Below are 100,203 nucleotides of genomic sequence, written 5' to 3'. Positions count from 1 at the left end.
GCTCGTTACTTTTGTTGCGCTATCAGTTTCAAGTTACACTCGATAAGTACCCCTTATCATGACTGATTGATTTCGCCGGAAAATGCGCGCAGAATGTGCCTCATGAAGCCCCTTGCGCCTTACCTCCCCAGCCCCTCCCCAGCCCTCTCCGCAGAAGATCAGGAGGCGCTCACCGATCTTTATGTGCGCGGCACGCCAGCCAATACGCTGCGCGCTTATGAGCGCGACCTGCTCTATATCACCGCCTGGAAGTCCGCGCGGTTCGCAGCGACGCTGGACTGGCCGGAATCTGAGGCCACCGCTCTCACCTTCATTCTCGATCACGCTCGCGATCTGAATGACGCACCAGAAACGGATGTGGCGCGCGAAACCGCAGAAGCGCTGATTACTCAGGGGCTGCGGAAGTCCCTCGCCTGTCCTGCCCCTTCGACGCTGGACCGGCGCATCGCCTCCTGGCTTGCCTTTCATCGAATGAAGAACCTGACCAGTCCTTTCGGTGCGCCGCAGGTGAAGCAGGCCCGTGCCAAGGCGCGCCGGGCTACAGCCCGGCCCCCTGCCCCAAAATCGCAGCACCCGATTACCCGCGATGTTCTCGAGCAGTTGCTGACCACCTGCCGGGGGTCGCGGCGCGATTGCCGCGACCGGGCGATCCTGATGCTGGGTTGGGCTTCGGGCGGGCGGCGAAGGTCCGAGATCACCGGATTGATGCGGGAAGATGTGTCCTTGAAAGAGTTCGAGGCCAAGGGTCTGGTGTGGATCTCGCTGCTGGAAACCAAGACCACCCAAAAGAGGGAAACCCCGCGGCTGGTGCTCAAGACCCGCGCGGCACAGGCGCTGGTGCATTGGATCGAGGTGGGCCAGATCAGGGATGGGCCGCTCTTCCGACCCATCTCCAAGGCTGACCGGGTGCTCAAGCGCCGCCTCAGCCCGGATGCGATCTACCAGATTGTTCGGCACCGGTTGAAACTGGCGAGGCTGCCCGAAGGCTTCGCCTCGCCCCACGGGCTGCGCTCGGGTTTTCTGACCCAGGCCGCACTGGACGGTGCCCCGATCCAGGCCGCCATGCGCCTGTCCCTACACCGCTCCATGGCACAGGCGCAGAAATACTACGATGACGTCGATATCGCCGAAAACCCGGCCGCAGACCTGTTGGGGTAAGCTGGTGCTAAACGAAGAAAGCGGTAACCCGTGGGTTACCGCCATTAAAATTAAGAAATCTGAGCATGGGTAACCCGCGGGTTACTACTCGTTCAAAACAGCTTCGAAAGCCTCAACCGCTCTCTGGAGCTTTGACCGGTCAATCGAACTAAAGTCCTGACCAGACAATATCCTGCACTCTCCCTTGCGCGCAGTGATTTTTGAAGCGCCCACGTGGAACTCATACTTCACGCTCTCAACCTTCTCACGCCGCTTGCCGCTAGCTGGTTCAGCATCAGAACTTGCCACGAAAGCATCAAGTATTTCGTTTTGCTCACCGGCTGTGGATGCGCGCACTAACACATCTCTTAATGCAGCAGCTGAAGCCGATGACGCTCGAAGTTTCCGCGCAACCTCAACGCCAAGGTTTCTGGAAACACTCTTTGGAAACGGCAACGCACCCTCAAGTTCACTGAGCAGGTAAACAAAGCTACGAATATAGGAGCGTTTCATCTTGTGCAGGGATGAGTACAGCCTTCCGACCAAAGCTTCTGCATCCCCTGCCCCCAACTCTGAATCTTTAGAAGCAAGAATTGCCACTTGCGCCATCTCAGCAAACGTCAAGTCTTCCCGAACAACGTTCTCTTCAACCATGTCAATATAGAGGTCGATGCGATCACTCTGGGATTTGGCAACTCGCGCCGTAACACTGGAAAAGCGTTCATCACCGGTCTCTTCATAAAGCTGCTTAAGAGCAGTTACTCGTCTCCAACCTTTTTTGAGTTGGAAGCGTCCATCTGAATCCTTATAAAGCTCTATGGGCTCCTTCTGGCCGCGTTCCTGAATTGAAGCCTTGAGTTCATCCATCTCGTCGGAACTTGCGACAGCCGAAAGATCCAAGCGATCTCGTGGCAGATCTGTCGTATGAATTTCATTGATGCCAACCGCAACCAAGACTCGCCCCTCATCACGAGCTTTACGATACTCCTTAGCATCGGAGGCATTTTGCCGTCGCTGTTCGACACGGTTCTCAGTGCTTTCATTTAGGCTGTTTGCTGTCTCGCGAACCGCAGCCCCCATCGGCCCCACTTCGCGGCGGCGTGTTTTCTTGAGGTCATCTTCATCAATTGGAGTGAAGCCAAATTTATTCCCGCTCATTCTACCCGCTCCTCAATTTTAGTACGTGCCTCCCAAGCCCTTAGGACGACATCCCTAAATTCGCTGTATGCATTATCAAATGACTGACGCGCCCGTTTCCATGTGTCCCGAGTCATCTGTCTGTAGTCCTGCTCGTAAACAGACATCTGGAACCTACCAGATTGCTCGACCGCACGTGTCATTTCGATGGGATTTTGACAGACATCGGCGCCGAAGACATTTTTGAAAGCATCCATCATCGCGACGTGCAAAGAGTTGCTAGCCTCGAAGCGAGTCATGAGAACACGTATGTCATCGAACCTTTTAGGAAGCGTGATACCAGCATCCTGTGCAATACGTTCGAACCCGCTGGTTATGTCTTCCAAGGCATCGCCAAGCTGACCAAGATAACTCGTTGTGCTGTCATACTCCCAATAACCAGGACCAGACGGAATATAGAGGATGTCAGCAGCAAAGGCCGCATTCAAAGACTGGTATCCAATTGCCGGCGGGCAATCGAAAACAATCAAATCATATTGGTCGTCAGGCAACTCATCGAGATATCTTGCTACGCATCCAAAAAAACTCCATGCCTTATGAATGGACCTGTACTGAGCGGACGCAAATTCAACGAAGGCCGCGTTCGCACAGCTCGGGATGATGTCGATCGTCGACCAAGAAGTTCTTTGAATGAAGTCTTGTACACGTTGCGCGCCAATCGACTGAACATCTTCAGGCAATTCGTCGGCAGTAGGGTAGGGGCAATCTGCGGGATCATCATATTCGTCCGCGATCCGGTTCGCCTCACGGCAGAGATCGCGGCACATAATGCCCCAGACAGTATTCCACTCTCTAACTTCAGCCAGACCCATCGAATGCGTGAGTGTCGCCTGGGGGTCGAAATCCACCACCAGAACACGGTAACCATCAAGCGCGGCCGCATTCGCCAAGTGCTGGGCAACGACAGTTTTGCCGACACCACCCTTAAAGTTCGAAACCGCTACTCTCATAGCCCGGCCTGCCGGCCTTTGAGGCAGAAGGCTTTTACCTCTAAATCTCAGGCGCCGTCTCAACTCATTTATCTCAGCCAGAGAAAACCATCTTTGCCGCCCATCATCTTCAGTCGCCCCTTGCGGAAGAGACGGATCTTCGGCCAACTTCTTTCTCAAGGTGTCCGCCGGGACATCAAACATGAACTGGCTAATTTCCCAGATCGAGAATGGTCGAAGCACTTTCTCGTCAGCGGGCGAGAAAGTAGCGCGGCGGACGGCAGCCTGTTGGGCCAGGCTTCGTTCGTTCATAGCTTGAAGGTCGGTGTGGTCACGCATGGTGCTGCTCTTGTTATATCACGGATGTCTTCTAATAACGCGATTTTGGAAAACTGCAAAACGTAAAGAATGGAATTTCCGCTTTTTCGCCTCCGACTCGGTAAAAACGGGAGGTATTTCGAAAGCGAAGCTATGTTTTGGTGACAGGCAGCGACCAATTACCAGATATATGGTGACACTCGACCCCCAATATGGTGACAGCATAGTGTCACCTATAACCTATTAACCGAATTTTCTTTTGATTTTGAAGAAAGAGGCGGTCATCCTGTTTTTCAAAGCCCGTTGACAAACTACGGGATTTCATCACACTGAACCCAATTGATGGAATCGGTCAGCGAAACCGATCCGCTCGAGGCACAGTGGCAGTATCAAAATGGAAATAAAACGATTTACAGGATTTCAGGCCGGTTCTCAGAAGTACGATCTTTTGACTGCAATCTCTGTTGCGGGATTGAATGGCACACCCGGTTTTCAATGTTCGATGATGCGGCTCATTGCGTTGATAACGGCCCGATACAACTGGCGCACTGATGAGCTGACGGTCGGACAAAAAGAAATGGCCCGCCTCTGGTCTGTGGACGAACGAACCGTCAAGAGAGAAATTAAGCGATTGACGGATTCAAGTATACTTCTCCAGCTTAGGCCTGGGGTTAGAGGCCGCGTCGCAGCGTACCGACTCAACTACACGGAAATTTACCGTCTGAGCGAACCGGTTTGGCGAAATGTTGGTTCTGATTTTGTATCGCGCATGGAGACACAAACTCCAAAACCGACCGAAAAGGTTGTTCATGTACAATTTGGCCAAGAAAAACCAGAAGCTGTTGAACATGAGGGACAAGACCTTCAGGATCCGTGGGGCAGGGCGCTTCGGCGCCTATCAGAGTCTGAAGCACTATTGTTTAAAAGTTGGTACTGCGATCTCAAATTTGTTGAAATACAAGATCAGACAATCACCTTGCGCGCACCCAGCAAGTTCATCGCACAGTACATTCAATCTCACCATTTGAAACCTTTACTTGGAGCGGTCCAGCTCGAGTTCGGGCGAATTCAGAAAGTGTGTTTGCTCGGCTAACAATCCAGATTTGTAAGTCGCACGCTGTGCCGTGAGACAACCGAAATTGCTGATTTCAACCGTTGAGTTTGGCCTCGAACATCCCGATGGTTTTCAGAATGTTGTCGAACAAGGGGGGATCCCCGATGATCATTTCTTGCATCCCCACATAGTCCCGGCGCAGCGCTGCTTTCAGCTCAGGGTTCGGTAGCAATCTTAGTGATCCGGGCCTGGCATTCTCGTAGTTAGCCCAAGCCGCTTTGAAGAAGACGGACTTATGGTGTGCAACCTGATCCAGCAAATCGATCTGTTCGATAGCGCGAGAATGGGTCTCGTGTTTGATCAACTGAGCCATGTCGTAATAATGGCGCGACATACGGTCAGCCAGAGGTTTGGTGATGTCCTGATGATAGAGCATATGCAGGATCGTGGCTTTCTCCCAGAATGTGCGTTCAACACCCAAGACCTTCACATCGACGTCGCTCGCCTCCAACAGGTCTGGAAATGCCTGATGCACATAAGGTGATATCCTGCGGGACTCGGCTGGAAGGTGAACCCCACGGGCGCCAAATTCGAACCGCACTACCGGCTGGATGTAGCCGCTGGCCGCACTTGTCTCGGATGGATAGGCGAAAAGCAAGGTTTGTGCATCATTAGGATCGACCGAGAGGGAAAAGTGCTGATCAAGCACGGCGCCAAACTTGATCTTGGTTTCTTTCAGAAGCGGTCCTGAGACTACTTTGGTGGCCGTATCCTGAAGCTCCTGCAGCAGTTGCTTTTGTTTTTTGCCTGAAAGGGCAGGGTGCTCGGGGTCACGTGTGCCGTCGAAACCGAGCTGTGCCCGGTCGAGAGACAGATCCACGTCTTCTGAGAACCGATGGATGATGTCATAGACCTTGGATAGCGATGTCCCACCCTTGAAGATCATGTGAGTGCCAAAAGAGGGCAGGGCGAATAGATGTTTCAGCGACCAGCAGACCCAGAAATCCTTCTCAACGATTGCCTTGGAAATGCCAAGCTTTGCGGCCGTTTCCTGAAACGCTTCTTCACGGTTCTTTGGAGTATCGTTGGCAAACTGGTCCAAGATCAGACCCATGCCACGATTTGCTGCACTACCGGGTGCATCCAGGCCGGAACATATCTACTTTGTCTTGCGAGCAATGCGCGGTCCTTAACATCCAGATTGCGGGCCAGCGTGTCGACAACACGGCTATCCACCCGGTTTTTGCCAACATAGCGTAACGCCTGAAATACGGCGCCGGTTTTCTGGCCTGCACCAACTAGCGTTTTGGATGATGCATTCCGGAACTGGATGACTTGTCGACCAACTGTCTTGGTGCGGGTCGGGCCGTCGGTCATGTAAGTCGGCTTGGACGGCACTTGGGTCGACAGCCCCAACTGGTTGGCTGCCATGGCAGGGGAGGGCTGTAGAACCTGATTGTCTTTGCGTGCAATCGCTTTGGCAATGTCATCGGCTGACGGAGACAACAGCCCTAATCGGGCGCTCTTTCTCGGATAGTCATAAAGCCCACGCGTTAACCGTCGGATCATCCCTTGATCTGCCAAACGCGACAATGCCTGATCCACACTTGCGCGGGAGCCAATATCCAGAAAGTCGGTTGGCGCAAAGATTGCGCCCCGGCCTTTTCCGATGATGCGTTGTCTAATCGATGAAGTGATCATAGTTTTCTCCTTGTCAGAAAATATAATACTTTTTTCTGACTTACAAGTTAGCAGAGTATCTGGGTGATTTTGTAAGTTGAGCGGGAAGTGGAAGTTCGCTGCAGTCGCTACGCATGCTCGCAGGAAATGCGGAAGCTGACGTTTAGATAGCTTCCCAAGCGAGCATCTTTCTGTCCCGCCGCAAGGCGGCTCCGAGTTCGTACTTCATATGAATGGTCCATGCCGAAACTGGCGCAATGGGCGGGAAACGAACCTTCGTCGTGTCAATCCCGAACTCCGCTATGCGGCCTAAGCCGAGCTAGAGCTTGTCCACGCCGGTCATATTGATTGAATTCCGAAAGTGTGGAAACGTTCATATGGTAGACGCGTTAACGGCGATATTTCACATGAAGCGTATCCTGTTCTCAGTTGTGTTTTGTTTTCTGCCTGCGATGGTGCTGGCGGACAAAGTTGCCTTGGTAATTGGCAATGCGAACTACCAACATGTCAGCAATCTCAAAAACCCGTCGAATGATGCGATCGACATTGCAGAGGCATTGCGCAGGATCGGGTTTGAGGTCACAACAGGTCTTGATCTGGATTACCGCGACATGCGCCTTGCCATACGTGACTTTGGAGAAAAGGCAAAAAACGCCGAGTCGGTCATCGTATACTTCGCCGGCCACGGCATCGAGTTGGACAACACGAACTTCCTGATCCCTGTCAGTGCGGAACTGCGGAGCGACCGTGACATCGAACTCGAGGCAATCCGCCTCAACACATTGATTAGCTCCATCGCGGGCGCACCCGGCTTGAAGATCGTGTTGGTTGACGCCTGCCGCAACAATCCATTCCTCGCGACTATGGAGCGCACAAACAGCACCCGCTCAATTGGACGCGGACTTGCACGTATCGATCCGGGAGGTGTGTTGGTTGGATATGCTGCAAGGAGCGGAACGCTGGCGCTTGACGGCGATGGCCGCAACAGCCCCTATGCTCAGGCTCTGCTCAACCACATCGAGGAACCCGGACTTGAGATTGGCAAGTTGTTTCGGCGAGTCCGCGACAGGGTTTACACTCTGACAGAAGGCTATCAGGAGCCATTTACTTATGGCTCGCTTCCCGCCAGAGACATTTTTCTTGTTCCAGATGCGGCTGCAGGCTCGACGCCAGAGGAAGAAATTGAGCGTGTCGAAGACCAGATTTATGCGGACTTTGAACTTGCGCGTTCGCTCGGAAGGCTTGATGCGATCGAGATGTTTCTGGAGCGATACGAAGGCGAAAGGGATCATTTTGCAGTCGCGCTCGCCCTTTCGTTGCGGGACGACTTGCTTGCTGAGCACCAGAAGGACGAAGTGCCGGGCAACAGTAGTACTGCGCGAGACAAAGTAGCAGCTCTTGTGCCGACATCGCCTCAAAGCGCGAAGGATGATACAGAGACGCGCAGCCTGATCCGTGATATACAAACTGAGCTAAATCGCGTTGGCTGCAGCGCTGGCACAGCGGACGGTGTTGCGGGCCCACGCACGAGATCTGCTTTCTCTCGGTATATCAGCGCTAGAGAGAATCTTGGACTGACGCCTGAGAGCCTCGAGACCAGTGAAACTCTTGCCGCACTTCGAGGAGAGCAAGGAAGAGTCTGTAATCAGTTGGTCGCGCCGTCTTTCGCGACTTTTGATGGTGACTACATTGTCTTAATCAGACGCAGATGGGACGATGATTATTGGCAAACAACCAGTCGGCCCGACAAGGCCTATTTCCCCGGAAAAATCGAGCCACTTGCAGCCTTGCGCATCAATCGCAATGGAGACAAGCTGACCTTGCTATCTGCCCAAGGCTTTGCGGCCGAAGGGCCTTGGTTTAGGGACTTCACTGGCAAATTCGATGACTCCGGTCAGTTGAAATTGCGCTTCACATTGAGTTCGCATTTCGGGCAGGCGACACCCTATAAGGTCAATATAAGCGTCAAACTGCCCGAAGGACTTTCGCCAGGAAGAAGGCTTGTCTACGAGCCGCGCAGGATTGACGGGCAGTTTTTTCTGAATTTTCTAATACGCCGTGTCAGTTGAAACTTTAAAGCGATGTCCTTGCCTGCTCCGCAAGAAGACCGTCGCTCTGGGCTCCTCGTCGCTGTTCGCCGCAGATTTCGCCAAGGTCTTGTTTGGGCCGTCCGCGAAGACGGCCCAAGTTGTTAGATTTCAATGGCCTCTGCGATCGCAAGCGCATCTTCCAGCTCAACACCGAGATACCGGACGGTGCTGTCCATCTTGGTGTGCCCAAGTAGCAGCTGGACCGCCCGCAGGTTGCCGGTCTTCTTGTAGATCTGTGTGACTTTTGTCCTCCGCATCGAATGCGTTCCGTATGCACTGGCCTCCAGACCGATCGACGTGACCCAATCCCGGACGATCCGGGCGTACTGGCGTGTCGAGATGTGCAAGCGTTCATGGAAACGACCCGGCCATAGGTACTCCGAGCCGACCATGAGCTCATCTTCCATCCACTTTTCAACCGAGGCGCGTGTGCCTTCGGAGATTTCAAAACGAACCGGCTTCTGCGTTTTGCTTTGCAACACCGAAGCTCGTTCCTTGATCTGGCCGGACGCCATCACGTCGACGACTTTCATCTTCACGAGATCGCAGCCACGCAGTTTGCTGTCGATTGCCATATTGAACAGCGCCAGGTCCCGATGGTTCTCGGCGAGTTCAAGTCGAACACGGATTGCCCAGACGTGTTTTGGTTTCAGTGGCCGTTTTTGCCCAACGATGCGCCCTTTGTTCCAAGCCGGGCGAAGCGCACGAATGGCCGGTAAGTTTGGTGTTTCCATGACTGATCCTCCGATCCGCCATGCCCTCCCACAACGACAACCTGACGTTGACGATGCCTCCATATCACGGGATGCTGCGTCGCATCCGAGGTCGGGGCTGAGCCCAAATTGACCAATTCTGTCGTCAGGATCAATTGGCGCATACTGTCAAGAAGCTGCCACTCAAATTCGCGGATCAACGCAAAGCGAGTGAGAGTTTGCGGTCCGCACGTTCCACCAAATGCTTCAATCGGTGGCAGTTAACTTCGGGTCAGACGAAGATCGCTTCAGACGCCATATGTGCAAGATCGAACCCAGATGAATGCTGCACCAATGCGCGAATTGCGAGATTTTCCAGGCTCTGATGCTCAGGAAACGGGAGTGTGAATCCTACGGGGCAAAAGAATCCTTGACCAATTCCAACATCAGCTCTAGTAAAACTGAAATGACGTTTTGCTAGATGAAACGATTGCGAATGATTATGTGGAGCCGCGCATGTCGCGAAGCCACAAACCAACCAACAGTTCGGGAGGAGCCTGACATGATGAAAGATAACCAAAAACTGAAGCTCACCACGGCGCTAGTGGCAGGTGGCCTGGCCATTGCTTCGCCTGCCTTTGCCGAGGGAGAGGTCGTGTTTGCGTCCTGGGGAGGCTCGTTTCAGGATGCCTTGCGCTCAGCCATGCTGGAACCTGCCGCTGGTGCGCTGAATATCACTGTCAAGGAAGATACGACAAACGGCATTCAGGACGTGCGCGCGCAGATCACGGCGGGTGCCGTTGCATGGGACGTTACAGAACAGGATTTGCCTTCGTGTGAAACCCTGAGCCGGGAAGGCAGCCTTGAGCCGATCGACTATTCGATTGTTGACACCACAGGCATTCCGAAAGAGCTGATCCATGACAATTACATCGGCTTCATCAACTTCACCAAGGTGATTGCCTATCGCAAGGATGCATTTGGCGACAATGGCCCGTCCAATTGGGCAGAGTTCTGGGATCTGGAAAACTTCCCCGGCAAGCGCGGTATGCACGGCAAGGTGAACTATAACCTCGAAGCCGCGCTCATGGCGGATGGTGTGCCGATGGCCGAGATCTATGACACGTTGGCCACGAATGAGGGCAAGGCGCGCGCATGGGACAAGCTGGGTGAGATTGCCCCCGAAGTTACCGTTTGGTATCGCGGCGGGTCGCAATCGGCGCAGTTGCTGCGTGACGGCGAAGTGGACGTGATCCATATGGGCCATAACCGCGTAGAAAGCGTGATCGCGTCGGGCATTGATGTGGCCTATGCCTTTGATGGCGGCACGATGGACGTGGACTGCTTGTTGGTTCCCAAGGGGGCTCCGAATAAAGACAACGCGATGCGCCTTATCAACGAATTGCTGAGCGCCGAAGCACAGGCGAGGCTGGCGGTGACCATGCCGTTGGGTCCGGTGAATTCGGGTGCCTTCGGCACCGGGATAATCTCGGATGAGATGGCAGTGAAGGTCAACACACATCCCGACAACTATGGCAAGCAGCTTCTGGTCGATCCGAACTTTTACATCGGCCAGCTGGGCGAGTTGACCGAAGAGTTTGACACGCTGATCCAACAGTAAAAAATATCTGGGCGCGGCACATCTTGTGCTGCGCCCATTTTTGTCAGGTTAGGAGCCCCCATGTCACCTGCAGCCCACTCCCTTCCCATCGATATATCCAACCTGTGCAAGGCCTACGGATCGGTCAAAGCGCTGAATGACGTGTCTTTGAACATCGCCGCGGGCGAGTTCCTGACATTGCTGGGGCCATCAGGCTCCGGCAAGACGACGCTTTTGATGGCGCTGGCCGGATTTGTGCGTCCTGATGGCGGGTCGATCCGGTTTGGCGAACAGGAAATGATTGCAACGCCGCCCCACAAGCGCGGCCTTGGCATGGTGTTCCAAAGCTATGCGTTGTTTCCGTTCATGACGGTCGCAGAAAACGTGGCTTATCCGTTGAAAATTCGCGGGGTGTCCAAAAGCGATCAGAAGGCCCGCGCCGAGCGCGCGCTGGAGACCGTGCAGCTGGGCGGTTATGGCGACCGGCGCATCACGCAATTATCCGGGGGACAAAGACAGCGCGTGGCCCTTGCCCGCGCCATGGTTTTTGAGCCGCAGATCATTCTGATGGATGAGCCGTTGTCAGCGCTCGACAAGAAGTTGCGCGAACATATGCAAATCGAATTGAAGGCGCTGCATGAAAAGCTGGATGCAACTGTCGTTTACGTGACCCATGACCAGCGCGAAGCCCTGACGATGTCGGACCGGATTGCAGTGGTCAATCATGGGCGGATCGAACAGATCGCGACGCCTGAGCGGCTCTATCGCCAGCCGCATAGTTTCTTTGTGGCGGATTTTATCGGGGAATCCATTTCCCTGCCGGTTAGTGTAGCGAATGACACGGCGCAGCTTGGCGAGCGCGTTCTGAAATCCAATACGCCTATTGCGCTGGGCAGCGGAGGCCATCGTCTGATCATCCGGCCCGAGTTGCTGGAAGTCACAGCAGGCGCGGTGCCAGACGCCGCCAATGACCTGTCCGGCCAAGTGCATGACATCATTTATCAGGGCGACAGCGTTCTAGTGATCGTTCAGCACGACAGCGCTGGTCAGATCAATGTGCGTGTGCCTGCCAATCGCGCGGGCCAAACCGGGTTGCCGTCGAAGGGAGAGCAAATCGGCCTTGCCCTGCATCCCGAAGATACGATCATCGTACCGGAACATGTGGCATGAGTATCGCCGAGACGTATGAAGGTGCTGGGACTCTTCAGAATGCCAGCACGCTCAAATCCGAAGAACGCCGCGAAAAACTGACGTTTCTTGGGCTTTCGATGCCTGCGGTTTTGACGATCTTGATCGTCGTCTTCCTGCCGATTTTCTGGCTGTCTTCGCTGTCGTTTTTCAATGCGGCAGGCGAACTGAGCACGGAAAATTACACGCGCATCTTTAGTAGTGCTCTCTATCGGCGAACCTTTGTCGTCACGTTTCAGATCAGCATTGCCGTGACGGTGATTTGCGTCCTTCTCGGCTACCCGCTGTGCTACTGGCTGACAAAGATGCCGAACAAAACAGCGGCCATTCTGATGGTGTTTGTGCTGGTCCCCTTCTGGACCTCGGTTCTGGTGCGGACCTATGCGTGGCTGGTGCTTTTGCAGCGCAATGGGATCATCAATTCGTCGCTGATGTCACTTGGCATTATCGAAGAACCGCTGCAACTGGCGCACAATCTGACCGGCTCCATCATTGGCATGGTGCATATCATGCTGCCTTTTTTGGTTCTGCCGCTCTACGCCACTATGCGCAATATTGACGGCGACCTGGTCCGAGCCGCCGTGGGCCTTGGTTCCAGCCCGCGCGGGGCCTTTTGGCGGGTATTTTTCCCAATGTCCCTGCCGGGCCTTTTTGCCGGCATCGTGCTGGTTTTCATCCTGTCGCTTGGGTTCTTTGTCACACCGGCTTTGCTGGGCGGTGGCCGGGTTCAGATGCTGGCGCAGCGTATCGAAAGCACCATCACAGTCTATTCGAACTGGGGGGCCGCATCAGCCCTGGGCGTGGTCCTGCTGTTGCTGGCGCTGGCGATGATCTGGCTGATGAACCGTGTCTTCGGGCTCGACAAACTGTTTATGCGCTGAGGATCTGAAAATGGAACAAGTCGGACAACGTAAAATCGACGGCCTGTGGCTGACAGTGGTCGGCATTGCTGTGCTGTTCTTTCTCATCCTGCCCACGCTGATCGTTATCCCGATGTCGTTTTCGGGGGCATCCTATCTGGAATTCCCGCCGACATCGCTCTCGTTTCGCTGGTACGTGGCCTATGTCACGTCGCCGGAATGGATGAGCGCAACAAAGACCTCGCTGATCGCGGCGGCGCTGACCACGGCAATCGCGACGCCCCTGGGCTCACTTTGTGCCTATGGTCTGCATTGCTCTGCGCCTCGTATCAGGAGCGCGGCTCAAATCCTTGTGATCATGCCGATTGTCGTGCCAGTGATCCTGATCGCTGTTGGAGTGTTCAGCCTCTATGCCAAGCTGGGGCTCAATTACACACTGACCGGGATCGTGATCGCCCATACTGCGCTGGCGCTGCCATTCGTGATCGTGACGGTGATGTCGGGATTGCAGAATTATGATTTCGATCAGGAGCTTGCAGCGCGCAGCTTAGGGGCGTCCCGTGCATACGCATTGTGGACAATCACCGTACCGCAGGTGAAATTCTCGATCCAGACAGGGGCTTTTCTGGCATTTATCACGTCGCTGGACGAGGTTGTGATCTCGATGCTGGTCTCGGGCGGGGAAAACGCCACAATCACCCGGCGCATGTTCAATTCACTGCGTGATCAGCTTGATCCGACAATCGCGGCGATCTCGACCTGTCTGATTGTCGTGTCCATCACGGCGCTTATCGGTGTGCAGATGATCGGGCGTCGGAAAGACAAGGCACAATGATGCGGGTCTTATTTTTCGCCAAACTCCACCCGAATCTGGCGGGCGGCATCAAGGACCGCCGCGCGATACTTTTCGACGGCTGTGTCATTGAAGCGGACGCGCAGGCCGGACAAGCTGATCGCGCCCAGCAATTCATCTTCGAACCCAAGAACAGGAACCGACAGTCCGGCGACGTCAGGATCGCGTTCACCAAGGCTGAGATAATACCCGGCCTTTCGGATGCTGGCCGCCTGTTTTCCCTGCCGGATGGAATAAGCATCCAGCACCTGACCCGAAGAGCCCATGCTCAGCGGAATGATCTCGCCCTCCTGAACGTGATCCCGCGCAAGCCTTGGCGAATTGACCCGGTAGAGGCACACGCCAGAGTTGCCGCGTTGCACATAAAACGACGCACTTTCGCCGGTCGCATTCACCAAATTCGCAAGCACCGGTCGCACAATTGGCCCCATCCGCAGGTTTTGGCGAAACACGGATCCAAGACGCCACAAAGACGGCCCGAGGTGAAACAGACCCTCGGCGTCTCGCGTAATATGACCAAACTTTTCAAGCGACACGCTCAGACGCAGAATTGTCGCCTTGTTGACCCCGCTGCGGTCCGCAACCTCCTTCAAAGAGAGGCCTGCATCGCCCGGCTCAAAGATGTCCAGCACACGCAATGCGCGCTCTACCGCTTCGACACCACCATTGGCGTCAGGGGATCGGGGCTTGTCGGGCATAGGCAGACCTTTCGACGCAAATCCGTCGCTTTTTATAGCCGGTTTGAGCGCAATTGGAAATCGCAAATAACGAAGGCGTCTGGCAATGAATAGCGCGCGGAAACAAATGATAACAGCTGGTTATGCGGACCTTCCTTTTGGCATTCATTCGCAATGTAAGGCTGATTGTGTTGGGGTTATGGGCGTTCCGAGCGAAGTTAACACCGGGCCCCGATCCGGCACCTCTCTGGCACCCGATGCGCTGCGCAAAATGACTGCCCAACTTGGGATCGGACTGCCTGTAGATGGTCGGGATCTTGGCAATCTGGACCTGTCAGGGGATTGGCCTGCCGCGTTGGAACAACTTGTGACGCAAATGGTGGATCACGGTGTTGTACCCGTTGTCTTGGGTGGCGCGTCTGATGTCGCCTCGGGTGTGCTGGGGGCCTTGCCTGATCTGCCAGTTGTCGCGGCCATGCCGTTGGCCCGGCGTGATATCGCGACGCGAACAGCCAACACGATCTGGGTGGGATTGAACGGCGATCAACCTGCTGGTGTCTGGGATCTGATCAGCCAGCGCAAGATGGATTGGCGCACCGCGCGGCAGTTGGATGAAGGGCACGGCGACTATTCTGACACGCCCGAGCGCGCTGTCTTGTGGATCGACATATCGGTCATTGATCTGGGGCATGCAGCTGGCAGCGTCGGCCTAAATCCCGGCGGGATGAAACCTGAAACGCTGGTTTCCGTCATTGGTGCCATGTCCTGTAAATGGCAGGCGATTGTGATCACCGGCCTTGCGCCTGCGCGCGACACCAGGGGAATGTCGGAACTGGCGGCGATCGAAACCCTGAACGCGGCGTTGCACAATGAGTGAAGCGGCGCAAATACAGTTTGACGCGATCCCCAGTTTTCTGGGCGCATCCATTGGCGATCTGGAAGATCTCGTGCCCGGTCAGGTCGCGATTGCAGGCTATTTTTGTGACAATCTCGCCCGGCCATCGGCAGGGCAACGCTATCTCGCGCGCCAGCTTCGGTATGCGTCCTGCCCCACAGTAACACCCGCGAATGCAATTGACCTTGGGGACGTGAACGTCTTTCCGCTAGAACCTGACAAGCATTTTCTCGCAGTTGCCTCGCAATGTGAATCGGTTCTTGAAACCGGTGCCCGCATGGTGTTGGTAGGCGGCGATTCCAGCGGTTTGGAAGCGCTTGACGTCGCCGCAAGACAGGTCACAGGTGCGGATGTTCCCATCATTGGGGTCAATGGCGGCGCAGTGAGCCATTTGCCCCGCACCCAACCGGTCATCCTGTCTGTGGATTTACAAGAGCTTGCGGGCAAATGGGTATCGCACCCGCATCGCCTGACGGGAATGTCACCAGCACAAATGATCGCGCAAATTGACGCCACCCCGGGCGATACCATCGCGGCTGCGGTTTTTGGGCTTGCCCCGGAACTGGACAACCGTGGCAAGGCTGAAACCCGCGCTGCACTGGCGATCCTGCAAGCGGTCACAGCTCGTCTTGAGAAAGGAGCAGGCTGATGCCTCTACGTTCGGCCCCGTTGCCGCGCATGGCAGGGCATCTGTCGTTCATGCGCTCTCAGACCAAAGCAATCGGCGACGTCCGGTCTGGAGATCTGGCCGTACTGGGCATCCCGTTTGAAGATACAAACGCACCTCATGCAGGGCAATCTCTGGCGCCGCGTGCATTACGCGAAACCTCGGTCTATTTCGGTTGGCACGCAAATCCACAATTCAGTCACCCCGTAGATATCGATGCGCGTCAGGATATCAGTACCGATGGCCTGCACGAGCGGCTTTGTGATCTCGGAGATATTGCACCGGGGTCCGAAGATGCGATCCACGCGGCCTTGAAGGCGGCCATGCGTCAGATCAGCGACAATGGCGCCTGTGCAATCTTTTTGGGCGGATCAGATCGCATGTCCGAGACGGCGCGGAGCGCGCTCCCTCATTGTCAGACAGTGCAGCTTGGCGGTACACCAGCCGATGCGCGCGATTTTCATATTGCGCCCTTGCCGAACGGAACGACCACGCCGGTAAATAGAGATACTGCCGCGCAGCGTGCCGCGTTTTCAGAGTGGCGGGATCCATCAAAGCCGTTGTTTGTTCGGTTTGATCTCTCGGTGTTTGAAACATCGCTCAGTGCGCTTTGTGATCGGCCCCGTTTGGGGGGCTGCGATCTTGCGACGGTGGTGCAATGGCTTGAGCTTTTGGGACGGCACGAGGTCAGCGCCATTATGTTGACCGGTCTGAATCCGAACCGTCCCGGAATGGGTGTCGTGAAGGTTGGCCAACGCCTGATGGTCACGGCTCTTCTGGCGTTTATCTATGCGCGCCTCGGCTTTGGGATTGATTTTCCGCGCCGCCAAACTTCCAAGGAAAAAGTACTGACATGACTGCAGCGATAACGACATTTCTCCCGCCTCTGGCACAACCGGGGTATCGGCTGTTTGATGGGCCTCTGCTCGATGCCGCCGACGTCCGTCCGGGCCAAATCGGTGTGGTGGGTATGCCCAGCGATTGGACACATTCAAGCCGGCTCGGAACCAGGTTTGGTCCCGAGGCGCTGCGTAAGGCAACGACGGTATTGCAATCCATGCGACCGCAGGGGGTCAGTTTTGATCCAGATACGGGCCAAAGAAGCGCAACGGCCAGCGACTGGCTCGTGGATTGCGGGGATGCAGTGATCACCCCTGAGGATGTAGACGCAACCACCGAGGCCATTGCCGCAATGACCGAGGCGCTGAGCGTTGGAGGGGCGATCCCTCTGGCACTGGGCGGTGATCACTATAATAGCTTCCCGGCCTGCCTTGGCTATTCCCGTGGGTTGGCCAAACGCGCACCAAATGCACGTTTTGGGTATATCCAGATCGACGGTCATCTGGATTTCTCTGACCGGCTTGGCGCGTGGGGCAGCCATAACCACGCAACCAATGCCCGTCGGATTTCCGAACTGCCCAATGTCGACGTGTCCAATATGGTTTGGGTCGGGATCACCGGTTGGGTCGACAGCGGTGAACTCGCCTTGATCGAAGAGCAGGGCGGTCGGGTGTTTTCGGCTGGCGACGTACATAAATTGGGGACGGCAGAGGCAATTCGTCAGGCGTTGGAGCATGCCATGAAGGGATGTGACGAACTGTATCTGTCAATCGACATCGATGCGATGGACGCTGGCTACCTCCCCGGCACCGGCTCAATCGTTCATAGCGGTATTACACCGCGTCAGTATTACGATCTGCTGGATGGGCTGGCCGAGGCCCCGTTGGGTGGACTGGATATTGTTGAGGTGTCCCCTCCTCTTGATCCGTCGGAGCGTACCGAATTTCTGGCTGCAGAAATGTTGTTCCGGATCCTGCGTCGCTTCCGCACACAACCTGTGACCGGGGCGGTGACAGAGCAATGATGGACTACAAAGGAACAGAGCAGCTGGGTGGGTTTTCCCATGCAGGAAAAACACTTGCGCCCGCGACACGGCCCTGGATCACAGACCTGTCAGCGCTTTGCCCTTACGAGGGCCTGCAACCCGGGAACCTACCGGAATTTGAACGCGACCCGAATTGGGACAACTGGGCGCTCACCGACAGTCCCAAAGACCCGAACCTGCGCCTGAACTGGCATCTATTTGAGGACGGTGGAAGAAGATTGATGGTCGCCGACCGGATGCTTATGAGCCGCGTCAGCTGGCAGGATCTGGATGATGCGGGGTATGTCCATGGCACAGAGCTGTCGATTGATGGACGCCTGTTTCGCTGCCGGTTGCTTACGGGGGGGGATACGCCCTGTAGTGACCCTTTTCAGGGGGCGACGCGCCCCAATGAATGGGATGCGCTGGTGGGGGGCAGCGGGGCGTTGAACGCTCCGCAACCGGACCCGGCCAATAGTACAGCACCGCTTTGCCCGGATCATCTGACCTCGCCTCATAACCGTTTGTGGAACTGGTTCGGCGCGGTCAGCTGGACCGCCGAACCGGTTGCCAGACGGGCCGATGGGCGGGTGTGCAGGGGCTATCATGGCCCGACCTATTTTTACGTGAATACTGTGGACCACCGGCATGAAGATATCGGGTGGCGACCAGTTCTTGAGGAAGCGCTATGACTGCAAACCCCTTTGCCAACTTTATCGCCGGATCATGGGTTGCTAGCAGCGACGCGGCCCCCAATGTCAACCCGTCCGACCTGAACGACACGATCGGCGAGTATGCCCGGGCAAGCGCCGATCAAACGGTTGACGCAATCGAGGCCGCGGCCGCGGCCCTGCCGAATTGGCGCAAGACATCGCCTCTGGTCCGGTTCGAAGCGCTCGACCGGATCGGGTCGGAAATCCTCGCCCGTGTAGACGAGCTGGGCGATATGCTGGCCCGCGAAGAGGGCAAAACCTTGCCCGAAGCCAAGGCCGAAGCGCATCGCGCCGGGCATTTGTTCAAATATTTCGCGGCTGAGGCGTATCGTGCGACCGGCGACACCTACCAATCTCTGCGCGAAGGTGTGTCGCTAAATGTTGTACGCGAGCCAATCGGCGTTGTGGGCGTAATCACGCCCTGGAATTTCCCACTGGCGATCCCCGCATGGAAAATCGCACCCGCTCTGGCCTATGGCAATACGGTTGTGTTCAAACCTGCCGAACTGGTGCCCGGATCGGCATGGATGTTGTCCGATATTATTGCCCGTGCGGGCGTGCCTGAGGGGGTGTTCAACCTTGTGATGGGAAAAGGCCGTGAGGTTGGGGAGGCAATCGTTACGCACCCCAAGGTGTCCGGGGTCACATTCACCGGTTCCACACCCGTCGGTCGCCATATGGGGGCGGCGCTGTTTGCGCGAGGAGCGAAAATGCAGCTGGAGATGGGGGGGAAGAACCCCTTGATCGTGCTGGATGACGCCGATCTGGATCTGGCGGTGCACTGCGCCGTTCAGGGCAGCTTTTTCTCAACCGGACAACGCTGCACAGCGTCTTCCCGCCTGATTGTGACCGAGGGCATTCACGACGCATTTGTTGACCGTCTTTGCGCGGCAATGAAAGACCTTCGGATCGGTGATGCGCGCGCTCCGGAAACCCAGATTGGTCCGGTCGCCAGTGAAGCGCAGCTCGCCATCGACAAACGATACGTGTCTCAGGCTGTGGATGACGGTGCAACGCTTGCCGCAGGTGGTGGCGAGGTCAAATCCAAAACAACCGGCCATTACTTTGCGCCTGCGTTGTTTACGGATGTGTCACCCGACGCAGCCGTGGCACGAGACGAAATCTTTGGGCCCATCGCCGCCGTGTTACGCGTGCCGGATTACGACGCCGCCCTGGCCACGTCCAACGACTGCGAATTTGGATTGTCCGCAGGAATTGTCACGCGGGATCCCGCCAAAATCGATCACTTCTCGCAGAACGCCGAAGCAGGCATGATACAAGTCAATCTGCCCACCGCCGGCATGGATTTCCACGCACCCTTTACGGGCCGAAAGGGATCCTCTTATGGTGCACCGGAAAAAGGCAGCTATTGCCGCGAGTTTTTCACGGCGGCCAAGGTTGTACACGCGGGGCGCGGATAATGTCGCAGACACCTTTGAAGGGCATTCGTGTTCTTGATCTGACCAATGTCCTTGCCGGTCCGTTCTGTTGTCATCATCTGGCGCATCTGGGCGGCGAGGTTATCAAGGTCGAAGCCGTCGGTCGGGGCGATCTCGCCCGCCAACTGGGGGCCGACCCAGAGCTGAACAAAGTCAACATGGGCGTGTCCTTTCTCGCCCAGAACGCGGGCAAGAAATCGGTCACGGTCAACCTCAAGAACCCACGGGGTCGAGAGATTTTTCTGAAACTGGTCGAAACTGCAGATGTCGTGGTTGAAAACTTCCGGCCCGGCGTCATGACGCGCCTCGGCGTGGGCTACCAGACCCTGAAAGAGGCCAATCCGACCCTCATCTATTGTGCTATCTCCGGCTTTGGCCAAGAGGGCCCGTGGATACGCCGCCCGGCTTATGACCAGATCATACAGGGAACCTCGGGTGTGATGTCGATCACCGGGGATAGCGACAGCGCGCCGCTGCGCGTTGGATATCCGGTGGCAGACACTGTGGGGGGCATCACCGCAGCCTTTGCGATTTCATCTGCTCTGAACGCCAATCCGCGCGGCACCTTTATTGATGTGTCGATGCTGGAATCGGTGCTGGCGACAATGGGCTGGGTGGTGTCGAACTATCTGATCGCCGGCGTCAATCCGACTGCCAATGGCAATGAAAACCCCACTTCGGCGCCTTCCGGTGCGTTTGAAGCGAAGGGCGGGTTGATCAACATTGCCGCAAACAAAGACCAGCAATGGGAGCTACTGACGGACCACCTGGGATTGGCCGCGCTGCGCGAGCGGCCTGAATATGCCACGCGCGAGGATCGCAAACGCAATAGGCTGGCTCTGAAAACTGAGCTGGAGACCGTGTTGAAGACCCGGTCACCGCGCGACTGGGCCAAGGAACTCAATAGCATTGGTGTGCCATCAGGAGCGGTTTTGACAGTGCCGGAAGTATTGGAAATGCCGCAGGTTGCAGACCGCGGTTTCCTCGACCAGTTTGAAAACGTCCCCGGCGTCGGACGCGACATTCAGGTTGCCACGACCGGGATCAAATTGGACGGCAGCGCGCCCACCGTCGATGCACCACCGCCCACATTGGGGCAGCACAACTCTCAAATCTGGAGCGAGTTAGGTCTTTCACCGGAAGACATTGAAAAACTGGCAAAGGATGGCGCGATATGACGGACCCCGCAGGACGCAATGACGCCGATGCCATTTGCCACTGGTGGCGCACCGAAATTATCGACATGGCTCCGGGGCGGATCGCCTTTCGCGGCCACCCGATCCAGGACCTGATCGGAAACGTCAGCTTTGCTCAGATGATCTGGCTCATGGTGCGCGGCAATTTGCCCACGCCAGAACAGGCGGCGCTTTTTGAATGCGCGCTGGTGGCGGGCGTGGATCATGGTCCGCAGGCGCCATCGATAGCCGCAGCGCGTATGGCCGCGACCTGTGGGCTGGGGCTCAACAACGTCATGGCCACCGGGGTCAACATGTTGGGTGACGTGCATGGCGGCGCCGGTGAACAATGCGCCGAGCTTTATTTCGACGTCGCCAAACGGATGGATGACGGCGCTGAACAGGAAGTTGCCGTCCGCGACGGTATCGCCGCCTGGTGTGAGGAAAATGGCAAGATCGTCTCGGGTTTTGGCCACCGTTTCCACAAGCCCGTCGATCCCCGCGCACCGCGATTGATGGCGTTGGTACGCGAGGCCGCGATGTCAGGCACTGTAGAAGGGCGATTTGCCGATATCGGTGAAGCTATACAGACGGAAATCGGACGTAAGCGCGGTGCCGATATCGCGATGAATATCGATGGGGCCACGGCTGTTATCTTTTGCGAATTGGGGTTCCCGGCACCGCTTTCCCGGGGATTGTTCTGTCTTTCCCGCTCGGTTGGCGTCTTGTCTCATGGCTGGGAACAGATTCAACAGGGCGGGCGGAACAAGGGGCCAATGCCGCCGCGTTATCTGCCGGAATATATTGGTGTCAAATCGGAGCGCTAACCCGATGACCATTGATGGTGCGAACGCCTAAATTCACACCGAACTTGGCATTGAAGCGCCACTGGCGTGTGGACTGTTTTGCCGGTCTCGGTCATTGGGCATCCCCCCCTAGAAGCAGACCCAACATGTTAGTCTGAACAAAGATTCACTTCTTTGGTGTTGTCTTTGAAGGTATTTCAATCCAGGCGAGAATCGATACATTTTCACGCTTGTTCTGACGTCAGCGAAGCGCACCGAGCTGCCATCGCGACAAGCGCGGCGAATTCACACTTGGTCCGCGATGCGTGAGTTTGTCGATCGCTGGATTTCGCAGTCGCAGCTAAAGTCCGGTCTGGTGGGCCGCACCGCAGCGATGCGCGCCCTCGGTCAACGGCAGCAAAGGGCCGATCTCCTAACAAGTTGTGGAAAGAAATTACGGGATCACCTTAGATCTCAGCGTTATCGCTCAGATTGAACCAAGTTGGCTATGCTAGTTCGCTGATCATCGATTTCAGATGGCGCATGTCGGTACCGCAGCATCCTCCAAATACTTGGATCGACGGATTCTGCCTCGCAATCGCGGCAATCTGTTTACCAAGTTCAGCTGGATCGCCTTCGTCCAGCTCATCTGCTTCGTCAAGTTCCGCATGCGAGCAACTCGAAGCGTTCGCCACAAGGCCTCTCAGCCGGGGGTGGTTGCCAAGCGCTCCGGCGAAATGGGTAGGGTGAGCGCAGTTGACCATAAAAAACAGCGCCGCCGAGTCGGTTGCTGCGTCGATCTGGTCAATTCCGTCCACAAGTTTGGTCCCGTCTGCCAGGCACCCGTCTGTCTCAACAACCAGAGACATGATGATCGGCAGTTCAGCGTCCCGGGCGGCGAGGATGCATCCCGCTGCCTCGCTTGGGCGGTTGAATGTATAAGCGGTGACCAGATCGAGGCTTGTGTCTTTCAGGCTGTGCATTTGAGCGGCGTGGTATTGACGTGCATCTTCGACGGGTACCGGCGGGATGTCGGCGTAAGGATCATGGCGCGGGCCGATGCAGGCCGACACCAGTACATCATCGCGAGCGGCAGCTTGGCGCACGTCTTCCATTAGACTGACCGCATCTTTGTTTACTTCGGCGAGCCGCTCTGCATCGTACCCCAAGGGCGCTGCCCGGTCGGCGTTCGCCATCCATGTGGGCGCATCAAGGATGCATCCGACATTCATTTCACGGGCCAGATCGACAAGAGCCTGCATTTGACCGGCCAGTATCACCCTGGTGCCAGGTTCTTCCAGCAATGGAAACGACGCGAAACCGGGAAGCTCAATTCCATGATTGAAAATCAGGTCGGTGCCAGTGCCGGCGTAAACCAGAAAGGGCTTGTTACCTTCGAGTGGGAGCTGTCGCGCCATTCTGATCCACGCCTATTGCCGTTACCTCTGCACAAGAAACCTACTTTGTCTCGGGCCTCCTGTGAACCTTAGGACTGCGACAGGGTGTATTCCGTCACTCTGATCCCCACGCCAGGCCAAACACCAGGTCATGTCTCGGTCGAAATCACCAGTGGCGACCGGCGCGCTCTGATTACAGGTGATGCAATCCATACAACCGCCCAGTGCTGGCATCCCGAGTGGCATTTTATGTTTGATTCCGATGCTGAGATGGCCGTGACATCCCGTCGGAAACTGTTGGAAAGCGCCTCGGAAACGGGATGTATTGTGCTGGGAAACCACTTCGCTTTGCCGTCTATTGGTCGGGTGAAGGCGGACAACGACGCGTTTCGCTGGGAGGACTAGCCCAGGTTGTATTTTGATGTGCGCGGGTCTGTTGTGGGATGGCGGCTGACGTGAAAGTTCGACGCGCCGCGCAGCTTACAGGCAATGATCGGCGAAACTAAATCTCGAACCCATTGGGCTATGTCACATTCCCTTGAATTCTTGTTTCACAAGCTTTCTCTCTTCACCATTTTGTGAAAGCCTGAAGCAGTTATGAGTGACAGAGTGTGCAATTTTCAGAAAACAGTGGTTCTTTCTGAACTCCAATCAGCTCTCTTGGACGGAATTTGTGATCACTGCGAGGTGACAAGTTCGGAACTGGCCAAGAGTGGAGAGGTGCTGGAAATATGTGGACAAGAGTACTGTTTCGATTATGAAACCGGTGTGTCCACGGAGACTGAAATTTTGTTGTGCCCCAGCTGTCACGAGGCAAACCATCTGGACGCGCAGCGACAGCATAACCCTTGCCACATCTCTGCAAGACGCAGCCGGGAAAACATGGGTTAGTCGATGGGTTCAGGAGGCGAAGCTTTGGAACGGTTTTTGCAAGAACCATCGCTGGTCCAATTTCGGTAGTCTGACAGACCAAGCTCGTCCCACATCCAGCCGAAATCATACTCAGCCACCGGAGAGCCGGTCTGGCGCGCGCTGCGGTTTTCGATTGTCTTCAGCCAGTCTATGACTTTCTTCCTGCCCGCCGTGCTGCGAACGGCCTGGCGCGGGGTCTTGCCATCCAGGGCAGGAATCGGCTGGTCAAGCGTATCGCGGTAATGCTGTTCGAGATATTCGTGGGCCATCTGACGGGCAAGGGCACGGGGGATGTCCTCTTCTTCTGCCACTCCGTTACTCGTGCTGTCATCCGCCATCATCTGTTCGGCGGTCTGGATTGATGTCAGCGGAGATTTCACCAGGTCGCCCAGGAGGTCCCGGACCAGGGCTTCGCCGCGTTCAGCGCGCGCTGTAGAGCTCACAGAAAGTGTGAGTGTCCGACCTTTCAGATCTAGGGACCCAAGCACGGAGGCCCCTGACATTGATTTGTCCAACACGAGGCCGGTGCCGTGCTTGGTGCCGGACGGGGTGTCGAGGTCAAGCCAGGTCCAATCCTTCTGGCCTGAGATCACGAGTTCTGCGGACTGTGTTAGCTTTTCAGATACCTGGCTTTGCGTCACTTTGCTGGCGAGGGGGAAGCGCATGTCGTGAAAGAGCAGGTTGTCGCCATCGCTGTTGCTGATTTGTGGTGGTTCCGGATCCAGTAGGTTCGGCAGATGTGCGAAGAGCCAGGCATTGGTGAAGAGGGGTGCGGAACGGTGTAGCTGATCCTGTGTCAGCCTCAGTTCAACGTCGGGGTTCAATTTCAACACGGAGCGGAGCCCGTCTTCAAAAAACGCGACGGTGTCGGGGTCGAATGGGAGCAGCGCCCCCGAGATCACGTTATAATCCCCCTGTGCGACAACCCGAGCTGCGATGCGATCCCATCGCTGCAGCATCTGCGTCGCGCTGTGTTCCCGGACGGTAACCGGCTCTGCGTCCGAAAGCATGTTGCGCAAGACCATGGATCTGCCGGGGTCTACCTCGCTCACCTCATAAAGGCTGACCGACGCGTCCCGCAATCCTTTGATATAGGCGCGGGTCTGCGCACTCTCCTTGGAACCGCTCCCTTTCAGATAAGCATCCGCAGCGTTTTCGGCGTCCGCTCCGAATGTCCTGCCCAGCAAATCTTCCAGGCCACCACCCCACAGGACCATCGGCCAATCCTCGCCCAGCAAGTCGCCCAGATCCTCGAACTCAAGATCGAAGGCCTCGAGCGCTGGCAGAAAATGCTCGTCCAACACATCAGCGAGCCGCTCATGCCAAATCTCGTCACGGGTGATAAACCCGATGAGCCCACCAAGATCGTTCCCCGTTGTCATCTTCAGCTTCTCCCTGTTTGCCGGACAGGGGCGATTTAGCGCAGATTGCAACCGCCAGCCAGCCCACACGCGTATGCAGACCTGCGTTACATGGAGGGACTTGTCATGGCGAATGCTATGTCTTTGGCTCCCGCCCAAAAAGCTCTGTGAAAAGCTTTTCGGAGCGGCGCAGGCCTTCATCGGTCAGTACCACCGATTTTGCCTTTCCAACCGGGTCCAGGATCAATCCGTTACGGTGCAGGCGATCAAGCGCTCCCCAGTCAAAGCCTTAGGGCCGTCCTGAACCCAGCGAATTCGGGGATGTTGCGAGCCGCTTCGACGACGGGTGTGAGCCCAACTAGTGGATTCGTCAGGGCGTTTCCGCCGGTATTCTATGATTGCTAAAAGATGGTGGTGCTGATCGCTGTCGTATTAGATTTTCCGCAAATATGCCCAAGAGACGTATCCCTTAAGCTTGCGCGCGCGCTCCAAAGAGACGCGGCACCAACGGGTGCCACCGGTCTGCTCACAGCCGTGAACTCGTAGTGCGGTTCCATTTGGAAGACCAACGATCACATTGAACCCTGTTCCAGGCCCACTGCGCATTTTTAGCATGTCACCGTCTTCGACGCCAAAAACCTCATATGTTCCGAGTGACGCGGCCGCCGCCGGTTTAACGTCCATGACGACCCCCAGGAACAAAGCCATTAGGGGTAAAAAGATTGCATTGCGCATCGCGATGTCCTGCTTATTGCCTCAACGACAATCGTAGCAACTCGGGTCACCAAGAGGAACAACTCCAAGACAGAAATGTAGGTGATACCAAAGCTTCAAACGCTACATTTCTTCCAAATGGTGGGGAACCCTGGCCCAGTTGGGGGCATCTTTCACAAAAACCTTGCTCGTTGGCTTGAAGTTGTTTGGCTCATCCAATGTCCCAGCCGCAATGCTCGTCAATCCGAAGGCTGTCACGCCCCACAGGCCTGATCCGCAGGTGCCACAAAAATGCTTGATGACAGGTCGACCTTCCTTTGAGGTCTTCTCAAAGGTCCGTGGTTTGCCTTTCAGCAGCTGCAGGTCTTCCGACTTTATCATGTACCCGGCATAACCGTCCGTTCCGGTCATCGATAGGCAATCACTGCAAAAACACATGAGTTGCATTACTGCGCTGCCAGTGACCTGGTATCGAACCTCACCGCAAAAACATCCGCCTTCCAAGATTTCAGCCACGTTGCCTTCATCCTTCTATTTCGTTTTGCAAGATATGAGAAAACCGTACCTACTCTGGCCAGTGGTCACAACGGTTCCAGCAGCGGAATGTGGAATGGTGCCAATATGAGCTCCTGTACCTGGATGGGTACGAGGCAAGCATCAGACAGATTGAGTTGTCGAATGTTTTCATCACGGTTCTGAATCCTTGCCAATTGACTGTTCCAGCAAAGTCATTGGACAGACGAGCTTTATTGATCGACAATCGCGTCATGGAGCTGACAGACACCACACCTGTGCACCTGATCCATGTGGACCCTGAGATCAACATGGCGCGGTTCTATGGCATCGAGTTGCAGCCGACGTTGTTTGGGGAGGTTTCAGTGCTTCGTACCTGGGGGCGTATTGGCACGAACGGGCAAGCCATGATGGTGACGTATGATGACGAAGCCCTGGCTAGTGAAGCGCTCCACAATCTCGAAAAGCAAAAGCTCCGTCGAGGGTATGTTCCGGTCGGTGAGTGACTTCGGGCTGCAGTCTGTTTCTGTGGCAAATCCCGAGCCTTTCGGCTCGTGAGCAGGCTCTAGGTTTCAGCCGACGTATCGGCTTCCACCCAGAACACCCCAGAATGATCTCCCTGTCCCAGTAGCCCCTGACCCGTCTCTTGCGAGCCGGGGCAGGGGCTTTGGGTCATGGTCGGTCCATGCCGTGGTGATCTGCCCATTCGGGTGACGGTCCCTTTTGCGCTCACGCAGGATCAGAGATCCTTTGTCCTTTCCTTGTGGGTCAGGCGGGATTTGGACAAGCCAAACGCTACCTTCCGTAAGGGGGAAGGCGCGGCCTCCCCCCTCGGACAAGACAAATAGACAATACCGTGTCCTCGCGCGCCTGCGCTGCGGGCCGCACCACTCTTGTCGATTGGTCCTGTCTCGCCCCTCTCCGCGTTCGCCACGGGGCAGGTTTTAGAGACGACGCCCTTTCAGGGCTCGGCTCAAAACCAGCACCAAAGGGGATCAACCCCAGAGGTCGCACCACAAAAGGAGAGACGGTTTTGGACATTGAAAAGACAAAAGACATCGACACTGACACCAGCCTGCAGGCGGCAGAGATTGCGACCCAGAATGACCTATTTCGGAAAGCGCTGATCGATCCGACTGCGGCAATCGAGATGCATTCTAAGGGAATTCAGGGTCAGGTATTTGTCACGCCCGGCGTGTCAGGTGAAGGGATGGAGTTCCAGACTGCAGCTTTGGCAGCGGTGGCGTCGGATGACCAGTTTGACGAGGGCAATGACCCCTATGGCGATCACACCTTTGGGGCGGTGACAGTCCGTGACCAGAAGCTGTTCTGGAAGATCGATCTTTACGACACGGACTACACGTATGGGTCCGACCGGCCGTTTGACACGTCAGTGACGCGCCGCGTTCTGACCATCATGTGCCCCAGCGAATACTGATCTCAATCCCAAACCGGAAAGGAGGTGAACACCATGAGCAATGAAATCTTGCAGCAACGTATCGCAGAAGCGTGGGCGCTAATCAGGAAGGGCGACAATTTCCACATCGCGCGCCGCTTCCTGATCCAACACGCAGCCATCTAAACGGCTCCGCTCTACCCCGGAAGGGGTAGGGCACCCTTAACACGATCTCAAACACTCAAACAAGGATTTGCCCCATGAGCAAAGTCGAAACATTCACCGCACCGGAAACCATCGAAACCGTATCCCTGTCCGATCTCTACCTGTCTGACATCAACCCACGACAGGAGGTTGGTGAGGAAGGTATTGCACTTCTGGCCGACAGTTTGGTTATGTGTGGCTTGATCCAGAACCTCAGCGGGTTGCGCGATACCGATGGCAAAGTCGCAATCGTTGCCGGTGGTCGCCGCCTACGGGCTCTGAACATCGCCGTGACTGAGCGCGCTGATCTGGCACAGGTTCCCGTTAAGGTCACGGACAATCCCTTCGTGGCTGAGCAATGGGCCAATGCGGAGAACACCGCCCGTGAAGAACTGGACCCTGTGGACGAGGTCCGTGCTTATGGCAAAATGGCCGAGAAATCTCTGTCTATTGCCAAGATCAGCAATGCGTTTGGCGTGACCGAATCCCATGTGCGCCGCCGCCTCGCGCTTGCCAGTCTGCCCGCCGCCGTTCTGGATGCGCTCAAAGCCGGTGAGATCAGCATGGGGCTGGCCAAGGCCATGACCGTCAGCACCGAAGAAGAGAAAATTCTGGAGGTTCTGGAACGGGCCAAAGAATGTCGGTGGTTCAGTGAGCATGATGTCAAACAGGCACTGACGTCGGAGGCTGTTAGCAGCACTAGCCGCAAGGCCGTATTTGTCGGGCAGAAGGCTTATGTTGAGGCGGGCGGCACCGTCACCGCTGATCTGTTTGCCGATGAAACCCTATTCAATGAAGGCGCGTTACTGGATCGTCTGTTTGCCGAGAAACTGGCGGTAGAAGCGGAAAAACTGCGCGACGCGGAAGGCTGGGACTGGGTGGACACCCATGAGGAAAGCTACATTCCCTATGGGTTCTCGGGTACGAAAGACATGCACCGTTTGGACATGGTGAGCCGGGACTTCACCGAAGGACAGGCCGAACGGTATGACGAACTTGCCGAACTCTATGAGGGTGAGGCTCTGGACGCGGATGGTGAAAAGGAGCTGGCCGCGCTTGAGGACTATACGGCGCCGTTCTATTCTGACGCGCAGCGCAAGCTGTCCGGCGTGTTTGTCTATGTCACCAACAATGGCGAGATCAAAACATCCCCGGCCTATGTCGCGGCGGAACATGTTCAGGCTGCCATTGAGGCTGGTGTTCTGGCCCCGGTCAAAGAACCGGAGATCAAGGAAGAACCAAAACCAGTTTATTCGCAGAAGTTCATCGACGACATGGTGGCGATCCGGCTGGCAGCGGTTCAAACGGCCCTGCTGGACAAGCCTGATTATGTGTTGAGCCTGTTTGCTTTCTTTGCCACCCCGGCCTCCGGTCTGAGCAGCAATCTGTTTGGGTTTGGCTATGGTGGTGCCGAGCGGAACACACCCGAGATCGATGACCAGTTCATCCTCGACCCGCGTCTTGGCGGAGAACGGGATGAAGCGGCACAGGCAGCCTATGACCAGTTCCACGAGATTGCCGCACAAGGCAGCGTGGAAGCGTTCAAAGCGTTTCGCGATCTGGGCAAGAAGACCCGCAATGGTGAGATCACGGGTTTTCTGGCCCGGCGGTTTCTGACCCAACGCCCGGAGTTCATGGCGGAGATCGAGGCTGAGATCGAGGCTGACATGCGCGCGATCTGGACCCCTTCGGCTGAAAACTGCTTCAAGCGTCTGAAAGGCTGGCAGCTGGATGATCTCTACAAAGACCTGCTGGACCTGCACATCGACGCCGACATGTTCAAAGCCTTCGCGAAATCCAAAAAGGGTGCCAAGAACGAGGCGCTGCACAAGCTCTTCAATGATCCAGAGCATCAAAAGGCACTGGGCGTGACCGAGGCACAGAAAGCCCGGATCGATGCATGGGTGCCGGATTGCTTCTGAAACTGGCAGGGCAGGGCGCAACGCGCCCTGCTTTTCAGCAATGATTTTTGATTTTAGTTCAATGGTATAGGTTGTTTTGACTTGAAAGGTTGTAGCCTGTAGGCTACATATAGGTATGATAGAAATTCGTAAGACGGACCTGTTCGACAAGTGGCTCAAGGGCCTGAAGGACCAAAGGGCGAGAGCCAGGATCTTGGTTCGCATCACGCGGTTGAGCCTGGGCAATCCCGGTGATGTGAAACCGGTTGGTGAAGGTGTGAGTGAACTGCGTATCTCCGAAGGGAAGGGGTATCGCGTTTACTATGTGTCGCGCGGTGACGTTTTGATCGTTTTGCTGTGCGGGGGAGACAAGTCATCCCAGCAAGCCGACATCAAAACCGCCAAGGCGATGGCAAGAGAGTTGGAGTGAAAAACATGGGTGTCAAAACAACGAAGTTTGAAGCGGCTGACTATCTGGACAGCCCGGAAGCCATTCAAGCCTATCTTGAAGCGGCTTTTGAAACCAGCGACACGGCGCTGATCGCGTCGGCACTTGGCGATGTTGCCAAGGCCAAAGGTATGTCGAGTGTGGCCGACAAATCTGGTCTGTCTCGGGAAAGCCTCTACCGCGCACTTAGCGAAAATGGCAATCCCGAGTTTGGCACGGTGCTGAAAGTGCTGAGCGCTGTGGGTGTGACGCTCACCCCGAAAATGCACGTGAATTAACCCACTTTAAAGGCTATCCACCATGTCCACCGATGCAGCTCCGTCTACGGTTGAAAAAGCCGCCCGCCGCGTCTGGAAATCCGCGCAGATGTTCGTCGGGTTTCATACAGACCAGAAGGGCAAGCCGCGCACACAGCCGAAGCTCTGGCCGCCAAAAAACGGGAGCGCGTCGATCCATGGTGATCCCAGCGCGCAGGAGGCCATCGTGGTCGTCAAAGCCGCTGATCCGGACGAGGTACAGGACGTGCAGATCAAGCTGCACCCAAACCGCATTGTTGTGCGCCGCGATGCAGATGCCTGGTGGCAGGGTGTCGCTGTAGATGAGCATACCGTGACGGTCCGAATGGCCGACAACACGATCATCGAAATCCGCCATGACGGATCGGTGAAGCGGCGCTCGGCAGAGGACGAAACCCATGTTGAAGCAGATGGCAGCATCTTCAAGTTCACGGAATTTGCCGAGGCGCATATGACGGGTGACGGGGTGGAAATGACCCGCCGCACAGAGGATCGCATTGCCACGATCACAGCTGACGGTGTTGTCGATCGCGCGCGCAAGCGTTAGCCTGTAAAGAATACCTCCAGATTTTCCTTTGGTTAAACTCGTGGCCCGCTTCGGTGGGCCTTTTTCTTGGCGTACTCATCACTGTATCTGCCCGTGCGCCGGTCTCGCCCCGCGACAGCGCTTGAGAGAGTTCTTGCGGATTACCGGGGCGTCCTACCGAACCCGCCAATCCAAATTGAGTCCGGCTGTTTACCTGATCCGCACAAGCACGGACCAGGGCCGGACCGTCCGGTCTTTGGCCTCCGCCAGTTGGATAGGGCGGTTTGCACCGTCCGTCATTCTTCATCCTTTGCGACGACGGTCATACCGACCCAGAAGGGCAACCCCCAACTTAGAACTGAGCGCCGCGCCTGTGTCGGATCGAGGTGATGTTGCCGCCATCAAAGACATCGTTTTGTTCAGATGTTCCGCGCGCAGCGATCCCAGAAAGCCTTGCCTTTCACCAGGTCTGACAGTTTCAAGTACGTTGCCGGAGAAGATCCTCGGCTGCGGTGTTTCTGAAGGGATGAACATAAGCGGGCAGTCGGGGAAGACGCGCGGCGCCCGGGCCGGGCGCCGCGCTTCAACAAGGAATGTCCCCTGCGCCTGCGGCGCATTCCGCGCGGATCAAATTCCCTGCTGACATCCCCTTGATGCCCGCTTTTCCCTTGTTCATCGAAACACGCCATAGCGAGGATCAAACAATGGCAACTCAAACTCTGAAACTGAGCGTCAAGACCGGTGAAAAAGAAGGCAAGACATTCTGGGATCGATGCGGGGTGCTCTTCGTCAATACCGATGAGACCGGCACCATCACCTCGATCCAGGTCAAGCACAGCATGTTCCCTGGCGTTGAGATGGTGGCCTTCCCGAAGCGCACCGATGACGATCCCGTCACCGAATGACGGGAGGGCAGGGCGGCGCAAGCCGCCCTTTCTTCTGCTCCGGCCGCAGGCCGGACCACATATGCGCCACAGGTGGCGCGCGGTCCTAAGACCGGGCAGGGGTGCCGACCTGCCCCAATGCGGCAGCAGACAACCCTGCCACACCCGCCGCGAAAGCGGCGGGACATTGAGCGCGCTGAGGCGCGCGGAAAATGCCATACTGACCTTGAACGTGCCGGTATGTGACGGGCGCTGTTCGGGCAGCTCCCGCTTTGCGTGATTGCCCTGCGCCGGTCCACCGGCACCCACGCCTGCTGGCTGGAAAAGGGGCAGGACCCTTTTCCCGGCGTGGAGATTGCCTCCAAGAGCAAAACTGTTCCGGGGGCAATTTGAGAAAATACGGATTTCTAAAATCACCCCCGGTTTCCTCTTGGAGAGTATGACAGGATAAGGTAGTTGTGTTACAAGTCATAAAAACAACCAGAGGTATACATTGAGCAAGCCCGGCGACACCACTGTCTTTTCCGTTCGATTGCCGTCAGATGCGTTGGTGCGTTTGGAGGAGGCCGTGCAGTCGCTTGGGGCCAAGAGCCGCAACCAGATCATCCAACGACTGATCTATCGTCTGATCGGGTATCTCGATCCTGACCCGGCCGTTGTCGATCTCTGGCAGACGCACTTGCGGCAGGTTCAGGGTGGATACACCAACCTCAATCAGCTCGCAAAATCGGCCAAACGCGGTTCGGTGATCTGGACCGATGACGACCGGCGCGATGTCGAAAACCTCCATCGTGCGATCATCCAGCACCGGCAAGACCTGAAGGCGCTGATCACCGCGGCCCGCCGAAACCGAGAGCCAGACTCCGCCATTCGCCGAATCTTGCGCGACGATGAGAGGACATCTGAAGCATGAACGTCGCGGCTCACAATTTGACGGCAGGGGACTTTCTGGAGCTAGCCTTCCGGGAAGCGCAGAAGGGTATCGATCGGTCCAAGCAGATCAGCCAGCAGCTGCAAACCGCCAAGCGCATGAAGTTCATGATCTCGCGGGCCTCATCCATCAAGGCGCGGCTTGGTGCTGTGGTTGGAAAGCCCGAGGCGGTTGTGAAACACGTCCGCAAAGGTGGGGTGAAAAAAGCGCATGAGCTGCGCCGCCAGATCAATTACCTGACCGTCAGGGCAGAGGGCGTGTTGGACATCCGCGACAATGGTGTGACCCCGCTCGATGCCGATCAGGTGAGTGATCTGATCGAGACCTGGGCCGAGGATTTCAACGGGAAAACCAACTATGGTTATACCCGTCACATGATCGTTTCTTTTCCCGAAGGCACCTATCCGGATGCCGCGCATGAGGCCGGTTTGGACTTCGCGGATCGCCTGTTTGGGAGCGGTGATTTTGGCGATACCTGGGACTATCTGACCGTGTTCCACAACGACACTGACAACCCCCATGTCCACATCGTTGTGAATAACCGAGGCGTGGAACATGGGCAGTGGTTGGCTATGGGTATGAGCAGCGACATGAACATCGACGTTCAGCGCTCTATCCAGGTTGAGGTTGCCGAAGGATACGGAATTGAGCTGACCGCAACGACCCGCCTTGAGCGCGGTTTGCGGCAGGAAGTTGAGACCGACACGTGGAAGGTTCAGGCCGGACTGTCTGTTGTTGAAAGCACTCCGGAGGTTGAAGTTACGGCCCGCGACATGGCCGGTGATGTGATGACACTCTCCATCGCAAGAATGTCGGATCTGTTTGATGAGCGCGCCAACGCTGTCAAAGACCGGATCGAAGAGTTTGCCATCCAACTCGTTGAAAGTGAGGAACCTATGGTATCGAGAATGGAACATCTGCTGGATCAAGCCCATCATTTTGATGATTACGGCGAGCCAGGAGACCCGTCTTATGTGTCGCCCGAAGTCATGAGCAACTTGCGGCGACACATCGAATTAGGCGGTTCTGAGGAAACAATCGCACCCGAGCTGAAGGCTCAGGTTGTTGCCCATATCAGCGACGTTCGGGACAACGAACAGAGCCATCCGTATCTGTCTGCCCTTGCTGATATTGTCGATGACAAGGCGTTCCAGTCGTCCGCTGATTATGCCCCGGCAGCACGCCGGTACGAGGTCTATATACAGGACACCTTGGGCAAGGGGGCCTATGAGGACTTCCAGACTCAGACCAAAGAATTGCTGCAATCCATCGACAAGATGGAAGGGCTGGCCCGTGAGGTTGACGACCCTCATCTGCGTGTCGCTATGGATATTCAAATTGGCGAGTTGAAGGGCGACGTTGCGGACCTGCGCACCAACGATCCGGACCTTCAAGCCTTCATCATCGAGGACCGCCGCTATTCAACGATGATGGGAATGGGCACTGCCGAAATGGATGTCTTGGATTATTCAGAGGCCGGCAAGTGGGCAGCGATCCGCAAAGAAGTCACCGACACGGCCAGCAGCTACGGCCTCGATGGCGAGGCGTTCGTTGCCCGCTTTGGCGATCATCAGAACGTCACCCTGGGTACAACAATGGGATGGCGCAGCGACGACATTTCGACCGCCGCGGCCCACTTCCAGGCGCAAGGATTACCCGACAGCCACGACCGCGCTGAGGCCGTTGTTGACGAGCTGCACCAGCTTGCGTCTTCCAGGATCATCGCAATCTCAGAAGAACTTTCAGACGTTCACGCCCACGCAACGCACCCGCTCTTGCAGGGGCGCGGTGACGATGACGGGCACAGCTTGTAAGGACTTTAACCGGTCTGCCTGATGCGCGCGCCAACGCCCCAGGCAGACCCATCACAGAGTTTTCCATCAACTCGCAAAGGAAAAACTATGGTTTCGCGTACAGACTATCTTTTGAACGAAGTCGAACACTTCGCACCCTATTCCAGATTTGATCAATCCGCCCCGCGTGAAGATCGCGTTTCAGAGCAGATCGACATCATCAGGAAAGAACAGCAGGCGATGGGCTTTGATCGTGCAGCCATCGCCTCAAACAGCTTCGACATCGAGGACCAGGCCAACCGCCGTGTTGACGAACATACTGCGCAACAAGATCTGGTCGAAGAATTCAAAATCGAATTTGAAGCTGCGGAGCGGTCAGGGGAGCCGGTTGATCTGAACGATATGCAGGCTTTGGTTTCTCAGCACATGAGTGATGCTCAGGAATACGATCTGTATCACCCTTACTATTCGTCCCTTGCGGATCTGAGTGGTGACAAGGATTTTCAGGAGTCCGACGACTACCAGTCGCCCGGTGATCGCTATGTTCAGTATATGCAATCCGCTTTGGGGGAGGCCATCTTTGAGAACTACGAGCAGCAGACCAAGGACATCGTGAACTCCATCGAGAACATGGAGGCTCTTGCACGAGAGGTCGAAGATCCACACTTGCGTGCCGCAATGGACGTTCAGATCGGGGAGTTGAAAGGCGATGTTGCCGAACTGCGCCCATATGACACCGACCTGCAGGCATACACTTTGGCTGATGACAGCTACACCACATCCATGAATGCGGCCGAGTTGGACAACCTGGACCCCACGGAAGCCGAAAAATGGCTGGCTGTGCGTGATGACATTGTGGCGACCGCGCACAGCTTCGGTCTCGACGGAAGCAAGTTCCTGGCCCGCTACAACGATCATGACAGCGTTTCAATCGGCACAACGGCGACTTGGAAAGACGCGGACATTTCCACCGCTGCCGCCCATTTCAACAGCCAAGGCGTTCCGGACAGCTACGAGCGCGCGGAGGCCGTTGTTGGTGAGCTGCACCAAGTTTCATCCAGCAAGATTGCCGCCGTGGTGCAAGAGATTGCCCATACCCGCGAACAGGCTACCCACGTCCATGAGTATGATGGACACAGTCTTTAACCACGGAGGACATGATAGATGATTGTTCGCGCCGGTGAATGTGTTGCCGGGAACAGCGAGACCACCGGGTTGGAGTAATGTGGGGTCTGTTCCGATTGGGACGGACTCTTGTCCTTGGACATTCCGGGCATTCGCTGCACCACGTTTGAATAGGCAAGAAGCGGACAAAACAGTCTTTCGCTGGGACTAAAGCAATGTCCGCTCATAGTTTAGTGATCGTGGTGACAGAGTTTATGATCGGCAAGAGACGCGAGCACATAGCAGTTCTCTGACACTCCTTCGTCATCACAGCCCTTCGAAATCCGAACCAGCTCTTTTTCAAGAGCCCGTAGTCGTTTGATCTTTGCTCTTACTTCGGAAAGTTGTGAGACGGCGATGTCCGTTGCGGCTTGGCATGAACGATCCGGGTGGCCTTGAAGCACAATCAATTCGGAGATCGCTTCAATTGAGAAACCAAGATCGCGTGCATGCTTGATGAAACTGAGACGCTCTAGCCCTGCCACATCGTAGCGCCGTTGGTTGCCTTCGGTGCGTTCTGGTGCGGCAAGCAGGCCCATTTCCTCATAGTAGCGGATAGTCGGAACTTTGACCTTCGTGCGCTTGGAAAGCTCCCCGATAGAAAACATGAAAATACCTCTTGAACCTCTAGTAACTAGAGACACTACACTATGGTCACGACAGATACAAAAAGGGCTTCCCAATGTCAGCATGTTGCGGACACAACGCCAAATTCGACGGCGTATCAGACGACTACAAAAGGAGGCTGTGGATTGTCATTGCTCTGAACGCGGTGATGTTCGTCGTCGAGATGACTGCCGGTCACTATGCAAAGTCTCAGGCACTTCAGGCCGACGCTCTAGACTTCCTTGGGGATGCTTTGACCTACGGTATCTCGCTGGCAGTGATCGGGGCTTCAATCCGTGCACGCACCAATGCCGCTCTGGCGAAAGGGGTGAGCTTGCTGCTGATGGGTCTTTGGGTGTTTGGATCGACCGTGTACCGGGTGTTCTATGTCGGAGTGCCGGAGGCCGAGATCATGGGCATCGTTGGCTTTTTCGCTCTTATGACCAATCTCGCAAGTGTTCTCTTGCTCGTCCGTTACAAGGACGGCGATGCAAATGTGCGCTCTGTCTGGCTATGTTCGCGTAATGACGCCATTGGCAATGTGGCCGTTATGTTTGCAGCTTTAGGCGTCTGGGGCACAGCTAGCGGTTGGCCTGACCTGATTGTTGCGGCGGTCATGGCAACGTTGTTTCTTTCCTCTGCTTTCCAGATCGTGCGCCAAGCGCTCGCCGAGCGTCGGGAAGTTGGCGAACATGAGCATGTTTGACGTGGATTATGACCTTTGATCTCGAATGATACGAAATCGGCTCAATTTAGTTGGAAATACCAAGGACTCTCGCCATGAACCTGAAACGCCGCCAAGTACTGACTTACGCCGCTGGCTTTGCCAGCACAGTACCATTTGCCGCGTTTGCGCAAGACACGCCTTCCGTCCGTGTTCTCAAGGATCCGAACTGCGGCTGTTGCCAGGTTTGGATCGACATCCTGCGGCAGGAAGGCTTTCGCATTACCGAGGAGCGCAGCTTTGGAACACAGCTTGTCCGCCACAAATTGGACAACGGCATTCCCGAAGAAATGATGTCCTGCCACACAGGCGAGATCGATGGCTATATGATCGAGGGGCATGTGCCGGTTGCAGACATTCGTCGTCTGCTGGAGGAGCAACCCAGTGCTGTTGGACTTGCTGTTCCTGGCATGCCCTACGGTTCCCCTGGGATGGGGCCGGAAGATCGTCGTGAGGCCTACGACGTGTTTTTGATCCTCAAGGACGGTAGCACCGAGGTGTTCAAGAGTTACGAAGCGGCCTGAGGCGACGTTCATCGAGCGGAAACAGTAAGGAGGAGAAGATGACGAAGCTTGGATTACGCACTCTTACCTTAAGCGTTCTGTCTATCACCATTGCTACAGTGGGTTGCGCACAACAACAACGAGGAGATTGGTGGGGTCACGGGCCAATGGGATCTAACCACATGAGGTCTGAGCACATGCGTGGTTGGGGGCACGGCAATATGGGGCCTGGCCAGCAGCAGCGCATGCAACGACATTGGACGTATATGAACGAGGACGTGCCCGCAGCCTACCGCGGGGCTCGGAGCACCATTCGTGCAACGCCCGAGAATGTTTCGGAGGGCAAGACGCTATATACGGAAAACTGCGCAAGCTGTCATGGAGCTGAGGGTTTGGGCGATGGTGAAGCCGGACGTTCGCTCGCGCCCTCTCCCGCTCTCCTACGATGGTTCGTTCAGATGCCGATGTCGGGGGACGAGTACCTTCTTTGGGCAATTTCCGAGGGCGGCGAACGCTTCGGAACAGACATGCCAGCCTTCAAGGAAGCGCTGAGCGAAGAAGACCTTTGGAAGATCATCGTTTATATGCGTGCGGGGTTCCCTTGATCTGTCGTCAATCTGTTGGTTTTTGATGAGTGTTTTTGCTGTCGATACTATGACGACAATTCTCAGCAGGCATAAAGCTGACAATGCGCCATTCTAGTAAGCTTCACGGAAGCGGACATATATGTAAGTCGCAGCACGAGCAGGTTAGGGCTCTCTCCTGCCGTTCTCTGCATATTGAAGTAAGGTCCGGTTCGGCCGCGTCCTGTTACCCCCGTCAAGTGAAGGCGCTACTTTCAGCCCGTTTGGCTTTCATTTTCTCCATCGCCATATCTTTCGCTGACCGACTTTTCCGCTTTGCGACCGTGCGCTGCGCATCAAATGCCGCCTGAAGTTCCTGGTCTTTTTCAGAAACCTCTTTCACCGGGGCAGGGGCCGGATTCGCATCCGCCAGAGCCTTTGCCGTGTCCCTGGCCTGTTCTTCAGCAAGATCCAGATGTGTACCTTTGATCTTTGGAGCATCACCCCCAAGGAACTGCATGAAATAGGGATCTTCGAAGTATCGGATCTTGTTTGCAATCACCGGCATCTTGCCTTCGCGGATCAGCACAACTTCATTTTCAGGCAATCGGCCAACGTGTTCGGGCCGGAGCAGGCGAATGCCTTCTTCACGCTCTGATATGCTGCCCATTTCCATCTTGCCGAGTGCTCGAGACTTCGACTTGCTTATGACCGTTTTGTCCCCGATGGACCTGGACACATGTTCGCGTACTTCGGAATCCTCTGAGGCGGCAAACATCTGGGTTCCAGCGTTTGCCAGCATCGCCCGCACACCCTCGTGCCCATAAATGTCCTGTAGGCGCGACAGTGTTTGCGAAATCACCACGAGCCTGCCCCCGAACGATCGCATGGTGTCATAGGCTTCAACAACGCGCTCAAGATGGCCGAGGCGTTGGAACTCATCGAGCAGCATCAAAACCTTGAACGGCTCATCTTCGCCCGGCTCAACAGTTTCGATGGTGTTCACCAGATCGAGGAAGAACAGGCGAATGAGCGTCCGGAACTCTTTGACCTTTTTCCCTGGCACGGAAAAGTAGATCGAGCTGGGGCGCCGACGCAGATCTTCAAAGTTGATGTCATTGCCCTGCGTGGCTCTTGCTACCGACGGGTTGCGCCAGAGCTGCAGGCCGGAGTTCAACATAACCGAAATCGTTGACCGCAGGATTTTGGATTCTTCGGCTGCAAGATTCAGAAACTCATCTGCAGCTCGCGCATATCCAACTTCTTCAGCCATTTTCTCATAGTCCTTTTGCTTGGTCGTTTTGACCAGGCGCAGGACTTCGGAAATGTATGGCCGCTTTCTTTTGATCGCCAGCATCGCCATTGCGCAGAACATGCCTTCAACACCACCCATAAAGCCCTGCGCGGACGAGCTGGGCGTGTCGAACATCTGAGTTGCAACCTGAATCACTTCTTCCCATCGCCGGTCCAGATTGTCGGCACGTGCTGCGCGGCGCAGAGGGTTGTAGCTGTGGCTTTTGTCGGGGTTCTCGGGGTCGAACACAAAAACCTCATCGCCCATTGCTGCCCGACGCGCGCCGGTTGTCTGGAAAATCTCGCCCTTGATGTCCAGGACGACGCAAGACCCATTGAAACGCAGGACATTCGGGATCACAAAGCCGCTGGTTTTGCCCGAACCAGACGGGGCAATGAACATCGCGTGCGGCTTTTGGACACCGGGGCCGGGCTTATAGTAGATCGCGTTTTTGTCCTTTGGCTCACCAAATTTGGCAAACACGATTTCACTATCCAATTTGTCTTTGAGCTTCAGAACCGACGCATAGCCTTCCTGGACGAGCTGAGGGGCCTTTGCAAAGGTCGCATCACCGTATTTCGTTGAGGGACCACGCAGCGCAGCCGCCACAAATGCAAAGGTCAAAACACCCACTGCGACCACCGCCACCAGACCCATGATCTGCTGCGTCTCTGCAGGCTGTGCCATGAACTTCTCTGGGATCGCCCAGATGTCCAGCCCGCGAAAGCCTCTGGTGTTGATGTATTCGAGCGCCAGCCCGACCACCAACACCGCGCAAGCCGAGGTAGCGATAAAGCCCATAGTACCGGCTATCGCGACCTTCTTGCCTTTGGGTAGATCCTGAAACTCAGCCATCGGTCAGCTCGCGTTTGAAGAAGCACACGATGCCAAATTCTGCACGTGCGACACCAACCATTTCCCAACCTTCTTTGCCCAGCTTTGCGAATTTCTCGCTGGCGTCGTCGCATTCCGAAAAAGGCACGTCTCGGTACTCGAATTTCTTCATCTTTGTACTCCTTCAATTCAGTTGTTCAGCAGTCATCAGAGGCGGGAAGATCACGCCGTTGACCTTCCGTTCGTCCCCGATTTTCTTCATGTGAACGATCATGTGAATGGTGGCCCGGATGTCATCGACCACTTCTGACTTTTGAACGGTCGGAGATCCGCGACGCACCATTTTGCTCATCCGTCCAATGGCATCTACGGGCGAGTTCGCGTGCATGGTGCAGACAGATCCATCGTGGCCGGTGTTCACCAGTTCCAAGAACATATTCGCGTCGTCGCCTCGGATTTCACCGCAGACGAGGCGGTCAGGCCGGAGGCGAAGCGCCGATTCCAGCAGCTTTGTTGGTGATCGAGGGCCATCTTCTTCGGAACGGTCGGCAAGCAGATCGACAGAATTGGGTTGCTCGATGTCCAACTCGGCCACTTCTTGAATCGTCACGATCCGTTCGCCCGGATCGACGCGCTTCAGCATTGCATTGAGGACAGTGGTTTTGCCGGACGAGGTGCCCCCGGCAATGATCACGTTCCATTTGCTAAGCATTGCAAGGTCGGCCAGCTCGTCAAAGTTCATTGTTCCGTCAGCGAGAACAGCCCGAGCATTTTCAAGCGCGCTATGATCGTTGTTTTCTGCCAACGCCGCCTCTTTGCTGGCGAAGCTGAACGCGCCCAGATCGACGTTTTTCACGCGCAGGAGACGGATCGCAACGGACCCCACGCCGGTTGTTGCTGGCGGAATCACGACCTGAACCCGCGCTTTACCCTGCTGTGTCGGCACGTTGGCCGTCGCAATCGGCTTCTTTTCTCCGAATGTTACATCGCTGAAACCGGCCACGCAGCGCCCGATGTTTTCTACATCGTCTCTGTTCAGAGTGATGTCTGTCCTGGTCATGTGCGTTGTGCCCATTTCTTCGACCCAGACCGATCCGTCAGGGTTCACAGAAATTTCGCTCAGGCTTTCATCGTGTAACAGATGCTCGATCTTGCCTGTATAGTATTCCAGAAGGCTATTCCCGTTCCGCCCGCTCATGTTCTTGTCCTTGGTAGAGCACTTTTTGGAACACTGGAGGTTGCCTTCGCTGCATCTCGGCTTTGCCTCGAACACGAAGGCATCCACATAAGATTCATTGCTTCCAAAAAGTGCTGAATTTGCTTCAAAAAAGGCCGCTACCGCACTCGATCATGCTGGCAGCGGCCGGAAAGACCGCTGAGGCGGTCGGCTCATTGGCTCGCTCTCAGAAGCTATCGAACACAACGTCGCGCTGCAGGATCGCGTTGATACGACTGCCCTGATCGACAAAGATTGTCGGAGTGATGCGCAGGTATTCATCAAGCGCCGCTGCCGTGGCGTTCTGCAGGTTAGACCCCACTTGGGTTGCCAGATCCGTTCTGACCGAGTTGTTGCTGTCGCTGTCAGACACCAGCGCCACAGGGGCAATACCGATGATGGACAACAACGCAGCCGTGCCGAACCGCTTCCCAAAGTGTGTGTTCACCCTGCCGGTCGCGCCGGTGCGGCCCTGTCCGTCCGTGCCAACTGAGCCGATCTGAGCGGAAAGGCCATCCGGTGTAATGACACGGCTCCAAACAATCATGATGCGCGTTTGCGCCAATGTCGTATCCGCTCGATACTCGCCATAGAGCTTCGATCCACGAGGCAGAAGCAAACGTGTGCCGTCCATCGAGTAGACGCCGCGTGTGATCGTTGCCACGACACTACCGGGCAGTTCCGAGCTGACCGCCCCACCGAATAGCGCCGACAAGACCGTGCCTTGCGTTAAGGTGCGCGACGGATCGTCAATGATCGAGGCCCCGACGATGGGTGGATATTCTTCGACCAGATTGTTTTGCCATGTCGTATTCGGGTTTTCCTGATAGCCGCGCTGTTCTTCAGGTAAGCGGGTGTCGTCTGGCTGGACTTGAACCGGCTGCGGCGCAGCAGGGAAGGGTTGGAAAATGACCGGCTGCGATCCACCATTGATCGGCTGGTAGTTTTGACCGGGTGCTTCCTGTGCCATCGCGCTTGACGCCAAAGCAACCAGGGCGAGGGTGAGTGCTGTTCTGTTCATCGTCAGCTCCATTAGTTTCTGCCGTATGGGTTTTCATCGAACACGATGCCGTCTGACTGGTTCTGGCGCTCGCGCATCCGCTTGAGTTCTTCAAGCCTGCGCCGCTCATCATCAGTCAGACCCGTAGTCTGCAAGTGGCTCATACTGGCGAGCGCCCGGGCCTCTGCATCAGCAACCGCCTGGGCAAGCTCAGTCTGAAACTTTTTCTCGCGCTCATCATATCTGACCTGAAGGCGTTCATTGGTCAGGTTCAGCGTTGCGATTTCACCGTCTTTTTCTGACAGCGAAACTTTGGCGTCCGTCAGCTCGTCTTGCAGATCGGAAATCCGGCCATTCTGTTGCTCGATTGTTTTCAGGGCTTGTTTCAGCCCTTCGGAATCGACCTGCGGCACTGCTACCGGTGTTGCCACCGCAATTTCCTCGGGCAAAGCCTCTTGTTCCGGCTCATCGACCTCTGGTCCCCGTGCGGTCAAAAGCCCGTATCGCTCGCCACCGCCTTGTTGCAAAGCGTCAACGCGGACACCCGTGTTGGTGCTTTTGTTTTCGTCGCCCATGACAAACCATACAAAGCCCAGGAACACCGCCCCTGCGATTGCAACAGTTATCAGCTTCTTTGGGTCGAACTTCTTCCGGACACGTTGCGACGGCTGTTCAGCCGCCGCCCGTGCCGCAATTGTCTGATCGCGGTTCATTACTTGCTGCCCCCCGGTTTAACTGTCTGTGAAGTGACGGGCCGACCGCTCACACTTGCCTGCTGAAACGCGTCGCCATCGTTTCGTACACAGATCGAAGTGTCCTCGATGCGCAGTGTCCAAAGATCTGAAAGGCCTTGCACCTGGATAATGCCGCGCTCTTTGACTGTGGTGTTCACCATCAGCTCGCGGCCATCAGGCAGGACACGGAAGATCCCCGGCAACTCCGCATCCTGCGGGATCTGCATATAGGTGTGAACGCCATCGTCCCACACGGCAGTAGGCGCGAAGTCAGCTTTGCCCGAGCGCGAGTAGTTTTGGTTGACGAAGCGGCCTGTTGGTTTCGGTTCGCTGCGCGCTACCGTGCCACGGCGCGTTGTAGTCCCGCCGCTGTTGTTTTTGTTGTAGAACGTGACCCGGAACGGAACACGTTTGCGTTCGGCGGCGCTCTCGGCCGGAACCAGATAGAAGTTGTATGTGCCGCGATTGGTCAGGACAGTCAGGTTTGAATCCGAGTTCAGGATTTCCGGCTTGAACGCAATAACGCGACCTTCCTGAAGGCGAGTGATCTGAAAACTTTCAGTGTCGCCCGCACCAATGCTGCGGACGGTTTCGCCCTGCGGAAAGTGAACATAGGTAATCAGGCGTTCACCCACAGGGATGCGGTACACCTGGTTCTCGACGTAATGGAAATGCGTGATGCGGTGATCCGCGTTCTTTCCGTCCGGTGTCGGTGTGATTTCAGCGAGCAGAGGCGTAGAGAATGCCAAAACTGCTGCGGCGGTGGCGGTGAGTGTTTTGAAAGAACGCTGCATCAGATGTCTCCCATTGCGTCTACGCGATAGTTGGTGACGACGAAGCCGAATGGATTTTCCAAAAGTTCGTCCATCGACGTCACGATTTTTTCCTCAAACCCATAGGTCACTGTGACCACGTAGCGGGCTGAGGCCGTTGCTTGGTTTGGAACGATCAGGGACTTGCGGATCTCGACCTGCACCGTCGCATCGTTGACCGGCGACACGCCCAGAATTTCGGTCTGCACCTTTGTCTTGGGCGTATAGATTTCGTCCGGATGGTTGTCGTTCGACCCGTCCCACAGTTCGCGGTAGGACGTTTCGGCCAGCTCATCAGAACGACGCAGCACCGATTTCAGGCGCTCGTTGTTGTCCTGGACATCATAGGTTTCCCGGTCGCGCACATAATTTGCGACTTCACGGAAGGCCATCGCCTCAGAAGGTTCCAGTTCTTCGACTTTTTCAGTCAGCAGGACCGGCAGTTTCGTGTCCGGATCAATGGAGAATGGCACCGCGCGGATTTCCTTCAAGGGAAGGAGCATCGCCCAACCAATCATAGAGGCCACGCCCATTGCCATGCCGACCATGCCGAATACCTGCCATTTGAAGGCATCGCGGCGTGCACCCAGAAAGAGTTCTTTTTCGTGATCTGTCACGTGTGACATCAGCTCAATACCTCGATTTAGGAAGATTTATTGACGCGAGCTTGTCGAATGCTCTGCCGGTAACGGTCAGCGGCGTAGCTCTGTCGAGCCGCCCCATCCTGATTGCGGGCTCTGTGTGCAATGTCCCGACGCGCTTGCATCGCGCGCGAGGCGCTGTCACGAACACCTGTCCCATCGCGGGCTGCGGAGGCCATCGCGGCGGCGGTTTTCCCACCGGCTACTGCACCCCTTGCGCCGTCGCTTGCAGTGCCCAATGCACTTCTTGCGGCAGCGACGGCACCAGTTGCCACGGCAAGACCCGAGGATGCCGAAACGATTGCACCCGACATTCCGCCCGCGAGCGATGGGATCTGCGTGAGCATCACGATTGACACAATGCAGATCGCCAAAAACCGGCCACTGGCCTCCATATTGTTCACATCCTCAACAGCGGTCAGTTCTGAGCTGAAAAGGGCCTGAATAAGAGAAACAATACCTGTCAGAACGACGATGACCATGATCAGGCCAACAGTCGTTTTCGCCCAGGCTGCGAAGATATTGGCTGTTGCTGAGCTGAGCAGCGTTGCGATGAAAACAGGCGCTAGTCCCAGCAGGACCGCCAGACCGCCTTTTGCGATCAGCGCCATGCCGGTGCCAAAAGCTACGATGACAGCCCCAACAACCCAGAGAATAGCCCCGGTGATGCTCAGGCCCCAGGTCGCGTTTTCAATGGCCTGCTGGCCCATCAAGAAACACTGAAGCGCAATGTCATCGAGTGCTTCCCAGACATTTGTTGTGCCGGTCAATTCTCCGGCAATCGTGTCTGGGAGGCTCGAAATGCCCTGATAAATGGGCTGAAAGAAGCTCCAGCTGGAAGCCATACCAATGATGATCGTCGCCCGAATGATCCAGCCGACATAGCCACCAAACCCGATTTCCCGGATTTGAAGCACACCGTTGATCAGCATTGCCACGAAGATCAGCGCGGCTATTGCCCAGAGGGCGGATGCAAGATCCGCCGCCAGGCTGTTGTATGCTTGCTGCGAGAAGTTATTAAGCGCAGCCTCAATCGAGCTGACGAAATCTTGGATCACGGCCCACAAGCCTCCTCAATTGCAGGGCGCAGAGCTTCCAGACGGGTCCGTTGCTCTTTTTTAAGCGCGGCAAGATTGTCGGACGGTTGGGTCCAAAACTCGTCTTGGTCAGCTCCGACCTTTTGGGCCGCGTCCTCACGGCTCAAACCACCCAGCGGACATTCGGTGCTGTAGGTCTCGCCAGACTTGCGCAGATTACATTGCTCGATGGTGGCCTCGTGCGCTGCTATGACCTGTTCATTCAGGATCACCACCGACCAGTTGGTCACAAGAGGCTGCTTGTCTGCGGATTGGCCCGCTTCGGCCATGCGCGCTTGATCGTCTTTGACGAATTGACGACCGTACTCACTCGCGCCCGAGTACCCAAGGCACTTACGATATTCATCGAACGGCATATCGACCTTGGGTGACGGGCGCAGCTTCACCTGTGCCGATGCAGCACCCGACATAACGACGGCGGCTGCAATGGTCAGGATGAGAGTTGAGCGGAGTTTCATTGTGAGGTTCCTCGTACATAGTTGCTGAGTGTCGAAAGATCAGCAGCGGTTGCAGCCAGATCCGTGCCCGACGCCAGAGCATTAGCCGAGGTTGCGCGCAAGATTTCAATTTCAACTTGCAGGAGTTTCAGGAGAACCGCCGTGTTATAGTCGATTGCATCCTTCAGATCTTCTTGCTGACCGATTTCACCGCGCAGTTTTTCAGCATCTTCGGAGAGCTGACCGGCCATGTCATAGCCATTCTCACCCAACGCCGACGCCATCAGGCCCGCACCACCACGCTCAGACAGGATGCGGCGAGCCTGCACATCCGATCCGCTGAAGTCGGACAAGATGCCATCGTTCAGGCCGAGGTTGATTGATCGACGTTCCATTGCCTGCGCAGCGACATCGGGCAGGCCGGAGATACCGCCCTCCGCTGCATCCAGTGCGTAGCCGAGCGTGTCAGCAGCAGTCGCCAGTTTCAAAAAGCTGCGGCTGTTGAACTCATCCAGATCTGTCAAACCGCTGATGGTTTTGAAGGAGTTTTCGAGCAATGCCCGCTGTTGTTCCAGTTTCTCGTACTGTTCCAGCAATTGCTCGTACTGGCGGACCATTTCAGCGATTTCTTTGGCCGAATTGGCGGCGTCCTGCGTGATGGATGCAGAGTCCACCACCGGAACACCCTGGGCCGATGCCATGACGGGCAGGGCGGCCAGAACTGAAACAGCAATGGTTGTGCGGAATTTCTTTGAAATATTCATCAGACAAGCTCCAAGTTTTCAGGGGGGGTCATGCGCTCAAAGTCGCAGGCGCATTTGCTGCGATAGCCCGAATAGGTGCTGGTGCAGGCTGAGACAGCGGCCAGAACTACAAGGGCGATTACAAGGCGGGTTTTCATGTGATTTCCTTCCAGAAGTTGGGGTTTTTTCGCCAGTCAGGATCAGGGAACGATTTTCCGTCTGATCCGCTCAGAACACGGAGAAGCGGGCCGAGAGCGCCGACATCGACATCGAGCCAAACACTCTCATCACCCTTTTTCATGAGCATTACGCGGTCGCCAAAATGCGCCCTCAGCGCGGCCAGCTCTGAATCGTTCAAGCCGATTGCCCGGTAGTCTGCTTCATTGCCGGATCGAGAGGGGAACAAGAGCTGCGTGCTGGTGTTTTCCAGGATCGACTTACTTGCCGCCGACGACAGGAGGTGATCGGGGATCTGCGTCATCATCATCATCATGACGTTCAGCTTCCGATACGTGGTGTAGGCATTTATGAGAATGCCAGCGCCATAAGGGTTGCCAGCAATTACCCATGCTTCATCAATCACAAAGACAGTGGGTATCTTGGTGGCGCAGCGGCGTTCGATCTGGCGCATGACGTAGCTGATCCATGCCAGCCGCACCAACTCGTCATCCAGAACCTCGGAAATGTCGAAAACAAGATGACGGGCGCCAGCAGCAAACGGATCTGAGCCACCCTCGCCAAACATCCAGGACAAGCGGCCTTCGCCAGCCCATTCACTTGCACGCTTGTACAGGTTCTTGTCATCGTCAAAGGCTCTGAACCGTTCCACCAATGAATCGAAGTTCTGAAGCGCAGGCGGCAAAGTGGCATTCGCTTGGCAAGCCCGCGTGATTTCATCCTTTTGATCGGTGGTCAGTGGTTCGTCATAGCTCAACAGGGCAATGACCCAATTGGCGAGCCAGCTTTGCCCAGCCTCATCCGTCTCGGTCTGAAACGGGTTCATGCCGGTTGGTTCACCAACTCGGACGCGGGTGTACTGTGCGCCGAGCGCACGCATGGGGGCCTCCATCGCCCGGTCTTTGTCAAAAGCGATGATCCGCGCGCCCTGTGCAACCGCCGTTGTCGCCAGCAGCATCGCGGTCACAGTTTTACCCGATCCGTTCGGCCCCAGAACGATTGTGTGGCCGGAGGGCAGGTTTTCAGCGTCTTTGCTGGTCTTGGGAAGGTGCAGCGAAACATCGTAGCTGTCCCCGTGCGTTGTCGGCAAAGTCGCCAATGGCCCCGGCCAGGGCAGCTTTTCCGCATCCAACCCTTTAGGGCGCATGTGGAACGCAACCATGTCCGCAAAGTTCTGGTCCGTGATCAGTTCTTCACGAGGACGGAATGCGAAGTTGCCGGGGTGCTGCGCGAAGTACACCGACCGCGCCGACATCGCTTCGCGTTTGACCGTGCCGCCCGAAATCTGGATTTCACCGATGATGTGTTTTTCGGCGGTTTTCAGATCTTCCTCGTTCCCAAACACACAGATCGACAGGTGGTGCTTGCCGAGTGACATGGTGCCGGAGGCAATGCCGTCCGCCAGAATGGACAAATCTTCTTCAAGCGACTTCGCTTTGTCGCCTGCCGAGCGCATTTGTCCCGACTTGCGGCGTTCCATTTCCTGCGCCTGGGCGCGGCTGATCGGCAGGAAGGATTGCGAAATCACAACATCAACCGGCAGGTCCAGCCCGTCGAAAATGCCGGGGAACGAAGCCATCGGGTAATTCTTCAGGGAATAGACACGGATGGAGCGTTCCTGATCGTCGCCCGTGACCAGTTTGCCGGTCTTGCCCTGAAACAGCACATCCTCTTGCGGCATGTTGAAGGCGATGGGTTCTGCAATGTTCGTGTGAATGATCGGCTGATACCGACCGTTCAACAGCATTCCATAATAGCCGAGCCAACGCCCCTCGCTGAGCTTCAGCCGGCGCACCCGGCTTTCGCCCAGCGTGCCCGCCAGTGTTGTGAAAACACCGTCGAGCTGTTCGATCATTTCGCGGCGTTCCTCGTCTATCGTTCCAGACGACATGCCGAACATCTGTTTTGCCCGCTCATCCTGCCGCTTTTGCAGAATGGCGCTGATGATGATCTTGCGTTCTTTCAGCTCTGCATCGACGGAAGCTGAGCGCATGGCCTGTGCCACTGCACCGGCAAAGCCGGTTGGATCTGTGATGACATGACCCGTCTCAGCCGGGACGGTCAGTCGATGAACGTAGAATGCCACCTCATTGGGTGTTGTGCGCAACACACGCTCAAACCGTTCGGCCAGGAACTCGAACTCGTTTTCGTCCAGCGTGTTTGCATTGATTCCGGTGATTTCTGCAGCGGCGATAAGGCCACCGTTGCGTGTGGAAATAACCTCATCGTCCACGACATAGCCATAAGGCAACATCTGAAAGAGGCTCATTTCATCCTTGCGCCAGCTCGGCTCGATCAACGAGCGGGCAAGGGTCCACAAATCCTGTGCAGCAGGCTTAGGCACTATAGTAATCTCCCCCATGATGCTGGCGGTTTTTGGTGCGCGGAGTTTTGGAAAGGGTTACGGACAGGACGCGGAAGAAAGCCGGTTCCCATTCGTAAAAGAGGCGAAGCCCGGTGTAGAAAACAAAACCCGCAATGATTGCTGGCGCTATCCCGAACATGAAGAACGAAAGCATGGTCATCCCGAGGATCACCAGCAGATAGATCACGGGTAGGCCGCCCCATTCTGCGGGGCGGCTCAGGCCGCGAAAGACCGTATTGCGGCGCGGCATCAATCAGCCTCCGATGAATGTATCAGCGAGGCCGATAACAGCGCCGACGACGATAGCGATTACCGGGCCTTTCAACGAACCCCAGCCGAACACATAGGCGAGACAGCCCCAGATGAAGCCGACAGCGGCAAGGCTGACGCCAACGACCTTCGAGTCGGCCAGTGTTTCGTTGATGAAATCGCCAATGGCATCTTGCAGCCAGCCAGCGGAGGCGGGCGCTGCGGTGATGATGAACGCAGTGATCGCGAAAAACGCCATCTGCTGGTAGAAGTGGGTTCTTTTCATAGGTCTTTACTCACTTTGCTTAGGATGATCCGCACGTAGTTGCGGGTTTCGGTGAAGGGGGGGACGCCGCCGTATTCGACGACGCGGTGAGGCCCGGCGTTGTAGGCGGCAAGCGCCAGCTTCCAGGTTCCGAACTCGCGGTACTGCGCCGCCAAATAGCGGGCACCACCGTCGAGATTTTCTGCAGGGTTCTTTGGGTTCACGCCCAGGTCTTTCGCCGTTCCGGGCATGAGCTGTGCGAAGCCATAGGCACCCTTGGGCGACAGAGCATCAGCGCGATACCGGCTTTCCTGCCAGACCAGTGCCATGAACAACTCGGCCGGAATGTCGTGCCGTTTTGCCGCTGCATGGATTTCTTTGACGATCCGCTCTTGCGACCAGCCGCCCGAGGATCTGCGAGGCCGCGGTGCTTTGCCCGCAATCTCGATCTTTGCCTGCGGTTTGGGGGTTGGTGCTTCCGGCTTTTCATTAAGCGTGTATTCACGCATCCGGATTGGACGAACGACGCCATCAACGATTTCTGCGCGAATGCCGTTTAGATACACGCTTCCATCAGGTTCGTATTCAATGACCTGGGCACAGACATCCGTTCCGAAAGTCGCCGTCAAGAACGCCAACAACGGCCAAACGGCGTTGATCCGACATCTGTTATCGGTGAAGCTTTTGATGGAGCTGGTCACTAATTTGTCCTCCAAATTAGGTCAGTAGTTTTTACATAATTACTATTATGGGGTCGACTTCAGGTCATCTGAGCGGTGGGGAATCGGGTGCTGGGACACAGCACTGAACCTTCAGTGGCGCCGCAAAAGACCAATGTCTGGTTCGGATCTCTTAGTCAGATGTTTTGGCTGGAACGTTCGGATGTCCCGCGCGCCTCAATCGTCAGACAGCGCTAAGGGATCGGAGGTGCAGACGCGTTGTCTAGGTTTGCACCCATTGACTCTGTCGCGGTGCTGCCCAATCTAGGACCGGCATCTCGGACTACTGTTTTTACCATAGTACAGTTCTCTCTTGATGTTGGAGGAATGCCCGGATGGATTAAGGGCGTTTCTTGTCCTGTCGATTGTTGGCGCAATCGGCAGGACTGCTTATTGCTTAGTCGTTTCTCTCTGCTGTCATAAATCGTTGTTTTATCCTTTCTTTCAGCCGCACCAGGACTGGCGCTTGCCACCCGAGTACGGGCGCGCCAGACCTTCAGAAATCAGGATGGCCCCGACGTTCTGTCCAGACACGCGCCCAAGCGCCAAGAAGCGATCGTGGACGTCAAAGTGCAGCTCAATCTCAAGTTCAATTACGCCCGCGAAGTTGATGAGCTCCGTCAGCCGGTCCTTGGCTCGTAGACCCAAAGCTCTCTCAGCATCGCACTGAGCCCGGAATGTCTCAGGCGTATCAAACCCAATAAGCCGGTATCGGTCGTCACCATGGTCGATCGTGTCACCGTCAACGGCAATCACCTCGGATGCGCCGAGAGTCTTTGTTTTCCTAGCTGGTTCAATCCAAACTGCAGCAATGAACAAGGACGCGAGTGCAGCGCTGAGAAACAAGAGCCGTTTCATGCGCCCTGCCCCAGCATTTTGATGAGCCGGGTTCTCGAACGTGACCGATCAGGTTTTGGATTTCGCGTCCAGGGCCTGAGCTGCTTCGAGACCCTCTGGGGTAATCGACTCGATCGTATAGTCTGATTTGACGCAGAGAATGCGCCCATCACCAAATTCCTGATGATGCTTGAAGAGGCCCGGCCAAAGATCGAACTCTCTGGGCTCAGCGCCCGCTCGAGAGATCTTCGACTTGCACAAGGCCCCGACATAGTTCGGCGAGCTGTAAATGCAGTGGTACTTAGGTCGTCCAAGGGAAGCGAGTCCGATAAATTCGTAGCGGCATGTAAAGGGAACCTGATCCTCTTTCAGGCCCCGGACCATCTCGATGGTTACCACAGTGTATTGTCTCTTGTTGTCCGCCATGACGACCCCCTATGGGCCGTCTTCTACATCCAAAAGTTGTGGACTAAAACACAATCTACGTCAATATAAGAAAACCCGCCAATATACGATATTGGATTGTCAGAAATATATTGGCCGGATATTGCTTAGGCGATTCGCAAGCAGGAGAGACCATCTTGAAACACTCAAAATCCGGAAATCGAACTCGCGCGAAGGCCCTTGCAGTTGCACTCGCTGCACTGCCAGCCACGCAGGCTCGTGCCTATCCAATTGACTGTGCCATATTCCTTTGCCTCGCCGGGGGTTGGCCAAGTTCGGCTGATTGCGTCGCAGCCAAGGCGGAGTTCATTCGGCGCATCACACCCTACCCGGTCGAACCGCCGCTTCAACTCTGGCGCTGTCCGATGAATACGTCACACAGCCCCTCGGACTTGGGTCCTATGGAACGGTTGGAAGCCATCAAGCGCACCAGTGCTAGCCCAGTTCCAGAGCTTCCATCGGATGACACCGCTAAGCCAATACTGGTAGACGCAGCGATCTCGATAGGAAGGATCGATGCACATCACGGCCAATACGGTGACGGTTTCCAAGCCACCCCGATCAGCGTCGATCTTTCTTCTTCCGATTTCGACGTTGTGAGATCCATCAGGGTTTGGGATGTGCGCCACTACAGCTATCGCCGTCGTTCAAGGGAGGGAGATTGCGAGCGTTCGCTTGATCTTGTGGTTGGCACCTACGACGATAATACGAATTTTCGCTGGTCCGAGCGCGCTCCTGCCCCAATCCCTTACTGGCTGCCACTGGGCAATCGCTGTGAACCTCCCAGCTACTTCCGCGGCGTTGGCGTCGAGTGGACCGACACATTCGGGTTCAGCGACTACGAACTCATCCGATATTGAGGTGCTGACCTGCGGTACAACGCGTTGCTCCTGGCTATGCCACCAAAAATCGCCAGCTGCATTTTTAAACCAGGCCGATTGGCCCGGAGGAAAAACTTAATCCCAGAAACAAAAACCCCCGCAAGGCGGGGCCTCAGCGGGGATCTTCTTAAGTCACGTTTGATCACCTGATTTATAGGAAACTCCAAAATTACTGACAAGGACAAACGCATCTGTGCGAACGGTTTTTCTGTGTCTTTTTGCTGAGGTTCGAGCCGCCTTGCTTCCCCAATGAGAAGCAGACCATGAGACCGTTGAACCATTCCGAACACCCTGCCCCGCGAAGCCGCGATATCAACACTGACCTTTGCCAAATGAGGCCAAATCCATGAGCTTTCGGCAGATCGCATCCGCCCATCACCACGATAATATTCGCTTTCACAACGGCCTTCCTGAGGGCTGGAACCGTGACAGGTTACGTCAGCTCTGCGTGGGATATGCGCAGATCAGAGGCGCATTAGCCCAGTGTATTCGCACCTTAGAGATCATCATCGATATGATTACGCCATGTGCTTTTCGAGACCCGTCTCAGGAACCCTTTTGCTACGCGCGCCAGGAAACCCTCATTGCCGGGCGAGGCGTGACAGATCGGACAATCCACAATCACGAACGTGAGCTGGAAAGGATTGGTCTGATCGAACGCAGGCTTGGCGCAAATGGCGCGCGCTGTAAGCGCAAGAAGCTTGGACTCTTCCTGACCCCTGCCCTGAACCTCATTCCCGAGATGCGCGACGCGGACGTGCGCAGCAAGGCCGAGAAGAAAGAACAGGACGAGCTGCGCGGGGATCGATCACGGCTTTACCGATATGTGAAACATAGTCTGGCCGTGCTTCTCTTACTCCCCTGCCCTCCTGAAAGTCTGGAAGGCATGAAGGAGGAACTTCGATCCTGGCCGCGCGCCGACAAGTTGAAATACATGACGCTGGAGGCGCTCAAGCTACATGTTCAGGCGGCTTACGACCTTTGGAGCCGGATCGAAGAGCATGTCGCAAAACCCGGTGAAATTTCGGGTGAACCCGAAGCTTGTTTCGGGTGCCATATACAAGACCAAATTGAAGAAACAATTCTGTCCTGTAACGCCGATGGCGAGAGTTCAATGTCCTCGGCAAAAGCCTCGGAACCAGATTGTTCCGGCTCCGGGCCTGACGGCCCTCCGCATTGCTTAGAAAGCAATCATCCGACAGATACGGCATCGCGCAAGGCCCAAAAACTACCGCGGGTGAATAACCGCATCCTATATGAACTGGCCTCACCCGAGCTGCGCATGCATATCGATATCGCGGGTGGCGGAGATCAGAATTCCAGCCCGTCGCTCTACGCGATTGAGACCGGCGTTTGGTCGCGATTGTCGGAGATCGGCGCCAATGCCTCGGCTTGGCGTACGGCGATTGACCGATTGACCGTGATGGGTGCAATCCTGGCCGGGTTGATCACAGACGCGAGGCTGAGCGATCCACGGTTGCCGCCAGTGGTTAATCCGGGCGGATATCTGCGCGGTATGGTGCACGCAGATGAGCGCGGTGAACTGAACCTGATTTCCAGTTTCATGGGGCTTTTGGCGCGTAGAGCCCGAGAGGAGGAAGACGGGCTTCCGCAAGATCACTGCAGCGGGTTTTAGCCGTGCCGGGTTATGAGCCGCCAGCTTCTCCAATTCATGTGTCTCATCGGCAGGTTTTCGCTCCGTTTCCGCCTCCAGAACAGAACTGTATTCAAATGCATGATTGGCTACGGGAATTCCCGAGTGGTTTGTTCAGCTTTAGGTTGCTAAGCGGCCTCGACGGCAACGCGGAACAGAAAGACGATCTATGAAAATCGCGGACATTGGCAATTCTGAACTGGATTTCAGGCAGACCGGGGAGGCGCGCCTTCAGGAAATTTGTTCGAGGTTCGGACTGGAGAATGCGTCCTACGCCCATATCGACAAGCATCACAACGTTGTCCACGGCTGCACCACGTTCCCGGCCGAATGGGTCAGGCACTACGTCGACAACGACATGGTCCTGGTCGATCCCCTCATCCGGTTTGGCGCCGCAATGATCGCACCAATTGATTGGGCTGTGTTTGATGATCAGCGTGAACACGCACCGCTATTCGATGCAGCGAGAAAATTTGGTGTGGGTCAGCACGGACTATCCATTCCGGTTATCAATCCGTTTGGGGAGCGTGGTGTCTTTACGGTTACCTCCAACCTGCGCCGATCCGACTGGGACGCCTTGGTCGGGAGTATGCTCCCTGCCCTTCGCCACGAAGCGCAGGTCCTGCATCTACTCGCGCTCGATGTGATTGATACAGTTTTCAACTTTCCTACGGATGCGTTGTCCGATCAGGAGATGGATGTTCTGAAGATGCTCGCATCAGGATTGATCCCATCCGTAGTTGCTGGCCAGACGGGGCTCTCCTCCAGGATGGTGCATGCTTTGACGTCTTCGATCGTCACAAAACTCAAGTGCCGGACAACGGAACAAGCAGTGGCGAGAGCTGTCAGCACAGGTATTCTTAAATGGACCGATTTCTTTGCCGACCCGGTCGCCGAACTTGCGGATGTTGAAGGACAGACCCTTTGCGGCGGGATCGTGCGTTGGTCTGGAAGATCACACGAGTTGATCACCTTTGAAGATGGTCGAACGGTGCGGAACTTGGATAGCTTTCAGGCGGTTCAGGTCCAGGAAATTGCCAAAGACTTCAATCTGGATGCTGAAAGGATCCTCGAAGAACTTGGACCCAACCGGGATCAATGCGTGTGGATCAGGCATCTCTGAGTTCGGCCCACGTGCACCGCTTGATTTGCAAAATTGTGAGCAGGGGCAAGTTTCACATAATTTCACTTATGCTTCCGCAATCTGTAGCCGCAAAGCTCAAATGTCACCCATGAGCAATTCAGGAATGTCACTCTCGCCTGCGATGAGGACAGGCAGAGAGTTCGGGCATGGGGTGGGTAATGATGAGCGAGCCGGATTTGAGCCGCATTGTAGTCTTTCCGCAAACTGAGTTGGCCAGATTCGATCCTTTCCGGGCGTTGCAATTAGGTGTCGTTTATTTTTTCTTTGGCGATAGGCTCGTTGAGCAACGCCGTTAGCAGGGGGCATGAGGCCGTACCCTCGGTGCAGGTCTGCACAAGTTCTGCCAGTGCTTGCTCCAACCGTTGGAGGGCGGCGATTTTTGACCTGACGTTGTCGAGATGTCTTGTTGCGACGTCTTCGACGTCACGACAAGCTTGCTCGGGCGCTTTGGACAATTCGCGAAGTGCGCATGCACCCTGAATGGTAAAGCCAAGATCGCGGCAGCGTTTGATGAATCTGAGCTCGGAGATTTCCCGTTCCGTGTATGCGCGGCGTCCCGAGGCGGTTCGACCGGCTTTCTCGACTATGCCTTCCCGTTCGTAGTAGCGGATCGTCTCGACCGACAGACCGGTCAATCTCGCCGCTTCGCCAATCGCAATCATGTGATGACCTTTCCCTTGAACCTGTAGCTACTACAGGGTGCATGTTGTCGGTCATGATGTCGAATTTCACATACCGCGCGAAGCAAAAATCGAGGAAGTCGAACCGGCTTCCGCTCGAGTTCGTCAAAGCCGGAGAAAGCTGACCATGAGCAAGTTTGTTGGCGCAAGCTTTCTTGGATCGTTTACCGCACTTGGCGTTGCGACCTGCTGCATCTTGCCGATGGCCTTGATTTTGCTTGGCTTGGGAGGGAGCTGGCTGGCCGTATTCGGCAAGATCGCCGCCGCGAGTTATTACGTGCTCGGCGGTTCGACGGCCCTGCTGTTTCTCTCTGGCATCGTCGCGTATCGCCGTGGTTCGCTCGACCGCTTCAAATGGTGGCTGACAGGCAGTTTTGCGTTGACGGCCATCGCTTGGGTTATCGTGCTCAACGAAATCCGAATAAATGATTTCCTGATAACCTTGATGTGACGCCATGAGTGAAAAGCACCCGAACCTTGTCAGCACGATCATCTGCCCGGAATGTGGACATTCAAGCCCTGAAACGATGCCAACAGACGCGTGCCAGTGGTTCTACGAATGCACATCTTGCGGAAAAGTCCTGAAGCCACTTCCCGGCGATTGCTGCGTCTACTGTTCCTACGGATCGGCCCCATGCCCGCCAATTCAGGCGGGCGACAAATGCTGCGGTTGATACGGCGACCGGGATGTCGGTTTTGTCCGCAAAGCCGGTCATCAGGCTTTGCGGACGCAGGTATTTTTTCACCGTAGGCTGGAACTTGCCCGGTAGGACAAGGCAGGCGTGAAGTCACGGATCAACTGGTTTGCCGTGAAGAATGTCACGTAAACCAGGCAGCAGAAGCGAGCGCCGTGTTTGTCAGGATCTTGCCAGCGCCATCGGGAAATTATGCGGCCGGGTAGCTGGCGAACACCTCTGTGGTTCCATCCTTGCGGATCAGAAAGACGTCGAAGGCTTCGCGTTCACTTTCCGGCCCCATGCCCGGTGAGCCGAAAGGCATTCCCGGAACCGACAGTCCGACAGCATTCGGGCGTTCGCCCAGCAGGCGCCGAATGTCAGCGGATGGGACGTGTCCTTCGATCATGTAGCCCTCCACGCGACCCGTGTGGCATGACATCATGCCCTCCGGAATCCCATTGGCGGTTTTGTAAGCGTTCAAGGCCTCCCAAGCACTGTTTTCCACGCCTACTTCAAAACCTTCCGCCCGCATGATTTTGATCCACGATCCGCAGCACCCACAATTCGGATCCTTCAGGACATGGATTGAGGGACCGGTTTTCGCGAAGGCGGGAAGCGCCGCGCTGCACGCAATTGCCGCGGCTCCTTGCATCAAGCGGCGGCGGCTCAGGTTATTCATTGTCATGTTCCCTCTTGGGTAAACTTGTCTTAAACCGATATAAAATCGCACCGGTAGGATAAAAGCTGGACCGCATTTACAGGGCCGACTTGTCCGTCACCCTCCGACACTCATCAGATATGGCTTTCTGGGCGACGCAGGGATTTCTCACAATGATCTGGCGCAAACTCTGCTCGGAAGCGGAACCCTCGCTCTCCTTTTTTCGCTGCACCTGCCGTTCTGGGTCCTGCTTGGCAATAACCCGGTTCGCAAGCAACGCCGCTACCCTCCGTTCAAGGCCGGAATTGCGCCTATTTCTCACTGCTGCGTTCTATGGCGCCCACGATCGAACAGTTCTGAATTCCACCACGCCCCGGACACGCCGCGATCAGCTCGTCCAGATTGTTCCTCAACCGTGCAAGCCCTTCGATCCGTTCCTGAATTTCGTCCCGCTTTTTGCGCGCTCTGGCCTGCATCGCGACGCACTCGGTATTTGGTGCCGTGCGCAACTCCAAAATTTCCGCGATTTCTGCCAGCGAAAATCCGAGCTTCTTAGCGCCGGATATGAATTTCAGCCGCCAAAGCGTGTCACCACCATAGTCCCGCGCGCCGCCGTCAATTGGGCGCGGCGGCTGAGTGACAAGGCCCTTCTTTTCATAAAATCTGATCGTCTCGACGCCTATCCCGGTCTCGCGCGCGGCCTGGCCGATCTTGAGTGGTTGCATCGCAGTCTCCCTCCGTCACCGTCATCTTGACACCGTATCATGATACGGAGGTTAAAACATTGAGGTCTTGGTAGTTGCGAGGATGTCAAATGCGGACCTTCCTGAAACGGTGGCTGCTGCCGATATTCGGCTCCGCCCTGGCGCTCTATCTGGTGTTTGCGCTCTACGGCAGCCTCGATTTTGCGCTGTTTCTGCAGGGCCTGCGCGGAGCCAACATGTTCTGGATCGCGATTCTTGCCGCCACCATCCTGCTGGAGCAGCTGATGAGCGGCTGGAAGTGGCGGCAGATCCTGTTCGACGTGAAACCCGTCGGCACCCTGCGGCTGACGGGGGCGCTACTGGCAGGTTATGGCGCAAATGTCCTTGTCCCGCTCGGCATCAGCCCGCTGGTCCGGGCCTGGCTGGTTGCCCGGCTCGACCGCTTGAAGATGGCGACCGTGCTTGCAACCGCGATCATCGCCCGGTTCCTCGACGGCGTCGTTTTCGCCCTTTTTGCCGGAGCGGTGGCCGCCGCCGGCCAGATTCCACAGATCGAGGGTGACCTGCGGCTGGGATTGAGCGTTGCGGGCCTGTTGAACCTGATGCTTTTCGGCAGCCTGCTTTGGGTTCTGTTCCGGTTCCGCGCGTCACTTCTGAGCGAGGACCCTCTGGTCTGCCGACTCTTCGACTGGGCTGCCGCCCGCATCGGGGCCGATGGCGCGTATCTGCGCACCGCGCTCGGTGAAGGGATCGTCTGGCCACAGGCACGGGCCCGCCGCGTCGCCGCCATTGCCGCAGCCATTGCGGGTAAGCTGGTGGCGACAACCCATTTCCTGTGGGCCGGGCTGGCGGTTGGCGTGGTGCTGAGCGCGTGGGATTACCTGTTCCTGATGGTGTTTGCCGGGTTCGCCATGGTTCTGGGTCGTTTCGTGCGCATCCCGGCGAGCTTTGTCTTTGGGGCGGGGTTCGCGCTCAAGGTGCTTGGCGTTCCGGACGAAACCGCCCTTCTGATGATCCTGTTCAACTATGTGCTGACGATCCTTCTGGTGGTCGGGATCGGCCTGACGGTGTTGTGGCAGAGCGGCATCGACATCCGCCGCGCCCGGGCGGAGGCAGAGGCGGCGAATGGCAAGGCGTAATCCCGAAGACACGAGATTTTGGCGCATCGCCGGTGCTGGTGCGGTGTTTCAGGGCGGGTCGGCGGCGGTGGACAGCGCGACGGTGGTGGCCAGTCTGGTGCATATGCTGACCGGTAGCGCGCTGGCCGTGGGCTATGCCAGCACGGTCCTGCGTCTTGGCTGGCTGCTGCCCCAGTTCGCGGTGGGCTACCTCGCCGAGCGCACCGATCGGCGGATGCCGTTCTACGCCCTTGGTGCCTATGGGCGGGCGATCACGGTCGCGATGATCGGTATTCTTCTGTGGTGGGGGGCCGACTGGCCTCAGGTCGATTGGCCTCCGGTTCCGCTGGCGCTCGGGATGCTGGGATTGTGGACGGTCTATGCCTTTGTCAGCGGCGTGGTCGCGGTGCCCTACAACGACATCGTCGGCCGGGCGATCCCGTCCGAGCGCCGCAGCCGGATGTTGGCCTGGCGCTTTTTCGGCGGCGGTGTTCTGGCGGTTCTGGTGGCGGGCTTTCTGCGACACGCGCTCGACGTGATGCCGCCGCTCAGGGCCTATGCGCTGATCTTCTGGCTCGGCGCGGTGCTGATGATCGTCTCTGCGACGCTTTTTGTCTCCGCGGGTGAGCCCGCTACCGCTGCAAGGGCGCCACGGGACCGTCCTGCCAATCTGTCTGGATTTCTGCGCGAAGGTTTCTCGACGCTGCGGCAGGACCACCGGTTCCGGCTGTTCCTGATCTTCCAATGGCTTGGTGCAGCGACGCTGATGGCGTTGCCGTTCTATGTCGTTGCCGCCAGCCGCAGCGGCCTCGGGGCGGCGGATGTCGGAACGCTGTTGGCGGCGCAGACTGTCGGCGCGCTGGCCTCGAATCCGCTCTGGGGCCACATCGGAGACCAGGCGGGCAAATTGCGCCTGCTGGGGATAGTGGCACTGGTGCGTCTCGGACCTCCGGTGCTGGTTTTGCTGCTTGTGGTCACGGGTTCGGGGCTGACCGGTTTCGCGGTGCTGTTCTTCCTGATCGGCGCGATGATGAACGGGGTGACCATCGGCTATCTCGGCTATTTGCTGGAGATCTCGCCCGACGACCGCCGCCCGGCCTATTCCGCGTGGTTCAACAGCTTTGCGGCCCCGGCGGCGCTGGCGCCGCTTGTGGGCGGTGTGGTGGTCAGCATGATCGCCATCGAAGCCGTGTTCATCGCTGCGATCCTGGCCGCGCTGGGACAGGTCGCGATCGCCGCGCGGCTGACACGGGGTTGAAATAGCACCTTGTTCAGGACCAAAGCGTTTCCTCTCAACCCGCAATTCAGATGCGATCCTGTCAAAAGGCAAGATGGCATGTCTAAACATGGGCGAAGCAGAAAACGTTGAGCGCAGCGATTAGAATTGTTCCGTTCAGAACATGACGGCGAGGTCTCTTCTCGAAAACTCCAGAAAGCGGGGTACATGTCGAATTCCGCCACATAGCATCGCGGCGCTGATCGAGGGATATTCGAGGACTGACAAACGAACTTGGTGAGGCACGCGCCTCTGAACAAAGTTCACCGCGCCGTCACCCAATTTTGACCCGTGTGTCGGTGACGAACTCGTAAGGGGGCAGATCGAGGTTGCGGGGCGCGGGGCCTTTCCGAATTCTGCCAGACGTGTCGTAATGTGAACCGTGACACGGACAGAACCAACCGTCCCAGTCTCCGGTGGGTTCGCTGCCGCCCTGCCCGAGTGGTATGCATCCCAGATGGGTGCAAACGCCAATAACTACCAGCCATTCCGGTCGCTGTACGCGCTCGGCGTCAGGTTGCGGGTCGATCATTGGTGCATCGTCTTCTGCTATCGCCAGCGCGATCCGCTCTTTAGTCCGGTGGTCGATAAAGATCGGCTTGCCTTTCCATTTAACAGTGATCCTCGTTCCTGGTCCGACACCTTCAAGATCTATGTCGACAACGGCTTGGGCGGAGATGTCTGCACTGGGGTTCATGCTGTTAACAAGTGGCCAGACCGCCGCGCCCGTGGCCACGATGGCGGCACCGCCGGTGACGAAGTATAAGAAATCGCGCCGAGTTTCAGGCTCTGAAGGTGCCTGTCTTTCAGAAAATTCAGACATATTGTTCCTCCTGTGCGTCAGGACGGGTTCATCGAATTATAGGACTCGGACGAGGTGGATCAGTCGCCTTGGTCCTCTTCTTCACCGCGATGCCCCATTCCCTATTCATCAGAGTGATCTTCGTCGGTGTCACCGTGCAATGCCTTTACAGTTAGTGCACCGGCCGTCAGGTGCAGTTCAGTTGCTGCTCTCCGAATTGGATTTGCTAACATGGCAATTTCCCTTCCTTATTGGGTTACAAATTTGTTCTGATCAGTTGGCCGTTGCTGCTCCTTGTTGCGCAGTGTTCTTGCCGCAAAGCCGCCAGCCATACAGGGCGCCGTTCTCAGTGTTTGCCGTGGCCGCGATGCATTAAGAAATGCATGCCCACGCAGACCAGCAAGAACAGCAACGGAGAACTGAGCAAAGGATAGAGTGTCTCGCGGTATTCCCAGCCCAGAACAGCGGCGCCCAACGCGATCGCAATGACAACCGGGAGCCAATTACGCTTGGCACCGTTGGCCGTCTGATCTTCGGTTTTGGGCGCTTCGGCCGTTACGTCAGAGCTGACCCTTTCGGTCGTCTCCTGTGTGGCGCGGGTTTCGTCGAAATTTGATTGGGTCATAGCTGATTTGTCTCCTTTTCGATGATCCATTGTTTGAGAAAGATGCGCTCATAGACGAAGACCAAGCCGATGCCAGCAACGGCATATACTACGATCATCGGGTCGGAGCGCAGCTTGAGTATTGTGAACGCGGTCAGGACTACGCAGTCCAGCGCCAGGGCGGTCAGCAAGACCCATCCACGGGCTTTGATCTGACCGCGCAAGCGTCGCCAGACACCCCAATGCACCGCCATGTCCATCACCAGGTAAAAGAACGCCCCCAACGAGGCGATGCGAGACAGGTCGAACAACACCGCAAGCAGGCCCGCAATCACGACCGTGTAGATCAGCGTGTGAGACTGGATGCTGCCCGTCATGCCGAAATGGCTGTGCGGGATCATCTTCATGTCGGTCAGCATCGCCAGCATCCGGGACACAGCGAAAACGCTGGCGATCAGCCCCGAGGCCGTCGCCACCATCGCCAGCGCCACGGTCAGGTAGAACCCGCCCTGCCCCAGCACCGGCCTGGCAGCCTCGGCCAGGGCATAGTCCTGCGCCGCGCGGATTTGCTCGGGCGGCAGGCTGACACCGACGGCAAGGGCGACCAGCAGGTAGACCACCGCGCAGATCGCGATCGAGATCATGATGGTGCGCCCGACATTGCGGTGCGGGTCGACGATCTCGGCCCCGCTGTTGGTGATGGTGGTAAAGCCCTTGAAGGCGAGGATCGACAGGGCTACCGAGGCGACGAACCCCAGCGGCGCGGCCGGTTCCGAGCCCTGAACCTGCCAGGTTCCGCCCGCAGCCCAAAGTGCGGCGATGCCGAATATTGCGATCCCGCCTATCTTGAGCGCCGACATGATGATCGACCACAACCCCACCGACCGGTTGCCCGACCGGTTCACCGCATAGGCAAAGACGATCAGCGCAACAGCGACCAAAGACACCAGCGGTCCGCTCTCGATGTTGAACGGGCGGAGCGCATAGGTCGCGAAAGTACGCGCGACGAGGCTTTCGTTGATCACCATCGACAGTGCCATCAGCAGCGAGGCCGCCGCCGCAACCGCCCCGGGCCCATATGCCTTGGTCAGGATCATGGCGATGCCGCCTGATGAGGGCCAGGCGTTGGACATGGCGATATAGGTATAGGCGCTGAAAACCGTCACCACGGCCCCGACCACGAAGGACAGCGGAAACCATGGCCCCGCCAGCCCGGCGATCTGTCCGGTAAGTGCAAAGATCCCAGCGCCAATCATCACGCCGGTCCCCATGGCGACGGCTCCGGTCAGCGAGATTGATCCGGGCTTCAGCGCGCCACTGGCGCCGTGGGTACTATGCTCGTGCGTGCTCAAATCTTCGCCCCCCGCAATCGCAGCGCATTCAACACCACTGAAATCGATGAAGCACTCATAGCGAAGGCCGCAAACATCGGGCTGATCAGGATGCCGAAAAGCGGGAACAGAAGACCCGCCGCCACCGGAACGCCCGAGGCGTTGTAGATCAGGGCAAAGAATAGGTTTTGCCGGATATTGCGCATGGTAGCGCGGGCCAGCCTACGGGCGCGCACGATGCCATCAAGGCTTCCGTTGACCAGCGTGAAGCCTGCACTTTCGATCGCCACGTCGGCACCGGTCCCCATGGCGATGCCCACATCGGACTGCGCTAACGCGGGTGCGTCGTTCACTCCGTCACCCGCCATGGCGACCTTTGCGCCTTTCTCCTGCAGTTCGCGAATTATGCGGGCCTTGTCCTCGGGCAGTACGTCGGCTCGAATCTCATCGATACCCAGACGTTCGGCCACCGCCTTTGCAGTGCGTTCGTTGTCGCCAGTCGCCATGATGATCCGGAAACCCAGTTCGTGCAGCGCCTTGAGTGCGGCTGGTGTTGTTTCCTTGACCGGGTCGGCGACGCAGACCAACCCCGCCACTGAACCATCAAGCATCACGAACATCACCGTTTCGCCGTCATCCCGACGCGCATTGGCCTTGGCCGTCAGTTCGGCCGCCTCGAGTCCGAGATCGGTGACCAGTTTCAGATTGCCGAGCGCGACGGGGCGGCCATCCACCGTGCCTTTCACGCCTTTACCAGTCACCGCCTCGAAGTCACTGGCGTCGGACAGGGCTACGCCACGTTCCTCGGCTCCTGTGACGATTGCCTCAGCTAACGGGTGCTCCGAGCCCTTCTCCAGCGTTGCGGCCAGCCGCAGCACCTCGACCTCGTCATGGCCAGGTTCGGGTAATACAGCCACAAGCTTTGGCTTGCCCATGGTCAGCGTGCCAGTTTTGTCGACGATCAAAGTATCGATCTTCTCGAACCGCTCCAGCGCTTCGGCATTTTTGATCAGCACTCCGGCCTGCGCCCCGCGCCCCGTGGCCGTCATGATCGACATCGGAGTGGCCAGGCCAAGCGCGCACGGGCAAGCTATGATCAGTACCGACACCGCTGCGATCAAGGCGTAGGAGAGCGCCGGAGCCGGTCCCCAAATTGCCCATGCAATAAAGGCCAGCGCAGCTATACTTATGACCGCCGGTACAAACCAGCCCGCCACTTTGTCAGCGTATTTCTGAATTGGTGCGCGCGAGCGTTGCGCGTTGGCCACCATTTCGACAATCTGGGACAGCATTGTGTCAGAGCCCACTCGGGTTGCTTCGATCACAAGGCTACCGGTGCCGTTGATTGTGGCCCCTGTGACCGGCTCGCCTTGTACCTTTTCGACCGGAACCGGTTCGCCAGAGATCATGCTTTCGTCAACAGATGAGCGCCCTTCGAGTACAATGCCGTCTACTGGCACCTTGTCGCCGGGGCGTACGCGAAGGCGGTCACCTACCTGTACTTCTTCAAGCGGAATTTCCTCTTCACTGCTGTCAGGGCGGATAATGCGGGCGGTCTTTGCGGCCATGTCCAGCAAAGCGCGGATTGCCTTTCCTGTGCCTTCGCGTGCCCGCAGTTCCATCACCTGCCCGAGCAGAACAAGTGTAACGATAACTGCGGCCGCTTCGAAATAGACCCCAACATGGCCTTCTGAATCTCGAAAACCGTCCGGAAATATGTGGGGCATCAATACGGCGACAACGCTGAACAGCCACGCGGCCGAAACCCCCATGGCAATCAACGAGAACATGTTCAGGTTCATGGTGCGAAACGAATTCCACCCTCGTTCCAGAAATGGCCAACCGCACCAAAGAACAACCGGAGTGCCAAGTATCAGTTCAATCCATAGGGTTGTTCGCTCACCAAAAATCTCTCGCACACCAGACAGCCCAACGTAGGGGCCCATCGTGAAAACCAAAAGTGGAAGCGTCAGAATCGCACCTACCCATAGGCGCCGAGTGAAATCCACCAGTTCCGGGTTCGGCCCCTCGTCCACCATCGCCGCGCTTTCCAGCTCCAACCCCATGCCGCAGAGTGGACAGGACCCGGGATGGGTTTGCCGCACCTGCGGATGCATCGGGCAGGTATATACGGGTCCGTCATAGCCTGTCGGAACGATGTCATATTCACCGTTCTCGTCCGTCGCGCCATGATGCGCGGAATGGTGGTGATGCGCATGCGCATCCACCTCGCCCTCGGGCACAAGGTGCATCCCGCATTTGGGACAGTCGCCGGGCCCAGATTGACGCACGTCAGAATGCATGGGGCAGACGTAAGCGACCTCGGTCGGGCCGTTCGCGTGGATTCTGATGTCGTGGTCTTCTGTCATGTTCTGCTCCCTGGTTTAAGCTTTGGTCGTAGAGCCGTTTAATTACGCAATGCCGGGCACAGTCCTTCAGGGCAGAACAACCATCTGGTGGCCCTCACCCAGTATCGGCATTTCGGTAATAGCCGTCAGGCTGACTTGATCGACGATCCAGACCTTCGGTTCGGTTCGGCTTGATACCATCACTTTGCCTGAGTTCGGTATGGTCGTCAGGTGATAAGGTGCCGGTGACAGGTTGGTCGAGCGCTGTTTGCCCGTAGCAAGATCAATCGACAACAACCGGTCGGTGCCTTTGGCGGCCACGAACAGTACGCCCTCGCGGTCGGACAGGCCGATCCCGTGCAACTCGCCTCCAATGTCATAGGTTTCGGTGACAGAACCGCTGGCAAGATCTACGCGGAAGGCCTTGCCACCATCACTGTCGGCTACGAAGGCGGCGCTGCCGGTGGCGTTAAGTACAAGATGCTCAGGGCCTTCGCCGACGGGCATGTTGCGTACGACGAAGCCTTTGACGACATCCACTTCGCTAAGTGTACCATTGCCGGTATTGGTGACATAGACCCTGTCGCCGTCAGGCGCGAATACCGCATAGTTGGGCATTGGCCCGGTTGCTACGAAACCAAGGAAGCTGAGCTTATCGAGATCGACGATCGAAATACCGTCACCGCCCGGATGGGTCGCCACCGCGAACCGCCCGTCGGGCGACACCGCAGTGTGATGCACCGCACCTGGAACCTCGATCTGGCGGACGACCTCGCGTGTTTCCGCATCAAGGATCGTCAGCAGGCTCCGCCCCTTGTCTTTGGGCAACGCAGTGACATCGCGCTTGGCGTGGTGCGCAGCGTGTTCATCCTTGGACATACCTTCGGGTTTTGGTGGCGTTGTGGCCTCGGTTTCTGCGTAGCTGCCCGCGACCAGGTACTTAAAGCCGGGCGCGCCGGCCAGCCCATGGACCGCCACGAGCCTCGGCAGCCGCTCGACGGTCTTGCCGGTTTCGGAGTCGATCACCAGAACCGAGTCCGCGCTGCCTTCGGGAATGAACACGGTTGCCGCCAGCGTGAGCGAAGGCGCAGTCAAAGCTGCGACGGACAGGCCTGCGGCCAGATTGAACAGGGTCATTTAGGTTTCCTTTCGTCAACTGAAACGCGCGCATTGGCGGGCACGTGCAGAAAAATCCGGTAGATGACGGCCATCAGGAAGGGCGTCAAAAGCAGGGTCAGAGCGATGGCCTTCATGGCTTTGTCCTTTCAATCAGTTGAGTTTTGTGCGAGCCGCAAAGACATTGAACAGTCCGCCGAACAGCAACGCGGCGTACCAGCCGTAGAGAAACGCCCATAACAGTCCCAACAGGAATGAGGGCAGGCTGAGCCAAGTCATTCCGGGCATCAGGCCGATCCAAGCCCGGTACATGGCAAAACTTGGAAAGATCAGGTCAAAGGCCACGCACAGCAGGTAGGTTGCGGCCAGAAACAGGCTGAGCGCCCAGCCAAGGGTTGTCACCGGAACACCGGGATGATGTTCTTGTGTCCCCATCACACAGGGGCCACAGGTCAGGCGCAACAGTGCGAATAGCACCACGCCCGTGACGAAAAAGTACAGAATGGTAAGCATGGTAAGTGTCCTGAACTGAGTTGGGCCGCAATCAACGGCTTGGGCAAGACCCCGGAGCGATTCCGGAGCCATTGCCGGTCACGTTCAGGACAGGTTTGGCGGATGTGGTAGTGGTGCGACCGGCAGGCTTGCGCGTGGCCGGAACCGTTCTGGCGCCACGGGCGTAGCAATACGCATCGAGAGCAATTCAGGTGCCGCCATAACTGCCATCGCATAGCAGCCCGGGTGCACTGAGCAGTCTAATTCTTCTGATGGATGAGACGCGGGATACCCACCGCTGTCATCGATCACAAGCTCGGCCTGGGTGGCGGCCTTCGCGATGTCATGCCCGGCATGGGACGGCACAACAGAGATCAGCATCGAAACCACCAACGCACAGATCAACAGGACCTGCAGCCGGCCCATGGCTCGGGCCGTCCGTGTCGCAGTTGATATCCATTGTGCGCGGATCACTTAGGGTTTCCTCCATTCTCCAACAGTTTAGGGCCGCTTGGACCGGTCGCATTGATCTGGCTCAATTCGTGGTCTGAAGAGCCAACAGGCATCTTGCGTTTCCAAGCCAACCAGATAAGTGGCGCCCCCGTCAACAGCCCAAGCCCGATAACCGCAAGGCTGGTGCCGCCTGTCGCGGTTTCGGTAATCTGGCTGCCCAGATGGGCCAGAACGAAACTGGCCGGCAGGAGTCCAGCCAAGGTGGCCAGTGCGAACCGCCAAAATTGAAGTCGGGTCAGACCGGCGGCATAGCTGACCATGTCGAAAGAAACGAAAGGCATCAGGCGGCTGGTGAACACGGTCAACATCAGGGCATTCTGCGATCCAAGCAACCCCAAGTCCAGCTTGTCGCCGAACCACTGGCGCAGCGCGTCGCGCCCCAACCAACGGGCTATCAGGAACGCCAGCAGCGCCCCCAACTCCGCTCCGATAGCAACCAATGCGGTTCCCAGCCCATGCCCATATGCCACCCCGGCAGCGACAGCGATCGGAGCGCTGGGGATTGGGCTGGCAACCACTGCGGCTGTCATGAAGCCGATGATGACAACGGGTCCGAACGGGCCGGCCCAATCCACCCACGCAGTAATGACTTCGCGCGATAGTCCTGCGTCCAACGCGCCAGACAGCCACAACCAGATGGTGGCGATCAGCAACGCGATCAAAACCGCGATGAAAACCAAACGGCTATTGCTGTGCAGGCCCTCCAGCTTTCGTTCCTCCTATGACATAGCCCTCCACCCCTAAACGGGAGTGACGGATTCCGAGGTCACTTAGCGATGTATTTGATCAGCGCTACGATCGCCAGAACGATCAACACTGCGATCAGCAACATCCAGATCATTCCAAACCCCATTCCAGCGCCATAGCCCATCATCGCTTTGTTCCTCAGTGGTTTGTGCCGAGTGCGATGACCCGGCTACACGGTTGCGTTTCAGTTGTTGGTTTCAGAAGCCTTTGTCACAGGTTTCGAGGCCTTCATGCCGTGTTTCGGCGACATCGTCTTTGCGCCTTTCTCGATTTCCCCTGTGGTCACAACGCCATCGCCATTGGCATCAAGATGCTGAAATCGGTCCACCATGGTTTCGCGGATCATCCCGGAATGCAGCGCTTCGAACTCATCAATCGACAGGTTGCCATCTCCATTGACGTCATGCGCCTGCATCCGGGCCTTCAGACCTTCGGCGATCTCAGATTCGCTCGGGCGACCGTCCTCGTCCATGTCCAGAACCGCCAGCCAGTTGCCGCCCATCATCTGGCCATGCATTTTCACCATCATTTGCATCATGCCTGCGTGATCGCCCATCATGCCGCCGGGCGCACCCTGCATCATGCCGCCCTCATGGCCCTGCATCTGCGCGCTGCTGCCATGCTGACCGGCGGCAAGCGCGGGCAGCGCCATCAAAGTCGCGGCAATGGCTCCAGCGGCCAGCGTGAAGGTACGTTTCATGACTTTCACCTCTCGGGTTTTTGTTTCTACACAAAGCATATGGCCGCCCTCGGTCGCGCCACCACCCCCCTGCTCAACCCGGTTTGTATCGTTGTGTCGCAGCCCGCCCAACTGATACAAAGGGATACAAAAAAGCCGGGATTTGTACCGCGCCGGGGCTTATGATTGCGCCATGACTGAAGCACCACATATCTTGATTGTCGACGACCACCGCGAAATCCGTGATGCTGTCAGCCGCTATCTGGAAAAGAATGGGTTGCGCGCCAGTACCGCGCGCGACGCAACCGAGATGGACGCACGACTGGCGGCCGGTCGGATTGATCTTATCGTACTCGACATCATGATGCCGGGCGAAAACGGATTGTCGGTCTGTCGCCGCCTGTCCGCGGCCGGTGGCCCGCCGATCCTGATGCTGACAGCCCTCAGCGATGACACCGACCGTATCGTGGGTTTAGAGATCGGCGCCGATGACTACCTGCCCAAACCATTCAACCCACGTGAATTGCTGGCCCGGATCAAGGCGATCCTGCGGCGTTCCGAAACCACCGTCCCCCCGGCTGGCGATCTGAGCGGCAAACGGATCGCCTTTGGAAGCTGGGTTCTGGATGCCGACAGTCGCACCTTGATATCCGCCGAAGGGGCCGAAGAAAGTCTGACCACCGCCGATGTCCGGCTGCTGGCCGTATTCCTGCAGCGGCCCCGCAAACTCCTGTCGCGAGACGAACTGCTGGATTTGACCGCCGGCCGCAGCCCGCACTTGTTCGACCGTACGATCGACAACCAGGTCAGCCGCTTGCGTCGCAAGATCGAAGCTGACCCAACGCGGCCGAAGCTCATCACCACGATAAGAGGTGGCGGTTATTGCCTGTCGACCGACGTGAGCGAGCTTACGGGATGAAAGCCTTTGCCCAAAGTCTGCGCGGTCAGCTTATCCTTTTGATCATCGCCGCGCTGGCTGCCGCGCAACTGGTCAGCCTGTGGCTGTTCGTCGACGAACGCTCAATGGCAGTGCACATGGCCCTTGGCCTGGAAACCGCCGGACGCGCCGCAAACATCGCGCGGCTGATTGAAGAAGCTCCACCCGAGATGCACGACGCGATCCTGCGGGCGGCAAGTTCTCCACTGGTGCGTTTCAGCCTTACAGATACGCCCGCAGTCGATCACACCGGACATAGCGCTGGTGGGACGGTCGAAAACACAATCCGCAGAATTCTGCCAGGCTATGAAAACCGTCCCATCCGGGTAGAGTTGCATGAGTTCTCTCCCGATATGCTGCCGGTTGAAGGTGTTCCGTCTACAATGGCTGAAATGCACATGGCAATGATGCGTGATCACGTTTCCGCAATTGAAATGCAGCTGTCGATCGCTCTGACGACCGATCAATGGCTCAACGTGGATACCCGGTTCCATAACCCTCCTCTGCAATGGCCTTTGCAGTCCTTCGTCAGCTTCGGTTTCACTGCAACTTTAATTCTTGGAGCAGCCATTTGGTTTCTACTGACACGGCTGACCGGCCCGTTGCGCCGCCTGTCACTGGCTGCAGACCAGTTTGGTCGCGGTGAAGACGTCCAGGAACTGACGGTTTCTGGTCCGACCGAGGTGCGAGATTTGACGCAGGCGTTCAACCATATGCGTGATAGGCTGACTCGCTATGTTGCCGATCGGACCAGACTATTGGGGGCGCTGGGTCACGATTTGCGGTCGCCACTGACGGGATTGCGGGTTCGCGCCGAACTGGTGGAGGAAGAGGAGACCCGTGACCATCTGATCGAGACCATCGAGGAAATGCAGGAGATGGTGGACTCCACCCTGTCATTTGCCAAGGGCGTGGCCACGCGCGAACCTTCCAGTACCGTCCCAATTGGTGAATTCGTAACCAAAACGACCGAAGACATTGTGCAAGCCGGTGACACGGTTGAAGTATCGGTCGCAGACAATCCGGCCGTCACGCTTCGGCCGATGCTGATGAAGCGAGCTCTGCGCAATATCATTGAAAACGCCTGCCGGTATGGTGCCCGGGCCAACGTCTCAGTCATGCAAGAGGGGAATGAGGCAAAAATATTGATCCAGGATCAGGGGCCCGGCATCCCCGAGCATATGCTCGATGCGGTATTCGACCCATTCGTGCGGCTTGAAACATCCCGCTCGCGAGAGACTGGCGGAACCGGCTTGGGGCTGTCGATCGCACGTACGATCATCCAGTCGCACGGTGGCACGATAGAATTGCTAAACGGGGAAACTGGCGGCTTGTGCGCTAAGGTGGTTCTGCCAGTTTTTGAGGGCCAAACGTAACTTGTGAACACAATCGGCATGCCCCGAAAGCTTATTGGAAGCGTACCGCTTTGGGCCAGTTTCAGGTGTGGGCTCAAACGCAGCGGCGGAGAACACTGAACTGGAAAGACTGACTTTCCCCCCAAGAGGTTTGGTGCAGGTGATGGCGATGCGCGACGAGTTCAAAGTGTTCCTCAAAAAGCACGGCGATATCGCTCGGACTATAGCGGGCGACAGGGAGACCACTGCAAGTCTCCGGCCCATCAAGTGCAAACGTAGCAATGATCACATGGCCGCCAATTTTTACCCCTTTCTTCACGCTTTCCAGATAGGCCGCGCGTTGCGATGTATCCACGAGAAAGTGAAAAACCGCCCTATCATGCCAGACGTCATATCTGCGATCGGGGACCCAAGAAGTTATATCTGCAGAAATCCAAGTGACTGTTTCAGCGGCGCGCCCCAACCTTTCCCGGGCCGTGTCCAACGCGACCTGCGATAGATCGAGAACTGTCACGTCATGGAGCCCCTTCGCAAGCAACGCTCCAGCAAGACGAGATGTACCTCCACCAATGTCGATGACGGATGAAGGCTTAGACACTCTGATCAACTCGATGAGTTCAAGCGATATCTCTGGATCATCCTCGTGCCAACTCAATTGGGTGTCAAACTTCTCGCCATAGACATCGTCCCAGTGCTCTCTTGTGTTAGCTGTCATGTCGTATCGTTTTCCCAAGTCGTCGCCCTGGAGATATCCTCATTTTGACCGCTCCGCGCTGCGTTTTCGACTGAAGCAAAAACCAACAAGGCAACGCCCCAGACAATTCGACGCTGGTCCGTTGAATGGCCGCGTGAAGTCATCTCGGCGACAATGTAGTACACACATTCCAATTGTGAAATGTTTTAGGTGGGATTTGCTTGTCGGTCAGATTTCCACTGGGCTGCGCAAGTAGCTCCAGAATTTTGCGCAGTTTAACTGCAGTGGCGCGGGCCGGAGATACCGAAGCGTTGGCAGTTTGTGTACTGCTTGCCTGGATTGCTCTGTTCAATCAGTATAGCCGGAAGATTTTCTGAGCTTTGGAGCTTCAATCAGTCAACGAATTGCTTAAAGCGCCTTTAACCGACAATGGACTGATAACTTATGAGCAGAGCCACAGATCGTTGAAATACGATTTGGTTCTTGAGTGGCTCCTACTCCATTTCTCTTAGTTCATAGAATTTCCTACAGTCGTTGAAACGGCGAACAATCACATCATTGGTGAATAGCTGCCGCATCAACAGACTCAGTTTTTCATGATCGCGCCGATCGCATACATACCATCATCGCTTTTGACCAACATCAGTGTGACTTCGTCACCTGCGCTGATCTCACCCATCATCTGGGCATTCTCAAGAAGCTGCAAATCCATCGTCATCGCGGGCCACCCGATCTCGGGGATCGGATCATGGCTGACGTTAGCGGTTTCGTCGCCAATTGAGTTCACCAAAGCCTTTGCGTGGACCGCACCTTCCATCTGTTCGGAAGACATGGGCATGTTGGAATGGTCCATGCCGTGGTTCGTTTGCGCGATGCCGGATGTTGTAGACACGGCCAATAGGGCCAAAATTGCAGTCAAAGTTTTCATCAGATGCTCCTGTTTCAAGGTTGTGGGTATTATTCTGCCGGAAGCGCAGGGGGCACTTCCTGGATCGTGTGGGAGATCTCTCGGTTCACGCGATTGAGCGCGAGCCGTTTCCAAATCACGAATATTGCGGGAATGACAAAAAGCGTAAGAAGGGTCGCTGTCACCATGCCCCCAATCATCGGCGCAGCGATCCGCTGCATGATTTCAGAGCCTGTACCGGTGCCGTACATGATGGGTATCAGTGCTGCAAAGATCGTGGCTACAGTCATTACCTTCGGCCGAACCCGAAGAACGGCTCCTTCGAACACCGCGTCTTCGATATCGTCACGTGTCAGCTTTCGCTGTTCCGATTGCGCCAGCCCTCGACGTTTCTCCCAAGCAAGATTGAGGTACAACAACATGACAATCGCTGTTTCCACGGCAACTCCCGCCAGCGCGATGAAGCCCACGAGCACAGCAATTGAGATATCGAAGTTAAGATACCATAAGAACCAAACCCCACCTGCCAATGCGACCGGGAGCGCCGCAAGAATTATCCCGACCTCAATCACCCGATTGAACGCCAAGAAAAGCATGAGCGTGATAATTAGCAGGGTTGCAGGAGCAACGATCGTCAACCTGTCCTGCATTCTCTCTATGTACTCATACTGCCCTGACCAAGTCAGCGAGTAACCTGGAGGCAGGTCGACCTTTTCTGTAACCACCTCTTGTGCTTCGGCCACATAGCCGCCCAGGTCGCGCCCCGCGATGTCGATGAACACGAACCCAGTTCGTCGAGCGTTCTCTGATCGTATCATTCCCGGCCCGTCAACTATTCGAATATCGGCGAGAGCGGACAGTGGCACATGAGCACCCGACGGCGTGACGACAGGAAGATTTTCGAGCCGTTCCGGGCTGTCTCGCCATGCCTGAGGGTACCGAAGGTTTATAGGAAACCTCTCCAGCCCCTCCACAGATTCCGACACTTGCATACCGCCAATTGCGGTCTGCACTACGTCCTGAACTTCTCGAACACTCATCATGTATCGGGAGGCGGCATCTCGTTTGACGTCGATTTCGATGAAACGCCCGCCAACAGGTCGCTCTGCGTAGGCGGAAGCCGTTCCATCAATATCAGCGACCGCACGCTCTACTTCGATCCCTATATCTGTAATGACCTCCAAGTCGGTGCCGGATATTTTGACACCGACAGGAGTACGGATACCTGTCGCAAGCATATCGATGCGGTTCTTGATAGGTTGGATCCAAACATTTGTAACGCCCGGAACCTGAACGATACGATCGAGCTCATTCCGGATTTTCTCCATTGTCATGCCGGGGCGCCATTCTTCTTCCGGCTTGAGTTGGATTGTGGTCTCCACCATCGTTAGAGGTGCTGGATCGGTTGCAGTCTCCGCACGCCCAACTTTACCGTGAACAGTTTCGACTTCTGGCACGGTCGCGATCAGGCGGTTGGTCTGCTGCAGTACCTCACGGGCTTTTCCCGTCGAGATCCCGGGGTAGAAGCTCGGCATGTAGAGAAAATCACCTTCGTTCAACTCGGGCATGAATTCAGAGCCAATTCTCTGGTACGGGTACCACATGGACGTCACCAGAACGCCGGCCAACAGTGTTGTTGCCCATGGCCAGGCAATTGCCGCGTCCAGAAATGGGCGGTACACGAACACAACCAAGCGATTTAGCGGATTTTTTCGCTCCGGTAGAATACGCCCCCTTACAAAGTAACCCATCAAGACCGGAACCAGCGTTATCGAAAGGATGGCGGCTGCAGCCATGGCGTAGGTTTTGGTATAAGCGAGTGGCGAGAAGAGCCTACCTTCCTGATTTTCCAGAACGAAAACAGGCAAAAAACTAACCGTGATAATCGCCAGAGAATAAAAAAGGGCTGGTCCCACCTCAGAAGCGCACTCTTGCACAATCCGCCATCGGTTCTCTGCTGTGAGCTTTTCTTTTTCCAACCGCCTGTGCATCGCCTCGATCATCACAATCGATGCGTCGACCATCGCACCAATAGCGATGGCTATGCCGCCGAGCGACATGATGTTTGCGTTTACTCCTTGCGCCTTCATCAGAATAAATGCGGCAAAGATTCCCAGAGGGAGCGACAGAAGAATTACGAGGGATGACCGCAGATGAAGTAGAAAAGCCGCGCACACAAGAACAACGACAATGAATTCCTGCGTCAGTTTCTTCTGGAGGTTATCGATAGCACGCTCGATCACACCAGATCGGTCGTAGGTCGTTATGATTTCGACCCCCTCCGGCAGGTTTGAGCGCAACTCTTCGATGCGCGCCTCCACCGCTTTGATCGTTGCCAACGCATTCCCACCCCATCGCAGAATGACTACTCCACCAACCGCGTCTCCTTGCCCGTCGAGTTCTCCGACACCGCGCCGCATTTCCGGCCCCAGACGGATTTCAGCGACGTCTCCAAGCGTCAGAGCGGCGCCACGGTCGTTGACCATCAACGGCGCGCTTGCAAGGTCTGACAATTCGTCAATGTAGCCCGAGGACCTGACCATGAATTCGGCTTCCCCCATCTCAATGACGCTGCCGCCCGTCTCGCGGTTGGCCGCCTGAATAGCCGTCCTCAATTGTGCAAGTGTTATGTCATAGGCACGTAGTTTGTTTGGGTCGACGACGACCTGGTACTGTTTGACCATTCCGCCGATGGTGGCGACTTCTGAGACGCCTTCCACGGCTTGTAATTCGTATTTCAGAAACCAATCCTGCAGAGTCCTGAGCTGAGCCAGATCATGATTTCCGGTTCTGTCAACCAGCGCATACTGATAAATCCACCCGACCCCAGTCGCATCAGGGCCAAGTTGTGGTGACACGCCCTCAGGTAAGCTGCCGGTAATCTGGCCCAAGTATTCGAGCACACGCGACCGAGCCCAGTAGAGGTCCGTCCCGTCCTCAAAGACAACATATACAAAGCTGTCTCCAAAGAACGAGAACCCGCGAACGTCTTTTGCACCGGGTACGGCCAATAGGGCTGTCGCAAGTGGATATGTGATTTGGTTTTCGACAACTTGAGGCGCTTGCCCGGGATATGGCGTGCGAACAATTACCTGGACATCCGACAGATCCGGGATTGCATCAACCGGCGTCTCACGAATGGCCCAAATACCCGCAACTCCTATCATGAATGCGAGGGCCAAGATGACGAACCTGTTGGCGAGCGAAGAACGAATGATGGCCGTGATCACTGCGTAACACTCCCATCAAGCGCGACCTCTAACAGCGTCATCGAAAAGTCGGGATTGCGGCGAAGGATCAAAGAAACATCAATCCCTACAGGCAAGTTAGAAACCTCAATCCCCTCCGCAACCGGGAAATCCATGGTCATGCCCGGCATGCCGATCTCAGTCATCGGACCGTGTGTTACGTTCGCGGTACGCGCGTTCGGGTCGATACTGTTAATCCGGCCAGAAACCTGAAGTGGCGGTGCAATAGGCGTTGCCGCAGCCAACACCATTGTCATGCCATCTGCACGCGCGAAAGTCAGAGTCATTTCAGAACCGACTTCGAGCATGCTTGTGTCCAATGTAGGTTCTAATGGGAAATCCATGGTCATTCCGGGCATGCCAATCTCAGTCATCGGCCCGTGAGTGATGGTTGCCGTTCCCGCCTCAGCATTAACGAGGTTGATCGTGCCGGTGACTACAATCGGTGGAGCAGAAGGCGTGTCGGTTTCTTCGGGTTCAACGGAATCCGTCGGCGGCGAGCCCTCTTCGCGAATTGCCACAATCGAGAACATCCCCCCTTCTCCCTCAGCCAGATCAAACTCAATTGGCATGTCGATTGGCACGGTAGTGAGATCTACTCCTACAACAGGCAAATCCATTGTCATGGCGGCCCAACCGAGCTCGGGGATCGGTCCGTGCTCAAGCGTCAATTTGCCGTCTGAAGTGACGGCGCGCGCGATTCCGGCACCAGTTCCGGCAATACCATCGTCTGGTGCAAGCTCCATCAGGCTCAGAAGCCCATCCGCACCCCGTGCGATCACGAAAGCGACTGCGTCGCCTGCACTCAAGCTGTCGAGCGAAACACCAGACCTCACCGGAAACTGCGAAGTCATTGCGGGCCAATCGAGGCTTTCGAGAACATCGTGACGAACAGTTGCCATACGATTTTGGGCATCGAGTGAAACCAGGGTGCCTGCCCCGCGTGCTGGTTCGGTATCCGTTGGTGCCATTCGGGTGAAACCGGCGCTCAAAGCACTTTCACTGTCGATTAGAAACTGTGCGGATGCGACAACTTCCTCACCAGGTTCAAGCCCTTGCAGAACTTCTGTTCGACCCCCCTCGCCGAAACTGTCTCGAAGACCTGTAGTCACCAGTCTCGGGCGAAAAGTACCATCGCCTGTTTTTAAGATGACGCGTTCCGCCGAACCGGTACGAATTAACGCCTCTGATGGAACAGTGAGAACATTTCGGCTTTCATCCGGTATAAGGCTAACACTGCCAAACATGCCCGGCCGCAGCACGCCGTCGGTGTTATCGAAACTAAGCCTTACGGGAAGAGTTCGGGTTTGCGGATCAAGCTCAGGGTAAACATAGTCGATGTCGCCTTCGAAGGTGCGACCGGGTAGGTGCTCGAACCTTGCTATCGCGCGCATATCTTCCGACAAACGTGCAATATCTCGTTCAAATACATCAACGATCAGCCATACTTCAGAAAGATCGGTTACCGAAAAAGCAAGCGTGCCTGGCTGCAGGTACATGCCATCGGCGGCATTCAGAGCTATGACGACACCGTTTTGAGGTGCCTCAATTTCCACATTTCGAACCAACTCACCGCCCGCCTCAATCTCAGCAACCTGACGAGCGGACATACCGTGGCTGATCAACTTATTGCGCGCCGCGTCCAAAATCCGCGGGTCACCAGCTTCGACTGCGCGTACAAGATCGCCGGTCGCAGCTGCGATCAGTGGTGAAAAGAGTTCAAATAAAACTTGCCCCTTCTCAACGCGATCACCGACCGCTCGAACTTTCAGTTGCTCAATCCAACCTTCAACACGCGTATGAACGTGATTGGTCAGGTGTTCGTCAAAGCCGACGAAACCCACCGTTTCGATGCGAGGTTCGATATCAGTCATGCGTGCAACCGCAGTTCGCACACCAATTGCGTTGATTTCCGCAGCGCTCAGGGTGACTTCTTCAGGGTCGCCGGTAGGTTCCTGCCCAGAATAAACCGGGATCAAGTCCATACCCATCGGCGATTTTCCAGGTCCAGGCTGCCGAAAATTCGGATCCATCGGTGCTACCCAATAAAGGACCTCTGGTTCGTTCGACTGGCCCTGATCAATTGGATTCAGGTACAGTCTTTCAAGAAAGACACCTCCACCCAGGCCAATCGCCAAGGCAAGTACTGATAGTGCCGCATATCTTCCACGCATAATAATCTCCTGACGGTCGCAGTGCATGCTCGAACCGAAACAACATGAAAACCCGCGCTGACGGGCCTGTGGATGTTAGGAGATTTGTGGAGGACGATCGGGCGTCAGAGGCGCTTGAGAGTTGTGGATGTCGGAATCCATGTTACGGTTTTTCTGGCCAAAAGCTTCAGCCAAAACCGCAAGTCCTACGTGGGTCGGATATTCGCCAACACAACAGATACCGGAATGACATTCTCCGCTGTGATTTACGTGGCTATCCGTGTGGATTTGGCCAGTCGTCGGATGCAAACCGCTATGGTCGTGTTTGAAGTCTGATGACTTTGCAGCCATTGAAACGCCGTGAGGCTCAGAGGTGCTACTGTTTTTGACGTCACTGCTCGCGACCACAACAGTGCCGACGAAGGTCATCGCCAAGCAGACGCATGTCAGAAACGTCATTCGCAACACTGAGAAAAACTTCCACTTCATCCCGTGCAGTTAGGACGAACGTAACGAGTGTTCAAGCCAGTCGGAGGAAAAAACAGGTGAGTTGGTGCGCTGTATCGAAATGAAGCGGATTCCCGCGAATACACGTAACAAACTGCCAAAATAGGAGGCAGTTCATACGATGAGCGCATCTAAGTTTGGCCGAGGTTCTTCAGGATCGGGCAGTCGGGACGGTGGTCTCCGGCACATTCATCGATTAAATGAGACAGTGTAGCATGCATGGCCTTCAGGTCCGCGATCTTGGCATCTATTTCTTTTAGGTTCTGTTTGGCGATATCCTTCACGTCCGCGCTTGCGCGTTCTTTGTCCTCGTACAACGCCAGTAGTGAACGGCAATCCTCAATGGTAAAGCCCAATGAGCGGGCCCGCCCGATGAAGGCCAGTTTGTGCAGTTCCTTTTCGTCGAAATGTCGATACCCGTTCAGACTGCGCCTGGGTTTGATGAATCCGATATCCTCGTAATAACGGATGGTTTTGGCAGGCAGACCCGAACGTTCTGCTACATCTCCGATATTCACAGCGGTTCTCCTATTCTATTCAGCAGGCGCTGATCGCAGCGCCTGCTCTTCATTCTGCGAGATCTGTTCTCGCCCAACTTTGATCGGCTTAACCCAGCGCAACCGCAGCGCGTTGGTCAGGACAAATACACTGGACAGCGCCATGGCACCTGCAGCCAAAACCGGCGACAGCAACGGGCCGCCAAACGGATAGAGCACCCCCGCTGCAACCGGTATGAGCAGCGTGTTGTAGCTGAAAGCCCAGAACAGGTTTTGGCGGATGTTACGCATGGTGCGCTGACTAATATCGAAGGCGTTGACCACGCCTGTCAGGTCGCCTGACATCAGAACGACGTCAGCCGCCTCGATGGCGATGTCAGTGCCTGTCCCGATCGCAATTCCTACGTCAGCCGCCGCCAGAGCGGGGGCATCATTGATGCCATCACCCACAAAGGCCAGTTTTCCGCCATTTGAGCGCAGATCTTGCAACGCGGATACTTTACCCTCTGGCAGAACCTCGGCCACGACATGATCGATGCCAAGCTGCGCCGCGATGGATTTGGCTGTAGCGGTATTGTCGCCGGTAATCATCGCTACTTTCAGCCCCAGTCCGTGCAAAGCTTCAATTGCGTCTGGCGTGGTGGTCTTGATTGGGTCCGCCACGGCGATGACGGCTGCGATAACTCCGTCTACGGAGGCATAAAGTGGAGTCTTTCCGTTGATTGCGAGTTCAGCGCCCCGATCAGACAACGCGCCCATTTCAACCCCTTCGCGACTCATCAGGCGGTCGGCCCCGATCAGGATTGTATGGCCTTCGACTGAGGCGCTTACCCCGTAACCGGTGATCGACGTGAAGTCTTCTGGCTTCGAAAGCTCCAGACCACGGGTTTCAGCCGCGCGCACGATGGCCGTGGCGATCGGATGTTCGGATGTGACCTCAACGGCAGCAACAAGGCGCAGAACCTCATCCTCGGCCAATCCTTCGGCCACAATCAGGTCGGTCAGCTCCGGACGCCCTTCGGTCAAGGTCCCCGTCTTGTCCACCGCAACAACGGTGGTTTCCTGCAGCATTTGCAAGGCGTCGCCCTTTCGAAACAGGACACCCATCTCGGCCGCGCGGCCGGTGCCGACCATGATTGAGGTGGGTGTGGCCAACCCCATGGCGCAGGGGCAAGCAATGATCAGTACCGCAACCCCGGCTACCAACGCCAAGCTGAGCGCAGGATCGGGTCCGAACAACATCCAAACCAGCACAGTCATTACGGCCACAGCGATCACTACCGGCACGAACCACAGCGTGATGCGGTCAACCAAGCCTTGAATCGGAAGCTTGGCACCCTGTGCTTGTTCGACCATTTGAATGATCTGGGCCAACATAGTGTCTGCGCCGATCTTTTCAGCCCGGTACGTCAATGCGCCCGCGCCATTAACTGTTCCGCCGACCACAGTTGCGCCCTCGGTCTTTTCGGCAGGAACCGGCTCGCCGGTGATCATGCTTTCATCGACATATGACGCGCCGGTCACTACGGCACCATCCACCGCGATTTTTTCGCCCGGTCGAACGTGCACAATATCCCCTACAACGATCTGCTCGATCGGTAGCTCGACAACCGATCCGTCGCGCTCAACGCGCGCTGTTTTTGCCTGCAGACCGACCAGTTTTCGGATCGCTTCACCAGTTCGCCCCTTGGCGCGCGCCTCGAGGAATCGCCCGAGCAATATGAGAACCACGATCACCGCTGCGGCCTCGTAGTAGACATTTGCGGTTCCGACCGGAAGAACACCCGGCGCAAAGGTCGAGATAAGCGAGAACCCATAGGCCGCTGAAGTGCCCAGAGCCACCAGAGAGTTCATGTCCGGCGCGCCTTTGACCAAGGAAGGGAATCCCTTGGTGTAGAACTGCAAGCCTGGCCCAAAAAGAACGATCGTGGTCAGAAGGAATTGCAGGTAATAGCTGTTCTGGATGCCTATGGTGCTCGCTATCAGGTGGTGCATGCCCGGAATAACATGCGAGCCCATTTCGAGAATGAATACCGGCAATGCGAGCAAGGCGGCGAAGCTTGTTCGCCGCGCCAAATGGCTGATCTCTGCCGCTTTGCGGTCTTGTGGTTCGGTCTGCGTTGCGGATCGCAGGCTCGCCGGATAGCCGGCAGATGCCGCAAGCGCCGCTATGGCTTCGGGTGTTGTGACTCCCTCAGCATAACGCACAGTTGCACTTTCAGTGGCCAGATTGACCGACGCGGACAAGACGCCGCCATCGGCTTCCAGGGCTCGTTCAACACGCCCTACACAGGATGCGCAGGACATGTTCTGAATATCCAGAGTGACCTCTGCCGTCCGCGCCGGATATCCGGCGCGGTTTAACGCATCAGCAATGGCCGCTTTATCGGCTGGATCGCGGAAATCGACCTGAACGCTTTCGCTGGCGAGATTAACCGAAGCGGCATCTACCCCTGGCACATCTTTCAACGCGCGCTCAACCCGCCCTACGCAGGACGCACAGCTCATACCCTGAACTTGAAACCTTGCATGTGAAATTTCAGTCATATTGTCACCACCAATGTTCTGCTGACGGGAAACATAAGGGTTCCAGCAAGTGGAAGGTCAAGGGATGGGGCTGACTTTCTTTGCCACTAATTTTGACGATCCAATAATCACGACTTGACCTTCCTGTGCTGGAATACTTTAGCCGGGACGACGGAACACAGGAGCAAACATCCATGACGACCCTAAATATCCCGGATATGAGCTGCGGGCACTGCAAGTCAGCTATCGAAAAAGCCGTTGCCACGGTGGATTCCTCCGCACAGTTGGACTTTGACATGGAAAACCGCAGGGTACGTGTCTTAAGCACCAATTCACTTGATCATATCCTTGCAGCGCTGAAGTCCGAGGGATACGAAGCCACGATCGCATGATAAACTTAGGAGCGCACATGCTGTCGCCCCCTTGGTTCTATCTTGCGTCTCTGACTGCCACGATTAACCGGGTCATTTCATCTTCGGTGATCAGACCCGGGGCAAGCGCATCTCCAATCACAAACGAAGGAGTGCCACTGAAGCCAAGCTGTCGGGCCAATTCCATGGAAATCTGAATATGCGCGTCGACTTCCGGCGCTTCCATATCTGCGCGCAATTGATCCTCGTCCAGGCCAAGTTCCCGAACAACTTTCAGTACACTGGCCTCAGTGGCACGACCGTTCAGAGCCATAAGCGCCCAATGAAATTCTTCGTATTTTCCCTGGTTTCGTGAGGCCAGCGCAGCGCGTGCCGCGAAGTCGGAACCTTCTCCAAGTATGGGCCATTCTCGATAAACAATTCGCACATCGGAATCGCCCGCGATTACGTTCTTCACGACCGGGGCAGCGCGTTTGCAATATGGGCAGTTATAGTCGAAAAACTCGACCACGGTTACATCGCCTTCCGGGTTTCCGATTACAGGCGCATTCGGATCCTGTTCCAGCAATTCACGCTGATTTTCCAAGACGCTTCCAATTGCTTCGGCTTTTGCCTGATCCTCGCGCTGTTGAAGCAATTGAATCGCCTGCATGATGATCTCAGGGTTTTCCAAAATGGCTTCGAGAGCCAGCCGTTTTACATCGGAGTCAGACAGCTCGTCGGCGCGTGCCATAGGAATGCCAATCGACATGGCGATAGCGACTAAGCCTGCAAGTATTCGTTTCACATCAGTTTCCTTCCGTTTGTTCTGCTTCGGTGCGTTGCTCTTGCAGCTTGCGTTCCCGATCCGGCCAACTCTCCTTGATGAAGGCGAGGATGTCCCAGATATCCTGATCCGACAGAGTGTCCCCGAAGCCTGGCATGCCGCTTTTGACGTCAGCGACACCCATCTGTTTCAAAGTTTGGTCCCCGCCAAACTTTGTATAGTCGAACAACAGCTTGTCGCCGTGATGCCAGGTATGCCCGGTTCGGTCATGCGGGGGCGCCCGCAAGACGCCATCCGGATCAGGTGTTTGCCAATCCTGCTGACCCTCCAAATTTGCCCTGTGGCATGACGCGCAGTTTTCGGCGTACAAAACTGCACCACGTGCCGAATCCGCTGATGCACTGTTCTGCGCACGCCCACTCAGGCCCCAGCCAGCGACCGCGACAATGATCACTACAGCAGCCAGTGACACCCATTTCGCCGAACTCTTGTTCATCATGCCACGCTCAGCCAGGTCTTCATACCAGCGGCCTGATGCGACAGCATATGGCAATGAAACAGCCAATCCCCCGGGTTATCCGCAACGAACGCAATCTCCCGCTTTTCTATCCGGTCAACCAGGATTGTGTCCCGCAGCGGCCCTAGGTTGCCGTTTGGCAGAACTTCCTGAAAGTGCGTCCCGTGCAAGTGCATAGCGTGCGGAAAGACGGTGTCGTTCTGCATCTGAATCCGGACTATGTCGCCACGCGAAACGGCAGCAAGGGGGTTTTCAGGTAACCCGGCGACACCGTTGAATGTCCAGATCTGCCCTTCCTGAACCAATTCATTGGTGCTCATGACCTGGCCGTTAAAAGTGCCTTGACGCAGTCCGCCCATCGCCCCGCCTTCCATCACTAATGGGATTGTCAAAGCGTCAGAAACATCTTCGAGAAAGGAAACAGGGTTGGGTGGCAGGGCTTCTATTGCACCGCGGTTTGCGGATGCACCGCTTCCCGAAACCGGGATTTCAGCAATGACAAACGATTCATCGCGTTCGTGAAGAGTTATTTGAACGGCTTCGTTCGATTCCGCTGTGACATCAACAATTAAGTCTGCTCGCTGTGCAGGCCCAAAAACAAGGGTTTCAAAATCCTCTGGCTGCCTTACAGGCATGCCATCATAAGCGACCAGTTTCCCGTTTGCGCCACCTACTGAGACATACATGATCCGATCAGTTGCCACGTTGACCATTCGAAGTCGCAAACGCTGGTTTGTCAGAACTTCTGTCATGGGCGATATGTGTGCGTGAACGTAGTTTCCCATTCGGCCTGCATGCGTCCAGTCATGCATCGCGCCGAAATCATCGACGATTTGGGCGTCCTGACCCAACCTCCAGTCATCCAGCAGGATCGTAATGTCATGATCCGTGTCCGGCGGGTCCATTTCGTCGACGATGAACGCGCCGTAAAGGCCCCTGGCCACTTGTTCCGTTGACTGGTTATGAGAGTGGTACCAGAAGGTTCCTGCATCCTTCAGAGGCAAGTCATACTGAAACTCGCCGCTTGTTGGTACAGCCTCCTGTGTAAGACCCGGCACCCCATCCATGTTGTTTGGAACCCGCAGTCCATGCCAATGGATTGCCGTAGGCTGAGGCAGTGAGTTCAGGAGTGTCCGGCGAACCGTTTCGCCCTGCCGGGCACGAATTTCGGGGCCCGGAACACCGCCATCATATCCCCATATCTCGGTTTCAGGATAGCTGTCGGGGGCAACACGTGCCAATCCTGAACGCGCCTCGATTATTCGGGGGGCGGTAGCCGCCCTCCCGATAGTCGGCACTGCGATTAGTGCCGACGTGCCTGCAACGAATTGCCTGCGATTGAGCTTCATGAGGACTTCCCTCCAAAGAAAATTTGATCTCTCACTCGATTACCCCCCGTCGTGCACATCCAGCAGATAGGTCGCCATTGCCTTCCGGTCTTCGTCTGTCAGAAAGCTGGTGCCATAGTTTACGACCTCTCCCATGGCGCCGCCGAAGACATCGCCATCAGGCATGACGCCGGTGCGCAACGCGTAGGCCAAATCATCTACCGTCCAACCACGCTTTTGCAGGGTCTCAAAGTCGATGGCCGGTGCCTTGTCACCGCCCGGCAGAGAGTCACTTCCCTTGAAGTGTTCCGTGTCCGAATTTCTTGCGCCAGCCAGGTTCCTCCCGGTGTGGCAGGCCGCACAATGTGTGGCACCTTCGACCAGTAGCCGGCCCCGGTTCCACACTTCGTCATTGCCCGGCACGGGATCAGTGCGGGGTGGTTCCAGAAAAGCCGCGCGCCACAGCTTCAGGCCCCATCTCTGATTGAAGGGGAACGCCATTTCCTGTTCTTTTGACGGTTCCGCTACCGGTGGAACTGTTTGCCATGCGGCCCAGAGATCGGCGATGTCCTGATCCGTGAAATTGGCATAGAATGGATAAGGAAAGGCCGGGTAATAGGGTTGTCCGCCGGGTGATACGCCTTGACGCACCGCGCGGGCGAACTCCTCGATTGTCCAATCACCGATCCCGTGATCGGGATCTGTGGTCAGGTTCGGCGAAAAGAGCGTGCCGAACGGGGTATCCAACTCCACCCCACCGGCCAAGGCCGCGCCCCCTTTGGCAAAATCTGTGTGGCAAGCGATACAACCACTTGCCCTTGCCAGATACGCCCCGCGGTTAACGTCACCCTGAATGTCGAGAGCTTGTAAGGGCTGGCCAATCGGCCAAGCCATCACAGCAACAAGTCCCGCTGACGCCGCTACGGCGGCAGCAAGGCCCAATCGGAATATCGGTCTCATGACGCATTCCTATTCCGACCGAAATTGCGTGTGACACGCCGAGCATGTCTGGCTCAGCATCATGAACACACCATCTGCCGGCATTTCAGAAAGTTGTGCCTGGTTTGGACTGCCGCCCATCATTCCGGCACCCATCATAGAACCGCCACCCATCATGGATGCGCCGCCCATCATGCCCGAACCATGGCCCGACCCGGACATCATCAACCCGTTGTCCGCCGCAAGCACAAGGCCTTCAGAGTAGGATTCCAACTGCCTGGCTAACTCTGCAAATGAACCCCAATCCTGCCAGATCTCCGATTTGGCCTCCGAGGGTTTGCCATCAGATCCCTCTGGAAACAGCTTTGTCATGCTCTCGCCAGCGTGACGCCCGATTTTCTTGGCCTCGCTTCGTACCGTTTGCGCATTGTAGGGCGTTTTCCCCTGCATCATCGGCGTAAGGATCTTCATGCTGTCCTTCATCGCGGACATACCATCCATGCGTTCTTTGACGATGCCGGTTGCGCCACCATGCGCCAGGGCGGCGGCTGCAAACAGAGAAACCAGGGCAACGCCTGTGGTCATTTTCAGAATGTTCATTGTTTTGTCCTTGTCGTCTGCTTCGACGCGCCCAGGTTGAGCGCAATTCGACTGGTCAGATCAGGACACGCGGCGGTGGTGGGTCAAACGCCGCGATACCGAGAACCCGGTATTGGGCTCGAGGGATCGAGTATCTTTGTTCAGTATCTTGGGGGCCAGGCGGTGGTGGACCCATCGAAAATAGACCAACAGCGTTGCAAATCGTTCCGCCATGACAATGTCCGGGATGACCCTGCTTGACATGCTCAACGTCCGCGGAGTCCGTTTGGTCAATCACGTGCTGAGAACCACTGCCATGTGCATGAGCAGAATCGGCCGTCACAAGCAGCCCGCCAATGGTCAGCACCATTGACAGTATGATGTAACGAATTGCACTGCCCATTCGGCTCGTCACCTTCAGAAAATCCCGTTTTCCTGCTGCAGCTCTCTGATATACGCCACGATGCCCTTCACATCCGCACGGGTCAAGCCATCGACCGGCGGCATATTGCCGAACTTCCAATGGTGTGCCCGAACTCCATTCTGGACTGCCACATAAAATGACTCGTCCGAATGGTGGCTTGGTTCATAGATTTTATGCACCAAAGGTGGTGCAAGGCCTTCCAGACCTGTTGCATTCGCGCCATGGCACGCCGAGCATTTGGCGTCGAATGCCACTTTGCCGACGGCCGCAAATTCGCTTAGCTGGTCCGGCAGAGTGACGTTTTCGATTGGGTCTCCTTGCTCCAGTGCTGACGTATCGGGCGGCGTCATCGAGTGACCTGTTGGTTGCTGATTTAAGTTGTAGACGAACGCGGCGGCGCCTGCGATCACTACTCCGCCGATCAAGAGTGTAAGTTTATCCATCTCTGTTCTTCACATGATTGTCAGTTCTTAGGTTCAACGCGCGCAAAAAAAATCGGCCTGACCAAGGTCAGATCAGTTTTACCTGAGTGCCCACAGTGGCCAGTTCGAACAATTCCGCAATCTGCTCGTTGTACAAGCCAATGCAGCCGTTGGAGGATCTTCTCCCGATCTTGCGCGTGTCGTTGGTGCCGTGGATCCGGTAGTATTGCCAGCTCAAATAAAGTGCATGTGTCCCCAGAGGATTCTCCGGACCCGGGCCCACATAATCGGGCCAAGCGGGGTTGCGCTTTTTCATTGCTGGTGTCGGTCGCCAAGACGGCCCTTCGACCTTGCGAGTAACTGTGGTGTAGCCCAGCCTTGTAAGGTCTTCCGTCAGCGGTACGCTGGTTGGATACATTCGGTAGACGCTTTCGTCTTCCGACCAATATTGCAGGACCTTGGACTGTGTATCGGACAGGATCACACCATTCTTAAGCGTATCAAAGTGGTCCTGCCATTTAGCAACGCGGAATGAGGAAACATTGCGGCGCGTCCCCTCAGTTGCCGTTGATTGGGCCCAAACGGCCGGTGCTGGAAAAAGCGTCGTCGCAGCAAACGCGGCAATCACTCCACGTCGCGTAACAACCTTTCCTTCTTTGCTCCGTTTCATGCCTGCCATCCCAAAGTTTATTCTTTTTTTCCGACTCAAATAACTCGTATGCCCGGTTCCTGCGCTGGAAGGTCAACACGCAAATGACATTTCATATGGGATGTCTCGTCTGAATTGTCGTTGCCGTTGGCGCAGGGATATTTCCTTAGAAGGCGGACCCAAATCATCAAGTCATTGTGGAAAAGCAATTTTTCTTGGACGTAACTCCAGGCTGCTTTAAGCAAAACCTGACTTTCTTGAATCAACCGAACACAAAAAAGCAACGCTAACAATTGCTTAGTTCTTGGTGAATTGATGTGATCACCCGTCGATGCGAGGGTAGCAGGCACTACAAATGACAATCACAGTGGACTAAACACCATGTCCTTCAGGAAAGCTTTCCAAGCACTGGCCGCACTTTTGTTCATCGGCGCTTGTACCGAAACAACGTCAATATCTGCAGATAGCGAGCCCGGAACGCTTTCCCAAGTTCCTGACGCCGTAGCCCAGATTGCTGCTCCGGGCCAGGACCTGAACGCAGTGAAAATCATGCCTGAGGACGGTTGCTATTGGTATCGCTATGTTGGGCCAGTTGAAACAACCTACCTACCACTTAGGACTATTGAAGGGCGCCCAATCTGTACGCGCGCCTGACAAGCGCCTGTCAGCTGGTCGCGGTCAGAAGCCGCTCGGGAGGGTAGAGATGAGCCGTGGACCCTGGCCTGACACGATCATAAAGCCCGATGATATGTGGCATCGCCATCCTTACGCAGCCAGAACTTGCGCGACCTCCGATAGATCTTGGATAAGGCGTTCCGTGAATTCGCAGGTATGTGTCGCGACCACCTTCGAACAGATAAAACGCCCTTGATCCCAATGGGTTTGTCGGCCCACCGGGCACACCATCTGCGAATTGCGCATATTCATCAGGGTCGCGCTCAATCATTTCGGCTGTAGGAGTCCAACGCGGCCATTTGGCCTTTCGCTTGATCGTGTAGACTCCGGGCTCGTAAAGATTGCCTCGGGCAATGGCTACGCCGTAACGCATTGCTGTGCCACCGTCTTCGATGAAATACAGATATCGTGCCACCGCGTCGACATGAATGTCACCCGGAGTAAGTGGTCGATTGGTTTGCACACGCTGAGGCAGGAAACGTGGGTGTAAACCCCAGGGATTGGATGTTGCGGGATCAAAATTGGCTGGAGTTACTTGCGCATCCCACTCCGACCATTGCGAGGCCGCCGCCGACGTCACTCCAAAAACCGGCTGAGAGAAAATGGCGAGCGAGGCTGCAACAAAATGTCGTCTGGTCAGCATTGATAGCGCTCCTATTGGCTGGTTGGTGTCTGGAGTTAGTACCCAGGGGATTAGACAATCCGCGACGGGGGAAGATTTGTCCATTCAATTATTCGTTCGATATCGCTTCGACCCACCCGCGAGTTTTCAAGGCTTAAAGTGACCTAGGCAGCTTCGTGTTTAACCTGAAACTTCACCAGGCGTCGGGACGACAATGCCTGCTGTTCATACCCCTAAAAACTTCCCTGTTCCGGCCGTGTCTATGCACCAAGTAAGGCCCAAGCAAATGCTGGACTGGTTTGACAGCGTCAAATTCGCTTCGCGCCAAAACAGCTTGACCTTCCATCGTGGGAAGGCGTTAGCAGAGGTCTCCAATCCAAATTTTGGAGTTGAATGTGAAAGAAAAACAGACTGCAAACGCGCCGCAGGCGTCAGTACCGGTTAGCGGCGGCAAGATAATGAAATGGGGCATGATGGTATGTTGCATTGCCATGATAACGCCGATCGCTCTCTACTTGATCGCCGGCGGGACGGTTGGTGGGCTTTCTGACTCCTTGGGTCTTTTCGCACCGTTGATCCTGTGCCTCGGAGCCCATTTCTTTATGCACAAGGCGATGGAAAAATCCTGTCATTCGAACAAATCTGAATCGGAAAGACCAAAGGCAACAGACGCCGCGGTCGGACCGAACCCAGTACACCGGCAATAATCTTCAATCATGAAGCTTTGGTGCTCAAGGTTGGCCGCCATGTCGCTGGCCGCTCTTTCGCTGGCGGCTTGCGCACCACGCCCTAAACTATGCCCGCTGCAACCGCCGCAGCCTGAATACGCCCTGCCCCAAGGTTGCCGGGTTCAATGGGAGGGCGCGGATGGCGGGGCCTATTTCATCTGCGAAGACGGGCGCGAAGGTTTCGTGAGCTGATCGTGGGGATGTGACATTCCGGCTCGTTGACCCTCCAGCGCTGGAATCTGGCAGAGACGGGTGCAAAACAACCGATGGCAACGCGCAATGGCAAGAACACTCCTAAATTTATGTATTATGATCTTGGGGTTAATCTTTGGCCAGACTTCCGCCGGGACAAGCCTTGCAGCTACATCCCAAGCGTATGAATCAGAGCCCCTGGTCGCACACATAATTACCGCGCAGGACGGGATCGCGCCTGACGTCAAGACGATCACTGCAGGACTGCATCTGAAACTGGGCGAAGATTGGAAAACCTACTGGAAGTCGCCTGGTGAGGTGGGAATTCCGCCCAAGATCACTTGGAACGGCTCGCAAAACGTCAGCGACGTACAGTTTCACTGGCCCGCGCCGATCCGTTTTCGCGCCTTCGGGATCGAGAATTTCGGGTACAAGGACGAAGTGGTCTTTCCGCTGACCGTCACACTCGAGAACCCCGGAGCGCCAGTTGACTTGAAGGCCGCTGTGACAACGCTGATCTGTTCCGATATCTGTGTGCCGGTCGAGTTTTCGCTGGACTTGTCGCTGACTCAGGGAACGGGTCGGGATCAGGACTCGGCCCGGCTTATAAATGCCTTTCTGTCGCGGGTGCCAACCACGGGAAACACAAGCGGAATGAAGTCCGACGCCGCGACCCTGGATACCGAGTCCGAGATGCTGACGCTGAATTTCACCAGCGACCTGCCCTTTGATGCGCCTGATGTCTTTCCCGACATGGGACGTGACACCGCGTTTGGTGCACCCGACATCCGGCTCGCTGGCGACAGGCGTCAGCTATGGGTGCAGTTCCCGGTCCTCGCTCTGGCACAGGACCCCCCCGCCTTGTCCGTCACGGTTACCGACACCAACCGCGTGGCCGAGTTTTCGCCCCGTACCGACGCTCCCCCTACCCCGCCACCATATGAGATCGCGGCCGCCGAAACTTCAGCCAGCGCGCTGGTCTGGATCATTTTGCTGGCGGTGGGCGGCGGGTTGATTCTGAATGTCATGCCCTGCGTACTGCCAGTGCTTTCGATCAAGCTTTCCTCGGCGGTAAAGGCTCGCGACCGCTCTGCGGCTCAGATTCGCGCCGGGTTCCTGGCTTCGGCAGCCGGAATCCTGACATTCATGTGGCTGTTGGCGGCTATCACCATTGCGGCGCGGTCGCTGGGCTATTCCGTCGGCTGGGGCATCCAGTTCCAGAATCCGCTTTTCCTTGCGGTGATGATCGTGGTGCTGGCGGTTTTTGCAACCAGCCTCGCGGGCTTGTTCGAGATCACGCTGCCGCAGTCGCTGAACACCCGGCTTGCCCATGTCGAAAAGGGCCGCGTGTCGCTGGTCGGGGATTTCCTGACCGGAGCCTTCTCAGCAGTTCTGGCGACGCCCTGCTCGGCCCCCTTCCTCGGCACGGCGGTGGCCTTTGCCCTGACCGGCCGACCGGTGGATATCGTGGCGATCTTCACCGCAATGGGGGTCGGGCTGGCCATTCCTTACCTGCTGGTTGCAGTGCACCCGAAACTTACCGCCGCTCTGCCTAAACCGGGGCGTTGGATGGTGGGATTAAAATGGGCCCTGTCGGCGGCACTGCTGACCACGATCGGCTGGTTGGTCTGGGTGATGGTCGGGGTGGCCGGAGACACTGCTGCAACTGCTACCGTGCTGGCTGCAACTGTTCTGGTCCTGTTGATCTGGAAAAGTACGATGATGCCACCCGTTTTGCGCTGGACAGCCCTGTTGCTGACGCTGACCGCAGCGTTTGCCGCACCGGTTGCGATTGCCGGCAAAGACCGGTCCAGGCTGCTTGAACCAGCCGGAGAGATCCCTTGGATTACCTTCAGCCGCCCCGAAATCGCCCGCCTTGTGTCGCGCGGCGAGGTGGTTTTCGTCGATGTCACAGCCGACTGGTGTCTGACCTGCAAGGCCAACAAAGCGCTGGTGCTGGAACGCGGCGAGGTTCTGGCAACACTGCAATCGGACAAAGCAATTCCGATGCAGGCCGACTGGACCCGCCCCGACGATGTGATCGCCCGTTTCCTTGAGGACAATGGACGGTTCGGGATCCCCTTCAACATCGTCTACGGCCCGTCGGCCCCCGAAGGCATCGCCCTGCCAGAGATCTTGACCACGAACGCCATTCTCGACGCGATGGAACAGGCCGCGCCGATTGCGGGCGGAGCCGTGGAAAGCGGATCCTGACCCCGGAGTTCACATATCCCGGACGCGGTTGCTCTGCTGCGCTAAACGCATGGTCTCGTGCTCTTCCATATCCAGTATCGCCTGAAAGAGTTCGCGTGCCTCGGGTATCTCGGCACGCCCGTGCAAATACCGATATAAGTCGATCACCTGATTGTGAAGATCGAAGACCGCTTCGCAGATCTCATCGACGCTCATCTGTGCGAACGGCCTGTCGCAGGCGCGATGTGGGTCGATCGGCTCATTGCCCAAATAGTCATATACCCAGGTGTTGAGCGCTTTGGGATCGGCTCGTTTCACGAAACCATCGACGATTTTCTCCAGAGCAGCCTCATGATCGGCGAGGTAGGTAAGCAACATCCTGGCCAGCTCCTGCTCTGACTGTGTCGAACAGTGGGCCAAACATTCGGCGAGCCAATGATGCATTTCCCGCGTCCAGACAATTAGATCAGAAAACGTTTCAACTTTCATGGTCTCAACCTCCTAAAGATCGGCATGCGATAGCCTAAACCGGAATTTTCCAGATGGCTCACTGGGCATCAGCGCGAAGTCGGCGCCGGCCCGATCCACGCCGGGCTGCGGGAATCAACCCCCCAGTTCCAGCAATGCCCGGTCGATTGCCACCTTGCGCGGATCCCCCTGCGGCAGGTCATCCGCCAGATCCCTTGCCCTGCCATAGGCGTTCCGGGCGCCGTCGGTCTCGCCCAGCACCGAATAGGCGTTGCCCAGCCGCATCCAGCCGTCCAGATCGCCTGGGTTTTCCTGCATCCGGCTCGCAAGCCGTTCGACCATCGAGCGGATGAAGGCCTGCCGGTCTTCGTCTGACATCTCCTCGGCCGCCGCCACCTGATCGGCAGTTGGGCCGGGCATGGAAGGGGCAAAAGCCGCCAGATTCACCGGAGCCCGTCCGATCGACGGGGCGATGCGGTTAAGCTGGGCCACAAAACTCTCCATCCATGGCCGGAACTCCTCTTCGGCGTCCATCCGCGTCTTCAGTAGGTCATAGGCCTTATCAGGCGATCCAGCCTGCTCCAGACCAATGGCTTTGTAGAATGTCGCTGCTGGGTTCGATGGGTCCAGTTCCAAGGCTCGTTCAAACGCCCGATCGGCCTTGGGCGTAACGACACCGTCATCGGCATAGACCAACGCCTCGCCATATTGCGACACCAGCGCTGAATTCGCATTGGGTCGGTCCAGCAACCCCTCGAACGCGTCTGCGGCATCTCCAAAGCGTCCCATACGCATATAGGTCTGAGCCAACAACACCCATCCCTCGGTTGGCCCGCCGGTTTCATCCGCCTCAAGCCGCGACTTCAGGCGCACGGCAAGGTCGGCGATTTCACGGGCTTCGGCCTGCTCCCCCTCGCGTTGGGCAAATGGCTGGCTGGGGATGTAGGGACTACCCAGTTGCCAATAAAGACCGGCTCCGAGCGCTGGAACTACCAGCGCGGCAAGTAAAATCAGCGCACGCCCGGAATGGCCCATTATCGCTTTGTCGTCCGATTGCCGGTCAATCGCCTTCAGGCGACGTTCTATCTCGGCTCTGGCGGCCTTGGCCTCTTCGGCTGAGATAATTCCTCGTTCCAGGTCCTTCTCCACTTCGCCGATCTGGTCGGAAAAGATGGCAGAGGCGCTTTCGCGTCTCGACAAGTCCGAGGTCTTGCGCCCCAGGCCGGAGAGGGCGAGCGTCAGAAACACCGCCACGGCCATGAATGAAAAGATAATCCAGATCATGCGTGCGGCTCCGTGAGTGAATGGTTTTCGGGATTCCGTTCTTCGCTCGCGCCGCGTTCCGTCTCTTGTTTTCGCGACTTCCGATATCGGCGCGCATTTTGGGTCAATACCGCTGCAGTCGCGATACCACCCAGCCCCAGGATGACGATAGGCGCAACCCACAGAATGTAAGTTGATGGCTTCCATGGCGGGTTGAACAGAACATAGTCGCCATAACGCGCAACCAGAAAGTCCATAACCTGCTGGTCCGTGTCGCCTGCCACCAGCCGTTCGCGCACAAGCAGACGAAGGTCGCGCGCCACGCCAGCGTTAGAACTGTCGATGTCTTGGTTCTGGCACACCACGCATCGCACCTGTTTCGAAATCGCCCGGGCCCGCTCTTCCAATACCGGATCTGCAAGTATCTCGTCGGGCTCAACCGCGAATGCCGGCTGCGACACCAGCATCGCCAGAGTGACCGCGGTAATTACAATGCGACGTATCATGACGCCTCTCCTCCGGCCGCCCGCGCCTGATCCAGCGCGGTGCGCATCTTTGAAATTGCCTCGTCGCCCAGCACCGGGCCGACAAAACGGAATACGACCTTGCCCGCGCCATCAATCACAAAGGTCTCCGGCACGCCGGAAATCCCCCATTCGATCCCGGCTCGGCCGTCCAGGTCGGAACCGATGCGCTCATAAGGGTTGCCCAGATCGTCGAGCCATTTCCGCGCGTCCTGCGGCTTGTCTTTGTAGTTAATGCCCATCAGGCGAATGCCCTCATCGCGTACCATACGCGTCAGCACCGCATGTTCGGCCCGGCAGGGCACGCACCAGGACGCAAACACGTTGACCACGATCGGAGCTGACCCGTCATTTTCCACCAGATCGGTACTGGACAGCCCGTGGGTATCCAGCCCTTCGACCGGCGGCAAGTCGAACTCAGGCACCGGCTGCGAGATCAAAACAGACGGGATTTCGTTTGGATCGCGATCGGGATTCAGTCCCCATAGCAGGAAGGCACCCAGGATGCCGGCAATCGTAATTGGGAACAGTGCAAATAGACGTTTCATTGCCCTACTCCGCCGCCACCGCAACGGAGCTCTGCCCAGTCCGTTTTCGTGGTGCACCGACGCGTAGACGCCGATCGGAGAGTGACAAGACACCACCAAATGCTAACAATCCTGAACCTATCCAGATCCAGACCACCAATGGCTCATACAAGATACGCAGGGTCCATTTGCTCTGTTCTGATTCCGCCGCCGGTTCCGATATTGAGGCGTAAAGGTCCCCTGCCAACGTCGTTCGAATTGCTGACTCGGTCGTACTGGTACCCGCCACGAGATAGGCCCTGCGCTCGGGTTGAAGCGTGGTGACATAAGCGCCATCGCGAAATACCGTCAGTGTGGCCGCGCGAGACAGATAGTTCGGACCGCGAAGCTGTTCCACACCGTCAAAACGCACGTCGAACCCTGCTATCTCAATCTGTGTTCCGGGCTCGGCAAAAGTCACGACCTCGGATTTCCAAGCGCTGGACCCGATAAAGCCGATCATACAGACAGCCAACCCCGCATGGGCCACGACCATGCCGTAATGAGAACGCGGTAGGCTGCGGGCCCGACGCAGGGACTCGGCCAACGGTGCCTCACCCAGCTTAATTCGGCTGGCCCACTCTGTCAGCACAGCGCCCAGCAACCAAACCGCAAGGCCGATCGACACTACCGCCAAGGCTGGGCCGCCGGTATCCAGATACCACACAAGCAACGCTACGAGCAGGCTAACCCCGGCCACCCATTTGAGCCGGGACAGAACACCGCGCAAATCCGCCCGCTTCCATGACAACAGCGGCCCAATCCCCATTACAACGACTAGAACCAGCATGATCGGCACGAAACTGGCGTTGTAATAAGGTGGTCCAACCGAAATCTTTTCACCTGTCACAGCCTCAAGCAAAAGCGGATAAAGCGTACCGAATAGAACCGTCGCCGTTGCGGTGGCCAGCAGCAGGTTGTTAATAAGCAAACCGGCCTCGCGGCTGATCGGGGCAAAAAGACCGCCGCCCTCCATCTCCGGTGCGCGTATGGCAAACAGCGTCAATGAACCACCGATCGCGACAGCCAACAGCGCCAAGATGTAAATGCCGCGTTCGGGATCGACCGAAAACGCATGGACCGATGTAAGCAAGCCTGAGCGGACAATGAATGTCCCCAACAAGGACAACGAGAAGGTCAAAACGGCCAGTAGGATCGTCCAACTTTTGAAGCTGCCGCGCTTTTCGGTCACAATGGCCGAATGGAACAGCGCTGTGCCAGCAAGCCAGGGCATAAACGAGACATTCTCGACCGGATCCCAGAACCACCAGCCGCCCCAACCCAGTTCGTAATAGGCCCACCAGCTGCCCAGAACGATACCAAGTGTCAGAAACACCCAGGCCGCCAATGTCCAGGGTCGGACCCACCGCGCCCATGCCGGATCGACCCGCCCCTCAATCAGGGCAGCCACGGCGAAAGAAAATACGATAGAGAAGCCGACGTAACCCAGGTATAGGAACGGCGGGTGCATAGCCAGGCCGACATCCTGCAACAGCGGATTTAAATCCTGACCATCCAGCGGTGCCGGAAACACCCGGTCAAACGGGTTCGAGGTGAACAGCATGAATGACAGGAACCCCGCGCTGATCCAGGCCTGCACTGCCAGAGTGCGCGCCTTGAGTTTCAGTGGGATGTTCCGAGCCAACAGAGACACACCCAGCCCGAAAATCACCAATATCAGAATCCACAACAGCAGCGACCCTTCGTGGCTACCCCAGGTCGCAGCCACCTTGAAAAGCATCGGTTTCAGCGAATGAGAATTGCTGGCCACATTTAGCACAGTGAAATCGCTGACCACGAAGGACCACATCAGAGCGGCGAAGGCGATAGCAACCAGCGCTGTCAGTAGGACCGAGGTCGCAGATGCCGATCGCATCCACATGACATTGTTCCGTGCTGCTCCAATCAAGGGAAATACGCTTTGCACCAAGGACACGGCCAGGGCAAGCGCCAGGGCGAACTGCCCGATTTCCGGTATCATTCCAATCCCTCCGGATTTCCGGTTTTGCGGCCTTGTCCGACAATCCAGCGCTGGAGGGTCAAGCGCATTATTGCCGCACCCCCTTCGGCTGATGCATGCTTGACGAGCGCAAATCTGGCCGGCGGCCTTGACCTTCCAGCGCTGGAGACCCCCACCATTTCGACTTCACCGATGGACGTACCGAACACTTTGTTTTCAGGGCAGGGACTCAGGAAACAAACGAACACGAGGGCATCATGACACGGAGCAACAGCAAGATTACGTGCGTCTGGCAACGCCTCCAGGCTGTAATACTGGCTGGGGGGCTGAGCCTTGGGTCAACTGCCATGGCCCAACCGGAAACCCGTCCGGCTGACAACGTGGCGATGAACCCGCAAGCCTCCAGCAACATGTCAGGTATGGGAAGCATGTCCAGGATGATGCGCCCCGACGCGGTGCCGCCAACGGGTGTCGTTGGCGGTATGCATCCACCCGAGGGTGTTTTGATGCCTGTGTTCTCTTACATGAACATGGAGATGGACGGAAATCGTACCGGAACGCAGTCGCTGTCTACCTCGAACGTTCTGTCGCAGTATCCGATCGCGCCGCTCAGCATGAGCATGAACATGGCGATGGTCGGCCTGATGTACGGTGTGACCGACGAGATCTCGGTGATGGCGATGCTGCCCTATACCCGCAAGACGATGAAGCACCAGACCCGCATGGGCCAGACCTTTAAGACCAGGGCACAGGGGTTTGGCGATCTGAAGATCATCGGCGGATATGATATCTACAAATCCGACGGGCAGGTGCTGGAACTATCTCTTGGCCTCAGTCTGCCGACTGGCTCGATAGACGAGACCGACACCACGCCAGCTGGGCCGGACCAGCTGCTGCCCTACCCCATGCAACTGGGTTCAGGCACCTACGACCTGCTGCCGGGCGTCACCTATACGGGCCAGAACGCGGATTGGTCTTGGGGCGCCCAGCTGGCCGCCGTGATCCGGATGGGTGAGAATGATGCCGGTTACACCTTGGGTGACGTCTATTCAGCAACAGTTTGGGGTGCACGGCGCTGGAATGACCAGTTCAGCTCCTCGTTGCGGGTGGTCGGCGACATCGTGGAAAACATTGACGGGTCGGATGCGCGCCTGAACCCAGGCATGGTGCCCACCGCTGATCCGACCCTGCGCGGCGGCCAGTTTCTGAGTATCGGAATCGGAGTGAATTACCTTGTGCCGGGGTCGGGCGTTTTGGCGGGCACGCGCCTGGGTATCGAGGGCGTGATCCCTGTGTATCAAGATCTGGATGGGCCCCAGCTTGAACGCGATTACGCAGTCTCCTTCGCGATACGCAGGGCGTTCTGACCCTTCAGCCCCAAACCGACTGTAAACGGACAATCAGCGCCGCCGCGGTGGTCAGAACGACCACTGACACCGCCATCAGTAGCAGGGCCAATGTCACAGGTCCGCCGCGCCCAGGTACGCGACGTGCCAGTTGGGCTGCAAATCCAGTACCGTGGGCGATCTGGCTCTGAACGACGGATAGGTATAGCGGCAGCGCTCCGACCAGCGTGGCGTACAGGTAAACGCCTGAGATGTTCTCGAAGTAGGCGGAGCGTACCAGCGTCGGACCGACTACCCGCAACGCCACTACGGGATCACCGCCGAAAGACCCGAACCAGTCTGCCGAAAGCGCGTAGATCAGCGCGTGCAGCGCGATGAACAGGACGGCCCGTAGCAGCAGGTCAATTAGCAGATACCGGGCCGGGATGGCCCCCCTGCCCCGCGCCCTTACCCCAACGGCGAAAAGAAAAAAGCTGAGATAATTTAAAAGGAAAACGACCGGCAACCCATTCGTCACCACCTGACGCAAAAACCGAACAAACGCGGGACCACTGTTCAGGAGGTGCGTCGCAAAGCCCGGCGTGCGCAAAACGAAGATGGCCAACAGCGGAAACAACGCAAGGCAACTGACGATCAGCGTGTTTCTGGCAAACTTCCAGAAAGGCAATTCAGTGGCAAAATATCTGTTCATTTCATTTAGTTTGCCAACGGTTCCAGCGCAATGTCGATGCCAATTGGTTTACAGACCTGCGACAGAACCTCCGATTTTATTATTCCGCAAGCCCTCTACCTACTTTACGCGCAAAATCTGTTACTTTTGCTCGTTACTTTTGTTGCGCTATCAGTTTCAAGTTACACTCGATAAGTACCCCTTATCATGACTGATTGATTTCGCCGGAAAATGCGCGCA

105 protein-coding genes and 1 pseudogene are annotated in these 100,203 nt (G+C 56.5%); 44 read left to right on the top strand and 62 right to left on the bottom strand.

The genetic code is table 11. The annotated features are described in order from the left end of the window. The first annotated feature begins 93 nt into the window (after positions 1-93). Positions 94-1,158 (top strand): tyrosine-type recombinase/integrase, encoded by a 1,065-nt coding sequence (locus ACR0NN_RS22515; protein WP_480685584.1) that lies wholly within the window; start codon positions 94-96, stop codon positions 1,156-1,158. Between the two features lie 84 nt (positions 1,159-1,242). On the opposite strand, the gene ACR0NN_RS22510 is transcribed toward ACR0NN_RS22515, so the two are convergent. Then, positions 1,243-2,295, bottom strand: a complete 1,053-nt coding sequence (locus tag ACR0NN_RS22510; protein ID WP_170702625.1) for a ParB N-terminal domain-containing protein — start codon at positions 2,293-2,295, stop codon at positions 1,243-1,245. Next, positions 2,292-3,602 (bottom strand): AAA family ATPase, encoded by a 1,311-nt coding sequence (locus ACR0NN_RS22505; protein WP_170702626.1) that lies wholly within the window; start codon positions 3,600-3,602, stop codon positions 2,292-2,294. Before ACR0NN_RS22505 ends, ACR0NN_RS22510 begins: the two co-directional genes overlap by 4 nt. A 373-nt stretch (positions 3,603-3,975) precedes the next feature. Here ACR0NN_RS22505 and ACR0NN_RS22500 point away from each other — a divergent pair, with 373 nt between their 5' ends. Beyond that, positions 3,976-4,674 carry a DnaA N-terminal domain-containing protein gene (locus ACR0NN_RS22500; RefSeq protein WP_170702627.1) on the top strand — a complete coding sequence of 233 codons (699 nt, stop codon included), beginning with the start codon at positions 3,976-3,978 and terminating at the stop codon, positions 4,672-4,674. Positions 4,675-4,729: 55 nt separating this feature from the next. Here ACR0NN_RS22500 and ACR0NN_RS22495 read toward each other — a convergent pair whose 3' ends face one another. Both ACR0NN_RS22495 and ACR0NN_RS22490 read right to left on the bottom strand, forming a co-directional pair. Then, on the bottom strand, positions 4,730-5,749 hold the full coding sequence (locus tag ACR0NN_RS22495) for a nucleotidyl transferase AbiEii/AbiGii toxin family protein (RefSeq protein WP_170702628.1): 1,020 nt from the start codon (positions 5,747-5,749) through the stop codon (positions 4,730-4,732). Beyond that, on the bottom strand, positions 5,740-6,336 hold the full coding sequence (locus tag ACR0NN_RS22490) for a DUF6088 family protein (protein ID WP_170702629.1): 597 nt from the start codon (positions 6,334-6,336) through the stop codon (positions 5,740-5,742). The genes ACR0NN_RS22495 and ACR0NN_RS22490 overlap by 10 nt, the downstream gene beginning before the upstream one ends. Before the next feature lie 386 nt (positions 6,337-6,722). Between ACR0NN_RS22490 and ACR0NN_RS22485 the strand changes: the two genes are divergently transcribed. Further along, complete coding sequence (locus ACR0NN_RS22485) at positions 6,723-8,384, top strand: caspase family protein (protein ID WP_170417841.1); 1,662 nt, start codon at positions 6,723-6,725, stop codon at positions 8,382-8,384. Between the two features lie 122 nt (positions 8,385-8,506). Here ACR0NN_RS22485 and ACR0NN_RS22480 read toward each other — a convergent pair whose 3' ends face one another. Then, a complete protein-coding gene (locus ACR0NN_RS22480; RefSeq protein ID WP_093037018.1) occupies positions 8,507-9,139 on the bottom strand; it encodes a tyrosine-type recombinase/integrase in 633 nt (210 codons plus the stop codon). A gap of 520 nt (positions 9,140-9,659) precedes the next feature. Here ACR0NN_RS22480 and ACR0NN_RS22475 point away from each other — a divergent pair. From ACR0NN_RS22475 to ACR0NN_RS22460, 4 genes are read left to right on the top strand one after another with little or no spacing between them, the layout of a single operon-like run. Continuing rightward, positions 9,660-10,718, top strand: a complete 1,059-nt coding sequence (locus ACR0NN_RS22475; protein ID WP_170417838.1) for an ABC transporter substrate-binding protein — start codon at positions 9,660-9,662, stop codon at positions 10,716-10,718. 60 nt (positions 10,719-10,778) lie between these two features. After that, positions 10,779-11,867 (top strand): ABC transporter ATP-binding protein, encoded by a 1,089-nt coding sequence (locus tag ACR0NN_RS22470; protein WP_170417835.1) that lies wholly within the window; start codon positions 10,779-10,781, stop codon positions 11,865-11,867. Further along, positions 11,864-12,766 (top strand): ABC transporter permease, encoded by a 903-nt coding sequence (locus tag ACR0NN_RS22465; RefSeq protein WP_170417832.1) that lies wholly within the window; start codon positions 11,864-11,866, stop codon positions 12,764-12,766. Before ACR0NN_RS22470 ends, ACR0NN_RS22465 begins: the two co-directional genes overlap by 4 nt. A 10-nt stretch (positions 12,767-12,776) precedes the next feature. Further along, a complete protein-coding gene (locus ACR0NN_RS22460; protein WP_170417829.1) occupies positions 12,777-13,580 on the top strand; it encodes an ABC transporter permease in 804 nt (267 codons plus the stop codon). 8 nt (positions 13,581-13,588) lie between these two features. Here the strand turns inward: ACR0NN_RS22460 and ACR0NN_RS22455 are convergent, their stop codons facing one another. Next, entirely contained in the window at positions 13,589-14,296 is a 708-nt protein-coding gene (locus tag ACR0NN_RS22455) for an IclR family transcriptional regulator (protein ID WP_170417827.1), read from the bottom strand. A 106-nt stretch (positions 14,297-14,402) separates the two neighbouring features. Here ACR0NN_RS22455 and ACR0NN_RS22450 point away from each other — a divergent pair, with 106 nt between their 5' ends. The 8 genes from ACR0NN_RS22450 to ACR0NN_RS22415 are packed head-to-tail and all read left to right on the top strand — an operon-like array spanning position 14,403 to position 21,855. Next, positions 14,403-15,152, top strand: coding sequence for an arginase family protein (locus ACR0NN_RS22450; protein WP_170417824.1), 750 nt, complete (start codon positions 14,403-14,405; stop codon positions 15,150-15,152). Further along, complete coding sequence (locus ACR0NN_RS22445) at positions 15,145-15,819, top strand: hypothetical protein (protein ID WP_170417821.1); 675 nt, start codon at positions 15,145-15,147, stop codon at positions 15,817-15,819. Before ACR0NN_RS22450 ends, ACR0NN_RS22445 begins: the two co-directional genes overlap by 8 nt. Continuing rightward, positions 15,819-16,694, top strand: coding sequence for an arginase family protein (locus tag ACR0NN_RS22440; RefSeq protein ID WP_170417818.1), 876 nt, complete (start codon positions 15,819-15,821; stop codon positions 16,692-16,694). The genes ACR0NN_RS22445 and ACR0NN_RS22440 overlap by 1 nt, the downstream gene beginning before the upstream one ends. Then, positions 16,691-17,701 (top strand): agmatinase family protein, encoded by a 1,011-nt coding sequence (locus ACR0NN_RS22435; RefSeq protein ID WP_170417815.1) that lies wholly within the window; start codon positions 16,691-16,693, stop codon positions 17,699-17,701. Before ACR0NN_RS22440 ends, ACR0NN_RS22435 begins: the two co-directional genes overlap by 4 nt. After that, on the top strand, positions 17,698-18,393 hold the full coding sequence (locus ACR0NN_RS22430; RefSeq protein WP_170417812.1) for a hypothetical protein: 696 nt from the start codon (positions 17,698-17,700) through the stop codon (positions 18,391-18,393). Before ACR0NN_RS22435 ends, ACR0NN_RS22430 begins: the two co-directional genes overlap by 4 nt. Then, positions 18,390-19,835, top strand: coding sequence for an aldehyde dehydrogenase family protein (locus ACR0NN_RS22425; RefSeq protein ID WP_170417809.1), 1,446 nt, complete (start codon positions 18,390-18,392; stop codon positions 19,833-19,835). The genes ACR0NN_RS22430 and ACR0NN_RS22425 overlap by 4 nt, the downstream gene beginning before the upstream one ends. Then, positions 19,835-21,031: a CaiB/BaiF CoA transferase family protein gene (locus tag ACR0NN_RS22420; protein WP_170417806.1), complete on the top strand. Its 1,197-nt coding sequence runs from the start codon at positions 19,835-19,837 to the stop codon at positions 21,029-21,031. Before ACR0NN_RS22425 ends, ACR0NN_RS22420 begins: the two co-directional genes overlap by 1 nt. Continuing rightward, the gene (locus ACR0NN_RS22415; protein WP_170417803.1) at positions 21,028-21,855 is read left to right on the top strand and encodes a citryl-CoA lyase; all 828 of its coding nucleotides are present in this window, start codon (positions 21,028-21,030) and stop codon (positions 21,853-21,855) included. The genes ACR0NN_RS22420 and ACR0NN_RS22415 overlap by 4 nt, the downstream gene beginning before the upstream one ends. Positions 21,856-22,319: 464 nt before the next feature. Here ACR0NN_RS22415 and ACR0NN_RS22410 read toward each other — a convergent pair whose 3' ends face one another. Continuing rightward, a complete protein-coding gene (locus tag ACR0NN_RS22410; RefSeq protein WP_170417800.1) occupies positions 22,320-23,231 on the bottom strand; it encodes a homocysteine S-methyltransferase family protein in 912 nt (303 codons plus the stop codon). Positions 23,232-23,315: 84 nt separating this feature from the next. Here ACR0NN_RS22410 and ACR0NN_RS22405 point away from each other — a divergent pair, with 84 nt between their 5' ends. Further along, positions 23,316-23,615: an MBL fold metallo-hydrolase gene (locus ACR0NN_RS22405; protein WP_170417797.1), complete on the top strand. Its 300-nt coding sequence runs from the start codon at positions 23,316-23,318 to the stop codon at positions 23,613-23,615. A gap of 482 nt (positions 23,616-24,097) precedes the next feature. Here ACR0NN_RS22405 and ACR0NN_RS22400 read toward each other — a convergent pair whose 3' ends face one another. The 4 genes and pseudogenes from ACR0NN_RS22400 to ACR0NN_RS22385 form a co-directional block, all read right to left on the bottom strand. After that, on the bottom strand, positions 24,098-25,504 hold the full coding sequence (locus ACR0NN_RS22400; protein WP_174819503.1) for a DUF7986 domain-containing protein: 1,407 nt from the start codon (positions 25,502-25,504) through the stop codon (positions 24,098-24,100). A gap of 115 nt (positions 25,505-25,619) precedes the next feature. Next, a pseudogene (locus tag ACR0NN_RS22395) lies at positions 25,620-25,760 on the bottom strand (DUF6429 family protein); the annotation flags it as partial. Between the two features lie 155 nt (positions 25,761-25,915). After that, positions 25,916-26,218, bottom strand: coding sequence for an SH3 domain-containing protein (locus ACR0NN_RS22390; RefSeq protein WP_152460662.1), 303 nt, complete (start codon positions 26,216-26,218; stop codon positions 25,916-25,918). A gap of 102 nt (positions 26,219-26,320) precedes the next feature. Continuing rightward, positions 26,321-26,713, bottom strand: coding sequence for a GFA family protein (locus tag ACR0NN_RS22385; protein ID WP_152460663.1), 393 nt, complete (start codon positions 26,711-26,713; stop codon positions 26,321-26,323). A gap of 251 nt (positions 26,714-26,964) precedes the next feature. Here ACR0NN_RS22385 and ACR0NN_RS22380 point away from each other — a divergent pair, with 251 nt between their 5' ends. From ACR0NN_RS22380 to ACR0NN_RS22335, 10 genes are all read left to right on the top strand, one after another. Continuing rightward, a complete protein-coding gene (locus ACR0NN_RS22380; protein ID WP_170418006.1) occupies positions 26,965-27,216 on the top strand; it encodes a WGR domain-containing protein in 252 nt (83 codons plus the stop codon). Between the two features lie 527 nt (positions 27,217-27,743). Continuing rightward, positions 27,744-28,148, top strand: a complete 405-nt coding sequence (locus ACR0NN_RS22375) for a DUF3768 domain-containing protein (protein ID WP_152460664.1) — start codon at positions 27,744-27,746, stop codon at positions 28,146-28,148. Between the two features lie 218 nt (positions 28,149-28,366). After that, a complete protein-coding gene (locus tag ACR0NN_RS22370) occupies positions 28,367-30,232 on the top strand; it encodes a ParB/RepB/Spo0J family partition protein (RefSeq protein ID WP_170417794.1) in 1,866 nt (621 codons plus the stop codon). 115 nt (positions 30,233-30,347) lie between these two features. After that, positions 30,348-30,641, top strand: a complete 294-nt coding sequence (locus tag ACR0NN_RS22365; protein ID WP_170417791.1) for a type II toxin-antitoxin system RelE/ParE family toxin — start codon at positions 30,348-30,350, stop codon at positions 30,639-30,641. Between the two features lie 5 nt (positions 30,642-30,646). Next, entirely contained in the window at positions 30,647-30,937 is a 291-nt protein-coding gene (locus ACR0NN_RS22360) for an addiction module antidote protein (RefSeq protein WP_152460667.1), read from the top strand. A 22-nt stretch (positions 30,938-30,959) separates the two neighbouring features. After that, positions 30,960-31,502 (top strand): hypothetical protein, encoded by a 543-nt coding sequence (locus tag ACR0NN_RS22355; RefSeq protein ID WP_170417788.1) that lies wholly within the window; start codon positions 30,960-30,962, stop codon positions 31,500-31,502. Between the two features lie 683 nt (positions 31,503-32,185). Next, positions 32,186-32,386 carry a hypothetical protein gene (locus ACR0NN_RS22350; protein ID WP_170417785.1) on the top strand — a complete coding sequence of 67 codons (201 nt, stop codon included), beginning with the start codon at positions 32,186-32,188 and terminating at the stop codon, positions 32,384-32,386. Between the two features lie 472 nt (positions 32,387-32,858). After that, entirely contained in the window at positions 32,859-33,278 is a 420-nt protein-coding gene (locus ACR0NN_RS22345; RefSeq protein WP_170417782.1) for a hypothetical protein, read from the top strand. Continuing rightward, the gene (locus tag ACR0NN_RS22340) at positions 33,275-35,110 is read left to right on the top strand and encodes a relaxase/mobilization nuclease domain-containing protein (RefSeq protein WP_170417779.1); all 1,836 of its coding nucleotides are present in this window, start codon (positions 33,275-33,277) and stop codon (positions 35,108-35,110) included. The genes ACR0NN_RS22345 and ACR0NN_RS22340 overlap by 4 nt, the downstream gene beginning before the upstream one ends. Before the next feature lie 87 nt (positions 35,111-35,197). Further along, the gene (locus ACR0NN_RS22335) at positions 35,198-36,235 is read left to right on the top strand and encodes a hypothetical protein (RefSeq protein WP_170417776.1); all 1,038 of its coding nucleotides are present in this window, start codon (positions 35,198-35,200) and stop codon (positions 36,233-36,235) included. 209 nt (positions 36,236-36,444) lie between these two features. Here ACR0NN_RS22335 and ACR0NN_RS22330 read toward each other — a convergent pair whose 3' ends face one another. Next, positions 36,445-36,861 carry a MerR family transcriptional regulator gene (locus ACR0NN_RS22330; RefSeq protein ID WP_170417773.1) on the bottom strand — a complete coding sequence of 139 codons (417 nt, stop codon included), beginning with the start codon at positions 36,859-36,861 and terminating at the stop codon, positions 36,445-36,447. A 74-nt stretch (positions 36,862-36,935) separates the two neighbouring features. Between ACR0NN_RS22330 and ACR0NN_RS22325 the strand changes: the two genes are divergently transcribed. The 3 genes from ACR0NN_RS22325 to ACR0NN_RS22315 all read left to right on the top strand — a co-directional run bounded on the left by ACR0NN_RS22325 (position 36,936) and on the right by ACR0NN_RS22315 (position 38,691). After that, positions 36,936-37,565 (top strand): cation efflux transmembrane domain-containing protein, encoded by a 630-nt coding sequence (locus ACR0NN_RS22325; RefSeq protein ID WP_170417770.1) that lies wholly within the window; start codon positions 36,936-36,938, stop codon positions 37,563-37,565. Positions 37,566-37,639: 74 nt separating this feature from the next. Beyond that, the gene (locus tag ACR0NN_RS22320; RefSeq protein ID WP_170417767.1) at positions 37,640-38,107 is read left to right on the top strand and encodes a DUF411 domain-containing protein; all 468 of its coding nucleotides are present in this window, start codon (positions 37,640-37,642) and stop codon (positions 38,105-38,107) included. A gap of 161 nt (positions 38,108-38,268) precedes the next feature. Continuing rightward, a complete protein-coding gene (locus ACR0NN_RS22315) occupies positions 38,269-38,691 on the top strand; it encodes a c-type cytochrome (protein WP_170474328.1) in 423 nt (140 codons plus the stop codon). A 214-nt stretch (positions 38,692-38,905) separates the two neighbouring features. Here the strand turns inward: ACR0NN_RS22315 and ACR0NN_RS22310 are convergent, their stop codons facing one another. From ACR0NN_RS22310 to ACR0NN_RS22230, 17 genes are all read right to left on the bottom strand, one after another. Beyond that, positions 38,906-40,798, bottom strand: a complete 1,893-nt coding sequence (locus tag ACR0NN_RS22310; RefSeq protein ID WP_170418000.1) for a type IV secretory system conjugative DNA transfer family protein — start codon at positions 40,796-40,798, stop codon at positions 38,906-38,908. Then, positions 40,791-40,949, bottom strand: coding sequence for a hypothetical protein (locus ACR0NN_RS22305; RefSeq protein WP_170417997.1), 159 nt, complete (start codon positions 40,947-40,949; stop codon positions 40,791-40,793). The genes ACR0NN_RS22310 and ACR0NN_RS22305 overlap by 8 nt, the downstream gene beginning before the upstream one ends. A 12-nt stretch (positions 40,950-40,961) precedes the next feature. Next, positions 40,962-41,975, bottom strand: a complete 1,014-nt coding sequence (locus ACR0NN_RS22300) for an ATPase, T2SS/T4P/T4SS family (protein ID WP_170417994.1) — start codon at positions 41,973-41,975, stop codon at positions 40,962-40,964. Positions 41,976-42,180: 205 nt separating this feature from the next. After that, entirely contained in the window at positions 42,181-43,014 is an 834-nt protein-coding gene (locus ACR0NN_RS22295) for a TraB/TrbI/VirB10 family type IV secretion system protein (RefSeq protein WP_170417992.1), read from the bottom strand. 11 nt (positions 43,015-43,025) lie between these two features. Further along, positions 43,026-43,706, bottom strand: coding sequence for a hypothetical protein (locus tag ACR0NN_RS22290; RefSeq protein ID WP_170417989.1), 681 nt, complete (start codon positions 43,704-43,706; stop codon positions 43,026-43,028). After that, entirely contained in the window at positions 43,706-44,521 is an 816-nt protein-coding gene (locus ACR0NN_RS22285; RefSeq protein WP_170417985.1) for a TrbG/VirB9 family P-type conjugative transfer protein, read from the bottom strand. Before ACR0NN_RS22285 ends, ACR0NN_RS22290 begins: the two co-directional genes overlap by 1 nt. After that, positions 44,521-45,156, bottom strand: coding sequence for a VirB8 family type IV secretion system protein (locus ACR0NN_RS22280; RefSeq protein ID WP_170608324.1), 636 nt, complete (start codon positions 45,154-45,156; stop codon positions 44,521-44,523). The genes ACR0NN_RS22285 and ACR0NN_RS22280 overlap by 1 nt, the downstream gene beginning before the upstream one ends. A gap of 26 nt (positions 45,157-45,182) precedes the next feature. Further along, positions 45,183-46,238, bottom strand: a complete 1,056-nt coding sequence (locus ACR0NN_RS22275; RefSeq protein ID WP_170417979.1) for a TrbL/VirB6 family protein — start codon at positions 46,236-46,238, stop codon at positions 45,183-45,185. After that, the gene (locus ACR0NN_RS22270) at positions 46,235-46,735 is read right to left on the bottom strand and encodes a hypothetical protein (protein ID WP_170417977.1); all 501 of its coding nucleotides are present in this window, start codon (positions 46,733-46,735) and stop codon (positions 46,235-46,237) included. The genes ACR0NN_RS22275 and ACR0NN_RS22270 overlap by 4 nt, the downstream gene beginning before the upstream one ends. Continuing rightward, on the bottom strand, positions 46,732-47,478 hold the full coding sequence (locus ACR0NN_RS22265; protein ID WP_170417973.1) for a type IV secretion system protein: 747 nt from the start codon (positions 47,476-47,478) through the stop codon (positions 46,732-46,734). The genes ACR0NN_RS22270 and ACR0NN_RS22265 overlap by 4 nt, the downstream gene beginning before the upstream one ends. Next, a complete protein-coding gene (locus ACR0NN_RS22260) occupies positions 47,478-47,615 on the bottom strand; it encodes a hypothetical protein (RefSeq protein WP_170417970.1) in 138 nt (45 codons plus the stop codon). The genes ACR0NN_RS22265 and ACR0NN_RS22260 overlap by 1 nt, the downstream gene beginning before the upstream one ends. Continuing rightward, positions 47,612-49,996 (bottom strand): VirB4 family type IV secretion/conjugal transfer ATPase, encoded by a 2,385-nt coding sequence (locus tag ACR0NN_RS22255; protein WP_170702630.1) that lies wholly within the window; start codon positions 49,994-49,996, stop codon positions 47,612-47,614. Before ACR0NN_RS22255 ends, ACR0NN_RS22260 begins: the two co-directional genes overlap by 4 nt. Then, complete coding sequence (locus ACR0NN_RS22250; protein ID WP_152460684.1) at positions 49,971-50,249, bottom strand: VirB3 family type IV secretion system protein; 279 nt, start codon at positions 50,247-50,249, stop codon at positions 49,971-49,973. Before ACR0NN_RS22250 ends, ACR0NN_RS22255 begins: the two co-directional genes overlap by 26 nt. Before the next feature lie 3 nt (positions 50,250-50,252). Further along, positions 50,253-50,534, bottom strand: coding sequence for an HAD family hydrolase (locus ACR0NN_RS22245; protein ID WP_152460685.1), 282 nt, complete (start codon positions 50,532-50,534; stop codon positions 50,253-50,255). Next, positions 50,531-51,214: a lytic transglycosylase domain-containing protein gene (locus ACR0NN_RS22240; protein WP_331252774.1), complete on the bottom strand. Its 684-nt coding sequence runs from the start codon at positions 51,212-51,214 to the stop codon at positions 50,531-50,533. The genes ACR0NN_RS22245 and ACR0NN_RS22240 overlap by 4 nt, the downstream gene beginning before the upstream one ends. A 462-nt stretch (positions 51,215-51,676) precedes the next feature. After that, on the bottom strand, positions 51,677-52,090 hold the full coding sequence (locus ACR0NN_RS22235; RefSeq protein WP_170417964.1) for a thermonuclease family protein: 414 nt from the start codon (positions 52,088-52,090) through the stop codon (positions 51,677-51,679). Positions 52,091-52,138: 48 nt separating this feature from the next. Continuing rightward, entirely contained in the window at positions 52,139-52,495 is a 357-nt protein-coding gene (locus ACR0NN_RS22230; RefSeq protein WP_142638830.1) for a hypothetical protein, read from the bottom strand. Positions 52,496-52,650: 155 nt separating this feature from the next. Here ACR0NN_RS22230 and ACR0NN_RS22225 point away from each other — a divergent pair, with 155 nt between their 5' ends. The 3 genes from ACR0NN_RS22225 to ACR0NN_RS22215 all read left to right on the top strand — a co-directional run bounded on the left by ACR0NN_RS22225 (position 52,651) and on the right by ACR0NN_RS22215 (position 56,171). Next, a complete protein-coding gene (locus tag ACR0NN_RS22225; RefSeq protein ID WP_170602107.1) occupies positions 52,651-53,373 on the top strand; it encodes a hypothetical protein in 723 nt (240 codons plus the stop codon). 367 nt (positions 53,374-53,740) lie between these two features. After that, the gene (locus ACR0NN_RS22220; protein ID WP_480685581.1) at positions 53,741-55,030 is read left to right on the top strand and encodes a helix-turn-helix domain-containing protein; all 1,290 of its coding nucleotides are present in this window, start codon (positions 53,741-53,743) and stop codon (positions 55,028-55,030) included. 187 nt (positions 55,031-55,217) lie between these two features. Then, on the top strand, positions 55,218-56,171 hold the full coding sequence (locus ACR0NN_RS22215; RefSeq protein WP_170417956.1) for a LuxR family transcriptional regulator: 954 nt from the start codon (positions 55,218-55,220) through the stop codon (positions 56,169-56,171). A 263-nt stretch (positions 56,172-56,434) separates the two neighbouring features. Here ACR0NN_RS22215 and ACR0NN_RS22210 read toward each other — a convergent pair whose 3' ends face one another. Then, on the bottom strand, positions 56,435-56,854 hold the full coding sequence (locus tag ACR0NN_RS22210; RefSeq protein ID WP_170417953.1) for a MerR family transcriptional regulator: 420 nt from the start codon (positions 56,852-56,854) through the stop codon (positions 56,435-56,437). 37 nt (positions 56,855-56,891) lie between these two features. Between ACR0NN_RS22210 and ACR0NN_RS22205 the strand changes: the two genes are divergently transcribed. Both ACR0NN_RS22205 and ACR0NN_RS22200 read left to right on the top strand, forming a co-directional pair. Continuing rightward, positions 56,892-57,323, top strand: a complete 432-nt coding sequence (locus ACR0NN_RS22205; protein WP_253283354.1) for a hypothetical protein — start codon at positions 56,892-56,894, stop codon at positions 57,321-57,323. A 4-nt stretch (positions 57,324-57,327) separates the two neighbouring features. Next, entirely contained in the window at positions 57,328-57,546 is a 219-nt protein-coding gene (locus ACR0NN_RS22200; RefSeq protein WP_480685579.1) for a GDCCVxC domain-containing (seleno)protein, read from the top strand. Between the two features lie 211 nt (positions 57,547-57,757). Here ACR0NN_RS22200 and ACR0NN_RS22195 read toward each other — a convergent pair whose 3' ends face one another. Continuing rightward, positions 57,758-58,234, bottom strand: a complete 477-nt coding sequence (locus ACR0NN_RS22195) for a DUF411 domain-containing protein (RefSeq protein ID WP_170417950.1) — start codon at positions 58,232-58,234, stop codon at positions 57,758-57,760. A gap of 284 nt (positions 58,235-58,518) precedes the next feature. Continuing rightward, on the bottom strand, positions 58,519-58,932 hold the full coding sequence (locus tag ACR0NN_RS22190; protein ID WP_170417943.1) for a heavy metal-responsive transcriptional regulator: 414 nt from the start codon (positions 58,930-58,932) through the stop codon (positions 58,519-58,521). Between the two features lie 89 nt (positions 58,933-59,021). On the opposite strand from ACR0NN_RS22190, the gene ACR0NN_RS22185 reads away from it, so the two are divergent. Both ACR0NN_RS22185 and ACR0NN_RS22180 read left to right on the top strand, forming a co-directional pair. Beyond that, positions 59,022-60,050 (top strand): lysylphosphatidylglycerol synthase domain-containing protein, encoded by a 1,029-nt coding sequence (locus ACR0NN_RS22185; protein ID WP_170417940.1) that lies wholly within the window; start codon positions 59,022-59,024, stop codon positions 60,048-60,050. After that, positions 60,037-61,287 carry an MFS transporter gene (locus ACR0NN_RS22180; protein WP_170417937.1) on the top strand — a complete coding sequence of 417 codons (1,251 nt, stop codon included), beginning with the start codon at positions 60,037-60,039 and terminating at the stop codon, positions 61,285-61,287. The genes ACR0NN_RS22185 and ACR0NN_RS22180 overlap by 14 nt, the downstream gene beginning before the upstream one ends. Positions 61,288-61,579: 292 nt before the next feature. On the opposite strand, the gene petA is transcribed toward ACR0NN_RS22180, so the two are convergent. The 9 genes from petA to ACR0NN_RS22135 form a co-directional block, all read right to left on the bottom strand. Beyond that, a complete protein-coding gene (gene petA / locus ACR0NN_RS22175; protein ID WP_050605700.1) occupies positions 61,580-62,128 on the bottom strand; it encodes a ubiquinol-cytochrome c reductase iron-sulfur subunit in 549 nt (182 codons plus the stop codon). A 325-nt stretch (positions 62,129-62,453) separates the two neighbouring features. Beyond that, positions 62,454-62,732 (bottom strand): DUF2933 domain-containing protein, encoded by a 279-nt coding sequence (locus tag ACR0NN_RS22170; protein ID WP_170417934.1) that lies wholly within the window; start codon positions 62,730-62,732, stop codon positions 62,454-62,456. Next, entirely contained in the window at positions 62,729-64,063 is a 1,335-nt protein-coding gene (locus ACR0NN_RS22165; protein WP_255612171.1) for an APC family permease, read from the bottom strand. The genes ACR0NN_RS22170 and ACR0NN_RS22165 overlap by 4 nt, the downstream gene beginning before the upstream one ends. Beyond that, positions 64,060-66,345 (bottom strand): copper-transporting P-type ATPase, encoded by a 2,286-nt coding sequence (locus tag ACR0NN_RS22160; RefSeq protein ID WP_170418025.1) that lies wholly within the window; start codon positions 66,343-66,345, stop codon positions 64,060-64,062. The genes ACR0NN_RS22165 and ACR0NN_RS22160 overlap by 4 nt, the downstream gene beginning before the upstream one ends. 132 nt (positions 66,346-66,477) lie before the next feature. Then, the gene (locus ACR0NN_RS22155; protein WP_170417931.1) at positions 66,478-67,527 is read right to left on the bottom strand and encodes a YncE family protein; all 1,050 of its coding nucleotides are present in this window, start codon (positions 67,525-67,527) and stop codon (positions 66,478-66,480) included. Positions 67,528-67,659: 132 nt separating this feature from the next. Further along, entirely contained in the window at positions 67,660-68,019 is a 360-nt protein-coding gene (locus ACR0NN_RS22150; protein WP_152460765.1) for a hypothetical protein, read from the bottom strand. An 84-nt stretch (positions 68,020-68,103) separates the two neighbouring features. Continuing rightward, complete coding sequence (locus tag ACR0NN_RS22145; RefSeq protein WP_157054266.1) at positions 68,104-68,472, bottom strand: hypothetical protein; 369 nt, start codon at positions 68,470-68,472, stop codon at positions 68,104-68,106. Further along, positions 68,469-69,191, bottom strand: a complete 723-nt coding sequence (locus tag ACR0NN_RS22140) for a TVP38/TMEM64 family protein (RefSeq protein ID WP_331252139.1) — start codon at positions 69,189-69,191, stop codon at positions 68,469-68,471. Before ACR0NN_RS22140 ends, ACR0NN_RS22145 begins: the two co-directional genes overlap by 4 nt. Before the next feature lie 251 nt (positions 69,192-69,442). Further along, a complete protein-coding gene (locus ACR0NN_RS22135; RefSeq protein WP_170417928.1) occupies positions 69,443-69,958 on the bottom strand; it encodes an EF-hand domain-containing protein in 516 nt (171 codons plus the stop codon). Between the two features lie 172 nt (positions 69,959-70,130). Here ACR0NN_RS22135 and ACR0NN_RS22130 point away from each other — a divergent pair, with 172 nt between their 5' ends. Next, a complete protein-coding gene (locus tag ACR0NN_RS22130) occupies positions 70,131-70,856 on the top strand; it encodes a response regulator (protein ID WP_170417925.1) in 726 nt (241 codons plus the stop codon). Then, a complete protein-coding gene (locus ACR0NN_RS22125) occupies positions 70,820-72,250 on the top strand; it encodes an ATP-binding protein (RefSeq protein WP_237217564.1) in 1,431 nt (476 codons plus the stop codon). The genes ACR0NN_RS22130 and ACR0NN_RS22125 overlap by 37 nt, the downstream gene beginning before the upstream one ends. Before the next feature lie 73 nt (positions 72,251-72,323). Here the strand turns inward: ACR0NN_RS22125 and ACR0NN_RS22120 are convergent, their stop codons facing one another. The 4 genes from ACR0NN_RS22120 to ACR0NN_RS22105 form a co-directional block, all read right to left on the bottom strand. After that, positions 72,324-72,944 carry a class I SAM-dependent methyltransferase gene (locus tag ACR0NN_RS22120; protein ID WP_170417923.1) on the bottom strand — a complete coding sequence of 207 codons (621 nt, stop codon included), beginning with the start codon at positions 72,942-72,944 and terminating at the stop codon, positions 72,324-72,326. Positions 72,945-73,509: 565 nt separating this feature from the next. Beyond that, the gene (locus tag ACR0NN_RS22115; RefSeq protein ID WP_170417920.1) at positions 73,510-73,851 is read right to left on the bottom strand and encodes a copper-binding protein; all 342 of its coding nucleotides are present in this window, start codon (positions 73,849-73,851) and stop codon (positions 73,510-73,512) included. Between the two features lie 29 nt (positions 73,852-73,880). After that, positions 73,881-77,060 (bottom strand): efflux RND transporter permease subunit, encoded by a 3,180-nt coding sequence (locus tag ACR0NN_RS22110; RefSeq protein ID WP_170417917.1) that lies wholly within the window; start codon positions 77,058-77,060, stop codon positions 73,881-73,883. Then, positions 77,057-79,252 (bottom strand): efflux RND transporter periplasmic adaptor subunit, encoded by a 2,196-nt coding sequence (locus tag ACR0NN_RS22105; RefSeq protein WP_170417912.1) that lies wholly within the window; start codon positions 79,250-79,252, stop codon positions 77,057-77,059. The genes ACR0NN_RS22110 and ACR0NN_RS22105 overlap by 4 nt, the downstream gene beginning before the upstream one ends. 123 nt (positions 79,253-79,375) lie before the next feature. Between ACR0NN_RS22105 and ACR0NN_RS22100 the strand changes: the two genes are divergently transcribed. Continuing rightward, positions 79,376-79,567: a hypothetical protein gene (locus ACR0NN_RS22100; RefSeq protein ID WP_170608328.1), complete on the top strand. Its 192-nt coding sequence runs from the start codon at positions 79,376-79,378 to the stop codon at positions 79,565-79,567. Between the two features lie 302 nt (positions 79,568-79,869). Here ACR0NN_RS22100 and cueR read toward each other — a convergent pair whose 3' ends face one another. Further along, on the bottom strand, positions 79,870-80,256 hold the full coding sequence (gene cueR / locus ACR0NN_RS22095) for a Cu(I)-responsive transcriptional regulator (protein ID WP_152460772.1): 387 nt from the start codon (positions 80,254-80,256) through the stop codon (positions 79,870-79,872). A gap of 15 nt (positions 80,257-80,271) precedes the next feature. Next, positions 80,272-82,782: a heavy metal translocating P-type ATPase gene (locus ACR0NN_RS22090; RefSeq protein ID WP_480685576.1), complete on the bottom strand. Its 2,511-nt coding sequence runs from the start codon at positions 82,780-82,782 to the stop codon at positions 80,272-80,274. A 173-nt stretch (positions 82,783-82,955) separates the two neighbouring features. Between ACR0NN_RS22090 and ACR0NN_RS22085 the strand changes: the two genes are divergently transcribed. Next, on the top strand, positions 82,956-83,153 hold the full coding sequence (locus ACR0NN_RS22085; protein ID WP_170417905.1) for a heavy-metal-associated domain-containing protein: 198 nt from the start codon (positions 82,956-82,958) through the stop codon (positions 83,151-83,153). 37 nt (positions 83,154-83,190) lie between these two features. On the opposite strand, the gene ACR0NN_RS22080 is transcribed toward ACR0NN_RS22085, so the two are convergent. The 9 genes from ACR0NN_RS22080 to ACR0NN_RS22040 all read right to left on the bottom strand — a co-directional run bounded on the left by ACR0NN_RS22080 (position 83,191) and on the right by ACR0NN_RS22040 (position 90,074). Beyond that, complete coding sequence (locus tag ACR0NN_RS22080) at positions 83,191-83,919, bottom strand: DsbA family protein (protein ID WP_414478956.1); 729 nt, start codon at positions 83,917-83,919, stop codon at positions 83,191-83,193. 1 nt (position 83,920) lies between these two features. Then, entirely contained in the window at positions 83,921-84,394 is a 474-nt protein-coding gene (locus ACR0NN_RS22075) for a c-type cytochrome (RefSeq protein WP_480685574.1), read from the bottom strand. Then, entirely contained in the window at positions 84,394-85,764 is a 1,371-nt protein-coding gene (locus ACR0NN_RS22070; RefSeq protein WP_170417903.1) for a multicopper oxidase family protein, read from the bottom strand. Before ACR0NN_RS22070 ends, ACR0NN_RS22075 begins: the two co-directional genes overlap by 1 nt. A gap of 39 nt (positions 85,765-85,803) precedes the next feature. Then, a complete protein-coding gene (locus tag ACR0NN_RS22065; protein WP_170417899.1) occupies positions 85,804-86,703 on the bottom strand; it encodes a c-type cytochrome in 900 nt (299 codons plus the stop codon). A gap of 9 nt (positions 86,704-86,712) precedes the next feature. Next, positions 86,713-87,282 carry a c-type cytochrome gene (locus ACR0NN_RS22060; protein WP_170417895.1) on the bottom strand — a complete coding sequence of 190 codons (570 nt, stop codon included), beginning with the start codon at positions 87,280-87,282 and terminating at the stop codon, positions 86,713-86,715. 60 nt (positions 87,283-87,342) lie between these two features. Beyond that, positions 87,343-87,525 carry a hypothetical protein gene (locus ACR0NN_RS22055; protein WP_157054267.1) on the bottom strand — a complete coding sequence of 61 codons (183 nt, stop codon included), beginning with the start codon at positions 87,523-87,525 and terminating at the stop codon, positions 87,343-87,345. A gap of 153 nt (positions 87,526-87,678) precedes the next feature. Beyond that, positions 87,679-88,128, bottom strand: a complete 450-nt coding sequence (locus ACR0NN_RS22050; protein WP_170417891.1) for a c-type cytochrome — start codon at positions 88,126-88,128, stop codon at positions 87,679-87,681. A 67-nt stretch (positions 88,129-88,195) separates the two neighbouring features. After that, positions 88,196-88,786 (bottom strand): L,D-transpeptidase, encoded by a 591-nt coding sequence (locus ACR0NN_RS22045; RefSeq protein WP_170417888.1) that lies wholly within the window; start codon positions 88,784-88,786, stop codon positions 88,196-88,198. 634 nt (positions 88,787-89,420) lie between these two features. After that, the gene (locus ACR0NN_RS22040) at positions 89,421-90,074 is read right to left on the bottom strand and encodes a L,D-transpeptidase (RefSeq protein WP_050605720.1); all 654 of its coding nucleotides are present in this window, start codon (positions 90,072-90,074) and stop codon (positions 89,421-89,423) included. A gap of 374 nt (positions 90,075-90,448) precedes the next feature. Between ACR0NN_RS22040 and ACR0NN_RS22035 the strand changes: the two genes are divergently transcribed. The 3 genes from ACR0NN_RS22035 (at position 90,449) to ACR0NN_RS22025 (ending at position 93,187) form a co-directional block, all read left to right on the top strand. Beyond that, a complete protein-coding gene (locus ACR0NN_RS22035; protein ID WP_255612174.1) occupies positions 90,449-90,760 on the top strand; it encodes a DUF2933 domain-containing protein in 312 nt (103 codons plus the stop codon). A gap of 39 nt (positions 90,761-90,799) precedes the next feature. Beyond that, on the top strand, positions 90,800-90,973 hold the full coding sequence (locus ACR0NN_RS22030) for a hypothetical protein (protein ID WP_170417885.1): 174 nt from the start codon (positions 90,800-90,802) through the stop codon (positions 90,971-90,973). Between the two features lie 117 nt (positions 90,974-91,090). Further along, positions 91,091-93,187, top strand: a complete 2,097-nt coding sequence (locus ACR0NN_RS22025; RefSeq protein ID WP_170418009.1) for a protein-disulfide reductase DsbD family protein — start codon at positions 91,091-91,093, stop codon at positions 93,185-93,187. A 9-nt stretch (positions 93,188-93,196) separates the two neighbouring features. Here the strand turns inward: ACR0NN_RS22025 and ACR0NN_RS22020 are convergent, their stop codons facing one another. The 5 genes from ACR0NN_RS22020 to ACR0NN_RS22000 all read right to left on the bottom strand — a co-directional run bounded on the left by ACR0NN_RS22020 (position 93,197) and on the right by ACR0NN_RS22000 (position 97,968). After that, a complete protein-coding gene (locus ACR0NN_RS22020; RefSeq protein ID WP_170417881.1) occupies positions 93,197-93,655 on the bottom strand; it encodes an ATPase in 459 nt (152 codons plus the stop codon). 114 nt (positions 93,656-93,769) lie between these two features. After that, on the bottom strand, positions 93,770-94,918 hold the full coding sequence (gene ccmI, locus ACR0NN_RS22015; protein ID WP_170417878.1) for a c-type cytochrome biogenesis protein CcmI: 1,149 nt from the start codon (positions 94,916-94,918) through the stop codon (positions 93,770-93,772). Continuing rightward, on the bottom strand, positions 94,915-95,403 hold the full coding sequence (locus tag ACR0NN_RS22010; protein ID WP_170417876.1) for a cytochrome c-type biogenesis protein: 489 nt from the start codon (positions 95,401-95,403) through the stop codon (positions 94,915-94,917). Before ACR0NN_RS22010 ends, ccmI begins: the two co-directional genes overlap by 4 nt. Then, the gene (locus tag ACR0NN_RS22005; RefSeq protein ID WP_170417873.1) at positions 95,400-95,969 is read right to left on the bottom strand and encodes a DsbE family thiol:disulfide interchange protein; all 570 of its coding nucleotides are present in this window, start codon (positions 95,967-95,969) and stop codon (positions 95,400-95,402) included. Before ACR0NN_RS22005 ends, ACR0NN_RS22010 begins: the two co-directional genes overlap by 4 nt. A gap of 4 nt (positions 95,970-95,973) precedes the next feature. Beyond that, on the bottom strand, positions 95,974-97,968 hold the full coding sequence (locus ACR0NN_RS22000) for a heme lyase CcmF/NrfE family subunit (RefSeq protein ID WP_170417870.1): 1,995 nt from the start codon (positions 97,966-97,968) through the stop codon (positions 95,974-95,976). Between the two features lie 236 nt (positions 97,969-98,204). On the opposite strand from ACR0NN_RS22000, the gene ACR0NN_RS21995 reads away from it, so the two are divergent. Continuing rightward, the gene (locus ACR0NN_RS21995) at positions 98,205-99,314 is read left to right on the top strand and encodes a transporter (protein ID WP_170417865.1); all 1,110 of its coding nucleotides are present in this window, start codon (positions 98,205-98,207) and stop codon (positions 99,312-99,314) included. Between the two features lie 4 nt (positions 99,315-99,318). On the opposite strand, the gene ACR0NN_RS21990 is transcribed toward ACR0NN_RS21995, so the two are convergent. After that, complete coding sequence (locus tag ACR0NN_RS21990) at positions 99,319-99,984, bottom strand: hypothetical protein (protein ID WP_050605729.1); 666 nt, start codon at positions 99,982-99,984, stop codon at positions 99,319-99,321. Positions 99,985-100,203: the final 219 nt, after the last annotated feature.

This window comes from Ruegeria sp. BA2, from assembly GCF_056539605.1.
The sequence above is the reverse complement of the archived record's forward strand: the minus strand, read 5'-3'. Positions and strand labels throughout refer to the sequence as shown.

What these genes read in the sequence shown, in the direction of transcription:
- ACR0NN_RS22515 (WP_480685584.1), top strand. Translation starts at nt 94, where the DNA reads ATGTGCCTCATGAAGCCCCTTGCGCCTTACCTCCCCAGCCCCTCCCCA.
- ACR0NN_RS22510 (WP_170702625.1), bottom strand. Translation starts at nt 2,295, where the DNA reads ATGAGCGGGAATAAATTTGGCTTCACTCCAATTGATGAAGATGACCTC.
- ACR0NN_RS22505 (WP_170702626.1), bottom strand. Translation starts at nt 3,602, where the DNA reads ATGCGTGACCACACCGACCTTCAAGCTATGAACGAACGAAGCCTGGCC.
- ACR0NN_RS22500 (WP_170702627.1), top strand. Translation starts at nt 3,976, where the DNA reads ATGGAAATAAAACGATTTACAGGATTTCAGGCCGGTTCTCAGAAGTAC.
- ACR0NN_RS22495 (WP_170702628.1), bottom strand. Translation starts at nt 5,749, where the DNA reads ATGGGTCTGATCTTGGACCAGTTTGCCAACGATACTCCAAAGAACCGT.
- ACR0NN_RS22490 (WP_170702629.1), bottom strand. Translation starts at nt 6,336, where the DNA reads ATGATCACTTCATCGATTAGACAACGCATCATCGGAAAAGGCCGGGGC.
- ACR0NN_RS22485 (WP_170417841.1), top strand. Translation starts at nt 6,723, where the DNA reads ATGAAGCGTATCCTGTTCTCAGTTGTGTTTTGTTTTCTGCCTGCGATG.
- ACR0NN_RS22480 (WP_093037018.1), bottom strand. Translation starts at nt 9,139, where the DNA reads ATGGAAACACCAAACTTACCGGCCATTCGTGCGCTTCGCCCGGCTTGG.
- ACR0NN_RS22475 (WP_170417838.1), top strand. Translation starts at nt 9,660, where the DNA reads ATGATGAAAGATAACCAAAAACTGAAGCTCACCACGGCGCTAGTGGCA.
- ACR0NN_RS22470 (WP_170417835.1), top strand. Translation starts at nt 10,779, where the DNA reads ATGTCACCTGCAGCCCACTCCCTTCCCATCGATATATCCAACCTGTGC.
- ACR0NN_RS22465 (WP_170417832.1), top strand. Translation starts at nt 11,864, where the DNA reads ATGAGTATCGCCGAGACGTATGAAGGTGCTGGGACTCTTCAGAATGCC.
- ACR0NN_RS22460 (WP_170417829.1), top strand. Translation starts at nt 12,777, where the DNA reads ATGGAACAAGTCGGACAACGTAAAATCGACGGCCTGTGGCTGACAGTG.
- ACR0NN_RS22455 (WP_170417827.1), bottom strand. Translation starts at nt 14,296, where the DNA reads ATGCCCGACAAGCCCCGATCCCCTGACGCCAATGGTGGTGTCGAAGCG.
- ACR0NN_RS22450 (WP_170417824.1), top strand. Translation starts at nt 14,403, where the DNA reads ATGATAACAGCTGGTTATGCGGACCTTCCTTTTGGCATTCATTCGCAA.
- ACR0NN_RS22445 (WP_170417821.1), top strand. Translation starts at nt 15,145, where the DNA reads ATGAGTGAAGCGGCGCAAATACAGTTTGACGCGATCCCCAGTTTTCTG.
- ACR0NN_RS22440 (WP_170417818.1), top strand. Translation starts at nt 15,819, where the DNA reads ATGCCTCTACGTTCGGCCCCGTTGCCGCGCATGGCAGGGCATCTGTCG.
- ACR0NN_RS22435 (WP_170417815.1), top strand. Translation starts at nt 16,691, where the DNA reads ATGACTGCAGCGATAACGACATTTCTCCCGCCTCTGGCACAACCGGGG.
- ACR0NN_RS22430 (WP_170417812.1), top strand. Translation starts at nt 17,698, where the DNA reads ATGATGGACTACAAAGGAACAGAGCAGCTGGGTGGGTTTTCCCATGCA.
- ACR0NN_RS22425 (WP_170417809.1), top strand. Translation starts at nt 18,390, where the DNA reads ATGACTGCAAACCCCTTTGCCAACTTTATCGCCGGATCATGGGTTGCT.
- ACR0NN_RS22420 (WP_170417806.1), top strand. Translation starts at nt 19,835, where the DNA reads ATGTCGCAGACACCTTTGAAGGGCATTCGTGTTCTTGATCTGACCAAT.
- ACR0NN_RS22415 (WP_170417803.1), top strand. Translation starts at nt 21,028, where the DNA reads ATGACGGACCCCGCAGGACGCAATGACGCCGATGCCATTTGCCACTGG.
- ACR0NN_RS22410 (WP_170417800.1), bottom strand. Translation starts at nt 23,231, where the DNA reads ATGGCGCGACAGCTCCCACTCGAAGGTAACAAGCCCTTTCTGGTTTAC.
- ACR0NN_RS22400 (WP_174819503.1), bottom strand. Translation starts at nt 25,504, where the DNA reads ATGACAACGGGGAACGATCTTGGTGGGCTCATCGGGTTTATCACCCGT.
- ACR0NN_RS22390 (WP_152460662.1), bottom strand. Translation starts at nt 26,218, where the DNA reads ATGCGCAATGCAATCTTTTTACCCCTAATGGCTTTGTTCCTGGGGGTC.
- ACR0NN_RS22380 (WP_170418006.1), top strand. Translation starts at nt 26,965, where the DNA reads ATGGAGCTGACAGACACCACACCTGTGCACCTGATCCATGTGGACCCT.
- ACR0NN_RS22370 (WP_170417794.1), top strand. Translation starts at nt 28,367, where the DNA reads ATGAGCAAAGTCGAAACATTCACCGCACCGGAAACCATCGAAACCGTA.
- ACR0NN_RS22365 (WP_170417791.1), top strand. Translation starts at nt 30,348, where the DNA reads ATGATAGAAATTCGTAAGACGGACCTGTTCGACAAGTGGCTCAAGGGC.
- ACR0NN_RS22360 (WP_152460667.1), top strand. Translation starts at nt 30,647, where the DNA reads ATGGGTGTCAAAACAACGAAGTTTGAAGCGGCTGACTATCTGGACAGC.
- ACR0NN_RS22355 (WP_170417788.1), top strand. Translation starts at nt 30,960, where the DNA reads ATGTCCACCGATGCAGCTCCGTCTACGGTTGAAAAAGCCGCCCGCCGC.
- ACR0NN_RS22350 (WP_170417785.1), top strand. Translation starts at nt 32,186, where the DNA reads ATGGCAACTCAAACTCTGAAACTGAGCGTCAAGACCGGTGAAAAAGAA.
- ACR0NN_RS22340 (WP_170417779.1), top strand. Translation starts at nt 33,275, where the DNA reads ATGAACGTCGCGGCTCACAATTTGACGGCAGGGGACTTTCTGGAGCTA.
- ACR0NN_RS22335 (WP_170417776.1), top strand. Translation starts at nt 35,198, where the DNA reads ATGGTTTCGCGTACAGACTATCTTTTGAACGAAGTCGAACACTTCGCA.
- ACR0NN_RS22330 (WP_170417773.1), bottom strand. Translation starts at nt 36,861, where the DNA reads ATGTTTTCTATCGGGGAGCTTTCCAAGCGCACGAAGGTCAAAGTTCCG.
- ACR0NN_RS22325 (WP_170417770.1), top strand. Translation starts at nt 36,936, where the DNA reads ATGTCAGCATGTTGCGGACACAACGCCAAATTCGACGGCGTATCAGAC.
- ACR0NN_RS22320 (WP_170417767.1), top strand. Translation starts at nt 37,640, where the DNA reads ATGAACCTGAAACGCCGCCAAGTACTGACTTACGCCGCTGGCTTTGCC.
- ACR0NN_RS22315 (WP_170474328.1), top strand. Translation starts at nt 38,269, where the DNA reads ATGAGGTCTGAGCACATGCGTGGTTGGGGGCACGGCAATATGGGGCCT.
- ACR0NN_RS22310 (WP_170418000.1), bottom strand. Translation starts at nt 40,798, where the DNA reads ATGGCTGAGTTTCAGGATCTACCCAAAGGCAAGAAGGTCGCGATAGCC.
- ACR0NN_RS22305 (WP_170417997.1), bottom strand. Translation starts at nt 40,949, where the DNA reads ATGAAGAAATTCGAGTACCGAGACGTGCCTTTTTCGGAATGCGACGAC.
- ACR0NN_RS22300 (WP_170417994.1), bottom strand. Translation starts at nt 41,975, where the DNA reads ATGAGCGGGCGGAACGGGAATAGCCTTCTGGAATACTATACAGGCAAG.
- ACR0NN_RS22295 (WP_170417992.1), bottom strand. Translation starts at nt 43,014, where the DNA reads ATGAACAGAACAGCACTCACCCTCGCCCTGGTTGCTTTGGCGTCAAGC.
- ACR0NN_RS22290 (WP_170417989.1), bottom strand. Translation starts at nt 43,706, where the DNA reads ATGAACCGCGATCAGACAATTGCGGCACGGGCGGCGGCTGAACAGCCG.
- ACR0NN_RS22285 (WP_170417985.1), bottom strand. Translation starts at nt 44,521, where the DNA reads ATGCAGCGTTCTTTCAAAACACTCACCGCCACCGCCGCAGCAGTTTTG.
- ACR0NN_RS22270 (WP_170417977.1), bottom strand. Translation starts at nt 46,735, where the DNA reads ATGAAACTCCGCTCAACTCTCATCCTGACCATTGCAGCCGCCGTCGTT.
- ACR0NN_RS22265 (WP_170417973.1), bottom strand. Translation starts at nt 47,478, where the DNA reads ATGAATATTTCAAAGAAATTCCGCACAACCATTGCTGTTTCAGTTCTG.
- ACR0NN_RS22260 (WP_170417970.1), bottom strand. Translation starts at nt 47,615, where the DNA reads ATGAAAACCCGCCTTGTAATCGCCCTTGTAGTTCTGGCCGCTGTCTCA.
- ACR0NN_RS22255 (WP_170702630.1), bottom strand. Translation starts at nt 49,996, where the DNA reads ATGGGGGAGATTACTATAGTGCCTAAGCCTGCTGCACAGGATTTGTGG.
- ACR0NN_RS22250 (WP_152460684.1), bottom strand. Translation starts at nt 50,249, where the DNA reads ATGCCGCGCCGCAATACGGTCTTTCGCGGCCTGAGCCGCCCCGCAGAA.
- ACR0NN_RS22245 (WP_152460685.1), bottom strand. Translation starts at nt 50,534, where the DNA reads ATGAAAAGAACCCACTTCTACCAGCAGATGGCGTTTTTCGCGATCACT.
- ACR0NN_RS22235 (WP_170417964.1), bottom strand. Translation starts at nt 52,090, where the DNA reads ATGAAACGGCTCTTGTTTCTCAGCGCTGCACTCGCGTCCTTGTTCATT.
- ACR0NN_RS22230 (WP_142638830.1), bottom strand. Translation starts at nt 52,495, where the DNA reads ATGGCGGACAACAAGAGACAATACACTGTGGTAACCATCGAGATGGTC.
- ACR0NN_RS22220 (WP_480685581.1), top strand. Translation starts at nt 53,741, where the DNA reads ATGAGCTTTCGGCAGATCGCATCCGCCCATCACCACGATAATATTCGC.
- ACR0NN_RS22215 (WP_170417956.1), top strand. Translation starts at nt 55,218, where the DNA reads ATGAAAATCGCGGACATTGGCAATTCTGAACTGGATTTCAGGCAGACC.
- ACR0NN_RS22210 (WP_170417953.1), bottom strand. Translation starts at nt 56,854, where the DNA reads ATGATTGCGATTGGCGAAGCGGCGAGATTGACCGGTCTGTCGGTCGAG.
- ACR0NN_RS22200 (WP_480685579.1), top strand. Translation starts at nt 57,328, where the DNA reads ATGAGTGAAAAGCACCCGAACCTTGTCAGCACGATCATCTGCCCGGAA.
- ACR0NN_RS22195 (WP_170417950.1), bottom strand. Translation starts at nt 58,234, where the DNA reads ATGACAATGAATAACCTGAGCCGCCGCCGCTTGATGCAAGGAGCCGCG.
- ACR0NN_RS22190 (WP_170417943.1), bottom strand. Translation starts at nt 58,932, where the DNA reads ATGCAACCACTCAAGATCGGCCAGGCCGCGCGCGAGACCGGGATAGGC.
- ACR0NN_RS22185 (WP_170417940.1), top strand. Translation starts at nt 59,022, where the DNA reads ATGCGGACCTTCCTGAAACGGTGGCTGCTGCCGATATTCGGCTCCGCC.
- ACR0NN_RS22180 (WP_170417937.1), top strand. Translation starts at nt 60,037, where the DNA reads ATGGCAAGGCGTAATCCCGAAGACACGAGATTTTGGCGCATCGCCGGT.
- petA (WP_050605700.1), bottom strand. Translation starts at nt 62,128, where the DNA reads ATGTCTGAATTTTCTGAAAGACAGGCACCTTCAGAGCCTGAAACTCGG.
- ACR0NN_RS22170 (WP_170417934.1), bottom strand. Translation starts at nt 62,732, where the DNA reads ATGACCCAATCAAATTTCGACGAAACCCGCGCCACACAGGAGACGACC.
- ACR0NN_RS22160 (WP_170418025.1), bottom strand. Translation starts at nt 66,345, where the DNA reads ATGCATTCTGACGTGCGTCAATCTGGGCCCGGCGACTGTCCCAAATGC.
- ACR0NN_RS22155 (WP_170417931.1), bottom strand. Translation starts at nt 67,527, where the DNA reads ATGACCCTGTTCAATCTGGCCGCAGGCCTGTCCGTCGCAGCTTTGACT.
- ACR0NN_RS22150 (WP_152460765.1), bottom strand. Translation starts at nt 68,019, where the DNA reads ATGCTTACCATTCTGTACTTTTTCGTCACGGGCGTGGTGCTATTCGCA.
- ACR0NN_RS22135 (WP_170417928.1), bottom strand. Translation starts at nt 69,958, where the DNA reads ATGAAACGTACCTTCACGCTGGCCGCTGGAGCCATTGCCGCGACTTTG.
- ACR0NN_RS22130 (WP_170417925.1), top strand. Translation starts at nt 70,131, where the DNA reads ATGACTGAAGCACCACATATCTTGATTGTCGACGACCACCGCGAAATC.
- ACR0NN_RS22120 (WP_170417923.1), bottom strand. Translation starts at nt 72,944, where the DNA reads ATGACAGCTAACACAAGAGAGCACTGGGACGATGTCTATGGCGAGAAG.
- ACR0NN_RS22115 (WP_170417920.1), bottom strand. Translation starts at nt 73,851, where the DNA reads ATGAAAACTTTGACTGCAATTTTGGCCCTATTGGCCGTGTCTACAACA.
- ACR0NN_RS22105 (WP_170417912.1), bottom strand. Translation starts at nt 79,252, where the DNA reads ATGCGTGGAAGATATGCGGCACTATCAGTACTTGCCTTGGCGATTGGC.
- ACR0NN_RS22090 (WP_480685576.1), bottom strand. Translation starts at nt 82,782, where the DNA reads ATGACTGAAATTTCACATGCAAGGTTTCAAGTTCAGGGTATGAGCTGT.
- ACR0NN_RS22085 (WP_170417905.1), top strand. Translation starts at nt 82,956, where the DNA reads ATGACGACCCTAAATATCCCGGATATGAGCTGCGGGCACTGCAAGTCA.
- ACR0NN_RS22075 (WP_480685574.1), bottom strand. Translation starts at nt 84,394, where the DNA reads ATGAACAAGAGTTCGGCGAAATGGGTGTCACTGGCTGCTGTAGTGATC.
- ACR0NN_RS22070 (WP_170417903.1), bottom strand. Translation starts at nt 85,764, where the DNA reads ATGAAGCTCAATCGCAGGCAATTCGTTGCAGGCACGTCGGCACTAATC.
- ACR0NN_RS22065 (WP_170417899.1), bottom strand. Translation starts at nt 86,703, where the DNA reads ATGAGACCGATATTCCGATTGGGCCTTGCTGCCGCCGTAGCGGCGTCA.
- ACR0NN_RS22060 (WP_170417895.1), bottom strand. Translation starts at nt 87,282, where the DNA reads ATGAACATTCTGAAAATGACCACAGGCGTTGCCCTGGTTTCTCTGTTT.
- ACR0NN_RS22055 (WP_157054267.1), bottom strand. Translation starts at nt 87,525, where the DNA reads ATGTCAAGCAGGGTCATCCCGGACATTGTCATGGCGGAACGATTTGCA.
- ACR0NN_RS22050 (WP_170417891.1), bottom strand. Translation starts at nt 88,128, where the DNA reads ATGGATAAACTTACACTCTTGATCGGCGGAGTAGTGATCGCAGGCGCC.
- ACR0NN_RS22045 (WP_170417888.1), bottom strand. Translation starts at nt 88,786, where the DNA reads ATGGCAGGCATGAAACGGAGCAAAGAAGGAAAGGTTGTTACGCGACGT.
- ACR0NN_RS22040 (WP_050605720.1), bottom strand. Translation starts at nt 90,074, where the DNA reads ATGCTGACCAGACGACATTTTGTTGCAGCCTCGCTCGCCATTTTCTCT.
- ACR0NN_RS22030 (WP_170417885.1), top strand. Translation starts at nt 90,800, where the DNA reads ATGTCGCTGGCCGCTCTTTCGCTGGCGGCTTGCGCACCACGCCCTAAA.
- ACR0NN_RS22025 (WP_170418009.1), top strand. Translation starts at nt 91,091, where the DNA reads ATGATCTTGGGGTTAATCTTTGGCCAGACTTCCGCCGGGACAAGCCTT.
- ACR0NN_RS22020 (WP_170417881.1), bottom strand. Translation starts at nt 93,655, where the DNA reads ATGAAAGTTGAAACGTTTTCTGATCTAATTGTCTGGACGCGGGAAATG.
- ccmI (WP_170417878.1), bottom strand. Translation starts at nt 94,918, where the DNA reads ATGATCTGGATTATCTTTTCATTCATGGCCGTGGCGGTGTTTCTGACG.
- ACR0NN_RS22010 (WP_170417876.1), bottom strand. Translation starts at nt 95,403, where the DNA reads ATGATACGTCGCATTGTAATTACCGCGGTCACTCTGGCGATGCTGGTG.
- ACR0NN_RS22005 (WP_170417873.1), bottom strand. Translation starts at nt 95,969, where the DNA reads ATGAAACGTCTATTTGCACTGTTCCCAATTACGATTGCCGGCATCCTG.
- ACR0NN_RS22000 (WP_170417870.1), bottom strand. Translation starts at nt 97,968, where the DNA reads ATGATACCGGAAATCGGGCAGTTCGCCCTGGCGCTTGCCCTGGCCGTG.
- ACR0NN_RS21995 (WP_170417865.1), top strand. Translation starts at nt 98,205, where the DNA reads ATGACACGGAGCAACAGCAAGATTACGTGCGTCTGGCAACGCCTCCAG.
- ACR0NN_RS21990 (WP_050605729.1), bottom strand. Translation starts at nt 99,984, where the DNA reads ATGAACAGATATTTTGCCACTGAATTGCCTTTCTGGAAGTTTGCCAGA.